Genomic DNA, 114,980 nt, shown 5'->3' with positions numbered 1-114,980 from the left:
AAAACTCGCTGATGGTGTCAGCAGGAATCGCCTCGATGGGCAGTCTGGGCCTTTCCAGACTTGCCACGGCCGAACCGCTGACCCAGCGCTACCCGGATGAACTCGTGGAAATCCTCGACGAGAGCTTCAGTAAATACCGGCTGTTCAACGCCAGCGTCGAGAAGATCGCCAGCGGCATGCGCTGGGCCGAGGGCCCGGTCTGGGTTGGCGATGGTCGTTATCTGCTGGTCAGTGATATTCCGGAAAATCGCATCATGCGCTGGGACGAGATCACCGGCTCGTTCGATGTCTATCGCCAACCCTCGAACCACTCCAATGGCCTGAGCCGGGATCTGCAAGGACGGTTGCTGGCCTGCGAAGGCTCGACTACCAATGACCAGGGCCGTCGCGTCACACGCACCGAGCCGGACGGCAGCATCACGGTGTTGGCCGACGCCTTCGAAGGCAAGCGTTTCAATTCGCCAAACGATCTCGCGATCAAGCAAGACGGCTCGGTGTGGTTCACCGACCCGCCCTTCCAGACCAGCAATTTCTACGAGGGACACAAGATTCAAACCGAGCTGCCGGACGCCGTCTACCGCATCGACGGCCAAACCGGCGCTGTGACACGAGTGATCGACTCGATCTCCGGCCCCAACGGGCTGTGTTTTTCACCGGATCAGAAAACGCTGTACGTGGTAGAGGGTCGAGCCAAGCCGAACCGGCTGGTCTGGGCCTACCCCGTCAACGACGACGGCACCCTAGGCGAGCGCCGCAAGCACATCGAGGCACCTGCCTTCGGCGCCTTGGATGGCATCAAGTGCGACGAGGACGGCAACCTGTGGTGCGGTTGGGGCAGCTCGGGCGCACCGGAAGCCGTAACGGCCGATCTGGATGGCGTGATGATCTTCAATCCGCAGGGGAAAGCGATCGGCAAGATCAGGTTGCCCGAGCGCTGCGCCAATCTCTGCTTCGGCGGCAACAAGGGCAACCGGCTGTTCATGGCCAGCAGCCATTCGCTGTACGCGCTGTACGTCAACACGCGTGACGCGACGTTCGACAAACACGGCGCCTGACCGAGCCAAAGCGGCGGTGGCCGAGCCGGAAACCACCGCCGCTACCCACCAGGTTTTCAAGCGACCGAGGCATCCTCACCGAGATGAATCACCCGCGCCGCGCGCAGCATGCACTTGGCCATTTCCGGCGGAGAGAATTTGGTGAGGATGTCATTAGCGCCGGCGGCCTTGGCCTTATCGGTGCTGATGGTGCTGTCGAGAGAGGTGTGCAGCAGGACGTAAATGGACGCGTAATCCGGATGCTTGCGCAGCGCCTGGGTAAAGGAATAGCCGTCCATCTCCGGCATCTCGATATCCGACACCACGACATTGATCGCTTCGTAACTGCCCTTCAGGCTGTCGAGCTTCTCGAAGGCCTCACGGGCGCTGCGCACCGAATGGCAGGTGACGCCCATTTTCGTCAGCGCTGATACCGACATGTGGATCGCCACCTGGCTGTCGTCGACGATCAGAGCGCGGGTTTCGGTGAGCAGCTGGGCATCCTGATCATCGAGATGGGAAATGTCCGCCTCGCCGGGAACCGGCGCGATGTTGTGAATAACCTTTTCCACGTCGAGGATCTGTATCAGCTCACCGTCTACTTCTGCGGTGCCAGTGATGAACGAACTGTTCCGCGCGCCATAGGGTGGCGGCAGGATCTTGGACGACTGGATGTGCACGATCTTAACCACCGCCTGCACATGCAATCCCTGCTTCGAACGGCTGATTTCGGTGACGATCAGGCAACCGCCTTTGGGATCCTGCAAGGGCGCCATGCCGATAGCCAGGCTCAGGTCGATAACCGACAACGGCTGACCGCGCAACGTGGCGACACCTCTGACATGAGGGTGCGACTCTGGCAGCCGGGTCAGCGACGGCGTCGGGATGATCTCGCTGACCTTCAACAGGTTGATCGCCATCTGCTTGCCGCTGCGAAGCGTGAACAGCAGAAGCGATAAGGCGTCGGTGGCGGATGCGTTGTTCATGAATAGTCCTGTGGAAAAGCCGGTCTCTTGGCGTAGATGTCACCCTCGCCAAAGCTTGTCGGCTGTCCCGACAGAATCTTCAATCGAAATGGCCATGCCCGACGAACGCGAGCGCTGCTATTCAGCAACGCTCGAAAACTGCCGCGATCCCCTGCCCGCCGCCAATGCACATGGTCACCAACGCATAGCGGCCCTGTATGCGCTGCAGCTCGTGGATGGCCTTGACACTGATAATCGCGCCGGTCGCGCCCACTGGGTGCCCGAGGGAAATACCGGAGCCATTGGGATTAACGCGCGCCGGGTCCAGCCCGAGCTCCTGCATCACGGCGCAGGCCTGGGCGGCGAAGGCTTCGTTGGCTTCGATCACATCGATCTGCTCCAGGCGGATCCCGGTGCGTTCGAGCACCTTGCGCACGGCCGGCACTGGGCCAATGCCCATATAGGCCGGGTCGACGCCGGCGTGGGCATAACCGACCAACCGTGCGATGGGCGTCAAGCCCAGGGATTGCGCCCGCCTCGCCTCGGCCAGCACCAGCGCTGCAGCGCCATCGTTGAGCCCAGAGGCATTGCCGGCGGTGACGGTACCGCCTTCCGTTTTGAATACCGGCCTCAGCGCGGCGAGCCGCTCAGCGGTCAAGTCCGGACGCAGGTGCTCGTCTGTGTCGAAAAAACTGCTGCCCTTGCGGCTGCTGATTTCGACCGGAACGATCTGCTCGTGAAAATAGCCATTCTCCAGCGCACGGGTGGCACGCTGCTGGCTTTGCAGTGCCAGCGCATCCTGCTGTTCACGGCTGATGCCGTAGCGCTCGGCGACGTTTTCGGCCGTCACGCCCATGTGGAATTTGCCCCAGGGATCGTGCAGCAGTGTGTTCATATAGTCGATCGCCTGGCTGTCCCCCAAGCGTGCACCCCAGCGCATGTTCGGCAAGATGAAAGGGCCGTGGCTCATGCTCTCTGCGCCGCCGCCAATCGCCACATCGGTATCGCCCAGCAGGATCGACTGCGCAGCCGAGATCACCGCCTGCAGGCCGGAGCCGCATAGGCGGTTGACATTGAAAGCAGGGGTTTCCAGCGGGATGCCGGCGTCCACCGCGGCGACCCGGGCCAGGTAACCATCGCGTGGTTCGGTGGGTATGACATTGCCCATCACGACATGACCGACCGCCTCGGCCGGCGTGCCGGAGCGCTCCAGTACGCCGCGGCAGGCGGCGGTTGCCAAGGTGATCAGATCGACGTCCTTCAGCGCGCCGCCAAAGGAGCCGATCGCTGTGCGGACGGCGCCGACAACGACGATTTCGCGTTCTGCCATGGGATTCTCTTCTTCTGCTGATTACCGGGTGCGCCGGTCACGGCGGTTCAAGGGTCTGTTCGATCGTAACCGGTTGAATCAGGAGAACAACCTCGAAAGCTGCAGAGCGAGCCTGCGTTTTTGCAGAACGCAGCGGCAGCGGGCCGGGCACCATGCGACTGCGGGTGGTAAAGACTGTACTTCAGCCTAGGTTCGGCTCCGTAGACAACAGTTCGGGCAGGCGAGACGTGCACGGGCAGGCTCACGTTCATCGCACGCATCGTTGCCGTCGGGAACGATGAGCCCCGGTCTCGGCCCAATCCAGACAACCCAAGGAGGTCCAGCGATGAGCAAGGCCGTCAAACCGGACGCCGAACAGCCCTACTTCGACACGCCCGCACACATCCCGAGCGGCAGCAGTCACCAGATCCCTCACAGCCATAGGCTGGTCTACCGTGATCACGAGGTGATCGTGCACATCACTGGGTACGAGTACGAAACCTACGGTGAAACGCTCTGGGCCGTGGGTGCGGAAGTGGTGCAAAACCTCGAAATCGTCGTCCCGGTGAGCGTCGACCAGACGCAGCACTACCGCAGCTTCGACGAAGCGCTCCAACGCGGCTGCGAGATGGGCCGAAAATTGGTCGACTCGCTGTAGCGGCTACATCCTCCCCGGCTGCTATACAGGCAGGGGCCTGATTTCCGTACGGAAGGAACATTTCGATGAGCGACGCAACAGTACGGCACGACGGAAATGCGCACCGCTACGTGCTGAACGTCAATGGCCAAGACCTCGGTTTCGCCGAATACCGAGAGCAAGGCCCGCGCCAAGTGTTCACTCACACCGAAGTGGACCCGAGCCTTGCAGGGCAGGGAATGGGCAGCAAGCTGATCCGAGAATCGCTCGACGATGCCGTCGGCGCGGCAAGCGCGTCGTGCCGGTATGCGATTTCGTCGCCGATTATGTGAGCAAGCATCCTGACTGGAACGACATCATCGATACGTCCTCGCCCTGAAAAGGGCCGGCACGGAGCAGAATTATTCCGCTTGGCCGAGTACTATTCGCGCCCCGGAACAGGCATCCCCTGATGAGCTGCACCAATCGTAAGATCGACCACCTGCGACGACAGATCCCGGGCTTCGCCTGCGTAACCGGCTGCCATGACTGCTGCGGGCCGGTGACGGCATCCTCCGAAGAAATGGCGCGACTGCCTCGCCGCAGCGACGCCGAACACGACGCCGCCCTGGCGCACTGGAACTGCGTGCACCTCGGGCCGAATGGCTGCGAAGCCTACGCCGAGCGTCCACTGATCTGCCGATTGTTCGGTACCACCGCGAGCCTGCCCTGCCCCCGTGGCCGCGGCCCGGAACACGCCACTGCGCCCGAGGTAGAAAAACAGGTGCACCAGCTTATCGCCAGCACCCGCCAGGTGCTGGTCTAGCCCGGATCATCCAACGAGAAAAACTGATGAGTGACGAACTGCAGATCGAGGACCTTCAAGTCGGCGACGGCAAGGAAGTGGTCAAAGGCGCCCTGATTACCACCGAATACCGCGGCCAGCTGGAAGACGGCACCACCTTTGACTCGAGCTATGAGCGCGGCAAGCCCTTCCAGTGCGTGATCGGCACCGGGCGAGTGATCAAGGGCTGGGACATCGGCCTCATGGGTATGAAGGTGGGCGGCAAACGCAAACTCTTCGTCCCCGCCCATCTTGCTTACGGCGAACGGCAAATCGGCGAGCACATCAAGCCGAACTCGAACCTGCTGTTCGAGATCGAGCTGCTGGAGGTGCTGACCCGCGACGATTGAACGTGACGTAACGAACATTTCCCATGTTTTCGTCCAACTTTGCGTCATTGATGTAATCAAAGCGCTATCAGTCATGGCCTGCGGCGTTGCGCGCTGTACGACCGGGAAGGCGTACCGTTTAAACTGGTAGCCCTTCGCCAGCACTGCGCCCTCACGTTGAGAAGATTTTCGATGACAGCCGAAGTAAACGCCGCGCACGAGGCCATTGGCCCGTCCGTGTTTCCAATTGGTGGCGGCGAGCTGGGCGCACTCATTCGCGCCCATGATTGGTCCGGTACGGAGCTCGGCCCACCGGATCAATGGCCGCAGAGCCTGAAGACCGTGACAGCCATGCTGCTCTTGTCACCAGTGCCCATGGTGCTCCTCTGGGGCCACCAGGGCATCATGCTCTACAACGACGCCTATTCGGTGTTCGCCGCGGCGCGACATCCGCAGCTGCTCGGCTCGGAGGTCCGCAAGGGCTGGCCTGAAGTGGCGGACTTCAACGACAACGTCATGAAGGTCTGCCTGGCGGGCGGCACCCTTGCCTACAAGGATCAGGAACTTACCCTGCACCGCAACGGACGCCCGGAACAGGTCTGGATGAACCTCGATTACTCGCCCGTGCTGGGCGAGACGGGACACCCGGCCGGAGTGGTCGCCTTCGTGGTGGAAACCACCGAGCGCGTCAGGGCCGAGCGTCGGTTGTTGGCCGAAAAGGACCGGCTTACCCGCCTGTTCGAGCAGGCACCCGGCATCATGGCGATGCTGGGCGGCCCGGAACATCGCTATGAAATGGCCAACCCGGCCTACGCCAACCTTGTCGGAAACCGGAATCTGCTCGGTTTGACCGTTCGCGAGGCGCTTCCCGAGATCGCCCGGCAGGGCTTTGTCGAGCTGCTCGATCAGGTTTACCAGACGGGTGAGGCCTACGTTGGCAACTCAGTGGCAATGACCATTCAGCACACCCCGGGCGAAACTGAGGAGATGTTCATCCTCGACTTCGTCTTCCAGCCTGTGATCCAGACCGACGGCACCGTCAGCGGCATTTTCATGCAGGGCCACGATGTAACCCAGCGGGCCCTGGCCGAGCGGCGCATACGTTTTCTCGATGCACTGGGCAAAGCCATCGCGCCCAGCACTGACGCCGATACGATTCTGGCGACCACTACCCGAGCGCTGGGCGAGCATTTCGGGGTGTCGGTCTGCGCCTATGCCGACATGGATCCGGATGAGAACGGCTTCACCATCAGAGGCAACTGGGCTGCACCCGGCTCCAGGAGCATCATCGGCCGCTACCGCCTCGCGGACTTCGGTCAGCTTGCACTGACCAACCTGCAGGCCGGTCGGCCACTGGTGCTCAACGACAACAGGCAACTGCCGGCCCATGAGGCGGCGACCTTTTTGGCACTCGACCTGGCGGCCACGGTCTGCATGCCGCTGACCAAGGAAGGCAAGCTGACCGCGCTCATGGCGATCCACGCCAATACCCCTCGAGTCTGGAAAGTCGAGGAGCTGGCCCTGCTCACCGAGGTGACCGAGCGCTCGTGGGCACATATCGAGCGGGTTCGTTCCGAAGCGACAGTAAGGCTGGCCGAACAGCGATTTCGCCAGGAACTCGAACGTCAGGTTGCCGAACGCACAGCGGCACTGGCCCAAAGCGAAGCACAGATACGCACCGTGGCGGCGAGCTCGCACCTGTATCAATGGTTACTGAGCACTGAAGGCGCCATCCTCTACGCCAACCCGACGTCGCTGGCCGGTATCGGCAATCAACGCGAGACGGTGGTCGGCATGGCGTTTTCGGACGCGCCCTGGTTTGCCGCCACGCCAGGTATGCATTCGACCGTCATGGACTGCGTCGCAACCGCAGCCAGAGGCGGCAGCGAGAGCTTGAGCATGCGGCTGCAGCTGCCCTCCGGCGTGCGTTCGTTCGACTTCTCCATCAGGCCGGTTCTCGACGAGGACGGTCGCGTGGTCGGCATCGTCCCGGAGGCGGTGGACAGCACCGCACGGGTCGAAGCCGAGCAAGCCCTGCAACAGGCGCAGAAGATGGAAGCGTTGGGCAACCTGACCGGTGGTATCGCCCATGACTTCAACAACCTGCTGACCGCGGTAATGGGCAACCTGGAGTTGCTACGCAAGCGCGTCCCGGCCGACTCGCCATTGCTTCGGCTGATCGACAATGCACGCATCGGTGCCGAGCGCGGTGCATCGCTGACACGCCGTATGCTGGCATTCGCCCGCAAACAGGACCTGCTCGCCGAGCGGATTCAACCTGGCAAACTGATCGAAGAGATGACCGAACTGCTGGAGCGCTCGCTCGATCCGACCGTGATCATCGAAACCCGCGTCCAAGCGAATCTGCCAGACATCGAAGCCGACCCCAGCCAGCTGCAGACGGCCCTGCTCAACCTTGGCTTGAATGCCCGCGATGCGATCGGCGGACATGGCCGCATCGTCATCAGCGCCCAAAGCGCGAGCATCGACAGCGAGCACGGATTGGCCGCAGGAACGTACCTGTGCCTCTCCGTGGCTGACGAAGGCGAAGGCATGAACGAAGCCACACTGCAACGCGCCATTGAACCTTTCTACACCACCAAAGGCGTCGGCAAGGGCACCGGCCTCGGATTGTCCATCGTGCATGGTTTCGCCGAGCAATCTGGGGGCAAGCTCCTGCTGCGCAGCGAGGTCGGCACCGGCACCACCGCACAGATCTGGCTGCCCGCAGCGGTGGGCGACGGCCCCGCTGCAATCGCCACGCAGGCGACCGAGCAAGGGGCTGGACAACGTCCAGGGCTGAACATTCTCGCTGTCGATGACGACGTGCTCGTCTTGTTCAATACCGCGGAAATGCTACGAGACGAAGGCCATCAGGTGACCACCGTGCACTCAGCTGCGCAGGCCCTCGATCACCTTCGCGAGACTCGCTTCGATCTGCTTATCACCGACCATGCCATGCCGAAGATGACCGGCGCGCAGCTGGCGCTGGAAGTCCAAAGCCTGCAACCGAGCCTGCCGGTTCTGCTCGTCAGCGGTTACGCGGAGTTTCCCGCTGGGACGGCTGCCCAACAATTACCCTTACTGGCCAAGCCGTTTTCGCAGGCTGCCCTGCTCCAGGCCGTCGCAACGGTCACCCGCCGCGATGCCCTGATCTGAAGGCGGCTCGCCCAGCCTAGCGATGGCACGACTGTCCACCGCTGAGGCTGACCTGCAACGCGCTTTGACCGTCGCGCCTGATCGAATCAATCAACCGCCCCGGATGCGTAAAGCGCTGCAACCAAGCGGCCGCTACGCGTGGGCCGGCTGCGGCGTAACAGCAATGGGCGCTGCGGTCGTGCCCATCGCCTGGCTCACCACATCGCCGATCATGTCCGCGGTGATCGCGCTCAAGGTCCAGCCGAGGTGGCCATGGCCGGTGTTGTAGAACACACACGCCGAGCTGCCGCGGCCGACCTTGGGCATCATGTTCGGCATCATAGGACGCAGCCCGGCCCAGGGCACCACGCTCTGGGTGCTGACGCCGGGGAAACACTCGGCGACCCAATCCACCAAGGGGCGGATCCGATCAGCCCGGATATCGCGGTTGTAGCCATTGAACTCGGCCGTACCGGCCACACGCAAACGGTTGTCGCCAAGGCGGCTGGTGACCAGCTTGGTTTCATCGTCCAGCAGGCTCACGGTCGGCGCGGCAGCACGGCTGGCCTGATCGTTGAGATTGACGGTGATCGAATAGCCCTTCACCGGATAGATGTTCACCCGATCGCCCAACTGCGCAGCCAGCGCCCGGCTAGCCGTACCGGCACAAATCACCATGCCATCGAACTGCAGGGTTTCGTCTCCGCCTGGCTTGCCGAGAATGACGCTGGCGTGCCCGCCATCTGTCGTCACGCCTTTCACATCCTGGCCATACCGGCACTCGACACCGAGGCGAACGGCTGCCGCCGCCAGGCCGTTGGTGAATAGGTGAATGTCGCCGGTGGAATCGCACTCGGTGTAATAGCCACCGTAGTATTGCCCCGCAAGCGTCGGTTCGATGGCACGCATCTCGTCCGGTGTCACGCTGCGGCGCGGCAGGCCGCCCTGGGCCAGCAATTTGGATACCTTGCCGGCGTGATCGAAGCCAGCCTTGTCGCGGTAGATGTGCAGGATGCCGGCCTTCTTCAGGTCGAAGTCGATGCCCTCTTCTTCCGCCCAGGCGAACAGGTGCTCGCGGGCGGCGATGGCCAGACGCGCGGTTTCGATGGTGTTGTGGCGATATTGCGGAATGGCACCAATGAACTCGGCGAACCATGACAGTTTGTGCCAGCTGGGCTTGGGATTGACCAGCAGAGGCGCATCGCTCCTGAGCATCCACTTCAACCCCTTGAGGAGGGTCGACCAATGATTCCAGACCTCGGCATTCGACGCCGAGAGTTGGCCGCCGTTGGCGAAGGAGGTTTCCATCGCTGCGTAGCGATGCTTTTCGAACAGGGTAACGGCGAAACCGCGTTTGGCCAGCGCATAGGCGGTAGTGATGCCGGTAATACCGCCACCAATGACAGCGATCGTTTTCATTTTTGAAGCTCCAGAACGTCGGGAGGTTAGAGCCCGTCCGCGATAGGCGGATCGAGCGCCCCCTCTGTTCTGGACCTGAGAGTTTCACGAGCAGCCTATGCGGCGTTCGCTTGCTCCTTCGGTGCGGCGGGCGACGACGGCCCGGCGGCTCTTCAGAGTCAACAGCTGTGGTATCGGTCCTTTTGCCTGAGAGTTTCCGGGGCGGTTGCTCCTTCGGCGCTGCGACGGCGATGCCGCTACAGTCTCTCCCGATACCACTTCATTGCGCACCAGAACGCTCGACGTCGCCCTGGCAGCTACAAATCAGATGGCCAAGGTGCCAGAAATATCCGCGCCCGGCACCTGGTTTTTGCTGAGCATCCGACGGACCGGCATTTTCAGTAGGCCCACCGCGCGCTAACGCTCCGCCAGAGAGCCAGGGCGCTTGCCTCTACAACACGAGCGGATAGCGACAGGTTGCTGAAACTTCAGCAGGCATGGTTTCAAGCGCCCACTAGGGAAATCAGCCGGTTGATATCGACGGGCTTGGTCATGTGCACGTCGAACCCGGCCGCCAGAGCATTCGCCTTGTCGCTCGGCTGTCCCCAGCCGGTAATCGCCACCAGCCGAACGTGGGGCCCCGCGGGCTGTGCACGGATCATCCGCGCCACCTCATCGCCGCGCAGGCCAGGCATACCGATATCCAGCAAGACCACTTCCGGCTGGAGCTGCTGATAGCGCTCGAAGGCTTCACTTCCGTCGAAGGCCAGATGCACCTCGTGGCCTTCCAGCCGAAGGACTTCAGCCATGGTTTCGGCGATATCCCGGTTGTCATCCGCGACGAGGACCCGCCGCGCATGGACCGTAACCTTGCCGGCGTCCGCACGTTGTTCGTCGCTCGGCGACAACACGAGTGTCGGCAGGATCAGTCGGAACTCAGCGCCCTGCCCCAGCCCCGCACTACTGACGCGAATGTCGCCACCATGAAGATTGGCCAAACCCCTGGCCAGGGCCAGACCAATACCCAGACCGGAATTGACCTGGGATCGGCTCGTGGGGATCTGCGCGAAACGTTCGAAAATCAGCTGGAGGTGTTCGCAAGCGATACCCAGGCCGTTATCGATCACTGAAATCATGGCCGTGTCGCCCATCAGTGTGGCGCTGATACGAATCCGTCCGCCCGGCGCGGTGAACTTGGCCGCATTGTTGAGCAGGTTAACAAGTATCTGTTCGAGCCGAAGCGGATCGGCTTCCAGCAGGATCGGCTGCGCCGGCACCTCCACGATCAGCTCATGCTGTTTCGCCTCGATCTTGGCGCGAGCGGTCTCGACCGCCGCCTCGATGACCGCGCCCAGATCCAGCGACTCCTTGCGCAGCACCAGCTTGCCGAGAGTGATACGCGAAATATCGAACAGGTCGTCCAACAGCAACGCCATGTGCCGCACCTGCCGCTCGATGATCTGTTGGCTGCGCTGCTTCTGCGCTTCGGACGCGCCGGGTGATCCGAAAAGGCCCGCCGCCAGGCGTATCGGTGCGAGCGGGTTGCGCAGTTCATGAGCCAATGTCGCGAGGAATTCATCCTTGCGCCGGTCAGCGTCCAGGATGGCTTGCTCCTGCTGCTTGGCTTGCGTCACGTCGGCGAACCAGACGGCAATGCTCTGCTCATATGGTGTTGCGACCAGACGTACCCAGCGATCGCCGCCGAACGCGGTGCTGCGCAATTCCAAGTCATGCGGTTGTTTATAAGTCGCCACCGCCACCAGCGTTTCCAGAACCTGGGAGTTGGCGTTGGGGCCCAGCACGTCGGTCAGACGACGGCCGGTCAGTTCCGTCACCGTTCCGCGCAGGAAGGCGGCTCCCGTCGGGTTGATGAAGGCCAGCAGAAAATCCGTCGCCTGCCCTGCCGCATCGTGCAGCGTAGAAAGAATACTGAACGGCACCGAGGACGAATCCAATGCAACCCGTAGACGCTGCTCGAACATGCCGGCTTTGGTCTGGGCGCGTGCCCGATCGATGAAGACGGCGGCGAGCCCCGCCGCGAGATCGGCCAGGCGCACTTCGCGCTCAGTGGGGAACCGTCTATCCACCAGCTGCACGGACAACGCCCCGAGGACACTACCATCACTGTGCCTGATGGGCGTGGCATGCACCGAGCGGAAACCCTCGGCACAGGCTATCGGGACGAGCTCGACAAAACGTGGATCGCCTTCGGCATCCGCGACGGTCACTCGACGGCCTTCCAGGACAGCGGCTCCATCCACGCTGCCCTCAAGCGATTGGTTTTTCAACAGCAGCAGCGATGAAGCTGAAAAGCCTTTCGACGCATGAATGCACAACGAAGAATTTCCTTCCCTGATCGCCAGCAAGCCGTGCTCGGCACCATGCAACTCACACAGCACCTCAACGATTGCCTGCAGTTGATCGTCCAGTGTCGGCAATTGCAGCAATCGGTTGCCGAGTGCCTGCAGTGATTCCAGATCGCTGACCTGCTCCGTGAGATCCTGCTGAGCCAGTTCCAGGCGCGCCAACATGCTGTCACGCTCGGCTTCGCTCTCCTGGCGCGCCTGCGCTGCGGCAGCGAGCGCCCGTCCCACCTCGCGCACTTCCTCGATCTCGCTCTCCGGCGCCTGAAGCACCGACTGGCCTCGACCGATGGCCTGCGCCGCCCGACGCAACTGACGCATCGGTACATTGATCCGCCGCGTCGCGAACAGCGCCGCAGCGACCGCAAACAACAGAGAGAGCAGCAGCCCCCCGCCGTAAAACGTAAAGGCTCTGACGGCACCGGCCTGAACATCGTCGGTGGGGACCCCGGTCGCCACCACCCATCTTGAAGGAAACAACCGCACGAACGCAGTGAAGACAGACGCACCCTCGATAGTCTCCGTCAGGCCCATGCCTTCTTCTGCCTTGTCCTCCTCCAGCAACTTCGCCAGGGTTGGAGAAGCAGGCTGTCCCAGGGTCTCGATATGGTGTTGAGACCTGGCGATACGGGAACCACCGGCATCCAGCACAGTGGTCACCCAACCCTTCGGCAACCGCCTGTTGTTAATGACGTCAGCGATGGCTTCGGGGTCGAGCACCGTCGTCAGGATGTAGCGGATATCCTCGCCAGCATGTACCGGTACGCGCAAAGGAATGCCCCACGAGCCACGAGGCCCTTGCGCCATGTTGCCAATCTGCGGCTCTCCCGTGCTAAGCATTTCAATGAAGCTGCCAGGTTCCGCTATCACTTTCGATCCGGGCGAGTTATGCAACGAAACGCGCTGAACGACCTCGCCCTCCGGCGTGATGACCAGCAGCGAATGCCAGCTGGGAACCGTCGGCAATACGCGCAAAACCATCTCGGCAAAGGTTCCTAAGTCGCCTTCCTCCAGCAAGGGTGATTGCGACAATGCCTGCAGCAAGTTCATAGAGCGCACCAGCTCGATCTCGATTGCAGTAGCGGCCAGGCGCGTTACTTCAAGGCTGCGTTGCTGAGCTATATGCTTCTGCTCGCTGACGATCGATACCAGACCCAGACCGGCGACCAGTGCCAGGGGCAGGATTCCGGCAAGCGCGATGGTCAGCAGACGGCTGCGCAACGGTACGGAACGGACCGGTTTCGCTCTACTTGCGTGGCTCAAAATAGCGTTACCCCTGATGCCTCGACCAAGAGGCATGAATATCGTGTTATGCACATGCAGTGCGGCATCGACAGTACTCAAGTCGTCCGACGTTGCGGGAACAAGGAGGTACGGTGTTGAATGAGCGCTTTAGCTTAAGCGATCCGTGCCGACGATCCTTGACTCCAAAACATTCGCGCCAGGCGGCCCATCAGTTCAATCGCTGCGGACGCACTCGATAGACCATTCCAAAAAGAGGGACATTGATATGTTGGAACTTCGGCCCGGCTGCGAATGTTGCGACATCGACCTGCCGCCGCAATCCTCTGACGCATTGATTTGCTCCTTTGAATGCACCTTCTGCACGACCTGCGCAGAAGCCAGACTTGGCTTCGTCTGTCCCAACTGTGGCGGTGAGCTGGTCACCCGTCCCCGCAGGCCGGTCGAGAAGCTTACCAACAACCCCGCCTCCACCCAGCGCGTGTACAAGCCGCAGGGATGCAACCCGGCAAACCGGGACACCTAAAAGGGTCATTCGTGAACTTGAACGGCATTCCATTCGGCATTACCGACTGGTCATTGATTCAACCAAATGAACATTCGGGCGAGCGCGGCAGCGCCCTCTGGCGCACCTGCCAGTTTGGCGAAATCCGCGTACGGATAGTCGAATACAGCGCAGGCTATCTCGCCGATCACTGGTGCAGCAAAGGCCATATTCTGTTCTGTCTCGAAGGTGAGCTGCATACCGAATTGGACGATGGTCGTGCCTTCGTCCTAAAACCCGGCATGAGCTACCAAGTCGCCGACAATGCCGAAGCGCACCGCTCCTCTACAACGGTCGGCGCCAAGTTGTTCGTGGTCGACTAGGCAATCTCCAGATAGCGAAAGGCCCGCACTAAGCGGGCCTTATCAGCTGTAGGACAACCCGAACGGGTTAGTCGGGGAGCCTGAAGGTAATGAAGCTCGCCCGCCCTTCACGCAGGACACGCATCGACACGGAGCGGTTCTTCGGCAGCGCCTTGACCACTTTGCTGAAGGTTTTGACCGAATCGATCGCCTCGTTGTTGAGGTGCGTGATGACGTCTCCCGGGCGCAGGCCGATCATCGCCGCAGGCCCCTGGCTGACGTCCCTGATGACGACCCCACCGCTGATTTCGAGCGACTGACGCTGCGCGTCGGTCAGCTCGGTTACGGACACACCCAAGCGGTTATCGCTGCTCATGGCGCCACCCGAGCCGCCGGCCGAGGCCAGTAGATCACCATCTTCGGGCAGGGCGCCGATTTCCAGCGTCAACGTCTTGCGGTCGCCCTCACGAACCACTTCGAGTTTGGCCGAGCTGCCCGGCTTCATCGCGCCAACCAGATGCGGCAGATCGCCAGACATGTCGATGGCTTTGCCGTCCAGGCTCAGGATGACATCGCCGACCTTCAGGCCGCCCTTGGCTGCCGGACCGCCGTCCATGACCTGCGCAACCAGTGCACCGGCTGGACGTTCCAGACCGAAAGACTCGGCCAGATCCTTATTTACTTCCTGAATGACCACGCCGAGCCAACCCCGGCTGACCTTGCCGTCTTCACGCAGCTGATTGGCGACATCCATGGCGACATCGATCGGGATGGCGAACGACAGCCCCATGAAGCCGCCGGAGCGGGTGAATATCTGGGAGTTGATGCCGACTACTTCACCGTCCAGATTGAATAGCGGGCCGCCCGAGTTACCTGGGTTGATCGCCACGTCCGTCTGAATGAACGGCACATAGCTCTCGTTCGGCAGGCTACGCCCAGTCGCGCTGACCACCCCAGCGGTGACCGTATGATCGAAGCCGAACGGCGAACCGATGGCAACGACCCACTCCCCCGCCTTCAATTGCTCGGAGTTGCCAATCTGCACGATTGGCAGATCGTCTCCATCGATTTTCAACAGCGCGACGTCGCTGCGCGGATCGGCGCCAACCAGCTTGGCCTTTTGTTCGCTGCGATCAGGCAAACGCACCATGATTTCGTCGGCATCGGCGACCACATGGTTGTTGGTCAAGATGTAGCCGTCTTCGGAAATGATGAAACCGGAGCCCAGAGACTGAACCTCGCGCTGACGATCCGGCTGTTGCGGCATGCCGCGCTCGAAGAAGTCACGGAACATGGGGGGTATGCCTTCGAGGTCTGGCATCTGCGCCGGCCCGCCACGTACAGGCGTGGTCTGCTTGGTGCTGATATTGACCACCGCCGGCGAGGCGTTCTCGACCAATGGTGTGAAGTCCGGCAGTTCGGCATGAGCGACGAGCGTCTGCGCAAATAACGCAACGCCAGCCACGACAGCCAGGAAATTTTTTTGAGCGATCATGGTGACGGGTCTCCCCACGAAATGTTTAAACCGACCTGCTTTCGCACGATGCCAAAGTCAAGGTAAAAAAATAGCGGACCGCCGCGTCTGCAACAGCTGTCGGAATAGACAGCCCGGCCGCGGCGGGTCCACCCAATGGAGCCGGCTGTTCCATCAGCCTGAACAGAACTTTACGCCGCTGACCGTCAGCTTCGTGTGAAGCGGACGTAAAGGGAAAGTAAGGTTTTGTTCGCTACCGGGCCGATAGCCGACTTCCGCGGAGACAGCTATTGGCTTGGAGCAGTCATGGCAGGATATGGCCAAGATTTATTGCCAATGATGTGCTTCTGAGACGACGTATAGCCCCAGTTTCAGTCGCGGTCACGAACTAATCGTCGGGGCTAATGATTCCTTCGCGCACTGCGTAGAGGACTAGGCCGGGAACGTCATGGATGTTCAAACGCCGCATGATCTGTGATCGGTGCGCTTCCACAGTCTTGACACTCAGGCTTAGCCCTTCGGCGATGGCGCGTGTCGAGGTACCGCGTGTGATCAGTCGAAGAATTTCGATCTGACGCTGGGTCAGGCCTTCGGCCTCTACTGCAGGTTTCGCCAGCGCCTGGGCAATGACCGGCTGCATGATCGCCGAGCTGAGATACCGCTCGCCGCGACTGACCGCGCGCAGCGCCAGGTGCAGCTCGGCCTTGGCTGCGTCTTTCAGCAAGTAGCCAGTCGCACCCTGCTGCAAGGCCTCGAACACCGTTTCCGCATCGGTATGCATGGATAACATCAACACCTTGCTTGTCGGGCTGACCTCAGCGATCGAGCGCAGCGCTTCAAGCCCACCGCCTCCCTTCATCGAAATGTCCAGTATCACAATGTCCGGTTTATGCTCGTTGGCAAGTGTGACCGCTTCGGGGCCATCCTCAGCTTCTGCGACGATCTCGTACTGATCCATCCCCTGAATCATGATCCGGACACCGGCTCGGATCAGTTCGTGGTCATCGGCCAGTAATAGACGATACGTCATAGCTTTGCTCCTTCAATATTTCATCCCTGTACGGTTATGGCTTGTCACATCCGTCCCATTTGACGTTACCCGCTCAGACTGAATCGTCGTGGTATTGCCCCGCGTTCCGCGGAGCATGAATAGCTGCCTTCATTTTCCAAACGCCTGAATCGCGTGGACCAGGCCATCCAGATCGACCGAATGTTGCACCGCACCCAATCGTAGCGCCTCCTTCGGCATGCCGTAGACGACGCAACTGGCCTCATCTTGAGCCAGTGTAGACGCACCGGAGTTGCGCATGGCCAACATCCCCCTCGATCCATCATGTCCCATACCGGTCATGATGATGCCCAGAGCATCGGCGCCGACGCAGCGGGCCACGGATTCGAAAAGTACATCCACCGAGGGTTTGTGATGATTCACTGGCGGGCCGTCGCTGATCTCGATCAGCGTCTTTCCGCCGTGCCGCTTTACCGCAGTCTGTCGTCCTCCCGGTGCGATGAATGCGACGCCGCTGCGCACAACGTCATGATGGCGGGCCTCTCGCACCTCGATCCGGCAGCGATTGTCCAGGCGCTGCGCGAACGCGGTGGTAAAGCCGGCAGGCATGTGTTGGACGATGACCAGTCCAGGACAGTCCTTATCCAACTTACACAGCACGCGCTCCAACGCCTGGGTTCCACCGGTAGAAGCACCAATTGCCACAAGCCGTTGGCTGCACGATTGCTGGTTTAACGGATGCATAGGTGGCTCGCCGGCCGACATACTCGCTTCGAGCAACCGTTCTGTTGGCTGCGGACGGCTGCGCGCGGCGATCTCGATCTGCCTGAGCAACTCGCCGGACAGTTGCTGCAACCCGTCACGAACCCCTAACCGGGCTTTGATCAGCACACTCACTGCTCCCGCTGCGAGAGCCTCCAGGCTGGCCGACGTGTGGGCTTTGTCGAGCGCCGAGCAGACGATGACCGGTGTGGGTCGCTCGGCCATGACCTTGCGTAGAAAGGCCAAGCCATCCGTCTCTGGTGTCTCGAGATCCAGCACCATGACATCCGGCCAGCGCTTTTTCATTTTTGCCAGCGCGAACAACGGATCGGACGCCTGACCGATCACCGTCATCTGTGGATGGGCATTGATGCAGCCCGCCAAAGTCTGCCGCGCCAACGCCGACGGATCGATGATGAATACCGCTATGTCGCTGTCTTGCTCAGCTTGTTTCGTCATAGGCGCTCGAATATCGACGGTTGCACGGCCCGTAACGGCAGCGCCATCCCTTGAACGTTTTCTGCATGGGAAATGAACAGCAACCCTCCAACACGGAGCCGCTCGAGCAATTGCGCGAGGATCAACCGCTTGTGCTGCCTATCGAAGTAGATCAGCAGATTACGCAAAAAAATCACATCAAACGGGCCGAGCGAAGCGGGCAATGGCTGGATGAGATTGATCTCGCCGAATTCGACCCGCTGGCGAATCGGCTCGGCAATGCGAAACAGACCCTCGCTGGCACCGATGCCGCGAAGACAGTAACGCTCAAGCCAACCCGGGGGGAATTGGCTCGCCTGCGCCATCGGATAAACGGCGCGTCGGGCCTGCTCCATGACCTTTCGGCTGATATCGCTGCCGATGATCGACCAGCTCGTGCTGGAGCAGTGCTCTGCCAGGGTCATGGCGATGCTGAACGCCTCCTGGCCGGAAGAGCCAGCGGCACTCCAAACATGTAGAGGACGGTTTTGCTCCTCTACCCAGCGTCCGAGCATTTCAAAATGAGCAGGTTCGCGAAAAAAGGACGTCTCATTGGTAGTCAGAAGGTCGATCAGCAGCCGGCGTTCTCCCGGCTGCTCAGCGCTTCGGAGTTGCTGCACATAATCGGCGTAGCTGCAAAGCCCCAGCGCACGCAACCGCGGCATGAGACGTCCCGCAACGAGGGAGCGCTTGTGATCGGCCATGGAAATACCCGAGGCGTCGAACATCAGGTCACGGATGAACTGAAAGTCTTCGTCGGCGAGGCATGGCGGCCGGCGCTCGACAATCACGGCGCGGCGGCCCGAAAGATCGGCTGCAGGTCTCCGAGCATCACCAACTGCTGTAAATCGAGAATGACCGTATCGCCCGGGTTGCCGTTTAGTACACCCGCGATGAAATCCTGGCGGATGTCGCTGCCAAAAACTGGCGCCGGAGAGATATCGTCTGCATGCACGTCTAGCACCGTTTCGACGGCTTCCACCAGCAGGCCGATACGATGCGACTGTTGATCGAACAGCGCTTCGGCAACCACAACACAGCTGCGCTTGCTCCGTTGCGTTGGGGGCAGGTCGAGCCGGGCCGCCAGGTCGATGACGGGTACCATGCAACCTCGGACATTGACGATGCCAAGCACGAACGATGGCATGAGCGGTACGGGCGTTACCGGACCGCAATCGATGAGCTCTCTGACATGATCGAGCGCCAACGCATAACGTGCGCCCTGCACGCGAAACGATAGATGCTGCTTATAGCTGATCGAATCCACACGAACCTCAGGTGAAACGCACGAACTGACCTTCGTCAGTGCTTTCGGCGTGCACGAACGGAGGTCGGTGGCTCGTGCCCACATGCCGAAGCGTGCCTGGCCTTGTGCCGCCTCCAAAGGAGAGGTTGCCAAGGTGAAAATAGCTGATCAGTTCGAGCAGCTGTTCAGCTTGCGCGTTCATCTCTTCCGCGGTCGCGGCAAGTTCCTCCGAAGCGGACGCGTTCTGCTGGGTAATCTCGTTCATCTGGCCCATGGTCGCGCGAATTTGCGCCGTGCCGCTGCTCTGCTCCTGGGACGCCGCCGAGATTTCCTGCACCAGATCGGAGGTGCGAAGGATTTCCGGCACCATGTCTTTGAGCTGTGCACCGGCTTGGTCGGCCAGTTGCACATTGGCAGCGGCCAGGCCACCGATTTCCTGCGCAGCAGCCTGGCAGCGCTCGGCAAGCTTCCGAACTTCTGCTGCGACCACCGCGAACCCACGGCCATGATCGCCCGCGCGTGCCGCCTCGATGGTGGCATTCAAGGCCAGTAGATTGGTCTGGTAGGCGATATCGTCAATGACGCCTACCCGTGCGGCGATCTGTTTCATCGCATCGACCATGTCGTTAACCGCACGACCACCGGCCACGGCTCCGGCCGCAGCCCGGCCAGCTATCTGGTCAGTCTCTTGCGCGCTATCGGTATTGCGCATGATCGAGGCAGCCATCTCGGCGACTGCCGCCGAGGTTTCCTCAACGCTCGCAGCCTGCTCGGTTGCCGCCTGGCTGAGCGACTGTGATGTTGCGCTTACCTGTTCAGAAGCTGAGGACAGCGCATCCGCCGCGCTCCGAACATCACTCATGACGTCTCGCATCCGCCCAGCCATATGTTGCATGGCGCCCAGCAGCTGGCCGGTCTCATCCCGGCCTTCGGCTTCGATGGCAGCATCCAGTTCACCTTTCGCCAGGCGGTCCGCCGCTGCCACAGCACGACCAAGAGGGCGGGTGATGCTGCGCGTGATCAGCGCCCCAACGGCGAAGCCGATCGCCGCGGCAAATAACACCAGCACGATCATCTCCAGCCGTGAATCGTCATATATCTCTGCGATCTGCTGGTTAGCCTGCCCCGCACGTTCGCGCTTGGCATCCACCAGCGTATTCATCGCGGCGTCTGTCTCCGAGCCATAGTTCTGTAATTGTGCAAGCAAGGGTGCGATCTCGTTCGGCGTCATCAACTCGCGAGATTGACTCAGCTCCAAAACATCGCTGAGGACACGTTCGTAACGGCTGGCATGTGCGTCAAGCTCGTCGAGCTGGGCCCGAGACTCCGCTGTGTCGAAGCTTGGTCGCGCCTGATCGATCGAAGCGTGCATGGCTTTCAAGGCTTCTTGAAGCTGACTCGAAGCGGTGTCGCGCTCGATGTAAGTGGTGGCTAAAAGACTGCTGCGCAGGCTGCGGCCCGCGTAGGCAAGGTGCACATTTGCATCCTGGATACTTTCCAGCGCGCCCATTTCACGATGATACATCTGGTCAGACAACGCATTGACACGCGCCAGATTGACGATGCCAACCGCGCCGACTGCGGCAGTGAGCAGAACGACCAGACTGAAGCCTGCAATCAGGCGCGTGCCGATTTTTAGGTTATGGATGGCAAGCATGGTTACTCCTCAGCATGGTGTTCTGGTTCGGTAATCTTGGCAGACGGGTTGGGCGAGCCTGCCTCGATGTATTGCGCAATATTGTGAAAGAGGTGGGCGACGTCGAGTACCAGAGCAATTTCCCCTGAACCCAACACGGTCGCTCCGCTGATACCCGGCAGGTTCCGAAATATCGGACCAAGCGGTTTGACCACGGTCTGCAACTCGCCGTATAGGTCGTCTGCAATCAGTGCTCCAACCTCGCTTCCATAACTGACCACCAATGCGTTGCGGCGCGCCCCGTTGGATGCCGTCCGGCCATCGAAAAGGCTCGCCAGATCGATGCATGGACGTGATCGGCCATGACGGGCGAAGCTGCCATGGATCTGGCCGGTGGGACCCAGCCATTCCTGGCATTCGAGAACCGTTTCCAGCGGCACCACATAATGCTGGGTACCGACGCTGAACTGGAATCCATTGATGATGGCCAGTGTCAGTGGCACACGGATACGAAACAGCGTACCAGCGCCTCGGACCGACTCCACCTCGATCTCGCCACGCAAGTCAGTGACCACCTCACGCACGACATCAAGCCCTACACCGCGCCCGGACAGCTCCGATACGGTGCTGGCGGTGCTGAAACCAGGGCTGAAAATGAGCGAGCGCAGTTCGCGCTGATCTACCTCGCGGTGTGCATCGATCAGGCCAAGCTGCACGGCCCGACGGCGAATTTTGTCCCAGTCCAGCCCGCGCCCGTCATCGCTGACCTCAATGATCACTACGCCCGACTCCTGGCGAGCGGCCAGGCGCACCCGGCCCTGAACGGGCTTACCACCGCGCCCGCGCTCCTGCGCCGGCTCGATACCGTGGGCAATGGCATTGCGGACCAGATGCGTGAGCGGATCGGCAAGCCGATCGATTATCAGCTTGTCGAGCTCAGTGTCGGCGCCGCGGATATCAAGATGAATTTCTTTGTGCAGCTGCTCGCTGACGTCACGTACCACACGATGGAAGCGGCTGAACGTCTCGCCGACTTCGACCATCCGCAGGCCGAGCGCCGTCTCTCGCAGCGATGCGATGTGCTGGCTGACCGTGCACAGGTGCTCGGCGCCTTCGGCCAGATCATCCCGATCGATGCTGGCCTTGACGCCTGCCGCGCTGGTCACCAGTTCGCCGACCAGGTCGACGAGCTGGTCGAGCTTTTGTGCCGCTACGCGAACACCGCTGCCCTCGTATGCACGCCGCTGGCGGGTCTGGTGCTGCAAATCCAGCGCGTCGTTAACCTGCTGCGCCGGTACCAGACCTTCCTCGACCAGCACTGATCCCAACGACGGCTTTAGTGCGGCTGGGCGTTGCTGTATAGCCAGGCCCTGCGCCAGTTGCGCGGCGGTCAAGGCGCCACTATTGAGCAGGATATGGCCTATGCGCGTGTCCTGGCTCGAGGCATCATCTACGCTCGCCGGGATGCTCGGCGCGTCGGACGCCAGGCGAACAACAAAGCGGCACAAAGGCCGGACGAAGTCGAACAGACTTTCAATCTCCGGCTTGCTCGCCGCGCTTTGCAGCTGGATTTCCAGCCCCAAGTAACACCGTTCCGGATCCATGTCGGCCAGCACAGGTAATTCGTCGTTGAGCGTATCGATCTGCTTGATAGAGCCCAGACGACCAAGCGCCTGCACCAGCGCCTGGGGGTCGAGCCCTTGTATGAACGCGCGCTCGTCGAACCGCAACGAGATCAGCCACAAGCGGTCAGGCTCCGTAACTTGCTGATCAGCAGGGACGGGCGCCACACCTGTTGCCACTATTCCCATTGGTTCTTCGGTCACGCCTGTAAGGGCATCGAAGGCAGACAACAGCTCGGCCTGATGGACATCGTCGACCGGCAATTCGCCCGTGTCCGCATCGATGAGCTCGATCATCGAGACAATTTCGTCGAGTCCGCCAAGCATCAGCGCCATGACTCGTGGATCAAGCCGAAGCTGCCCATGGCGGACTTCAGCCAGCACATTTTCGATGCGATGTGCAAAGCGCACGATAGGCTTGAGGTCGAATAGCCCCGCGGTGCCCTTGAATGTGTGCATGAGGCGGAACAGCTCGTCCACGACCTGCCCGTCATTTGGCGCCTGCTCGAGTTGGAGGACGAGGGCTTCCGCCTGGCTCGCGGTGTCACGGGCTTCGTCAACGAACCCCAGCAGCAAGCGGGTCCATTGGTCGTTCTGGAACATCACAACGCCTCTGGTGATTGTGCAACCAGCCGGCTCAGACCAAGCGATCGCAACAGTGCAGCCGTCGTGTCGCTGGTCTGTAGCAGCAAGGATTGAGCATTTGAGCGGACTTGACGCTCCCAAGCCAAGAGTAGCTGCACTGCGGCCATATCAAAGCGTTCGATATGACGTAAATCGATATAACAGTTTCTTTTTTCGACCAGCGGCGCTACAGCCAGCAACCCACTCTGGGCATGCCGGATTTCGTAGAGTGTCAAGCGACCTCGGAATACGAGTGTCACGCACTCAGCTGAATACGTTACTTCAAGCCGGTGCATGTTCGCCCAGCAGCGTATCGATGGCCGTGAGTAAACGCTGCGGGGGGATCGGCTTGGCGGCCCAGGCGGTGGCGCCTACGGCCAGCCCTTCCGCCTCCTTCGCTGGCGACCGATCACTGGTCAGTACCAGGATCGGAGCAAAGCGATACCGAGGATGCGCCCGCACGGCACGCACCAGGCCAATGCCATCGAGATTGGGCATATGCAAATCACTTATCAGTAAATTGACGGAGTGCTCTTCAAGTTTGGCCAGCGCATCGAGCCCATCCACGGCTTCCACAGCGCGGTACCCGCCTTCGGTGAGCGCTGCCACGAATAGCTCACGGATCGCCGCGGAATCGTCTACCACGAGTATTGTTTTGGCCACACACGAACTCCATTCGAGTCTGAACACGACAACCGCAGATAGCGCTCGTCGAAAGGCCCGCCGACGAGCGGGTCGGTGGCCATTTTAAGAAATAGCGCCAAACCGCAATATCGGGATTTCCCCTAGCGCGCCTAGGGGACTGCACGTTCAACGCACCTCAATAGCTGAGCGTAAGCACCACGTTATCGACGTAGGTGCCAGGCGGAACGTCCTTCTGGTTGGGATCCACTTGTATCTGCACCTGAAAGCCCTGGTTGAGCCCCGTGCCGATTGCATCAAGCGTCCGGCTAGGCGTCAGCATCGACTTATCAGTTCCATAGATGTTGTAACGAAGACGGTTATTGCCGAACGCCATTTGCCGCCAAGGTGCCTGATAGTTCTGGCCATTGCCGAAACTGAGTGTAAAACCTTCGGTATTAGTACAGCGGACACTGAGCGTCTGGCTGACCTCAGTGAACTGGCTGACCAGCGCCTTACGTCCCAGATCCACTGCCGGCAGGCTAACGATCTGGCAGGCCTTGGTTACGATGAGCGTGACGCGGACCGTTGTTAGCACACCCTCCCCCCAGTTACTGGGTGTCCCACAAACCAGGCCCAACGGACAGGGTTGTACAACCCCCGGGCTGCGATACCAAGAGCAAATGCCAACCAAACCCAGGTCGCAGACGGCCCAGTGCCAACGCAGGGTCACCGTGCCGGTATAGGTGCCGGCCGGGACATTGGCGCCCGGTGTCGTGGTGAGGTACAGCGGCACGCCAGCGCCGGTGCCTCCTAGGTTCAACAAATTTGTTGCACCGAATTCAGCGGATTGCCCAGGCTGCAAGGCCCGTGTATAGCCCGGATCAACGAATACGTTGAAGGGCACCGTACCCCCTTGGCTGCCCACCAGTTTGAAGTCACTGTTGACCAGCGATACTCGAATGAAGGCAGTGCTCAACAGTTGCAATGAACCCGTACAGACAAATCCGCCAGCAGCGGCGCCCCGCTGAGAATTGCCCACCAGAGCCAGCGAACTGATCGTGCCCAGACTTGAGTCAGCGCTGAACGTCGCGCAGTTGGCACGAGCCGGGGTCGCCAGCAGCGAGCAAAGCAGCGCCAGTACCATGAACAGCAAGGCGCGCGGGTAACTGATCAGATGGTCGATTCCCTTCATGGTGTTTGATTCCTGAGGCAAGTGAGCGGCCCGATCTGAGCAATCTCATCGGATTGGGGCGGCATGTCGAATTCGACCTGACAACGCCCTCCATCGACGAGGGCGACCTCGAGTCGGTTGTGGGTCGCGAGCGCTTCAAAGTAAACCTGACCGTCATATCCAAGCAGCTCGTGAGTATCAGCGCCGACTTGCTCGACCCGCAGGCCCGTCGGTAGCGGCGCGCCCTGTTCGTCGACCAGCGTGACTGCAGCAGCGAGCTGTTGCCTCAAGTCGAAATCAAGCAGAGCGCCGCTGCCTCGCTGGACCGAAAGATAGCGGGCAGGCTCGGATGCGCTGACGTTGCCAGGCAGGTCGAGCAGCTCGATCTCGAACTGGCCGCGATAGTAGGAAGGTACCCAAGGCACCAACAAATGGCCGTCCCGATTGGTCCGACCCAGCAACTGATGCTCGAAGCGGACCGGCACGTCAGCGTAGCCGCCGGTGCTGACCACGACGAAAGCATCATCGATGCGGTTGGCGGCAAATACCTCGCCGTCCATCGCAACCAGCGAACCGCTTACGTCGCCCCAGTGTGTCAGCTCATTATCGGTGCCGTAGACGCCGGCCTCGGCTTGCAGAAACGGGTTGCGCCAGGACAGATCAGCCTGCCGGTATGTCTCGCGTCCATGAGCCATAGCCAGGTTCCAGCCCACCCCACCGTCACTCGGCACGTTGCGGCTGTAACTGATCCGCTCGGCCGTTGCGCCGCTGCGGTCACGTTCGATGCTGGCAGTCACGGTCGACAAGAGATCAAACGGCACACTGAACTGCGCCTGCGCTGAAATACCGGACTCACCGATGATGCGGTTTATCGATGCGTAAACATTCAGGTTTCGCCACAGCGTCCGCGACCATGAGAGGTTGAGCAACCGCGTGCTAGTACCACCTTCGATGCGGCTGGCGAAATATCCCAGACCGATCGAGCCGATCTGAGGCGGGCTTATGGTGAAAGTCAGCTGATCGCTGACCTGCGCTAAATAAGGGTCAAGCGGACGCGCATCGAGCGCCTCCTCCACGGCGAGGTCGGCGTATCCGCGTGACCGCTGCACCCGCTGCGCCGATACACCGAAACGCCGCGCGAAGTAGCTGTAGCCCATCGAAAGTTGGTGTCCTGCGGTGCCTAGGTAGCGGCTCTGCGTGGCCGAGGTGGTCAGCTCACCGAAATGTCCAAGGGCAACGGTGGTGCCCAAGCCTCCCAGCGCGAGTCCAGATGCCGCCTCGGCATGACTTTCCAGCGTAAGGCTGTCGAATAGGCCATAGCGAAAGGTGCCAGACGTGGCGCTGCGGCCATAGGCGAAACTGTCTTCACCGTACCCCTGACGCAGCTTACCCAGCGAGAAGGAAAAATCGGTGAGACCCTTACGCAGCAGCGTGTTGGTGACGTAAAACGGCACGCTGGTACTGACCTGACGCCCTTGGACATCGGTCGTCACTACAGTGGCCTGCCCTGCCCCGCTGATCAGCGGCAGCGTATCGAACGTGAACGGCCCCGGCTGCAGCGTTGCGCTGTCGACCTTGGCGTTATTGATGAACAGGTCCACTGTGCTCGGCACCGCCGCTCCGCCGCTGAAGCTAGGCAGCGGATAGGTGATCAGGTCTGGGCGCAGTGCGAAGTTGCGTGACAACTGCACGCCTCCCATGCGCACCGCGCTGTTCCAACTCAAGGCGCCGGTGACCATATCACCCGCCGAATAGCTGAGCAGACGCGCCTGATCGTTGTATCGCCAGGTGGTATCGAAGCGGAAATAACCGTCACGGCCGGGAGGCCCGTCGAGTGTATGCCGCAACACGCCGGTGTTGCTCAGCGTGCCGAGGCCGCCGAACAGGCGTTGTTCGCTCCAGGCACTGACATAGCCGCCGACACTGTCTGTATTGCTGTAGAACAGGTCGTAATTGACCAGCGCTCCAAACGAACTCACCGCGTCGCTGCGCTCGGTCTCGCGGGTACGACCCAGGCGCTGCTCCGGCAACCAGTCGAGCGGGACGGTAAGTAACAATTGCTGCAGCGCCTGCTCGTAACGAGCCGTGACGCCCTCAAGCTCGCCCAAGGAGACCTGACCGTCCGCCTCCCCATCGATAGGCACACCGGCATCGCGAAGCGCACCCCGTGTAACCATCAGCTCATCGCCTTGGGTTTGCACTTCAAGCACCTGCCCGGTCGGCATTCCGTTGAGAACCAGCTCAAGATACAAGGCCATCGCTTCCTCCTCGGCACGTGCCAACGGCAGGGATAACAATCCCTGCACCAGCAGCAGGCCAAGGCACCAGCGGCGGACGCCCATTCCAAGCCAAATCTTCATCCTAGCCAGATATCACTTAGGCTCGATGGTCTGCGCTTCGCCCTGCTCGTTCACCCGAACGAGCAGTGACGCACCACCGGATGGCGTGCCGGGCGGCAGCGGCCAGCGCATCTCACTGGCTGGCAGAACATAGCCGAGCAGACCCTGGGCGATATCGAGTTTGCGAGCCCCCTGCATCAGACTCGCTTGAGACATACGAGCATGCACCGTGCCGCTGTTTTTTACGTACAGGTAGCTTTGCCCGCTGTCCTGAGCGATGCGAAAGCTGAGATCCGTGCCGTCAGCCTCCCCGCTTTTGTTTTTGCCCGGCACGGTCGCGCCGGCGCCATATACGAACAGCGGCACTGAATAACGCATCTGGAATTGCACGCCGAGGTCATTTTCTCGCTGGGTTCGCTCGGGCAGGAGCTCATCGACGATGACACGAAACGCTTGCTCCTGGCCTGCAGGGGCGGGCTGACGGCGAATAAGGCGGACCAGCTGGCGCTTACCGGGCTCAACCGTAGCCATTGGCGGGCTGCCTACGACTTGTTGCTGCGGCTCCAGTTGGTCGTTCAGATCCTGCTGCGACCAGTCAAGCACCCGAACTTGCAGACGAACCGGCGCCTGACCACGGTTTTCCAGCCACAAGGCAGCAGCGCTGGCATCCGCCTCGATGGTTGGATTGATAGGCCAGATCAGCACCGAACTGGCGGCTTCGGCCATTGCGCTGCAGGTAGTCAGCAGCGCAATCGCGGCCAATCGAAATGGACGAACGGATAGTTTTCGAAAGAGGAAGTCAGGCATGGTCATCATCTGGTCAATAAGTCACAGTGACGGTCACGACATCGGTGTAGATGCCGGCCGATGGCAGAGTGGTCTCGCGGAACAGTCGGGCGTAGATGGGCAGTGTCTGAACCCCAGTCGAGGGGAAGGTCATGCTCAATGCGGTGCCCGTGCCCCGGTTATCGCCCCACACGACGGAGAAGGCTTCGTCCTGGTAAAGCTGGTAGCGCAAGGTTTCGTTGCCCTTGGCCAGGTATCGGGTACCGCCACTGCCATGCAGACCGGCATCGATTGCTATCGTGATGGGCGTATCTGGCGTGCACTGCAGCATGACCGATCCATTCCCCGATGAGCTGGCAACCTTGATATCCGCGGCGAGTTGACCAAGGCGTCCGAAATCGATCGTGCCAAAGTTAGTCGTGTCCGCCGCGCCACCGCCGAGGATGCAACCGGGCTCGACGCGCGCGCTGATCTGGAAACTCTGGCTGGTGGATTGCTCGTTGGTGCCGGTATCCGCGAGCGCGAGCGGCCCCATAGCCATCAGCGCGACAATCAACCAGGCGTTGAGTGGATGTCTGCGTATAAGCATCATCACCAACTCACTGTAACGGTCAGCGTGTCGCTATACAGCCCCGTCTGGGAAATGGGCTGCGCGGGCATGCGGCCATAAACGGGAAGCCACTGATCCTGACCGTTGCCCAAGCCGCTGACACCGGTACTGTCATCCCACAGGACATTGAAATTGGCGTCGGTATAGAGGTTGTAACGCAGCGTCGCAGAACCAGCACCGGACATGACACGGTCGTTTGTCGAACCGCTATTACCTCCGCTGATCAGGACGCGATAAGGCGTCTCGGTCAGGCAGTTGACCCTCAAGGCGCCTGCGCCAGCCTGGCCAACAACCGTGATGACGTTATCCAGCGAGACGTGAGTGCCGAAATCCAACGTACCGAAGGTGGTCCCACCTGCCTGCGCACTGCCGGCAGTGCATGCCGGGAGAAGTTCGGCCCGGATGCCGACGGTCGCGGTCTTGCTGGCGGCGATCGCTGCATGGCCCTCGGCCAATAGCAGCAAGATCGCCAGAGCACCCCGGACTATGAAGGCCATGATTGGAAAGCTCCGACGACCTGGGCTTACCAGGCGACGGTGACCTGCACGGTGTCTGCGTAGGTGCCAGCAGCCGGCGTAGCCTGGGCCGGAACGCGACCATATACGACCAGCTCTTCGTTATTGCCGGTGCCTACGCCAGCCAACATGGTCCCGCCATTGCTGCCGTTACCCCAAGCCTGCGAGCGACCGGCGTCCTGGTACAGCTGATAGCTGACGTACTCACCAGCATTGCCCATGCGGCGCTCAGTGCCGCTGGCGTTCTGACCGGAATCCAACGCTACGTTGTAAGCGGTGCCCTGGCTGCACTTGAGACCGAAGGAGCTGCCACCGCCAGCGCCGACCGAGCGGCCATCGATGACGTTATCCAGGCTGGCGTATTCGCCGAACGTCATGCTGCCGAACGTGTTGAGACTGCCATCATTGCTGCCGTTGCTAACGGTGCAGCCGCTGCCGATAGTGATCTGCACGTTCATCTGGCCTTGCAACTCGCCTGCTGCCAGAGCAGATCCGGCGACCAGGGATGCAGTTACGAGCATGACGCCAGCGACGATCTTACGGGACATTTCCTTCTCTCCAAGTGGTGCCGGCAGGCTTCTTAGTAAGCGCCGCCGAGGTTGTTCGCTTGGAGTGAATTATTCATTGAGAAGGCAAAGGGAAAAATCGGGGGCTCCCCTACGAGCGAAGGGATCGTCCCCTAGAACCACGTCAGGGTCTTACCGATATTGTTTCCCGTCGAGTATCCATAAAATGCAGCCACAACGGGCTAGGGGACGAGATGAGTTTTTCGGGAACGAAGTGGCAGGGCGCGAATATCACCAATACACGGTAACGATTTGCGGTGCTGTTTTCTGAGCCTGGGAGACTGAGGTGCGCATCAAAGCGCCGAGACGAAGCTGATCCTGGCCTGCATTCACTTTGTAGGCGGCCACGCCAGTGCAATTTCGGTGCTCGACCTGGTACAGGCCGGCATTGGCACGGCTCGATACCTCACAGCCTGGCTGGATCGAAATCGAGATCGACATCTGACCTTTGGCCTCGCCGGCATTGGCGAATGGAGAACCCATCACAACCAGCCAACCCACCATGACCAAGCTCAATTTACGGTGCATAGGCGCCCCAAATGAACATTGCGGATCAAATGGCATCCTTGCCGATTCATCAGCAGGGAGCTGATGAACGCCGCCAGTCTATCGCACCAAGGCCAATTGCCATCACCCAATCCGACTAGTGGCTCTTTGTTTTTTTGTAACGCGCTGCTGCCCAACGAACTTACGCAGGCGATATCGAGCTGTCTCGTTGGGCTGACGCGGTTGATAGCCAAAAAAACCTTAGCCAGTTTGGCTTCATTCATCGATTCGTAATCACTTGCAGTGCCGAGTCGCCACAACATGTCATGAGGATCAGACGATGCGAAACAACGGCCCGGTCAGCAACACCGAGCGAAGCTTTCCGGCCAATCAGCGGCTGATCTCTGCAACCGATACGCAGGGGAAAATCCTCTATTGCAACGATGAGTTCGTTGCAATCAGTGGCTATTCACGCGCCGAGCTGATCGGCAGCGATCATAACCTGGTTCGCCACCCGGACATGCCACCTGCTGTATTCGGGGCAATGTGGGGCTATCTGAAAGCCGGCAAGAGCTGGATGGGCGTGGTCAAGAATCGGTGCAAGAACGGCGACTTCTATTGGGTCAGCGCCTACGTCACACCGATCCTTGATGACGGCAAGCTGACCGGATTCGAGTCGGTTCGGTTCAAGCCGACTGCTGAGCAAGTGGCGCAAGCTGCGGCCCTGTACGGGCGACTGCGTGCTGGCCAGCCAGCGGTATCCATTGGCCGACGGGCCAAGGGTTGGGCCCGAGCATTCATGCTGCCCATGGGCGCGGCGGCGTTGGCTGCGGGCGGTATTTTCTGGTTACCGCCTGCAATAGAAGTCATCGTCACGCTGGGGCTCTTCTTCGCCCTGGGCTTGAGCTGCCAGGCGGCTGCCGAGCGTCAGTTGGAGCGGATACTCCAACGCGTCCCGGAGGCTTTTACCGATCCGGTCGTTGCGCTCACATACACACAGCAACACGGTAATGCTGCGCGGATTGAGATGGCGCTTATCAGCGAGGACGCACGTCTGCGCACGGCACTGACGCGACTGTCCGATCTTGCCGGTCAGGTGGAGAGCGCATCGGCCGAAACCTCGCTGCTTGCCAGTCAGACCGAATACGACCTTCGCCAGCAGCGCGGCGAAACCGAAATGACCGCTACAGCCGTCACTCAAATGACCGCGTCGATCACTGAAGTAGCCAGCCATGTGCAGCAGACCGCGGTTGAGGCGAGATCTGCGAATAGCCTTGCAGGTGAAGGCGACAAGGTCGCGGCCAGTTCACGCAAGGCAATGGAGTTGCTCGCCAACACTGTTAGCAATATTGGCAACTCAGTGAACGAGCTCGCGGGTGAAACCCAGCAGATCATGTCCGCCGCCGGGATGATTCAGAGTATCGCCGAACAGACCAACCTACTCGCGCTAAACGCTGCCATCGAGGCGGCGCGTGCCGGTGAGCAAGGCAGAGGCTTCGCCGTCGTGGCGGATGAAGTACGTGCTCTGGCCAGTAAGACTCGCGACTCGACGCAGCAGATCCAGGCCATCATCCAATCACTGACCAGCAAAGCTGATGAAGCCGTCACGATTTCCAAGGTTGGCGACAAGGAAGCGGCGCTGGGCCTCACCCAGGTCATAGAGGCACAGCAGGCGCTGCAAGGTATCCGTGACGCTGTCAATCGAATCACCGGCATGAGCCAACAGATGGCCGCCGCGGCGGATGAACAGGCGCATGTGGCTGAAGACATCGCGCGTCAGGTCACCAGCATTGCGGTCACGACCGACAGAAACGTCAGTAAGGCTGATTTGACGATGCAGCGTGGGCGAGAGCTGGAGGGCGCCGCTCGCGGACTGCGCGCTCTGGTCGAGCGCTTCAACCGCTGATTACAATGCTGGGTGATGGAAGCGGCGTGAATGCGCTCAACGTGCTCGGCTCAGTTGTAGTCGGCTGAAGAGTCCGCTGACGTAGGGCCGCTACCGGGCCAGAAGCTGCCATTCATATCAGACGGCTTTCGACCCATAACCGCCCTTGGCCGCGCGTCTGACTTATTGCGTTGGTGATAGTTACCCACGCTCCAAGCAGGCTTGTAGCCAGCTCCGTATCAACGGCGGCACCCGCGCGTCGAGCGCTACCCGTTCAGGCTGAAACAAAGTAGCGACGAGCATCCTCCATTTGCTAACTCGACTATCCGTACTTCATCGTCCCCATCCCATCCCATCCCATCCCATCCCATCCCATCCCATCCCATCCGGTGCCGCGCAGAGGGCCATCAAGCAGTGCAGCTGCAAACTCTTGATTGAGCCCATACGGACAGCGGTAAACCCTCTTCGATACTAGAAGTGCCATAAGCCGGAGCAGTACGGGAGCCTTCGGCCAATCGAATTGATTGTCGGGCCTCTACCAAGGTGCAACTGCGTGGCGCAACTACAGCCCGCCCCCCTTAGCTAGGCAGTTCGCGATGTCGGATCTGAGTATTGCCCAATCTTATCAGCGAGCCTCGGCACGCAGCGGCGCGGCTTGCCTGCGCAAGTACAGCACCTGCGCCGTTACACCAACGACAAGAGCAAGCAACAAGCTGACCTGAGCACCGACCAGCACCGGCGAATGCAGGTCGGTAACGAAGGGGTGGCCATCCGGCACACGGCGCAGCACCTCAGAGACCATGGGCAGCATTAAAAAGAACGCCGTCGCGCTGAGCAAAATGGTTTCCAGGTACACCCCTGCGCGGCCGAGTACACCTATCCGCCCTACTCCATAGCCGGCCAGCAGCAACACCAGGGTGAGCACAGCGATGGCATCGCTCACCGGCTGCTTGGCGATCAGAAACACCGAGCCGGCGCCCAGCAGCATAAATAGCAGATAAGCCAGGCCGGGCTTGGACCGGGGAACGATGCGTCCGTGGCGCGCGAACATATAAGCGGCTAGCGGAATGGCGGGCAGGCTACCCAGCGTATGCACCCAGCCAAGGGTAGATATTCCGAACATTGAGAATTTCCTTCTGATTGGATGATTGGCATAGTTCTTCGCTGCCAAGGCGGCGCTGGGGCGCTCTGACCAAGCGCCGCAGTGGGCTATGCTTGGGGCCTACGTTAGTCAAAGCGCGGGCAGCTCTACATGACCAATTCACCGGAACACTTGACCATTCTTCCGGAAATGCAGCTAGAAGGTATCGCCACCGGCGACCTGCTATCCCAGGTACTGGCGCAAATGCGCCTGACCGGTGACCGCGTTTACTCCTCCTCCCTCGGACCCGGCGAACCTCTGGCGCTGGACTGCAACAGCGCCCACGTGTGCCTGGTGCAAAGCGGCCGGCTGCAGATTCAGCGCGACGACGACCCCGCCACGCTGCTGGAACCCGGCGATATTTTCCTGCTGCCCCACACGCTGGAAAAATTGGAGCTCACCGCTTGCGATCCCACCACAGTCACCATCTGCCGTTTCTGGTTCGATGCCGGCAGCTTTCGCGCCATGCTATTTGCCCTGCCCTGGCTGATTCATATCAAGCAGGCCGACGCGGCGCCGTGGTCCGAAGGCTTGTTGCATTTCATGCTGCTGGAAGCCCACGACGTGCAACCGGGCGGTGCATTGATGGTGTCGCGATTGATTGACCTCACCGTTATCCGCGTGCTGCGCACCTGGGTTCAGCAAGGCGCCGCGTCCGGGTGGCTGGGCGGTTTATCCGATGCCCGCATCGCCCGTGTGCTCAGGGCCATTCATGAACAGCCCAGGCAACAGTGGCGCATCGAGGCGCTGGCAAAGCTGGCAGGTATGTCGCGCTCCAGTTTCTGTGACCGCTTCAGCGCTCTGGTCGGGCGAGCGCCCCTGCGCTATCAGAACGAATGGCGGCTGACGCTGGCCAAAACCATGCTGGCCACGCAGAACAGCCGGATCGGCGACGTTGGCTTTGCGGTGGGTTATGAGTCTGAGGCGGCATTCAGCCGCGCCTATAAAGCGTTTTTCGGTCGCTCGCCCCGTAGTGAACGATGCGCTTGAGATGGCAAACAGACCGAGGTCCTACCTAGATAAGGGGTCTGTTTTCCACCGGCTGAAATCGGCTCACGTTTAACAGCCTAATGCGTGGCTAAGCGTGCCGCCTAAGCTGCGCACGAAACCACAGCGCATCGCCCAAAACCTCAGATTGTTATTCGAACGTCAGCTTCGCCCCAGCGTAGATCGTGCGGCCTGGGGCGGGCTCGTAGTAGCGACCGAAGTTATCGTTGATGCGCAGGTTGTCGTAGTAGTCGCGGTCCAGCAGGTTGTCGATGCCGATGTAAGGCTCCCACCGTTGATCGCCCCACACCAGCCGCCAGCCCAAGCGGGCGTTGGTTACCGCATAGCCGGCAACGCGGTCGAGGTTGGCATTGTCCGCGTATTGATGGTCATAGGCATTGACGTTGACTCGTGCGTACCAGTCGTCGCGGTCATAGCTGACTTCGGCAAACAGGCTTTGCTTCGGAATCCCGGGGATGCGGTTGCCCTCATAGCCCTGGAACTGGTCGAAACTGTAACGGTTGTAGCTCCAGGCCCCGGTCAATCGCCAATAGCGTCCCAGCAACCAATCCCCGCTGAGCTCGATGCCGTCGCGGCTAGAGCGACCCGCGTTGGTGTAGAAGGTGCGTCCGTCGACTTCCGGGATCAACTCGTCTTCGATGCGCATGCTGTAAAGCACCGCTTCGTAGCGCAATCCGGGATGTTCACCCTTAAAGCCGATTTCGCGATTAACCGACTGCGCCGCGCCGAGCGATGGGTTGAAGCCGCCCCCGGTTGGGTTGGCCATTTCGTTGATCGTCGGCGTCTCGAACGATGTCGCGTAGCGCACGTACGCCACATGATGGGCGTCCAGTTGCCGGCTCAGGCCCAGGCTGTAATTCCAGTCGTCCAGGTTGCGTTCGCCCGAGGCATCGCCGTCGCTCAAGTAGCGGTCCTTCGCCTCGAGCCGCACGCTGTCATAGCGCACGCCTGCGGTGAGCAACCAGGCATCGCCCAGGTTCACCTGATCCTCGATAAATACCCCCCGACTGTCCGCCGTTTCGCGCTGGCGCTGAGTCAGGGCACCGGTGATGCCGCCAGGCAGGTTGTCGTTGCGGGAGCGCTCGTCCCGCTGGCTTTCCAGGTCCATCCCGACGGTTAACTGATGGGGTAAGCCTGCCAGCTCACGGTGGAAGGTGCGCTGGGCGCCCACCCCGGCGAACCAGCGGTCATAGGCTGTCTGGCCGTTGGCCTGCAACGGGAGACGGTTGCTGAACTCGCGCTGGCCGTAATAACTGCGCAACTGGTAGGTATCGTCGCCTGCGGCCTGGCCATCCCAGACCAGCGAAAGGCGCTGCTGCTGAACGGTCTCGTCTGAATCGAACTGAAGACTCTGCGGCCGCGCCTGGGAACGATCTGCCCGGACCTGGTCCAGGGTCAGCCCACCGGGATCCTCGGCCCGGTTGTCGATCGCATGCAGGGTGAGCCCGAGCGTCCCGCCCTCCCCTTGCCAACGCAGCTTGCCGGTGAGGTGGTTAGTTTCTGCGGTCCCGTGGGTGCGATAGCCGTCGAGCTGTGTTGCGTTGACCGCCAGCAAGGCGCCCAGCGATCCGGCGCTGCCACTGGTTTCCGCGCGCATGCGGCGATAGCCCAGTTCGCCGCCGGTCACCTCGACCTGAGTGCGCGGCGTGTCGCCCGGTTGCCGAGTCTGAATCGCCAGGACGCCACCGGCGGCATTGCCGTAAATGGTCGACGAGGGGCCGCGAATCACCTCGATTCGCTCCACCAGCGAGGTATCCAGACCATCCATTTCAGTCTGCCCGTCAGGCATGGTCAGGGGCACCCCGTCGACCAGCACCCGCACGCCGCGAACGCCAAAACTGGAACGGGAACCGAAGCCGCGAATCGACAAGCGCATGCCCTGAGCCAGGTTATAGCGGCTCTGCGGAAGCGCGCCCGGCACAGGCCCGAGCAAGCTGTCGAGGCTGAGCAGCTGTTCGCCCGGGTGGTCCTGTGCCGTCACGGCGGACACCGCCATCGGCAAGGTAAACCAGTCGGACTCTGCGCGCGGCGAACTCACCACCAAGGGGTCGAGCGTAAGCGGTTCACTTGTCTGCGCGAGCACGGGTCCGGTTGCCAACGAGAGCGATCCGGCAAGAAACAGTCGATACATGGTTGAGCCTTGTTGTTATTGAGTAACGTCGCAGTCGCCGATCTTGTTGCAAGGCAACCGCTCGAGAGCCCTGACCGACAGGACGCGATTGACAGCCTGGGACCTGGCGCACCGGAACGCGCGTTTCAAAGTACAGAAACCACCCGATGCGGAAAACCCTGCAGATGCCTGCGCGCCATCCACGCAACGCACATGCCAAGCAAGCCTTGAGACATCACCGATTGCGCGTTTGCACCTCCGACACAGCCCGCCGGCCGCCTTTTCTATTGACTTGGCGGGCCGTTCTGAGTCGCGACCTCTGCATCCAGACTGCCACCAAGTGCCTAGGACGCATCGCGCCCCTGTCGCAGCGACGCGACAGTTGTCGCAGCGGTGCAACGGTTCGGGTGCGACAGGCCGCTTCAGCCGCGATGCCCGCTGGCTGCGCAAAGCCTCGCCGCCACTGGCGTTGCAGCCAAATCTGAACGCCTGGCACAGCGGTTGCTCTCCCTTGAAAGACCTGCCCCACGGGGCGGCCCAACCAATAACAAGAGAGAGCCTGCGATGAATCACCTAGATCCCTACCTGGGCCCGCGGCCCGCGACCCTGCTCGGCGCCAGCCTGGCAGCGCTACTGTTCTTCCCCGTGCACGCCGCCGAAGTTGATGGCAAACGCATCGCCAATGCCGACGCGGAGCCCGGCAACTGGATGAGCCACGGCCGCGACTATGGCGAGCAACGCTTCAGCCCGCTGAAAAAGATCACCGACGAAAACGTCGACGAACTCGGGCTGGCCTGGAGCTACAAGCTCGACATCGACCGCGGCGTGGAAGCCACGCCCATCGTCGTCGACGGCGTGATGTATACCACCGGGCCGTTCTCCATCGTCTACGCGCTGGACGCACGCACCGGCAAGGAAATCTGGAAGTACGACCCCAAGTCCGACCGCTCCCGCGCGGGTGAGGCCTGCTGCGATGCGATCAACCGCGGCGTCGCCGTGTGGAAAGGCAAGGTCTATGTCGGCGTGCTCGACGGTCGCCTGGAAGCCATCGATGCCAAGACCGGCGAGCGTGTCTGGTCGGTCGACACCCGCTACGACAAGGCCCGCAGCTACTCCATCACCGGCGCGCCACGTGTGGTCAACGGCAAGGTGGTAATCGGCAACGGCGGCGCCGAGTTCGGCGTGCGCGGCTACGTCACCGCCTACGACGCCGAGAGCGGCGACCAGGCCTGGCGGTTCTTCACTGTGCCGGGCGATCCGGACAAGCCGGCCGAAGGCAAGGGCATGGAAATCGCCAAGAAGACCTGGCACGGCCGCGCCTTCGTCGAACAGGGCGGCGGCGGTACCGCCTGGGACTCCTTTGCCTACGACCCGGAGCTGAACCTGCTCTACATCGGTGTCGGCAATGGTTCGCTGTGGGACCCGATCTGGCGCAGCGAGGGCAAGGGCGACAATCTCTTCCTCTCCTCCATCGTCGCGGTCGACGCCGACACCGGCGAGTACGTCTGGCACTACCAGACCACCCCGGGCGACGCCTGGGACTACACCGCTACCCAGCACATGATCCTGGCTGACCTGGAGATCAAGGGCAAACAGCGCAAGGTGCTCATGCAGGCGCCGAAGAACGGCTTCTTCTACGTCATCGATCGGGCCACGGGTGAGCTGCTGTCAGCCGAGAACATCGTGCCGATCAACTGGGCCAAGGGCGTCGACCTCAAAACCGGCCGCCCCATCGTCGACGACGAGGCGGCGGCCTATTGGAAGGGCGAGAAAAAGGCCAAGCTGGTCCAGCCCGGCTTCTGGGGGGCGCACGACTGGCACCCCATGTCCTACAACCCGAACACCGGGCTGGTCTACATCCCTGCACACATCATGTCCGCCTGGTACGAGCACGTGCCGGATGCGCCGGCGCGCAACAAGTTCAAGAGCATGTACCAGCTGGGCCTGAAGACCGGAATGATGCCTGAGGACCCTGAAGGTCTCGGCAAGTACGCCGACACCTGGTCCGGCAAGCTGATTGCCTGGGACCCGGTCAAGCAACAACAGGCGTGGGAAGTGCCCTACGTCACCATCTTCAACGGCGGCACCCTGAGCACCGCCGGCAACCTGGTGTTCGAAGGCAGCGCCGATGGGCGCGTGATTGCCTACGCCGCCGACACCGGCAAGAAGCTCTGGGAGCAGCCCGCTGCCAGCGGTGTGATGGCCGCACCTATCAGCTACAGCGTGGACGGCGAACAGTACGTGACCTTCATGGCGGGCTGGGGCGGTGCCTTCTCTACCTTTGCCGGCGCCCTGTCGCTGCGCGCCGGCGTGCAGCCCTACGCTCAAGTACTGACCTACAAGCTCGGCGGCGCCGCCGAACTGCAGGAACCGGCACCGCGTGAAGATGCACCCAAGCCACCACCATTGACTGCCGACGCGGCTACGGTCGAGGCCGGCGCCAAGCTGTACGACGGCTACTGCTCGCAATGCCACGGTATCCACGCGGTCAGCGGCGGCGTGCTGCCGGACCTGCGCATGCTCGCCCCGGAAAAGCATGAGCAGTTCCTAGGCATTCTCCACGGCGCGCGCATTCCCGATGGCATGCCGTCGTTTGCCGAGGCGTTCAGCATGGACCAGATGGAGCAGATCCATCAGTACCTGATCAAGCGTGCCCACGACCGCGTCGAGCACGGCCCGAACGACCTGCCGCAGCCGACTCAGAAAACGGCCAGCAACTGACTCCCAGGAGACCGATATGACTGACGCAACGACCTACCAGAACTACATCGACGGCGCCTTTGTCGCCTGCGACAACCTCATCGAAGTGCGCAATCCTGCGACCGGCGCGGTGCTTTCCCGGGTGCCCGAATCCGATGCCACGACCGCCGAACGCGCCATCGCGGCTGCTCGCGCTGCGCAAAAAGGCTGGAGCCAGAAGCCCGCCATTGAGCGTGCGGGTCACTTGCGCGCCATCGCCAGCAAGATCCGCCAGAACGCCGACCGGCTAGCCCGCGTCATCACCGAGGAAGGCGGCAAGATCCAGAGCCTGGCGCTGGTCGAAGTCAACTTCACCGCCGACTACCTCGACTACATGGCCGAGTGGGCACGGCGCATTGAAGGCGAAATCATCACCAGCGACCGGCCGGGCGAGAACATCTTCCTGTTCCGCAAGCCGCTAGGCGTGGTCGCCGGCATCCTGCCGTGGAACTTCCCGTTCTTCCTGATCGCCCGGAAGATGGCGCCCGCCCTGGTGACCGGCAACACCATCGTCATCAAGCCCAGCGAGGAGACGCCAAACAACTGCTTCGAATTCGCCAAACTGGTGGCCGAGACCGACCTACCCAAAGGTGTGTTCAACGTGGTCTGCGGCAGCGGCGCCGGCGTCGGCAGCGCGCTGACCACCAGCGACAAGATCGACATGATCAGCTTCACCGGCAGCGTCGGCACCGGCCAGCGAATCATGGCTGCCGCGGCTCAAAACGTCACCAAGCTCAACCTGGAGCTGGGCGGCAAGGCCCCGGCAATCGTGATGAACGACGCAGACCTGGACCTGGCCGTCACCGCCATTCGCGCTTCTCGCATCATCAACACCGGGCAGGTCTGCAACTGCGCCGAGCGCGTCTACGTGCAGCGCGGCGTGGCCGAGCAGTTCATCGAGCGCATCGCCGGCGCCCTGGCCGAGACGCGCTACGGCGATCCCATCGCCCAGGCGGACGTGGAAATGGGCCCGCTGATTAACGAGGCCGGGCTGCGCAAAGTGGAGCAGATGGTGCGTACTGCACAGAGCCAGGGCGCGCAGGTGATCACCGGCGGCGCTGTGGCAGACCTGGGCAAGGGCTTCCACTACCAGCCGACGTTGCTCGCCAACTGCTCGCACGACATGGAGATCATGCGCCAGGAAGTCTTTGGCCCGGTACTGCCGGTGCAGATCATCGACGACCTGGACGAAGCCATCGCCCTGGCCAACGACTGCGAGTACGGCCTGACCTCCTCCATCTACACCCGCGACCTCTCCACCGCGATGAAGGCCGCGGCTGGTCTGGACTTCGGCGAAACCTACATCAACCGAGAGAACTTCGAAGCGATGCAAGGCTTCCACGCCGGGGTGCGCAAGTCCGGCATCGGTGGCGCCGACGGCAAGCACGGCCTGTACGAGTACACCCATACCCATGCGGTGTATGTGCAGAGCTGAGTGACTTGAGCTGACCAAGAACCCCGCCTCGGCGGGGTTCTTTTTATGCGATCGAGCAACGACTAGCGCCAGACCCTAGGGTGGGCCGAGGGGCGCTCCGCTTCAGTCCATCGAAGACACCGAGTCGTCTGCGAACCATCACTTGCGCAGCGCGGTGAGACCGTAACGATGCAGCTTGCGATAAAAGGTGGCGCGGTTGATGCCGAGGGAACGAGCGGCCGACGTGACATTGCCGCCGTGCTGCTCAAGTGTCGCTTGCAGATGGGCCGCTTCGGCAGCGTCTCGGGTTGTCTCCAGCGACTGCGCGACGGATGACCGCTCCGCGGGCACCGACATGATCTCCGGCGGCAGACAATCGAGACCGATCATACCGTCGTCCGCCAACGCGACTGCACAACGCAGCACGTTGATCAGCTGGCGCACGTTGCCAGGCCACCCATACGCGGCCAGACGCTCCATCGCCTCGGCGGTCAGCTCGACGTACTCATTCCCGGCCTCACGTCCCAGAACGCGACGGATAAGCCCCGCGCGATCCGCCCGGTCGCGCAAGGCGGGCAGCCTGACCGTCAATCCGTTGAGTCGGTAATAGAGGTCCTCACGAAACTCGCCCGAGGCCACCATGGCCGGCAGGTCGCGGTGCGTCGCGCATACCAGCTGCACGTTCAACGGCACCGGTGTTGCGGCGCCCAGCGGCACCAGCTCCCGCTCGGCCAGCACGCGTAGCAGCCGCGTCTGCAGATGCGCCGGCATATCGCCGATCTCGTCGAGGAACAGCGTCCCGCCATTGGCCTGTTCCAGCTTGCCTTTCATCCCCTGACGGCTAGCGCCGGTAAAGGTACCGGCGCGATAGCCGAACAGCTCGCTCTCGATCAGCGACTCCGGGATCGCCGCGCAATTGAGCGCAACAAAGGGCCCCCTGGCGCGCGCGCTGGCGTGATGGATTGCCCGTGCAAACGCTTCCTTGCCGGTGCCGGTCTCGCCGGTCAGCAACAGCGGAATGTCCCGATCAAGTACGCGCCGCAGCTTCTGGACCGAGCGTTGCAGACCTGAGTCCTCCCCGGCCAAGTGTTCAAGCGTTGGCTCTGCCGGAACGACGCTCAGGCCACGCTCGTTCCTGGCGCGCCGCGCGGCGGTGGCCGGCATACGCAGCGTGACCTCCAGTGCGGGCCCGCTGGCCAACCGTAGATTCGCGGCGCGCTGGCCACCCTGCGTCAGGGTTATCAGCTCATCCAGGGACGTCGACAAGACATCCTGAACCGTCGCCCCCAGCAGCGCGCTCCCTTGGTCAGCGGCCACAAAAGCCGCGCGGTTGGCTCCGAGAATTCGGCCCGCCGCATCAAGCGCCACCAACCGCTCATTGCCCAGGTCGCCAGCATCGCCGCCCATGGTCAGCATCGCGCAACTGGCATAGCGCTGGCGGAAGCTGGCGTTTTCGATAAGTCGCGCGTACAGGCTCACCAACTGGAGCGTCAGATACTGCGCCTGCTTCGGCCCGCCGCTGTTCAGACACGAGGCATTGAGACACCCCAGCAACGCACCCTGGGGATCGAACAGCGGCGCCACCGAGCAACTCAACATGGCGTTGCTGCTTAGAAAATGCTCGTCCCGATGGATGATCAAGGGCTGGCAGGCAGCCAACCCCGTTCCGATACCGTTGGTCCCTACCAACGACTCGTCCCAGCAGCTGCCAGCCACCAGCCCCGAGTCCGCATAGGGGCTGTGCTGACCGGGCAGCTGCGCGGCGAGCGTTATACCCCGGCGATCACTGAGCAGCACCGCAAACCCCGCCGGGTTCAGACGCCGCGACAGCCCTTCCACACCTTGGCTCGCAATGGCCAGAAAGTCATGGTGCTCCTCTTGATGCAGGCGGATCTCGTGTTGCTCAAGCTGAACATGGGAGGCAGGTTGAGTCGGATCGAGCCCGTGCTCGTGGACGCTGCGGTACCAGGATTCCGCAATCAGCCGATCCGGAGTCGGTCCTCGACCGGCGAAATGGGTGGCGACGAATGCAGACAGTTCGGCTGGAAGTTCTGATGACTGACGCGCGATCATGCGGGACTCCAAACAAGGCGCCGAGTCGGGCCATGCGTAATTGTTCGTATCGGCGGCGGGAACAGCCAAAACCAAGCCTAGCACGGCCGCTAAAGGACGGGCTGCCCACCTGCCGGGAGAGCTTCGTGCTTAGCGCTGCCGGAGCGCTTTCTCGGTGGAAAGGTGCCACTTTCGGCCACCAGCAGCCGGTCGCAACAGCCTGCAATAGATAGGCGCCGCACCTTACTGATACCCCAAGAAATCGAGCGCCGAACAGGTCACCGCGACCAAGGCTGCGCTACCCGAGCGGCGGAGGTGGCGAATATTTCTCACCCCTGCGGACCTTGATGACGTGCCCCTCGTTTCGCTGTTCAAGGGCGCCCTCACCTACCAGCAGCTTGCTACCCGCTTGCACTCGGTCGCATTAGTCAGACGATCCGGCCGCCTTCCTGGTGCGCTGCGCCTTTAGATATTGCTCGCCTAGCAAAACAACCAGCCCGCTCAGCACGATGATGACGGTACCGATCCAGCTCCACAGATTTGGCAGCTCGGCAAAAAGCAGGTAGCCCAGCAGACTCGCACCGACGATTTGAAGGTAAGTGAATGGCGCGACAAACGGCGCGGGGGCCACTTCGAATGCGCGTACCAGGCAGTAGTGCCCGCTACCGCCAAGAACCCCCATGCTGATCAGCAACCCAAGATGCACCAGATTGTCCGGAGACTGCCAGAAGAATGGAAGCATCAGGCTCGTCAATACGAACCCAGCGGCGGCCATGTATGTATTGGACGTTTCCGGTGTGTCATGGCTGGCGAGCTTGCGCGACAGAATTTGCGTAAGCGCTGAGGTACAAGCACTGAAGAGCACCAGCAACACGGCAGGATGAAAGGCGTCGCCACCCGGCTGGATGACAACCAGCGCCCCAACGAACCCACAGATCACCGCGACTGTTTTCAACAGGCTTACCTGCTCGCCCAGCATGAATGGGGCCAGCACCAGCACCACCATAGGCGCCGTGAAACTCACCGCAGCCGCGGTCGCCACCGGCACGTACTGAAGCGCACAGAACATCAGAAAGGAGGTCAAGCAGAACAGCAACGACCGCACGATTTGCAGCCAGGGGCGTTGAGAGCGAAACAGCGCCGGTCCTTTGCGCGGCGCGAACACTGCCAGCATGAACACCACATGGCCGAAATACCGGCACCACAGCAATTGAATGACCGGGTAGAACACGCCGAGGTATTTCACTTCCGCGTTCAGCAGCGGAATCAGAATCGCCGCAGCCAACATGAATGCCACCGCGGTCACGAACGGGCTGCGCTTCGGCTCCACCTGCCCCTCCAGAGCTACATCTTCACGTGCCGTCAGCATGAGCCGCTCCTGATCAGCTTGTTCTAGCGTTGTTGTGAGGCTTGTCCGCATCGAAGTCAACAGTCACTTCGCCCGACCCTTCAACGGACTACCAACGCAGGCTCGACGTTCGGATGGATGTGAGATGGCCAACTGGCCGAGGGGTACCGCTGCATGCTGCGCAACTTCAAAACTTCCCTGTCATTTGCCGCAATTCAGCCGGAGGATGTGGTTGGCAACCAGTCCCGAGCCCCAAGCACTACTCTGCCCGGAAGCTCCAAACTAATTGCACCATTCTTACCGCCAGGACCAGGTAAAACACCCACAGTAATAGCTGAAGTAGCTTGTGGTAACGCATCCGGGCGACACGGTGCAATCCATCACTGATGGTGAGAAACATTAAACACGCAGATATCACGAGTAGCCCCGCGCCGGTCACCCGTGTACTTACCAGGCCGAGCATCACCGGCTGCTCTGCGTGCAGAGCACTGGTACCCGCTGCAAAAAGAAGTGCACATACCAATAGGTTCTTTACGTTGTCAAAAACCTTGGTGCAAAGGTCTTTTTCCAAAAGGTTCAGGTAAAACAGCCATAGCTTCTTCATGCTTGACCTTTTCGCGCCTATGCATCTGCCCTAATAGTTTTATTAGATATCAACATGTGATCGCCGAACAGATAGGCTCGACAGCTCACGACGCTGTCTTCCGCCATGTCCAGATTAATTGGCTTCATACCGATTATTGACGAAAGCATTAACGTCTTCCCCCAAACCCTTTATTGCCGATCTGAAATCATTGGCGGTAATCGCCTGGCGACTGCTCCCTAAGGTATCGCCAAGAACCTTTCGCACGATTTTTACAACCGGTTGCCCCGTTGCAGCATCGAGAAGATCGGCTTCTACATACAGTTCAGTATTCTGGTCACGATAACCCGCTGCGCCTGAAACTGCGCCGGCCACTGCTGTTACGGGCAATACTTCGTACCACTGCATACCTTCGTTAGAGGCGGTCACGCCTGTGATCGCGGCGTTCAAAACCAAGGTACGGGAGTTTGCAGGCGCGGCGTCTGCGCTAGGCACAATGGTATATTTCTGAGCCAATGCATTGCTTACGCTTGTGCTTGTTAGTGACTGAAGTTCCCGCAAGGTTTGTAAATTGATGCGCTCATCTGGCTTCGGCTCCGGGTAGAGCTCGAGTTGATCAAACGCGACTGTGTCGTAGGCGTCGGGGTTGAATCCCTCGGCTACCCAACGCATGACAGGCTGACCGTTTGCCGAAGTGGTCTGCTTCAAGCCTTCGTAGCTAGGCAAAAAGCCAGAGTATTGCTCTTCTTCCGTAATTTTCGAAGCACACCCACCGAGCATAATATTGCTCAGGACAACGCTTATCAAAAACGCTTTTGGCATGTTCATTCAACTCTCTCCGGTTATTGTCGCTCTAACAACACGTGCAAAGGTGTACCTATAGCAATGTGGCCCCGCGCCCTAGTCTTCGTTAATGCATTTGAAAGACTTGGCGGCCTACCTCCAATTGAAACTTTCTGGTCGAGAACGGTACTTGCTGCACAAGCGAAGCACCGCCAATTAAGTACGTTTGCACACAGCTCGACATGTGCCGCTCATTTTTACCCGGCTAAACACGCCAGCTGTTTTTACGCCTCACCGCAAGTAATGGATGCCTACGAGTGCGAATGTGGCCTCATCCAATAGGTATAGCTGGTCAACTGCTTGTTTGTTGGGCTGGTGCAAATCTCTGCCAAGCGGTATCAAACGTTGTTCGCTCCAGCAGCTCCCGCGGCTGCACCCGTAAATAAGGCATGACGGTCGCTAAAAGCACACAGGATTAAACTCTGCGCTCGGCTCGTCGTTCGTTCAGCGTTGATCCTTCGAGATACCGGAAGCCATCTGCTCAAACGAACGCGGCCTGGGCCACAGCAATGCGGCCAGAATAATGGCGTATAGGCCTGCACCCAGGACATAGGCGATACGGGTCGAGAACAGCTCGAGAGTACTGGTCGGTAGCGGCGATATACCGAGTCCGAAGAGGATCAGAAAGACGATAAGCCCGCCACCAAAGATCTTGCCCCGGGTGTTGCCCATGGCTGCGTTGCCCGCAAACAGGAGGCTGATGAGAAGCACAATCAGCGCCACGAGCCACAAAAATGGACGTAGCTCGAACAGGGCGAACGCCAGTGATGCCGCCACCCCTCCAAGCAGGTTGACCATCACCAGACCAAGCGCCGAGCGAAAGCTCATGCTCAGCTCGAACTGGCTTAGCAACGAGGCGACGGTAATTGGAATGACCATCGCCGTGGCCAGCCGCGCGTCGCTTACGCACAGGGCAACCATGGCCAGCAGGATGACCCCGCTGGCCGCGGCCTGTCGAATCACCAGACCACGATCATGCCCGAGTGAAATCTGCTCATCCCGGCACTCACCGTCTGGATTCGGCAGCAATGCATGAGTGGCCCATGACAACATCATTCCCAGGCTGATCGCCTTCGCCAACAACAGTACGATCGACTCACCCAGATTGCGCTGCAGTATGTCGAGCAACGGAACAACGATGGCGATCACCAGCATCAACGCCGGCGCTGCACCGCCCAACTTCCATCCCTGGGCAGCGAAGCAGGCGAAATAAAACAGCCACAGCAGCGGCAGCAGTACCCACGGACGCTCTCTGAGCAGCCCGGAAAAAAATACCAACAGCGCGCCGGTCAAGATAACCACCAGCACGGTCATCATGCCTTGAAGCAATGCGGGCGGATGACGGCTCGCTAAAAGGAATTGCGTGGCGAATAACGGCGCGAGAAATGGCAAGGGGTCGCCTAACATCAGGCCTGTGCATAAGCCCACGGTTACGGCGATAGCGACGCGCAGCCCCTGACGTTTGGCCTCTAGCAGCTCCAGTCGAAATGCCGTTTCAGTTGACATAGTTGAGCCACGCACCCAGCCGTATGGTAAATGCCCCCAACCAGTTGGTTACGCGATTTTCATCCGTATAAACCACGACGGTCACCTGTGAGCCGTAGCGCGGACCGATTGGGCGGGCGCCTTCCACGATCAGACGTACCGGGAAACGCTGCGGGTCGCGCACCCAACCACTCTGATTACGCACCGATGGCAATGCAGATTGGCTGCTGCCTGCCTGCGCAACGCCCCAAGCCACGCTCTCGACATGGCCCTTGAATACCCGGCCAGGCAACAGGTCGAATACCAGTTCTGCGCGATCATCGGCCTGCATGTGCTCCAGGCTGTTTTCCTTAAAGGCAGCGGACACCCAAACAGTGCCGCTGTCGATAACCGTTAGCGCTGGTTGGCCGGCACTGACGACCTGGCCGACCGCAAGCTGGAGATTGGACACAACTCCATCGGACGGCGCGACCACTTCAGTACGGACGAGGTCGAGCCTGGCTTTCTCCAACGCAGCCAGGGCCTGTTTGAGTTGCGGATTGTCGTTGCCTTCGGCGCCCAGTTGCTGACGTGCACGTTGCAAGTCTGCCTGTGCTTTGCTCACGGCTGCTTCGGCGGAACCAAGTGCCGCATCGGTCTCATCCTGACGCGCGCGAGCAAACACGCCTCGCTCGACCAGATGAGTCACCCGCCGGGCTTGCTCACGTACGTTGTCGCGCTGTGCACGAGCCGACACCAGCATCGCTTGAGCAGCGTCCACCGAGGCGGTATTCGCCCCTATGGCCTGCCCCGCTGCTTCCAACTGCGCCTCGGCGTCGATGACTGCCAATCTGTAAGGGAGCGGGTCTATGCGGAACAGCAACTGGCCGGGCTTTACCCGCGCGTTGTCGATCACGGCTATTTCGGTCACACGGCCACTTACCTCGGCCGCCATCGGCACTACATAAGCCTGCACCACGGCTTGCGAAGTCAACGGCGTGTGACGCTCTAATGCAATGGACACAGCAAATAGCACTGCAATCAAGACCACCACTACCAGCGCGACGCGTCGCAGCGGGTTGGCTGATGCAGGCTTTTCCGGAAGCGGCTCAGGGGCACTCGCCGGCTCGGCGTGGTCCGGCGTGTTCGGAGTTTCGGCCATAAGTGCTCCTGCGAAGCACGCAATCGAGGGTCATCAAATCATGGGCCGGATCGAGCTCACTCAGACCACCTCAGGGGTAGTGACCCGTGCTCTGCGGATAAACAGCGCCCGCAGCTTTTCCCAGAAGTTGCCACCGAGCACAAAGAAGCTGCCGACCAACAGCACGTCTCCCAACAACTGCAGTGCCCAATTGTTAGGGCGAAGGCCTGGCGCCAGGGCGTCGACATAGGGCTCGAGAAACGAAGAAAGCAAGGGCAGGCAAAACATCACCATTCCGATACGGTGACGTGTAGGGCTCACTTCGACGTCAGCACTGGTCGCAAAGCCCGATACATGTCGAAAAACGTGTTGCTTGAGCTCCTGAAAACCGGCCTTGCCCATGACCGCGATCACCAGCAGCAGTAGCACTTTATTGATGATGAAAAGAGCACCGGTAAGCGCCGCAATAGTGGACCCAGGCATATCCGCCATCGCCGCGAACGGCACAAGCAGCCACAAGATGGGCATCAAACAGAGCAAGGCGATGCCTAGTTTGAAACGCCACTTCACGGATGCTGGCGCTGCCGATACGTTTGCCGTGGACGTGGTCATGATCGATTACCTTTCTAAAGGTGGTGACGAGTGTCTTCCCCATTGGCCCAACAAAAGCTTTTGTTCTTCCATCTCTTCAAGGGCATTTCCCAGCCACGTTGTTAGCCGCATCGCTGATTTGCTCGGCCAAGCGTTGCAGGTTGTTTTGATGCGCAATCACAACGTCATCAATGTTGGCCCCCGCCGCTGTCTGTAACGTGCTGCGGCAATGCATCATCGTGTTGGCTTCATCCCCGAAATCTCGCAACCGCCACCTGACGTCGATTAACGCGTATTGGCCTGGGATCGAATCCAAACGCAGCACATCCAGGCGTACCGAAACCCGTCGTCCGGCGCTGTTATTTGGCAGTTGCTGTGAGAGAGCACTGCGCAATTCTTCGGTCAGGCTCGCACCCCACCAGTGGTTTTCCAGAATCGCCAGGCTGCTGTCACTTTGGCGAATGACGATCTGTTGTCGATCGACCTGAGGCGGTACATTGACGACTTCGATCGTCACTTCCGTCTCATCAACCTGTACCGCGCCAATTGGTTGGATTGGGGTCAGGGTGTGGAACTGGATTGGATCACTTCGGCATGCAACGAGCGCAAGCAGTGCAGCTGCCAGCAAGATCGTCCGCGGAAATGCCATGGCGTGCTCCCTCGTTCAGTTGCTCGGCGCTCGTTGCGGCGCGGCATTGTCGGGCCGGCCACGGAGTAGCGACTCCGGATGTCGTCCCAGATAGTCCGAGAGCTCACGAAGCGAGCGCGACGTGCGGCTCAACTCTTCCATTGTTTGCGTCAACTGTTCACGTTGCGGCGAGTCCTCGGCTAGCGTGGAGCTGGCCGACTTCAAGGCTTTGCTAGCCTCCGTCAAAGTCGTCGCGACGCCGGGAAGCGTCTTGGCGTCAACCTGCGCGAGCACCTTGCGCAATTCCACGAGGCTGCCGTCGAGGTTGGCGGCGATGCGATCCAAGGGCAGTTTGCTGATCTTTTCGACGACGGCTTGCAGTTGCTCCTGCACCTGCTCGAAATCCCCTGGAATAGAAGGAATGACCACAGGCCGTACGGTGGGGTCGAACGTAACCTTCGCCGCTTTCGGATAGAAATCGAGGGATATATACAACTGCCCGGTCAGCAGGTTACCGGTACGTGCTTGTGCCCTGAGACCATTTTCGATAAATGTGCCCATGAGGCGAACGCCAGCGGCTTCATCGTTAGGATCGTGATTAAGGGCTTTGAGCATGTTCGCATGGGCCCTGCCGAGACGTTGCGGATAAATCACGAGCCCGACATCCAAAGGGAAGCTGCGCTTTTGGGGGTCGAAATCCAGATTGACCGCCACCACTTTGCCGATGTCTATCCCGAGGAACTCGACAGGCGCGCCCACCTTCAATCCTCGTAGTGCCTGGTCGAAACGCAAGCTCAGATACTGTGCTTTTCCGTCCGGCGGCGCCAATGCGGTCTGTTGATCGTCGAACAGTTCGAACTCGCTCTTTTCCGCGGCAGGTTGGTCATTGGGGCTGAAGTCCGGCGCGCGGAAGGCAATGCCGCCAATGAGAATGGAAGAAAGCGATTCGGTGTCTACCGCGAAACCGTTTGCGTCCAAATTAATGTCGATACCGCTGGCGTTCCAGAACCGCGTGTTCTGGGTGACATAGGCATCACTGGGTGCATGCACGAACAACTCGATACTGACGCTTTTGCCGTCAGCGTTCAAAGCGTATGCCACGACCTGACCGACAGGGATTTTGCGGAAGTACACCGGGGAGCCAATGTCCAGCGAACCCAAATCCGTGCTGCGTAGCGTAAAGCGCTTCCCAGGCTCGCCATAGGTAATGGGCGGCGGTGTCTCCAGGCCTACGAATCGCTTGCCCCGCGTATCGGCCTGGCCAATATCGGCGCCGATGTAATCGCCGGACAGCAATGTATCGATCCCCGACACGCCGCTTGCACCGATACGCGGCCGCACGACCCAGAATTGTGAGTCTTCGCGGGTAAAGCTCTCTGCTTCCTTGGCCAGCTTTATGGTGGCGTCGACGCTCCGTTGATCCTTACTCAGCGCCACGTCCGAGACATAACCGATCACTACGTTGCGGTATTTGACCTGAGTCTTGTTGGCATTGAGCCCGCTGCCGGTCTTGAAGGTCACCGTTATGGTCGGCCCCTCCTGCATCACGTTATGCACAACCAACGAAATACCCACCAGCACCGCCACGATGGGGACGATCCACACCAGCGAAACTCTGAAACGGCGCGTTTTGATTACAGGCTTGGCGGTCCCTCGCGCCTGGTCAGTGTTTTGATTCTCCATTCAGGACCCCCTGCTTCAGCGGGTTGTCCCAAATGAGGCGTGGATCGAAGCTCATGGCCGACAGCATCGTAAAGACCACCACCAGCCCGAAAAACAGAATGCCCGCGCGCGGCTCGATATTGGCCAAGCCATGGAATTTCACCAGTGCAGCGACCAACGCCACCACGATCACGTCGAGCATCGACCAATAGCCGATGAGTTCGATGAAGCGGTAAAGGCGTGAGCGTTCTTTTCGAGCCCATTGGCTGCCGCGTTGAACGGTAACGAGCAAGAGCGAAAGAGCAGCGAACTTGACGCCCGGAACGGCAATGCTGGCAATGAATATGATCAGCGCAATGTCCCATGCGCCATGCTGCCAAAACTCCAGCACGCCACTCATGATGGTGCTGTCGGCGCCATTACCGAGCATGCTGGTGTTCATCACCGGAAGCAGATTGGCGGGAATGTAGAACACCAGAGATGCCAACAAGAACGCCCAGCTGCGGGACAGTGAATTGATTTTTCGGCTATGCAGGGTTGCGCCACACCGTACGCATGAGGATGGCTGGTCGGCCATGTCGCAGGTCTTGCCGCAGCTATGGCAGAGGCAAAGATTGAGGTCGCTGGCGACGTATGGCCTATTCATAGAACGTCCCAAAGATCGCGCACGTCGCGTCCGGCGATGCGAATCAGCAACAAGCTGAGCACCGCCAGGGCGAACAAGCCGATACCGGGCAGTACGTCCAACATTCCCGCGAGCTTGAACACCGCTACAAGTGCCCCGAGTAGACACACCTCGAGCATGCTCCAGGGCCTAAGTGACTCCAGCCACCGCATACACAGCCCGAAGCCAGGGGCGCGCTGTCCGAACAGAGCGAAACTGAGCACCCAAACCAGCAAAGACAGTTGGAAGACCGGCGCGATGATGATGGAAATCGCTGCCACCAGCGCGATGAACGTAATCGGTCCGACGCTTAACGCCAGTACCGAATCCCATAAGGTGGCGCTGCTCTCCAGCCCTTGCAGGCTGATGGTCATGACGGGATAGAGATTCGCGAGGAGCCACAGCACCGCGGCCGTGATTGTCAGCGCCAGCCGCTGATCAATGGCTAGGCCATTGAAGCGCTGAAGCACGCTACCGCAACGCGAGCAAAGGGAGGTCTGATGCCTGATGAGGGCAGCCTTCTCGAATACGCAATCGCAGTGTTCGCAGATGATTAACTCGTTGCAGTTAGCCATGGATATCACTCGTAAGCGATAAGGCCGCGATCGTGCCCCTGAGGGAATGCGCGTACTGCGACTGCGGGTTAGATGATGGTGGACCCAAGATCCGAATAAGTCGAATTGCTCTGGATCTTTTCTGGAAGTGGAACGGTAACTGCGACGATCAGGCAGCTACGGATTGCGAGAACGGTCGGAAGCGACCGGATGCTTTTGGCCGGTAGGTGCACTTGCCGACCGGCAGCTACCGGCCAATTTACGGACGGTCGCTCCATAAGCCTAATCAACTTTGTTCTTGTTGCCACGGACGTTCCGAACGGCCAGTTATCCTCAGCCAAGTCATCGGGATAACTATCCAATCCAACGGGAAAGCGTCCGCGGCACCATCACGATTTTTACTATTCCTGGAACCCTTTCGCCACATTCGGTTGTCTACCGCGCGTATGGCGACATCGGATCGCAGCTTTGCTGAAGGGGACCGCCTGCAAATGAAGCCACCATCTCATACGCTCAATCTCCCGGTCTTCATTACCTCTGCCCTGCTGATTTTTCTGCTGGTTCTCTACGCCAGCGTTTTTCAAGAATCCGCTTCGGCCAGTTTCTCAGCCATTCAAGCCTGGATCATTGAAAACGCCAGTTGGGTCTATGTTCTGGCCGTAGCATTGATCCTGCTGCTTGTGATCATTCTCGCCCTCTCGCGCTTCGGCGATATCAAGCTTGGCCCTGACCACAGTGAGCCGGATTATCGCAACGGCACCTGGTTCGCCATGTTGTTCTCCGCTGGGATGGGTATCGGGCTGATGTTCTTTGGGGTTGCCGAGCCCGTTATGCATTTCCTTGAACCACCGGTGGGTATCGGCGGGACTGCGGAGGCGGCCCGCAACGCGATGGGTATCACCTTCTTTCACTGGGGCCTGCATGCATGGGCGATCTACGCCGTCGTGGCGCTCATCCTGGCTTATTTCAGCTATCGTCACGGTCTGCCGCTGACGCTACGCTCAGCGTTCTACCCGATTATCGGCGACCGTATCTATGGGCCCATAGGTCACGCCGTAGACATCTTCGCCATCATAAGCACTGTGCTTGGCGTAGCCACCTCCCTGGGTTTCGGCGTTCTGCAAATCAACACCGGCCTCAATCATCTTTGGGGCGTGCCGGTTACGGTGCCTATGCAAATCGGCCTCATCCTCGCTACCACGGGACTGGCGACAATATCTGTGGTGACTGGCCTGGATAAAGGGGTGCGGCGCCTTTCGGAACTCAACCTGTCGCTCGCGGTGCTGCTGATGGGCCTGGTCCTGGTGATGGGGCCTACGATCTTTATCGTGCAGGCGTTCGTGCAGAACACTGGTAGCTACCTGTCAGAAATCATTTACAAGACGTTCAACCTCTATGCCTATGAGCCGACGGACTGGATTGGCGGCTGGACCCTGCTCTACTGGGGTTGGTGGCTGGCCTGGTCCCCCTTCGTTGGTCTGTTCATCGCCAGAATTTCACGCGGCCGCACCATCCGGGAGTTCATCTCCGGCGTGTTGCTCGTACCTACTGGCTTTTCGTTTCTGTGGATGTCTGTATTTGGCGATAGCGCGATCCACATGATCTTGCGAGATAACGTCACCGAACTTGCAACTGCAATTGAGCTGGATAACGCTCTCGCCTTGTTCGCTTTTCTAGAACAGTTCCCCTTCTCTGCTGTGCTTTCCACCATCGCTATGTTGATGGTAGTGGTGTTCTTCGTAACCTCAGCCGACTCCGGTGCCTTAGTCGTCGATATGCTGGCTTCGGGCGGGCAAAGTGCTACGCCGGCCTGGCAGCGAATATTCTGGGCCTGTTCGATGGGCCTTGTTGCCTGTGCCCTGCTCTTGGCGGACGGTCTCAGCGCCCTTCAAACCGCAACCATTGCCAGCGCCCTCCCTTTTACCCTGACACTGTTGCTATCGATGTGGGGGCTGCTGAAGGCCCTGCGACTGGATGCGGCCAAACGTGTCCTACGCCATCAGGCGCCGAACATCTCACCATCCGCACCGAGCCCAGCCGGCGGCTGGCACCGACGCTTGCACAACCTGGTGAGTTTTCCGCCGGAGGAAGAGGTAGCGCACTTTATCGATGAGGTGGTCGATAAAGCTTTTTCGGAAGTAGCTGCGCAGATGGCTCGCGAGGGTTTTGAGACGGCGGTCAGCCGAGGCAAAGACGTTCGCATCCGACTGGAGATCATTCACGCCGAACAGACGGAATTTGTCTATGAGGTCCGTTCGAAGGAATATACGAAGCCCAGCTTTGCGCCGGGAAGCACACATGAAGAGATGCAATATTATCGTGCCGAGGTTTACCTCAAAGAAGGAGGCCAGGACTACGACCTGATGGGCTGGAAAAAGGATGAAGTGATCGGCGACATCCTCGACCAGTACGAAAAACATATGCATTTCCTGCATATGGTGCGCTAACCGAAGCCGCCAACGGCTCGCTCGGTTGGCGACAACTCGTTCTCTCGGTAGCGAACTCAGGCGGCCTCTATCCGTATTTAGAGTGGCGAAAGCTTATTCCCACGTTCAGAACATGCCGCCACGCTGGTTTGGATGTCCGTAGTCGGCCTGACTCTGCCGGAAAGCAGACCAGCCTACAGGAGACCTCTCATGAGGCAGCTTCGAAAGCTCGGAATTATCGGGGGTAATGGCTGGCTTGGCAGCGCCCTGGGTAATCTGATGTCAGCCGTGGCGACCGATTATTACAGCCTTATGGTCGCCAGGGTGGGACCTCGTTAAACCATGGTGCGTTCTTTGGCGTCGGCTCCATCGTCGCCGCCAGCGTGGTCGCCCCGGAAAAACGTGCCGGGGCGGTTGCGGCCATGTTTATTGGCCTGACCCTGGCAACTATCGGCGTGTGCCGCTGGCCGCCTGGTTTGGCGGATTGTTCGGCTGGCGCACCGCATTCTGGGGTATTACCCGGCTAGGCGTGGTGGCCATGGCCGCGTTGTGGGTCGCTCTGCCCAACCTGCCGGCGCCGCGAAGCGTCGGTGTACTGGCCGAAATTCGGGTATTGGGCCGTGGACCGATGCTAGGAGCTTGGCCCTGTCTGTGGTCGGCTCGGGTGCAATGTTCACAGTCTTCACTTACATCGCGCAGATCCTCAGCACAGAGACCAACGCGTCCACCGCTTTCATCACTGCCATGCTGGTGCTGTTCGGTGTGGGGCTAACCCTTGGCAACATGTGGGGCGGCAAGGCCGCCGACCGATCGATTGATCGCACCTTGGTTGTTTCGCTGAGCGTTGCTGGTTCTCGTCTTGCCGGCGCTCACCGTACTGATGCGCTGGCCGCTGCCGGCTGCCATTGCCGTCCTCATCTGGGGTATCGCCAGTTTGCCCTGGTACCTCCGCTGCAAATACGCGTGATGGAAGCCGCCAAGGACGCGCCCAACTTGGCGTCGGCGGTCAATATCGGCGCCTTTAATTTCGGCAACGCGATTGGTGCGGCGCTGGGCGGCGCAGTGATCAACGCTGGGCTGGGATACCCGGCAATTTCCCGGGCCGGAGCCGCGATGGCTGCGCTGGGCCTGGTGATGGTGCTGGCTTTTGCCTGGCACTCCAGAGCTGTTGCAGCTACGCCGGCATGAGCGCAGGTTGAGCCTCTAACCTTCATGGATGACTGACGGCTAGCGGCCAAAAGCAGCCATTCGGGTGCGTCTAGGACGCTCAGGGGCGACTCAGTTGGTTCTCGGCTAGAATTCGCAGCTTTTTGGGGAGGGCCGCTATGAAGTGGATGATTGCCGCGATTCTTGCGGTTGTGCTCGGTTTTCCGATCGCGTTTACGGCTGGGGTTGTGGTTAGTCTGAGTGTTTCTGCTGAGAAGAATCCTGCCGGAACCTTGAGGAGCGTGATGGGCTCAGCGGGCGACTGGGTTTCCGGTCTCGGGGCGCTGGCAGCTGCAGTAATAGCCGTTTATCTCGCGGACAAGCAACGGCGCGATAACTCCGTAAAGATGGACATCAATCAGTACTACAACAGTGATGCTTTTGTTATCGACCTAATCTCTAGCGGCGAGAAAGGCGCTGTGGTGCGGGGTATCTTCATCCGGGACGTAAGGCTGAAGAAGCAGATAATGATAAGTCGCCCACCCTTTGTGGACTCTAAAATCCTTCCCAAGCGGTTTGATTACGGGGATGTAGAGCGAATAACGATTGATCGAAATTGGTTTGTCAAGGTTCAGATTGAGATTGCGCAAGGCATTCCATATTCGGACTACAAGCATCTTGCTCTGGTTGTTGGAACTAGTACGTCAGAGTTTCGACAAGCGCTGAACGCCGAGTTTGCATCCGCACTGAGCAAGCATCAATTGCCGACTGCGTAGAGCCAACTGGTTGGCTATGCGCTCAGAGGCAACTCAAACAGACGTAAAATATGGAGCTTCAATGCATTTAATATTGCTCGACACTTGTGTTTGGCTGGATATTTGTTCCAAAAAGGCAGAGCTGCCAATGCTCACCGCCCTAGAGCATCTAGTTGAAATCAATGCTATTAAGATTCTGTTGCCAGACCTGGTAAGCACAGAGTACGGGCGGAACAAAGAAAGAGTTATAGATGCGACACGTAAGCGGATTTCTGCCGAGTGCAAATTAGTCAAAGAAATAATCGAATCCTTTGGCGGCGATGGAAAGCAGATTGCGCTAGCCACTATTAATGATGTGAACCATCGACTGCCGATCCTATCCGAAGCAAATCAAGCTTCCGTCAATCGCGTGGTTAGGCTCTTTGAGTCTGCAATTCAAATCCAAATCTCGAACTCGGCCAAAATCAAAGCTGCTGAGCGAGCCATAGCCAAGCGGGCGCCTTTTCACAAACAGAAGAATAGCGTTGCTGATGCTGTACTAGCCGAAGCGTTCCAAGAATATCGGACAGAGCACCCTGGAACCTTCGAGAGCTATCGGTTCGTAACGCACAACGTGACCGATTTTTCAGGTACTGATCACAGAAAACCTCACGCGGATTTCGCTGAGATCTTTGATGGCAAAACCTCGATGTACTTCAACTCGACAAACTCGGCTATTGAAGACCTGCTCGACATGGAAGAATTTCACTACGAGCACGAGTTCTTCTGGGAAGACCAGACACGAGGTCTTCAAGAGATATTAGGAGCGATGGATGAGCTCGTAGATAAGGTTTGGTACAACAGGCACATGAACAGGATGTACGGTATTGAGAGGGGTGAGATCGAGATCGTGCCAGAGGGTAGTGAGCGTTACGGGAATAATGTTATACACCGTCACATCCTCGAAGGAGCATTGGCATCAGCGCAAAGGGTAAGAGATAAGTACGAGGACACCGGCCCGTGGGATGATTTTGAGTGGGGGATGATCAACGGTAAGCTCTCGGCCCTGCGATGGATGTTGGGGGACGAGTGGGATGAGCTCTATACATAATTAGTGAATCGTCCCTTGTTTCGTGGAAGCCTCTGGAGTCCAAGGTGCCAACGGCCAGAATACATAGAGGACTGGCAGCTCTTGGCCGATCGCTGCCGGTCGGGACCGGCAGTTCTGGTACGGAAGCGAACCATAGCCCAGATCAGGCGTTCTGATGGCTCAATAACGTAACGATTGCCGCTTGCAGGCCAGCATTATCCTTAATCGGCTGGCCCGCGAAACTCCCTTGCCTAGCAATGCCAGGCTTCAACCGCACGAGTATTTCAGCTTGGCAGACCCCGCTCGATACCCCATCTACGACAGGAACCGGCAACTGGCCGATCAGACTACGTGCCAAACCCGCCAGGGGCGCGCCCGCTAGGATCAGCACGTCTGCACCGTCCTCCGAGACTGCCTGCCTGCAGAGTTCTAGCAAACGGGCGGCATGGTCGCCTTGGACAGTCCCAGGATCGCGCAGGGGACTGTTTATGTGGCGAATGCATGCCAGGCGCGACAACAGCCCGTACTGGTCGATGCATTCGCGGTACCACGCGGTGATGCGGTGGGAAATAGCGATGATGCCGATGCGTTGTCCCAACTGGGCCGCGGTCATCAGGGCCGCTTCGGTCATGCCGACCACGGGTACGTCCAGCGCCTCCTTAAGGGCGAGAAGCCCCGGGTCACCGAAGGCCGCGACGAGCAGGGCATCGTAGTCGCCCAGCCGCTCGCCAGCGATAGTGGCGACCGCGTGCGCACCGAGCAGGGCTTCGAAACGTGTCTCGATGTAGGCCACGCCAGCGGCAGCCGTGGCCATGGTGATGAGCGTGTCGGGTGCTGCCACGCGCCGGGCTTCAGCCTCGATCAGGTCAGTGACGCTCTGGGATATGTTCGGATTGACGATCAACAGTTTCATGCCTGCTCCAATGTGTCGGGCATCTGAGAGAGGCAAAGAGGTGCCAGCTCCAGGGCCAGGATGTCTTCGACGAATGCTCCCAGGCGGAGCACATCGTCATCGTGAAAGCGTGGCCCTACGATCTGCAGTCCCAGAGGCATTCCCTGCGCACCCAGGCCACATGGAACCGAAAGGGCCGGCACGCCAACCTGATTGAACAGCGGGGTAAAAACTGCGTGCCCACGCGGGTTCGCCGGCCGACCACCGATCATCGATGGGCCCAATACCTCCCGTGACCATGCTTCAACCGGGACGGTCGGGCATAGCAGCAGGTCCACCGTTTCGAACAGTGCCGCCGTCGTATCGACGAGGGCGTCCCGCAGTGCGGCCAGCGCCACCAACTGCGTAGCGGGCACTGAGAATCCCGCCTCGATCTGCTCAGCGATTGCCGGATCGAAGCAGCTTGAGTCGGCACGGTAAGCCTCACCGAAATGTGCAGCGAGTTCGGCGTGCTGTGCTGCCAGCAGAGAGGCAGCGGGCAGCGCCTTCGGCCAATGGGGTACGACCGGCTCTATCTGCAGACCGGCCGATTGCAATCGCCTCACCGTCTGCTCGATGCGAGCCGCAACATCGGCATCAACGGCATAGCCCAAGCCGAGGTCCAGGCTATAACCGATACGCAACCTCTCGATTGGGCGCCTCGCCAACGTTGGCATGGGTGCCGAGAAGCGGTCAGCCGGGTGCGAGCCTGTGAGCACCTCGAGCATCAAGGCGACATCCGCGACACGGCGCCCCAACTGGCCGATCACGTTCAGTTCGCGGCCAATGACGGGAAAGCCCCAGGGGTCTGCAACGCGGCTAACGCTCGGTTTCATACCCACCACGCCACAATGCGCCGCTGGCCGTCGCGCAGAGCCACCGGCATCGGTGGCCAGCGCCAGCATGCCCAATCCGGCCGCCACGGCCGCGGCGGCACCACCGGACGAGCCGCCTGGCGTCCGGGTCAGGTCCCAGGGATTGCAGGTCGCACCATACACGCGGTTGTCCGTCACCCCCTTGCAGGCGAATTCCGAACAATTGCTTACGCCCACCAGCAGCGCACCTGCCTGTCGCAGGCGCGCCACGGCCCAACTGTCACGCTGGGCTCGGTGGTTACGGTAGAGCCATGAGCCACAGGTACTTATCTGCCCCTCGAGCCAAAGATTATCCTTGATAGTGACAGGCACACCGGCCAGCGGCAGGTTTTCACCGGCCGCACAGCGTGTATCGATAAGCGCTGCCTGACGCCGCACGTCGTTTTCGTCCACCTGGACCAGTGCGTTCAGCGATGGATTCAGGCCAGCGATCCGCGCCAATTGACGTTCGGCAATGGCTTCGGCACGCGTTTCGCCGCAACGAACCCGTGCAGCCAGCTCAACGGCGCCAGCGAGCCTGCTCACAGGCTCAACCGAATATCGCTTCGAGGTCCACCTCGGTGTCCTCGGGAAGCGATAGATCGAGTGTGGCCTCGATGTGGTCGAGGTGTCCGAGCATCAGTGCGATGGCGCTATCGACGTTGCCCTCTTCCATTGCGACGATGATGTCGGTGTGTTCGTGGTTCGGGCAGGCCGGCACGTTGGGCGAGTCGTATAGCAGAATGATCAGGCAGGTCAGCGATGACAGTTCGCGCATGAGCTTGATCAATGGCGGGCTGCCGACCATCTCGGCCATCAGCAAGTGAAACTCGCCTGACAGCCGGATCACCGCGCGCTTGTCATCGCGATCGCGCGCAGCGCGTTCCTCGGCAACATGGGCGTGCAGCTTCTGGAAATGCTCGGGATCGCCCTTTTCAACGAGGCTGCGAATCAAAGCAGGCTCCATGATTCGACGCGCCTGAAAGATGTGTCGAGCCTCTTCCACCGAAGGGCTGGCGATAAAAGCGCCGCGGTTCGGGATGGTTGTCACCACACCCTCATGGGCCAGTCGCGACAGCACCTCGCGGATCCGCGTGCGGTTCACCTGGAATACACCGGCGAGCTTCTCCTCGACCAATTTGGTGCCCGGAATCAGACGGTGCTCCATCACGGCCATCAGGATTCGCTCATAGATGGCGTCCAGCGTGTCGTTCGTGCCCAGTATCTGGCCGGTGCTGCGCGCTTTGCGCGAGCGTGAGGGTTCTTTATCAATCAACACATCGATTCCTTGCGGCTGCCTTTCACCGATTACTTAGGCGGCAGCGATTGTCACAAAAATAAATGCAATTGTGCAAATACGCACCGCTGAGGAACATCAAGTTCCAGCTTGCACCCACATCGCGCATTTAATGCCTGGGCCAGAGCGCCATCCGGGTGGCTGTCCATTACTCGCATGCGCCCTACTCGTCTGTTTGCTCTGGGCGTAGCCCACGGGGTACGGGCGATACGGCGCGTTCGTGATTAACCCATGCCGGCCCTTGTTGAGCGACTGCCACCATACTGGCATAGCTGTTGCAAACCTGTTGCCACAAAGCGACATCAATTTTGTGACAATAACGGAGCCACGACATGCGATCCATCCGCTCGTCCTATGCTGTACTCAAGCGCACTGCCGGCACTCTCCTGGCGCCCCTGGTGCTTGTCGCCTCCCTGGCCCCGGCCATGAGCCAAGCGCAGGAAGCCGACCCCATCAAACTCGGCTACGCCAAGTGCGCCCATTGCACGCCGCTGTCGCTCACGCCAGAGAACGCGACGGGCGTGAAACTCGACGCGATTTCGTTCAACACCGGCAACGATGTGCTCACCGCCCTGCTATCAAAAAGCATCGATGTGGCTCAGGTCACCTACCTGCACTACGCCACTGCATTGGACAAGGGCTTCGACATCGTCGGGATTTCCGGCCAGATCAATGGCGGCTCGCAGATTCTCGTCGGCAACGACCTGCCGATCGAACCGGGTGACTGGGACGGCCTGAAGAGGCTGATCGCGCAATACAAGGAAGACGGCAAACCATTCCGGGTCGCCGCTTCCCGGGGTAATGCGCAGGACATTCACATGCGCGGTGCCTTCCTGACGCATGGCATCGATATCAACAAGGACGTTCGGTTCATCAACATTCCCAACCCGTCGGACCACGTTCAGGCGCTGCGCCGTGGCGAAGTCGAACTGATCACCTCGGTCGATCCGTTCGCCACCCAGATCCGCGTAGTGAAGGCCGCAAAGTTCTTCGATTTTCCCTACGACCAGGCGGCCGGCAAGCTGACCAATCTGATCGTCACCCGCTCGGATGTCATCGATGACAACCCGAAAGGCGTCGAGGAAACCGTGCGCGCCATCGTCAAGGTCAACGAGATGATGGCCAACGACAAGGCACTCTTCGTCGACACAATCCAGAAGGTCACGGGACTCGACAATGCCATCGCCACTGGCGCGGTCGACAACCTGTATCCGGACTACAAGATGTACCGCGAATCCGCGGTGGCCATCGCCAAAATGATGCGCGACCTGAAATACATCAACACCGACGTCACCGAGGCGGTCGAAAAGAACCTCGACTACAGCTTCCTGGAAAAAGTGACCGGCAAGTCCAAGACCGACCTCGGCTATTGATTCAGGATCACTAATGTTTTCTTCGCTTTCGCAAGCCCTCTACCAGAGGATCGAACGCTTCATCGTGCCGATCCTGCTTCTCGCCGGGTGGGAGACATTCTCCCGCTCCGGCATCCTTCCACCCGCCCTGCTGCCGGCGCCATCTCAGGTCATGCTGGCCTGGGCGGACTGGATCTTCAGCACCGACGGCAACACCCAGAGTTATTCCGGTCGCTGGCTGTCCGATATCGCGGCGAGTTCCGGCCGGGTGTTCGCCGGGTTTCTGATTGCAACCGTGCTTGGCGTCGGTATCGGCATGGCCATCGGCTGGTCACGCCGGGTCGAAGCCCTGATCGAGCCGACCCTGCAAACGTTGCGTCCCATTCCGCCAGTGTCATGGATTCCGCTGGCGATCATCTGGTTCGGGATCGCCGACAAGCCCGCCATCTTCCTGGTGTTCATGGGCTCGTTCTTCCCCGTGTTGCTCAGCACCATCCACGGCGTGAAGACGTGCGACCGCAACTTGCTGCGCGCCGGCGCCATGACCGGCGGATCGCCGTCGAAGCTGCTGCGTCACATTGTGTTCCCTGCCGCTTTGCCTAGCATTTTCTCGGGCCTGCGGATCGCCATCGGCTCGGCCTGGATGCTCACGGTGACGGCTGAAATGGTCGCGGTGAAAAGCGGGGTCGGCTACGTGCTGTGGGACTCGTATTACTTTCTGCGCTACGACATCGTCATCGCCTCGATGGTGAGCATCGGCCTGCTCGGTTTTCTCAGCGATTACGTCATCAAGTACATCGCCGGACGCGTTCTGCGCTGGCAGCGCGGCTCCACTCTGCAAGCGAAGGAAGGTTGACACCATGGCTCTGATCACCATCGACAACGTATCGCGCGTATTCGAGGACAGCCAGCGCAAGCAGGTCGTCACGGCACTGGAGAACGTGAGCCTCTCGGTCAAGCGCAATGAGTTTCTCTGCCTGCTCGGCCCGAGTGGTTGCGGCAAGTCCACACTGCTCAACATGATCGCCGGCTTCGACAGACCGTCCTCTGGAACGGTTACGGTCGGTGGTCAGGCAATCACCGAGCCGGGTGCCGACCGCGGTGTGGTGTTCCAGCAGGCCAACCTGATGCCATGGCTGCCTGTCTGGGAAAACGTCGCCTTCCACTTGAAGATGCGCGGTGCCAGCAAGGCTGACCGCCGTGAAAAGGCCCAACGCTATATCGAGATGGTGGGCCTGAAAGGTTTCGAGAATCACTTTCCGAGCGAACTTTCCGGCGGCATGAACCAACGCGTCGGGATCGCCCGCGCGCTATTGATGAACCCGGAAGTGATCCTGATGGACGAGCCGTTCGGCGCGCTGGACGAGCAGACCAAAATGGACATGCACGGCGAGTTGATCCGCATCTGGCGTGAAAGCCAGAGCACCATCGTGTTCGTCACCCACGGTATCGATGAGTCGCTGGCGCTGGGCACTCACGTTGCCGTGATGTCCGCACGGCCCGGCCGCATCCGCGAGCTTCTGCCAATCGAACTGGAACGTCCTCGCGATCCGACCAGCACCGCATTCAACGACTACAAGCGCCATATTCTCGCGCTGCTGCGACCCGAAACGGTCAAGGAAACGGCCTAAGATGACCACGCTCATCACTGGCAGCAGTGGCTTTGTCGGCCTGGCCCTCGCCGAGCACCTGCTCGCGACAGGCGAGACGGTGATCGGCTTCGACCGCTCGGCGCCGACCGAAATCGCTACCCGCTCGTTCGCGGCGCTGCCCGGTCGCTTCGTGCCTTGCATCGGTGACGTAAGAAACGCAGGTGCATTGCATGAGGTGATGAGCGAACACCGTCCGCAACGGCTCGTGACGCTGGCCGCGATCACCGCCAATGAGGCGCGCGAGCGGCATGCGGCGCAGGCCATCTTCGATGTCAATGTCGGCGGTGTGCTTGCCGCGATCAGCGCGGCCGCCGATAACGGTGTTGAGCGCGTATTGCATGCCAGTTCCGGCTCCGTTTACGGGCGCAGCGGACGTCTGTCGGCGGCCCTGCACGAAGACGACACCCCACTGCTGCCGGAAGGCCTCTACGGCATGTCCAAGCGCGCTGCGGAAGAAGCCGCCATGCGCCTCGCGAGCTTGCGCGGTCTGCCGCTCGTGGTGGGTCGCCTGGGTACCTGCTTTGGTCCTTGGGAAGCGGACAGCGGGGTGCGGGACACGCTGAGCGCCCCACTCCAGGTCCTTTTGCGCGCCCGAGACGGCGAAACGGCAATCCTGCCCCGCGCGGGTCGGCGCGACTGGCTGTACGTTCGCGATGTGGCGGATGCCATGGCCACGCTGCTGGACCAGCCAAGCTGGGCCTATCCGCTCTACAACCTGGCGGCCAGATTCGAATGGAGCCTGGACGACTGGTGCGCGTGCGTCGCGCCTCGCTATCCCGGCTTCCGCTGGCGCCTGGCCGAATCGGACGAACCGCCCAACATCGACTATTTCGCCGACTACGACCGCGCCTCAATGGACATCCAGCGGCTTCTTGACGACACAACCTTCCGACCGCGCTTTGGGCTGACCGAGGCGTATGCGAATTACCACCACTGGCTCGAGGAACACGGCACCGGTCGGTGCCACAGCACACCATGACTGAACACATTCCGTTTCCCTCTGCACGCTTCGACATGAGCGGCAAAGTCTGCATCGTCACCGGCGCCGCCTCCGGAATTGGCCGGGCGATTGCGCGCCAGTTGGCTGCCAATGGCGCCCACGTCGTGATTGCGGACGTGACGACCGAGGTTATCGAAGGTGGCGAGCCGACCGCCGACCTCATCGCCCGCGACGGTAACGGCGCGACCTTCATCCGCACCGATGTCGCGTGCAGCGAGCAGGTAGACGCCCTCGTTGCAGATACCGTTGCACGTTTCGGCCGCCTGGATGTGCTGGTCAACAACGCCTGCATTCGACATGCGCGGCCACTGCTGGAACTCGACGAGGCCGATTGGCAGCGCTTGCTGGACGTCAACCTGACTGGCGTCTACCGCTGCTGCCGCGCCGCGGTACGCCAGATGCTCAGCCAGTCCGCCATCAACGAGGTGCGCGGCCGGCTCATCAATCTTTCATCCCAGCACGGTCTGATCGCCGCGCCCGGCGACCTCGGCTATGGCGCCACCAAGGCCGCAGTCGACTACATGACCCGACAGATCGCCACCGACTACGCCGCTGACCTCGTCGTCTGCAACGCCGTGGCGCCGGGCAAGATCCAGACCGGCGCGGGCGGTCGTGCCGTCGATGCCAGCGTGCTCGACCGCGCATCGCGCCGCACGCCCTGGCCACGCCTCGGGTGCCCGGAAGACGTTGCCCGGGCCGTGCTTTTTCTTGCCAGCGATCACTCGACCTTTATGACCGGTGCCACCTTGATGGTGGACGGCGGATGGATGGCTGCCTGATGACTGAAGACATTCTGGACCTGCTGATCACAGACGCGACTGTGCTGCTGGAAGACGGCGTCGCCCGCCTTTCAAATCTCGGTATACGGGGCAAGCACATCGCATTCATCGGCGACGGGCGCCCTGCGGCCATTCGCACACTGGCGCTGCCTGGCCGAGTCGTCGTCCCCGGCTTCGTCAATACCCATTATCACGCCGGATTGAACTTCGTCCGCGGTGTAGCGCCGGACTGCGGCTTCGCCCCGTCCTACACACCGGGCCTCCCGCAGGCGTCATGGCTGAGCGAGGAAGAAGCGCTCGCCCTGTCCCGCCTCGGTGCCCTGGAAGCATTGCGCGCCGGCTGTACCACGCTGGTCGACAGTTTCGTTCACGCCGAAGCCACCGTGGCCGGCATGGCGGAAACCGGCGTGCGACTGTTCGCCAGTCAGCGCATGGCGGATGTCGATTTCGCTTCGGTGCTGGAAGGCGACCGTCGCTTCGATCGCGCCCGTGGCGAGCGGCAATTGGAGCGCGCCGCCGCGTTCGTCGAGCGCTGGGCCGGGCAGGCCGATGGCCGCATCCAGGCGCACCTTACCGCCCACGCACCGGACACCTGTTCGGTAGCGTTTCTGCGCGAGATCGCCGCCCTCGCCGAGCGGCACGATCTGCCCATCAGCACGCACCTCGCACAAAGCCAGGACGAAGTGGACTGGGTCCGTGCGCGACACGGTTGCTCCCCCGTAGAGTTGCTGGACGGACTGGGCCTGCTTAACGGTCGCCTGCTGGCTGGCCACTGCATTCACGTCGACGATGCCGACATTACGCGGCTCGGCCGTAGCGGCGCACACGTGGTGCATATCCCGGTGGGCAATGCGATGTCTGGGCGGATCGCCCCGACCCGCCGCCTGATCGATGCCGGCGCGCCGATCTGCCTCGCCACCGACACCATGCACGGCGACATGATCGAGGTGATGCGCTGGTCCCTGGCCGTCGGCCGTCTACAAGCCGGCTTCGTAGCGGATGACTGGCAACCCAGCGACGTGTTCGCCATGGGCACCGGCAACGGCGCGCGCGCATTAGGTTGGGCAGATCGCATTGGCCGACTTGCCGTGGGCATGCTCGCCGACATTGCCGTTCTCGATTACCGCCAGTTGCATCTCACGCCCTGCATCGATGCGCTGGGCAGCCTGATTCACAACGCCACCGCTGCCGATGTGGAAAGCGTCTTCGTCAACGGCGAGCAGGTCATCGATGGAGGTCGCGCAACCCGTGTCGACGATGCAGAAATACGCGCCGAGGCCGAGCGCGTGTGTCAGGCCCTCTGGCAACGCTGCCCGAATCCGCTTCGTCCCTATCCGTCCGCCGCAGGTAACGCACGATGAAACGTATCCGCCTGGGCATTCTCACGCCCTCCTCGAACACATCGCTCGAACCGCTGACCCAGGCGCTGGTTTCAGGGCTGCCTAACGTCAGTGTGCATTTCGCGCGTTTTTCCGTAACCCAGATCGCCCTCAGTCCCGACGCGCTTGGGCAGTTCCAGCAGACACATATCCTCAATGCGGCGAAGCTGCTGGCCGACGCCCATGTTGATGCCATCGGCTGGAGCGGTACCTCCGCCGGCTGGCTGGGGTTCGATCAAGATGAAGCGCTCTGCGCGGCCATCACCGAGGCCACCGGCGTACCCGCCAGCACATCCGTTCTCGCGTTGAACAAAGCGCTCGATGCTTTCGGCATCAGGCGGCTGGGGCTCGTTTCCCCGTATCTTGCCGACGTGCAGGACAGGATCGTCGCCAACTATGCTGGGATCGGCATCGATGCCCGGGCGGAAAGTCATCTCGGGATTCAGGAAAACTTCGCCTTCGCCCTCGTCGATGAAACCACGCTGGACCGCCAGATCGGGGAAGTGGCCACGGCCGGCGCGCAAGCAATCACCACCTTTTGCACCAATCTTTATGCCGCTCACCGGGTCGCCCATTGGGAAGCCGAACACGGCATTCCGGTGTTCGACACCGTGACCACCGTGGTCTGGGACATGCTGCGCCGCACCGGTGTGGACACCTGTCGCATCACCGGCTGGGGCCGGCTACTTCAGGAAGCCTGACATGCAACCGTTCGATACCGTCATACGCAACGCCCGCGTGGTCACCGCGGCGGACACTTTCACCAGCGACATAGGCATCCGCGATGGCCGTATCGCCGCGATGGGCCTCGATCTGCCGGCCGGCAACCATGAAATCGATGCGCAGGGTCGCCATGTCACGCCCGGCGGCATCGACAGCCACGTGCACTTGGACCAGCCCACCGGCGATGGCTCGACCATGGCCGACGACTTTCTCAGCGGCACCGTTTCGGCAGCCTGTGGCGGAACCACCACGGTGATTCCGTTCGCCTGCCAGGAAAAGGGCAAGAGCCTGCGCGCCGCCGTGGAGGACTATCATCGTCGTGCAGGGGAAAAGCCGGTGATCGACTATGCCTTCCATCTGATCGTCACCGACCCGACACCCGAGGTCCTTCGCGACGAGCTGCCGGCCCTGATTGCCGAGGGCTACACCTCGTTCAAGATCTACATGACCTACGATGCGCTGAAGCTCAGCGACCGCGAGATCCTCGATACCCTCTCGGTTGCGCGCAGCGAAGGTGCGATGGTCATGCTGCATGCGGAGAATGCCGACTGCATCGCCTGGCTCACCGAGCGCCTGCTCGCCGCCGGCCACACCGCGCCGCGCTACCACGCGACCTCGCGGCCCATGCTCGTCGAGCGCGAAGCGACACACCGCGCCATTGCCCTGGCGGAGCTGGTGGACGTGCCGATACTAATCGTCCACGTATCCGGGCGAGAGGCCGTGGAACAGATTCGATGGGCGCAGAGCAATGGCCTGAAGGTGTACGCCGAAACCTGCCCGCAGTACCTGTTTCTGACAGCCGACTCGCTGGGTTGCGACGACAGTTTCGAAGGCGCCAAATGCATCTGCAGCCCGCCGCCCAGGGACAAGGCCAACCAGCAGGTCATCTGGGACGGCCTTGAAAACGGCTCGTTCGAGGTGTTCTCCTCCGATCACGCGCCCTTCCGCTACGACGGCCCGGACGGCAAGAAGGCTCACGGCGAGCAGGTGTCTTTCGACCAGGTGGCCAACGGCATTCCGGGCGTCGAAACACGCATGGCCCTGCTCTGGTCCGAGGGCGTGCGCAGCGGACGGATCACGCCCCAGAGCTTCGTCGCCCTTACCGCAACCAATGCCGCCAAACTCTACGGTCTGTACCCGCGCAAGGGCAGCATCGCCATCGGTTCCGATGCGGACCTGGTGATCTGGGACGAAGGGCAGACTTTCCACCTAGACAACGACCGCCTGCACCACAACGTGGACTACACCCCTTATGCCGGCATGCGTCTGAGCGCCTGGCCAGCGATGACGCTGTCCCGTGGTGACGTTGTATGGGACGGCGAACAGCCACGCGGCGACGCAGGCCGAGGTCAGTTCCTGCCCTGTGCCCGACCCGACCCGGCCAAGCCGCGCCGCCGGCAGACCGAGATCCCGATGTGAGCGAGGCCCACATCGACGCCGTTGCCAGGCGCTTGATAACCGGCTGGCGCACGGGCCAGCGCCAGCCTCTCAGCGGGCTGGCTTTGCCCGACATCGCCGCGGCCTACGCTGTACAACGCCGGGTCGGTGATGCCCTAGGCTGGTTCGACGGCGCGCGTCCGGCCGCCTGGAAACTTGGGGGCGCCCCTGGCGGCATGATCAGCGCGGCGGCGGTCCAGGCTAATGCCATTCACCGATCAGGCTGGCACGTACCGCCCGGTTACGCCACTGCGCTCGGTATCGAGGGTGAGCTCGTTGTCCGTCTCGGGCGAGACCTTACCGACACCCCTGATCTGACCGAAATCCGCTTCGCGATTGATGCATGGTTACCAGCGATTGAACTCTGCGACACACGCCTGGAAGGCGGAATAAATGCCGATCCGTTGCTTCGACTTGCCGACCAACAGCTCAACCGTGCCCTCATTCTTGGCGATGCCGTACAGCTATTGGATCTGCCAAATTGGTCACACCAAACCGCGAAACTCTGGGTTGATAGCCTCGAAGTAGTTAACGCTAACGGCTCGCATCCTTTTCTCGATCCACTGTCGTCTCTACCGTGGCTAGCGCGACACGCTGCAGCGCAAGGCACGCCTTTGCGCGCCGGCGACCTAATTGCTACAGGCAGTTGGACTGGTATTTATTGGGCTAATCCGGGGCAAACGATCACTTTCAGTCTGATAGGAGTTGGAGAGGTCAGGCTGAACGTCTGATCCGTCCGGTGTTGCCGCTATGGTTTCTGGTCTTTTTTGGGCTTGGAATGACTAGATCGTCAAGGCAGTGTTGAACCGCGACATAGACGACTCGCTTGTCTGCCGAACGCAGAGCGGCAGCAACTGACCGATTAGCGACCACTGCTCTGGCTAGCCATCTTTGTCCTCCCACACTTGGAGGACTTGCCATGAACATCTTCGCTACCTGCAGGCGACAGCCCTGGAACAAAGGAAAATTGGTCGGACAGAAAGCTCCGCTCCGACTCAGAGATATCTGGGCCATCCGAGTAAGGGTTCAAATCGCAGTTAAAACCCGCGATCTGGCTCTCTTCGATCTGGCCATCCATAGCAAGCTTCGAGCCTGCGACTTAACCAAGCCCCGTGTGCGCGACGTTGCACATGGCGAGCGCGTGTCATCACGAGCCATGGTGATGCAGCAGAAAACGCAGCGGCCAGTGCAGTTTGAGATCACTGAGCAAACACGGTTGCTCTCGCGGCCTGGATACATCAAGCCCAGCTCCGCAACGAGAACTGCCTTTTTCCGAGCCGGCTGCATACCTCAGACCATCTATCCACTCGCCAATACACTCGTATCGTCAAAGGCTGGGTGAAAGCCATAGGCCTTGATCCAGCCATGTATGGCACTCACACGATGAGACGTACGAAGGCATCACTGATCTATCGCAGGACGAAGAACCTGCGGGCGGTTCAACTGCACGATGCATAGCGACGGTCGAAGCCAAGCCGTTGCCAACCGGGCCAAAAGCGGACATCGAGGCCCGCAAATGACCGATGCCAATACGTCTAATCCGATCACCGAACCAGACAAGAATCCCAGCCGCTAAAAGAGGTGTCTGATAAACAAGCAACGACAAACCTTTTCGGCTGAGTACAGCGAGACGCATCCCACTATCGTGTTTGTCTTCTTAAACCACGTGCCCAAGTTCAATATAAAACATGATTTCCTTATAGGATCAGCTATGAGAAAACATGGGTCTCCCAGACGACTGCCAGTCCGCCACCAGAATGGTTCCCGTTGAAGAATCTGTAATGTACAACTGCGTGCCGTCCTTACCTCCAAAGGCGAGATTGGTAAGCGTCCGGCCTTCAGTACAAGAACGGATGCGATACAACGGTACGGCATGACGGTCGAACGCCCAAACACAGCCGTTGCCTGCGTCGCAGACAAATAAGTTGCCGTCGACGTCCAGCGCCATCCCGTCAGCGCCACTGACGCCGCCAGCCATGGGTGTAAAAACACCCACTTTCGATGTGCTTCCGTCGGCTTGCAGGGGCAGCCGCCAGACCGCGTTGCCGCGGGTCATGGCAACTAATAGGGCGCGTTCGTCCCGATCCATGACCAATCCGTTGGGGCTCGGCGCATTATCGACCAGGCAGTCCAGTTGCTGACTGTCGAGGTCATAGCGGAAAACCCTGCCGCTTGGGTCATGCATACCAGTCTGACCTTGGTCGGTAAAGTAGAGACGGCCGTCTCGATCAAAGAACAGATCGTTAACGCCTTTGAACCCTTCACTTCGGCGATGGGTCAGCACAGGCGATATTTGCCGCGTTTCGGGATCCAGCAAAAGAATCCCGTTTTTGTAGTCCGCAATGAAGATGCGTCCATCCCGGTGAATCTTCAGGCCGTTCGGCCAGCCGTCGTATTCGACAACCAGGCTCCATTCACCTTGTGGAGAGATGCGGAAAATGCGCCCGTAGGGTATGTCCGTGACGTATAGATCTCCCTCACGGTCGAATGACGGACCTTCCAGAAAGCTCGGTACGGATTGACCGGGTTTGTTTGCTCGGATCCAATCGGAATCGCCGTTAGGGCGGCAAAACTCGTCAGGCATTCTCGTAAAAATACGAGTTTGCAGGTCCTTCGGCGGTGCATAAAAGCTCATTGCGCCTCCTTCAGCGAGCGAGGCGGATGGCCTGAATAGCTCCAGATGAACTGGCGTGGGATAGGGCCTTTATTGCGGCCACCCTGCTGGGTCTGCTCCCAGGCATGGGAGAGGATGCCAACCGAACGCGACAAGCAGAAAAGTCCTCTCGCCAACGGCGCAGGAAACCCGAGCTCAGCGTAAATGACCGCTGTGGCGCCATCGATATTCATCGGTATGCGCTTGCCTTTTCGGGCTTCCAGGCAGTCCTCGACTGCTCGACCAATAGTTGCGAATCGCCCGCTCACGGTGCCTGCATCCGCCGCTTGATCAACCAGCCTCAGCAACGGCGCGGTGCGCGGGTCGACGGGGTGGAAGCGGTGGCCGAATCCGGAAATAAATTTGCCGTGCTGTTCAATGAACGCGTCGAGCGCTTGACCGGTGGCGTCTTCCAGTGCAGTTCCCGCTTCTACCCGTGCGGCAATGTCCAGGTAGAGTTCTACGGCCTGTTCACCGGCACCACCGTGAACGTCGCCCAGGACGTTGACGGCAGAGGCCATCGCACTGTTCAGGCCGACGCCGCAGGTGGTGGCCATGCGCGCGATGGCGATGCTCGGCGCCTGGGGACCATGGTCTACGGCGGCCATCAAGGCAGCCTCCAGCAGATTCGCCTGCTCTCGTGAGGGCATGTCACCGCGCAGCATTAACCAGATCATTTGGGCGAAGCCAACGTTTCCAATCAGCTCCTCAATGGCGTAGCCGCGATAGCGAATGACGCCTGGCTGCATATCGATGATCTCGGTGTTCCACCAATCCTCGGTCATCTGCTGGGCCTGGTTTTTGTCGCTCATACGGCGCGCTCCTCGTGTAGTCGCTGAATGTCGCTGACGCTATAGCCAAGCTCGGCCAGTATCTGATCCGTATGCTCGCCCAAAGCGGGGGGAGGCGCGCTCACCGTGGGCGCTTGCCGATTGATTTTAATGCCCGTGCGAAGCACGCTGACCGGCGTGTTCACGCCAGAAACATCATTAAAGGTAGCGATCATGCCCCGATCGCGGATCTGTGGATGCTCCAGCACTTGCGGGACCGCATATACCGGGCCGCAAGGTACACCGGCATCATTCAGCAGCTTCCACCATTGCTCCGTAGAGCATTTGGCAAGGGCTCCCTCGATCATGGTCTTGAGCTCCTCCCGGTTTTGTAGACGTGCCAGCCGCACGGCAAATCGAGGATCATTGATCAAGTCGTCGCGACCGATTACTCGGCAAACGGCCTCGAACTGTTCCTGCTTGTTTGCAGCGATGTTGATAAGCCCGTCGCCGGTGCGAAAGGTGCCCGAGGGGCTGGCGGTAACATTGTCATTGCCCATTGGTTTGGGCTCTCGACCGGCCACCAAGTAGTTGGACACCGCCCACCCCATGGTCGCTAACGTGGCCTCCAACATTGATATATCAATGAAACAACCCTCCGCTCGTGAACGGTCGGCCAAAGCACTGGCAATAGCGAAGGCAGCGGTCATCCCACCTACGGTATCGGATACGGGATAGCCGACCCGATAAGGCGCGTTTTCCGGTGAGCCAGTTACGCTCATGACACCTGACATCCCCTGAATGATCTGGTCATAGGCGGGCAGGTCGTGCAGTGGGCCATCCTGACCAAAACCGGAAATGGCGCAGTAGACCAGCTTTGGGTTGGTCTGGCGGAGGACCTCATAGCCAACCCCTAAGCGATCCATTACGCCTGGGCGGAAATTTTCCACTAGCACATCGGCTTCACGTACCAACCGGTGTAGAACTTCGCGGCCAGCCTCGCTTTTCAAGTTCAATGTCAGCGACCGTTTGCCAGGATTTTGCGCCAGGAACGAGACGCCCATTAGCTTCTCGTTGAGTTCCGGATCAGCACCAAGTTGACGTGCGAGATCGCCGGAGCCTGGCACCTCGATCTTGATTACGTCAGCTCCCATGTGTGCAAGCTGATGACAACAGAAGGGACCTGCCAGCACATTGGTCAGATCCAGCACGCGAATCTCACGCAAAGGCTTGAACATTATTTCTTCTCCAGTAACGGAAGCTCAGAAGGAAGACGATTGCCGATACGCCAGTGACGGTTGGTAACCAGCCAGGTGCTAAAACGAATGCACCGGCAGCAATGAGCAATGCTCGTTCGATGATGGTCAGACGCTGACAGAAAAAACCAATATGCCCGGCGGTAAGGCCGAAGGTGGCGATCATCAATGCTGCAATGAAAGCAAACGTAGGCAGAACGTTATCGGCGCTCAAATCCTGCAGGTTGATTTCCGGGTGGTAGATCCAGGCGAACGGCAAAATGAACGCAACAATCGACAGGCGCATGGCATTGCCGGCGATCTTCATCGAGCTGGTTTTTGCGATGGCCGCCGCAGCAAATACCGCCAATGCCACGGGCGGTGTGATAGCCGAGAGCACGGCAAAGTAAAAGACGAACAGGTGGGTCTGCAGCAGATTTACGCCGAGCTCGAGAATGGCCGGCCCTGCGACATAAACCACCATCAGATAGGAGGCCGCGGTCGGCAGACCCATCCCTAGCAGAATTGAACAGACTGCTGCCATGATCAAAGCCAGCAGCAGGCTGTGGCTGCCGAGCGCAATGATCATCTGGTTGAGCTTGATGCCCAGCCCGGTACTGCTCACCGCGCCAATGACTATCCCGATGGCTGCGCAGGAAATCAGTACCGCTAGCCCGTCGCGGCCGCCATCGACCAAGAAACGGCCGAAGTCCGGCAAGCGCATACGTGTTTGAGGCAGCAGGTTACCAACGACTAACACAGTCGCCGCTGCTACCAAGCCGCAATAGGTTGGCGAATAACCAGAGAACAGCATGCCGATCAGCGTTCCGAACCCGGTCAGCAATGTGATGCACTCCGCGAGCCGCCGCGAATTCATGGCCTGTTCGCCCTGATCCTCTAGAGGCTTGATGCCCAGACGAGAGGCTTCCAGCGCAACAGCAGCAGAGAGTGCGAATAGATAGAGAAAGGCGGGTACCAGTGCGGCGAGCATGATGTTGGCATAAGGTATGCCGGTGATCTCGGCCATGATGAAGGCCCCTACGCCCATAATCGGCGGCATGATCTGCCCGGAGCAAGACGCTACGGCTTCGACCGCGCCGGCGAAGCTGGCTTTGAAACCCGAGCGCTGCATCATGGGAATCGTGAGCACCCCGGTTGCAACCACATTGGCCGGAGCTGAGCCATTGACCGAGCCAAACAAGGCCGAGCCGATAATCGAGGCCTGGGCAGGGCCGGAACGCATACGACGGGTGGCGCGCAAAGCAATGAAGTTGAAGAAGTCGCCGGCCCCCGTCAGTCTCAGAGCGACCCCGAGAATGACGAACACCAGTACGACATCGACCACTGCTCCTAAAGCGACACCAAAAATTCCCTGGTAGCTGAAGGCTATTTCCAGAACTTCAGTTATATCGAAGGGCCTATGCGTTAGCAGCCCAGGTAGGTAATTACCAAATAGCAGGTAGGCCAACGCTGCACCAACGATGCTCAGCAGCACCCAGCCCTCGACGCGCCGCGCAGCTTCGAGCACGGCGATGGTTCCAAGTAGGTAGCAAACAAGGTCCAGGTCGTTGGGCAACCCTTCCCGCAGGGCGGCGATATCGTTGTATTCAGACAGCAAGTAGATGCAGCTGAACAAGCTCATGCCAATGAATAAAAGGCTAAGCAAGACATCCAGTCCGCCACGCCCGATTCGGGCTAAGGGCCCTTGTTTAAGGCAAAACACCGCAATCAGCCCGAGCAGCAAAACCATGCCGTACTGTACTTGCGCTGGAAACTTCCCTACGGCGGTGGTGTAGATGATGAATGTACTGATCAAAGCGCAGGCCAGCAGGCCCACGCTCCTCATCAACGGGTGCCATGGCGCCTCGCCCTGAGCGGGGCGCAGCAGGGTAGCAAGACTCATTGGATCAACCCTTTCTCACGGAAGTAGCGGGCAGCGCCAGGATGCAGGTCGGCAGAGAGCATCTGGGTTGCGTCATTGATATCGAGGAGCGCCAATGCGTTGCTGGCATTACGAACGTCCTCGACATGCTCCCAGAGCGTTTTGGTGATCTGGTAAGCGGTTTCCTCATCCATGGACTCGTTTACTACGAACATGAACGGGAAGGTCCAGAATTGAACGTCGCCATCGCTTTCGACACGGCCCTCATAAGCCGACTCGATCCGGCTGGCGGGTACCGTCTTTAGCGAGAAGTACTCTCCGCTGGTGATGTTGCCCTTGAACTCTTCGAAAGTTGCCACGTCGGGTGAGACGAAACGCAAATTCATCGTCCGTGAAGCATTGTCCACCGCCGCTTGCGGAACGCTGCCCCAGACGAAGGTCCCGTCGAGACTGCCATTGGCCATCTGGTCGAAGGCTTCGCCATATGTAATGTATTGGGTATCAACATCCTCACCAGGAGCCAGTCCGACTGACTTCAGCAGCTCACTGCTAACGCTACCGGCTTGGCCGCCCGGCCGGCCAACCGCCAGGCTATGGCCCTTGAAATCAGCGAAGCGTTTGATTCCGCTCTTCTCTGTGACCAAATACTGACCGGCACTGGAGCGGATTGCGAACAATGCCTTGATGGTCTTGTAACGCTCAATCAAGCGCTCCGGGTCCTCCGCAAACTGGCCTTGGCGCAGAGTCGCATCCTTGAAATGCGGCGAGCCAATTACCGTAACGTCGACCTTGTTCATTGCCAAAAGGCGCAGGCCCTTAATCGTGCCGTTGTCCACAACGGTAAGGGAGTCGCCTTCGTCTCTCGCACTTATGTTCGACCAGGCTACCGCTAGGGCGTAGTCATCCGAGGTTGGCGAGACGGCGCTTACGATCACTTCTTTCGCCGAGACGTTGGCCCCCATAACGGCGAGTGACAGGCAGGAAACGGACAGTAGTTGCTTGAAGTGCATGGGAGAACCCTCTTGTTGTATGTGTGTGCCGTGCGCTTTGCGTTCTGCTAGATAGAACTATATTCTCTCAGACAGAATCGTCAAGTGCTTCTATGGCGGTTGTATGATTGGCCTGGTTTACAATCGCCGCCCCGCGCGACGATGGCCCCCGCGCTATGGAGTAGAAAATGACGAAAAACCGTGTCGAGGCCGTGGATCGAGCGATCTCTCTCCTAGAGGCCTTCAGCAGCGGCAAGCCGAGTTTGAGCTTGCGCGAGCTCGCGGAGCTGACGGGCATGTACAAGAGCACCATCCTGCGTCTGAGTGGTTCACTCGAGCACTTTGGTTATTTAAGCCGGGACGATAGAGGAGAATATTGCCTTGGTCCGGCTCTTAGTCGGCTGGCGTTGCTGTCCCAGCGTGACAATGCGTCATTGGTTCGCCCCGTGCTGCAGCGTTTAGTAGACGAAACTGAAGAGACCGCTTCTTTTTATGTTCGCGAGGGTGCCGAGCGGGTGTGTCTATTCCGTGCTAACTCCCGCCAGGAGATCCGCCACCATCTCGAAGAAGGTGCGCGTATGGCCCTAAACCGCGGCGCCAGCGGACGCATACTGCTGGCTTTTTCCGATGAGTCTGGCGAGCCCTTTGATGCCATCCGTAAAAATGGCTTTTACATATCGAAGGGCGAGCGAGCGCCGGATGTAGCGGCAATAGCAATCCCTGTTCGAGCAGTTAACGGCGGCCTGGCGGGGGCGCTTTCGGTTTCAGGGTTGCGCAGCCGTTTCACTGACGATTTTGTGGAGCGTGCTTTGGCCGCGTTGAAGCATCAGCTGAAGGATATCGATGGCAAACTCATGCTGAGGTAAGGGCTCGCCTTCCACAGAGAAGCCACCTGCAATTCGCGGCATGCTTGGTAAGTGAGGCCAACAGAGTGCCCAGCTAATGCCGAGCACGAGCCGCTGCATTGAGTCGACTCTAAATGTGATGATGCGCAATGACCCCTTTTGGGCCGAAACCCGCCGGACAGCCACGCCACAAGCTCTGGCAGGCCGTCGAAAAAATTAGGCGAAGATGGCGAAAGAGGCGAACGACCGAAAAGCGGAGCTTACTACTGTAATTTTTGCCCCTACTCGCAACCGAGGCCGTTTTTACGCTGTATAGGCACTGTAGGCAGTTTCCACGACCCGCTAGAGCGCGGGATCGGTCAGACCGGCATGAGCTGCAGCGTCTCGTACACGCGCCCAATCGTCCGGCAATGTCAGTGCTGTTTCAGCACGGTTGAGCGCCAGCTCAGCCTGCCGATGCGCGGCGACCATGAGTGCCGCGTCGCCAAGGCGCCCCAGCGAAGCCAGCGCCTGTTGCAGGCATATCCCTACTTCGACTATCGCCGCGCCGTCGCGGGCGATCGGTGTGAAAAAATCGTTGAGCATGTCCGCCACGCCCAATGCAGGGGCAAACACTCGCTCGAACTTCGGGTTCTCGGGTGATGCATGCCGGCACAGGTGCGATAGCACGCGAACACCGCGACCGATGACATCGATGGCGGTGCCCTGGTCGTTAATCCCGGGGGACAAGGCGCGGGAGGCGATTTCAGCCATTACGGTTATGCCGAAACGCGGGTCGCGCTCGAAGGTTCGTTGCGCACCGATGACGAAGGCGTTGCGCAGCGCGCCGTCACACTCCTCATCGATACCGATGGACCATGCGATCGGCTGGGTGGGCTCTACGAAAACGCCGGGCAACACGCAGATATAGACCGAGCTATGTGCCGACTGGGTCAAGTCACCGAAAGCAGGCATATCGATGTGTTGCACGAAGCCGACCTTGTCGGCGTACACGGGACGCGCACCTGGCAATCCCCTGGGGTCCACTTCAAGCGGGCAGCCGCCGAGGTAAGGTTGATCCATGCGTTGACACAAGGCGCGCGTCGCGGCGCGTTCGACCCTGGCGGTGGTCTCCGCGACCCTGCCCAGCCCTGACAGCTGATCGATCCAGCGCAACAGCGCGTAAACCACCAGAACGACCACGATGATTGTCGCCGCAAACAGCACCACCCGCCCTTGCGCACCATAAAGTCCCGTGCTCAGCGCAATGATACCGACCAGGCTGAAGATGAACGAACCGATGAAGGTCGACAGGGTGTTTTGCGTGGTGGAGTCTTCCACCAGCAGCGAAATGGCCCGAGGAGTGACGTTACTGGTCGCCGAACCGTAGGCTGCGACCATGATGCTCAACGAAAAGGTGGTCACCGCGAGCATGCTCGAAGCCAGTACGTTGAGGATGTTATCGACCGCATCCGAACCGATCTTGGTCGGGACCTCGTCGGGAATATAGGGCGCCACCGCCAGGGCTACCAGCGCGGTCGCTACACCCAGGACGGAAAACAGACTGGCCCTGAACCAGGGCCGCTTGCTAATGCGGATGAGAAACCACTTCCAGCGCTCGACCATCTGTTACTCGCAATCCACAGGTTTCAGTACAGACAAGATCGGGCGGCGGCCGTTGCGCACGGTCGAATAGGTTTGTCGCTGTTTAGCTGCTGCGATCAGGCACTTCACTGCGCTAGGAAACGAGCAACCGTCGCCGGCAAGTCGCGCATATCGCTGATGACTGCCGATACGCCCAGCTCACGCAGCGCCTGATCGTGGCCGGCCGGAATGTGGCTGGCGCCAGTGAAACCGATTACCTGCATGCCAGCTGTGCGCGCCGCCAGTACGCCGGTCGGACTGTCTTCGACCACCAGACAGTGCCCAGGCGCCACGCCCATACGCTCGGCGGCCAGCAGATAGACATCCGGAGCCGGTTTGGGCGAGGCCACCATTTCCGCGCAGAAGATATTTCCCGCGACGCGCTCGGTCAGCCCGGCGCGACGCAGCGAAGCCTCGACGTTGTGCAGACGGCTATTGGACGCAACGGCCAAGGGAAGATCGACGGCATACAGCGCATCACGTACGCCTTTGATCGCCTGGACTTCCTCAGCTACCACCTTCTCGCTTTCCCGCCGCAAGTCTTCGTCAAATGTCGACGGCATCTTCAGGTCGAAGCGCTTCTCGATGAGGTCGATGATGCTCGGCACCGTCAGGCCGAAGGTCCCTTCAAGGGCTTCGCCCAGCCGGTCCGCAGGTACATGCAGGCTCAAGGCCTCGAACAACACGCGGTGGCTGATGATTTCGCTGTCGACGATCACGCCATCGCAATCGCTGATCAGCAGGTCGATAGTGGCCATCGGGTCTCCTGGTGGTGGTTGCGCGGCAACGGCGCGACGCCTCCAATGCGCGGACAGGCCTTGGACTGCAACCAGCCCGCCGAGTTTTATCCGAATCACCCGTTCTCGCGGACCGCTCAGCGAATCCCCAGCAGTCGGTCCAGCGACCACCAGCCTGCACCGCGACCGATCACGATCAGCATCAGGCCGACCCAGGTCAAGTGAGTCGGCCAGGCATCCGGATAGACGAACACCTGAATCACCAGCGTCATTCCCAACAGCGCCAGCGCCGATAGCCGCGCCAGCAGGCCCAGCACCAGTAGCAGCGGAAACAGATGCTCGGCGTAGGTTGCCAGGTGTGCCGCCAGGTGGGGCGAAACCAGCGGCAAGGCATACTCGGTCTCGAACAGGTCGTAGGTGCCCGGTTTGATGGTCAGCATGCCGCTGACTTTGGTCCGACCGGAATAGAAGAACACCGCGGCAATCGCCAGGCGAGCGAGCAGCGTCAATGTGGAATCGCTGATCACGGCCTGCAGCCAGGCAGCGGTCCGATTCCAGGGTTGAAACAGCCGCGGTTGAGCATTGCTTGAGGTGCTGTGTGGCGTGTCCATATCAATCGCCTCGGTTGTTCGTCGTGTCGCTGGGGTCAGCGGCAAATACGCCGGCCTCGAACAGGCGTGCCAGCAGGTCGTTGAAGTCCAGATCGGGTTGGGCTTGCAGCGCCAGGGTCGACGCTTCGTCCAGTCTGCGTTGCGCCGCGCATGCGTCGAGAAACGCGCAACCGCCGGCCCCCAACGGCTGCCAGACAACGCGTCCATCCCGACGGCACAGCACCCCGCCTTCACCCTGCCAGACCAGTGATCGAGGCACGTCCCGCTGTTCTCGGTTGCAGCTCCAGATGGTGAACACCGGCAATGCAAACCACTGCCAGCGTGCTGCTGCGCATGGCCTGAGGTGCAGTTCGGCGAGCTTGTCCGGCGCCTGCGCGGCGAATGCGGACAGTGTCAACGGTGCCTGTTCCGCCGCGCTGAAGGCTTCGATCCAAAGCCGGTCGAGGCGCGCCACGCCGGCCAGATAGGGCAGCTCTCGTGCAGGCTCGCAGGCCTGCAGAAAGTCTGCGAAGCCGGCGCCATATTCGATCAGCTGCGCCAGTACCGGAGGCGAACGCCGCACATAGCGGGCCGCCGCGGCGGAAAACCATTCAGCGCCGACCAGTTGTTCGACCGTCGGGAAGTTGGCCCGTAACGCGTCCACGCAGCCTTTAATCGCCGTGTTGCGATAGACCGCGAAGCCTGGCTGAGCGGCGAGAGCCGCGATCAAGCCATCCGCTTCGTCGCGCGCGGTCGGCTCTGCATCTTGCAGGGCATCGACGAACGCATCCTGAAACTGTCCCAGCGAGATGCTCATCCCACCCTCCTCTGCCGATCGAGCAAGCGCTGCGCGCATTTGCGTTCGTCCAGCAGGTCGGTAAAAGCCGGCAGTTGATCATCACGTTCGATCAGCGTGGGCCTCGCGCCGATTCGTTCGATCAATCGCTGATACAACGCCCATACCGTCCCGGTGATCGGTGCGTCGTGGGAATCGATCAGTAAACCGGAATCGCTTTGCGGATCCTGGCTGTGTCCGGCCAGATGCACCTCCAGCACGGCTTGAGCGGGGAATTGATCGACATACGCAGACGCATCGAAATCGAGGTTATGCGCGCTGACGTATACGTTGTTGATGTCCAGCAGCAGGCCGCAGCCACTGCGCCTGGCCAGCTCGGCGAGGAAGTCGATCTCGTCCCACTCGTGCCCCTCGATGCGCAGGTAATGGCTGGGATTCTCCACGCCGATCTGCCGGCCGAGAAAATCCTGGGTGCGCTGGATGTTATCGACGATCCTCACAAGCGCGGCGCCCGTGCGAGGAAACGGCAACAGATCGGGATGGTACTGACCCCGCCAGGCGGACCAGGCAAGGTGCTCCGAAACAAGGGCTGGCCGAACCCGCTCGACCAGGCTTTTGAGGCGTTGCAGGTGAAGCTCGTCCGGCGGACAGTCCGCTGCCAGCGACAGCGAAACGCCGTGCAGCGATAGCGGATGCCGCTCCCCGACCGCCTCCAGCCAAGCCAGACGAGGGCCGCCGCTGAGCATGTAGTTCTCCGGATGCACTTCGAACCAGAGCCCGGAGGCGGTACATGCCTGCGCCGCCTCGTAGTACTCCGGCTTGAGACTGAGGCCGGCACCCAATTGAGCTGACATGATCATCGGCAGCCTAGGCGATCACGATTCGATAGGCGTCAGCGAGCCCATACCCTTGGGCGTCTCGATCGAGGTGCAGGTGCCAGCCGGAACGTTCTTCCACGCGTTGCCCTGGTAGTCCATTTTCGAGGTGCCTGCGCAGCTTGTGCCGGCGCCCGCTTTGCAATCGTTCTGACCCGCGGGTGAGACGCCATAGCATTTTTCCATGGCGCCTTCGGTTTTTTCGGCCGCCGTGGCGCCTGCAGCAAGGGATGCGAGCGCTAAGGCAGCAGCGGTAAGAGCGAGAGTGTTCATGTGGTTCTCCATTTGGTTCGCAGATGCGACCAGCGGGTTTGCTGGCCACTCAATCGATAATTCGTAAGGTGCGGGGTAACGGTTACAGGGTGGAAAAATATTTTTGAGATTTCCTTCGGCCCGCCCTACCGTAGCGACGCCATCAACTGATGGCTCGTTGTCCCCAGCAAAAATTGCGGCGATTAAATCTCCCTTCTCTTGTAACCAGAGCGCCCGATGGAACGAACTACCCACCATGAGGCATTGAGGGCGCGCGAGATCCGCCTGCAAGCGCTGCTGTTGCGAGGGCTGGAGGGTGACGAGGCGTCTTATCGGCAGTTCCTGACGTTACTCGGTGCGCATCTGCGCAGCTTTCTCAGGCGCCGGCTGCACTCGGAAGATATTGAAGATCTGCTGCAGGAAGCCTTGCTGGCGGTGCACAACGCGCGTCACACGTATCGCGCAGACCAGCCGCTGACCGCCTGGGTACAGGCCATCGCGCGTTACAAGCTGATGGACTATTTCCGCGCCCATGCACGGAGCGAGGCACTGAACGACCCGCTGGACGATGACGTGATGCTGCTTGCAGGCGAAGACCACCAGGCCGACCAGGCACAGCGCGATTTGACCCGGCTGCTGGAGCAGTTGCCAGATAAACAGCGGTTGCCGATTCTTTACGTGAAGCTGCAGGGGCTCTCGGTGAGCGAAACCGCCACACTGACGGGCTTGTCCGTATCGGCCGTCAAGGTCGGCGTGCACCGCGGTTTGAAGGCGCTCGCCGCCCTGATTAGAGGTTCCCGATGAAAACCGATGACCTGATCTCAATGCTTGCCAGCAACGTGCCGCCCGTCGAACGCCGGGTCGTCGCCAAGCGCTTCAGTCTCGCCGTATTGATCGGCCTGTTTCTCGCACTGATGGTATTGCTGACGCTCTTCGGCGTGCGCCCGGACCTCGCCGAAGTGGCCGCCACGCCGCTGTTCTGGGGGAAATTGGCGCTACCGGCTTCACTGCTTGGCGGCGCCTTGCTGATGAGTAGCCGCCTGGCTCGTCCCGGCGTGCGCGTCGGTGGCAGCTGGGCGGGGATCGGCCTGCCGGTGGCTGCCGTGGCTGGCCGCCGCCGGTGTGCTGCTCAGCGTATCGGCCGATAGCCGCTGGGCGATGGTGCTCGGCAATACCTGGCGAACTTGTCCGATCAATATCGCCGTGCTTTCCATACCTGCATTCGTCACGGTGTTCTGGGCCATGCGAGGCCTGGCGCCGACCCGGCTGCGCCTGGCCGGGGCGGCGAGCGGCCTGTTGGCCGGCTCGTTGGCGACGTTGATCTACAGCCTGCATTGCCCGGAGATGAGCGTGGCCTTCTGGGCGGTCTGGTATGTGCTGGGCATGCTGGTACCCACCGTCATCGGCGCCCTGTTGGGGCCGCGACTGCTGCGCTGGTAAACCGTTACGACGCGCATTTCGTTCAATACCGGAGCAACGCCCTCTCCTATCTTCGCGCTGTCATCCGTGCGTGAAATTAGGAGTTTCGATGAGCCTGTTCCTCTCCATGGCGGCCTTTGCGCTGGCCTCGTCCATCTCACCCGGCCCGGTCAACATCGTGGCGCTGAGCAGTGGCGCCCAGTTCGGCCTGCGCGCGGCCATGCGCCATGTCAGCGGCGCCACCATCGGCTTTACCCTGCTGCTGTTGCTGATCGGTCTCGGGCTGAGCGAGCTCTTGGGACGATGGCCCTGGTTGACCGAATCGATCCGGCTGGCCGGCGTCGCGTTCCTGATCTACATGGCCTACCGGCTGGCGAGCGACGACGGTCGCCTGAACACCAGCAAGCCGACGCTGCAGCCAACGATGCTCTACGGCGCAATGATGCAGTGGTTGAATCCAAAGGCCTGGCTGGCCTCGGTGGCCGGCATGGGATTGTTCGCGGCCGCCGGTGATGCGCCTTCGGTGTGGCGCTTTGCGGCAATCTACTTTGTTATCTGCTACGCCTCGTTGGCCTGTTGGGCCTATGCCGGCACCTTTCTACGGCACTACCTGAACAACGCCGCGCGACTGCGATTGTTCAACCGGGTGATGGCGGCCCTGCTGGTTGCCTGCGCGGCCTATCTGTTGGCGCTCTAGCGTGTCGGCGCCCTGGCGATGCCCGGCCAGCCCTTCCACTACGTCCGGCTAGCCGCGACGGTGGTCACGGTAGTGCCCAGGCGTTGCCGCCAATAGCTGTTTGAAGGCGCGCTCAGATGCGCCTGATCCGAAAAACCCGCGGCCAGGGCCGCCTCGGCGATCGGTATGCCACGGCGCAATTCCGCGCGGGCGAACTGAACTCGCCGGTTGGTCAGATAGGCGTGCGGCGTCATTCCGTAATGTTTTCTGAACGAGCGGATCAGGCTCGATATCGACACACCGGCCATCGAGCAGATTTCTTCCAGCTTGAGGGAGCGCTGGTAGTTGTCGGCAATGAATTCGGCGGCACGCCTGAGCTTCGGATCGCTCGCCGGTGCCGTGCTCTGCATCCCCAGGCGCTGATGCATGGCGTTGAAGAATTCCACCGCGGTGCTGTGCTTGTGCAAGGGGTCGGCATGGTCATCGGTCAATGCCGCATGCAACTTTCTGAAACCGGCTTGCAGCTCCGAATCACGCGTCAGAATCGGCGCGAAGCAGCGAAACCCCAAACCGCCCATGCCGAGTTCATCCTGCAAATCGCTCAGCCAGCCGGCATCGACATAAAGCATGCGGTACGCCCAGGGCTGATTGCGAATCGGGTTGCAGGCGTGCACGTCACCAGGATTCATCAGCACCAAGGTGCCCGCCTCGATGCGGCAGTGTTGATCGCCATTGATGTAGGTACTGGCGCCACTGTCGATCAAGCCGACGGAAAACGTCTCATGGCTATGCCGCGCATAGCAGACGCGGCGTCCATCCGCCACGCTGCGCGACTCGATGAAAGGCAACGAGTCGTCCCGCCAGAAGCTGGAACCAGCGATTGTGCGTCGACCGGTGGTGTTTGGCTGATGCATGACGGGGCTGCCACAGGCTGCTGTGAAGAGGGCTCAGGTTAGCCGAAAAGGACGATCTTGAACGCCGCGCAGGACGGCATCGTCGAGCAGATGCCAGCTTCGGCAGGCCAGACGCCTCTCGTCGCGGTTCCTGAACGATCACATTGACGACCAGTCACCTCTAATAGCCATCCACCGCTAGGAAACCGGAGCAGGCTCGGGCATCAACTGCGCTACCCGAGGCTCTGTTCCTAAGCCTCGGCATAAAAAATAACCCGGAGGCCTGATGACCGACTGCACGATCCACTATGACGGTGCCCCTCTTGTCGGCGAAGCCGACACCCCACTGATCGACTTCCTCGCCAAGCACGACATCGATCTGCCCCATGTCTGTTACCACCGCGCACTGGGCTCGCCGCAGACCTGCGACGTCTGCTGGGTGCAGGTTGACGGCGAGCTGGTGCGCGGCTGCACGCTCAAGGCCCGCGACGGGCTCGAAGTCTCCAGCCAGATTGCCGAGGCCAAGGCGGCCCGCGAGGAAGGTATGGACCGGCTGGTGGCCAAGCACGAGCTCTATTGCACGGTCTGTGAGCACAACACCGGCGACTGCACGCTGCATAACACCTATGCGCAGATTAATCCGCCGATTCAGCGCTACGAATTCAAGCGCAAGCCCTACGAAAAAGACCACTCCAACCCCTTCTACACCTACGATCCGGACCAGTGCATTCTCTGCGGCCGCTGCGTCGAGGCCTGCCAGAACGTCGAGGTTAACGAGACGCTGTCGATCGACTTCACCATGGAGCACCCGCGCGTGCTCTGGGACGGCGGCAAGCCAATCGACAACTCCAGCTGCGTGAGCTGCGGTCACTGCGTCACGGTGTGCCCGTGCAACGCGCTGCTGGAAAAGACCATGCAGCCTGACGCGGGCCCGTTCACGTCGCTGCCGCAGGACATCAAGCGGCCGATGATCGACATGGTCAAGAAGCTCGAGGAAACCATCGGCGCGCGGCCCATCACCGCCATTTCGAAGATGGACATGCACTGGCGTCAGCCGGAGATCAAACGCACCAAGACCGTGTGCACCTACTGCGGGGTCGGCTGCTCGTTCGAGATGTGGACCCGCGACCGGCACATCCTCAAGGTGCAGCCGGTGGTAGACGCTCCTGCCAATGGCATCTCCACCTGCATCAAGGGCAAGTTCGCCTGGGATTTCGTCAACGACCCGAAACGCCTGACTACGCCGTTGATCCGCGAGAACGGCAAATTCCGCGAGGCCAGCTGGGACGAGGCTTTGGATCTGGTCGCGCATCGGCTCATGCAGATCCGCGACAGTCATGGGCCAGACGCCATCGGTTTCATCGGCTCGAGCAAAGCGAGCAATGAGGAAGCCTATCTCACGCAGAAGATCGCCCGCGCGATCATCGGCACCAACAGCGTCGACAACTCCTCGCGCTACTGCCAGAACCCGGCCACCAAGGGCCTGTTCCGCACCGTCGGCTACGGCGGCGATGCGGGCACCATTGCGGACATGGAAAAGGCTGACCTGATCGTAATGGTCGGCAGCAACCTGTCCGAGAACCATCCAGTGATCGCCTCCAAGCTGAAGGCGCAAAAGAAACACCGCGGGCAGCAGTGGGTGGTGTTCGACCCGCGCAAGCACGAGATGGCAGAACGCGCCGATCTGCATCTGCGGCCCAACTCGAGCACCGATATGGTTTGGGCCTCGGCGCTGTCGCGCTACATGTTCGAGCACGGCTATGCCGACAGCGAATTCCTCAACGCGCGGGTCAATCAGGTTGAGGAATACCGCAAATCGCTCGCGCCCTTCACCATGGAGTTTGCCGCCGAGATCACCGGTATCGCGAAAGAAAAACTGATCGAAGCCGCCGAACTGATCGGCCAGGCGAAATCGGTCTGCCTGCTCTGGGCCATGGGCATCACCCAGCACAGCCACGGTTCGGACACCAGCACGGCGCTGTCCAACCTCTTGCTGGTCACCGGCAACTACGGGCGCCCCGGCACCGGCGGCTACCCGATGCGCGGCCACAACAACGTGCAGGGCGCCAGCGACTTCGGCTGTCTGAAGAACATGTACCCCGGCTACGAGAAGGTCACCGAGGAAAAGAACCGCGACAAGTGGGCCAAGGCCTGGGGCGTACCGAAAGAGAAGCTGTCGCTGGAGAAAGGCAACGACAACTTCACCATGGTCAAGGGCGCTGACGAGGGCTCGGTCAAGGCGATGTACATCATCGGCGAGGAAACCGCCTTCTCCGATGCCGACAGCAAGAACGTGCACAGCGGCTTCGAAAGCCTCGATTTCATGGTGGTGCAGGACATTTTCATGAGCCGCACCGCTGAGTTCGCCGACGTGGTGCTGCCGGCCGCGCCGTCGGTGGAAAAGGACGGCACCTTCACCAACACCGAGCGACGCATCCAGCGCTTCTATCAGGTGCTGCCACCGCTGGGTAACAGCCGCCCGGACTGGCAGATCCTCACAGATCTCGCCAGGCGCATGGGGCATGACTGGGGCTACACCCACCCGAGCCAGATCATGGACGAGGTGGCCGGCGTCGCCACTATGTTCCAGGGCATCAGCTACGAACGACTGGAAGGCTGGCAATCGCTGTTCTGGCCGATGCAGAGCGACGGCAGCACCACGCCGCTGCTCTATACCGAGCGCTTCCACACGGACGACGGCAAGGCCGTGCTGTTCCCACTGGAGTGGAAGGAACCAGCCGAAGCGGCGGATGACGAATACGACATCATGCTCGACAACGGCCGCATGCTCGAACAGTTCCAGAGCACCAACCAGACCGGCCGTGGCCCGCGTATCTGGTCGCAAGCACCGAACTGGTTCGTCGAGGTCAGTCCCGAGCTGGCCGCCGAGCGCGGCGTAGAGGACGGCACCTGGGTGCGGGTGACCTCGCGGCGCGGCTCGGTCGAGGTGCGCGCCACCGTGACCGACCGTGTCGCCGGCAAGACGCTGTTCATGCCCATTCACCAGGGCAAGCCAGGCCTCAACCTGCTCACCGGCGAACACCATGACCCGGACGTGAACACGCCGGCCTACAAGGAAACCGCAGTGAAGCTGGAGGTGCTGGCCGAAAAAGGCGAGCCGCCGCTGCCGCCGAACAGCTTCCGTCATGCCAAGCGCACGCCGAACGAGGGTGTGCCCGTCGAGGTGAAGTGGTACCGCGATGATTACGTCGCCCCGCCCGCCCAAGCCCCGCATCCGGAGAGATTCTGATGGCTGAACGACTGAACTACGATGTCCCGCCGACGCCGATCGGCCCCAGCGCGCGCGAAGAACTCGATACGCTGCTCGAAACCCTGCACCAGCGCGGCGTGCTGCGCTTTGCCAACGACCTGGCCGGCTCCCACGACCGCGTGCTCAAGGTACTGGTCGACGGGATGAGCAAGGAAGGCTCGCTCAACGCCGTGCAGAACCTGTCGATTCTCGGCATGGCGCTGTCGCGCATCGAACCGGCGCAGTTCTGCAAGATCGTGTTTGCCTTCCAGTCGGCCTTTAGCGCGGTTGGGCGCTACAAGCCGGACGACAAGCACGACGAAGCGCCGGGCGTGACCGGCGCTTACAAGATGCTGCATGACGACGAGTTATGGGCCGCACTGATGCCGATCATCGAGGGTCTGAAGTCATTCGCCGGCGGGCTGGACAAGGAGCCGGAGAAACCGATCACCGCCTTCAGCGGTAAACAGACGGAGCAGTGAAGACGTCGACCAGTCTGCGCTAATGCGCCCTGCAACAGCCGAACTGATCACTTCCTTGTTCAGCCTAGTGCGACGACGCCATGTGTCGTCGGAACGCGGGGCATTCCTCGCAGTACAAGGGCGCCGTCAAATTGGCTGGTCGCACAGTCAGCTAGTGCGCGCCCATGTTCCGCTTGGAGGCGCAAGCTTCGACAGTCCAAGCGGAACCTCGCAAGCGTCCAGTTCGCCGAATCAAAGGATTTCCAGCCCCTCGCACTTGTAATCGCCGATAAAAATATCTTCCAGCAGGACCTCACCGTCTAGGTTGAAGCAGAACAGGTAGCTTTCGGTACGACCGTCGATCTCGACACTCTTCAGTCCGATGCATTCGTCAGCGTGGCCCGGCAGGATCTTGAACGAAGAAATGCCGCGATTAGGGATGCGCTTGCCCACTTCCAGCACACGGATTTGGCTGAAGTCTTCGTTGGCAATGATCAACTGGTTGGCGCCGCGCTCGCGCTCGTCGATCGCCTGGTCGAAGGGCGTACTCGAGATCTTGCGAGGAAAGAACAACCACTCGCGACGGTACGGATGCCATTCCGCCGCTTCATGGATCACGTAGCCGTCCGGGCCAACGCCGAGTGCGTCACGGATGCGCTGGTAGCGATCGGCCCAGTTAACGCTGCGCACGCCATAGTTGCGACCGAGCATCTTCACCCATTCTTCAGCCGGTGACTTGCCGTGACTGCCTACGACGAGCTGATCGTTCCACAGCGTCGCCCACTCGCTCTTGAAGCCCTTGAATGCTTCATCGCCACTGCCGGTCATGAGTATGTTTCGCGGCACCAATTGATTCTGGTCGCGAATTTCGCAGACCAGCCCGGTACGGTCATCGAACGTCACCAGGCGCTTGCCGAACATCACCAGTTCGGAAAACTCGGCACCTCTCCCGCCTTCGGCAATCAGGCTGAGCAGCTGAAATTCGCCGCCCTCCGCCTCGGGTATATCCTCGAACCGGTATCGCGGCCGGCCGGTTTGCGGGTCCGTCTGCCGATGCAAACGATCGTGCCGCAAGGTCGATTGCCAAGCGATCCGGCCATCATCCTGCTCTATCTGGGAGGCATGATCCTCATCGGTAATGATCGCGAGCCGGTATTCGGATGTGGTGCTGTCGTAGCGCTCGAGGCGCCTGATGTCGAAATGCTGTTCACTCATAGAGGGGTGCTCGATTGAGACGTGGCGCCGACTCGCATAGCGCAGAAGAGGGCTCGTCTGGGTTCGGACAACACACCCCGTGCGAGTTTCAACAGTGGCCCAGCTTTTGATTGCCGTCAGGCTTTCGCGCAGACTGCGCAGCAGCTTCGTCTGTTTGATGGTCGAAGCCCAACAGTACACGACGATCGGGACGGCATGATTTTTCATATTTTTCAGCGGCACTCCATGACCTGCAACACCTCGCCGGCAGCATCATCGCAGTGGGCCAGCCCCTTGCCGCGTACTCGCTGCGCAGCTGCCAGTATCGCCAGCGCCCTGCTGCTCAGCCTGGCCGGCTGCGGTATTCAGCAGACAGAAACGCCAGCGCCACGGCCGGAGGCAGTACGGGCGAAAATCGTCCGGCTGATCCCCAGCAACATCCCGGATCGCCAAGGCTGGGCAACGGATATCTACACCGCCTTCGATGCGCTGGATATCCCACCAAGCAGCGAAAACATCTGCTCGGTGCTGGCCGTCACCGTGCAGGAATCGACCTTCCAGGCAACACCTGCCGTGCCAGGCTTGGCGAAGATCGCGCGCGAAGAGATCTATCGCCGCGCGTCCCGGCTGCATGTGCCGCGCTTTGTGGTCAACGCGGCACTGGACGTCCGCTCGCCTGACGGCAAGACCTATAGCGAGCGCCTGAATGCGGTGCGCACCGAAGAACAGCTGAGTGCCATCTTCGATGACTTTCTCAGCATCATGCCGCTTGGCAAGCAGCTATTCGGCACGCTCAACCCGGTCAAGACAGGTGGCCCGATGCAGGTCAGCATCGCCTTTGCCGAAGACCGCCGGTGGGACTATCCCTACGACCGCAAGGGTTCGATCCGCGACGAAGTCTTCACCCGGCGTGGCGGCATGTATTTCGGCATCGCTCACCTGCTCGACTACCCGGCCAGCTACACCCAGCCGCTGTACCGCTTCGCTGACTTCAATGCCGGTTGGTATGCCAGCCGTAACGCTGCCTTTCAGGCCGCGGTAAGCCGCGCCAGCGGCATCAAGCTAGCCCTAGACGGTGATCTGATCATTCATGGCAGCAGTAAGGCGGGCCAGACCGAGCGCGCGGTGCGTTCGCTGGCGAGCAAGCTGGACATGAGCGAGACGGCTATTCGCAACGCGCTGGAGCGCGGCGACACCGACGGCTTCGAGAAAACCAGCCTGTATGAACGGGTGTTCGCGCTGGCCGAAAAACGTGCAGGCAAGCCACTGCCACGCGCGGTGCTGCCCGGAATTCGCCTCGAAAGCCCGAAGATCACTCGCAATCTGACCACCGCCTGGTTCGCCAACCGGGTGAATGACCGACACCTGGCGTGCATGAAACGCGCCGGCCATTAGCGAAAACACGGCCGACCCAGGCATCGCTGACCCTGGGGATACCCAGCCGAGCGGCCCTTTTCGACTCGTCCGGCCAGCACGGCTGCGGAGCTTGGCATGCGCATCGCTATTTCACGCTGTCGAACGGGGGATGGCGAAACTGGGGCTCGGCATCGCTGGTGTCGCACTGCTCATTTCATTCACAGGGAACAGGTCAGAGTGCCCGGTCAAAAAACGTGTCCAGCCCGCACCGCTGCGCCTGGGTCACGGTGTAGGCGCGTACCTCTTCGGGCCAGTCAATCGCCTTCACCACGCTCAGGCTGCGAAGCATGGGAAACAGCGTGATGTCATCCCAGCGCGGCTGTTGATGAGTCGGCGTCAGATCGACAATGTCCGGCAGTCGCCTTAGCTGTGCATCCACTTCTCGCGCCTTGGCTTCGGTGTTGGCCAACGCCTCGTCGAAGTCGCCGACGGTTTCGGTTTTTTTGCTGCGGAAATGTTCATATGCCGAGGGGCTGGCGAACTCATCGAGGCCGATCTGCGTCCAGCGGGGATAGCCGAGGTATTGCAGATTCGGCACGAAAGGCTCCAGCCACTCGCCCAGCGCAGGCGTGTTCGGTTCACGGACGATCGGCTGGCCATCGAGAGCATCCAGATATTTGACGATGTCCATGCTGTCAGCCATGGGCGTGCCGTCGTCACGCACCAGCACCGGTATCTGATGCTTACCGATCAGTTGAGTAATGGTCTGTTCGTCATCGGCTGGCAGCACCACACGCTCGGCTTCGAGTCCTTTCAGGTTCAAAACCATGCGCACTCGGGCACTGAAAGGACAATGGTCATAGTAGTAGAGCTTCATCGGTCACCTCCGCACTGGGTTGTAGAAAGATGACCGAAACAATCTTCCACGGTTTTGGTTTCTGAAAACGAACTGACGAGAGGGGGAATTGAGCCCTAGGCATCCAGCTGCCGATTTTCGATCAGTGCCGACCGGCGCCTTAACCGGCAGGCGACGTGTTCGCCGCGGCGAACGCCGGCTGATGCATCCTGCTCAGTGGTAGGAACCTGGCTGGATGGGGTCGTTCTACTGACAAACCCATCCAGCCAACAAGGACCTGCCCATGCCCGCTCTTTCTGCCACCTCCGACTGCTGCTGGACCGCCAGCGCGCCCCGCGGCGACTTTCCCAAGCTGACCGGGCACACCGAATGTGACGTCGTGGTGGTTGGCGCCGGCATCGTTGGCCTGAGCGCGGCCATGACTCTGTGCGAAGCCGGCAAATCCGTCGTGGTGCTCGAAGCGCGCGAGGTCGGCCTTCAGGTCACCGGGCGCTCCACCGCAAAGGTCACCACCCAGCATGCACTCATCTACCGGCACCTGATCGATACCTTTGGCCAGGAGCTGGCGCAGTGTTATGCCGACGCCAACCGCGAAGCCGTAAATCGCATTCGTCACTGGGTCGAGACCCTCCAGATCGACTGTGATTACCAGCACCAGTCCGCCTTTGCCTACGCCTGCTCTTCGGATTGGCGGACAGCCATCGAGCAGGAAGCCGAAGCCGCGCGTTGCCTGGGTTTTGCCGCCAGGCTTTTGGAGCGTGCTCCCCTGCCCTTCGATACTGCCTGCGCGCTGGAATTTCCGGATCAGGCGCAGTTCAACCCGACTCGCTATCTGTTGGGCCTGGCCGATGCGGTGCAGGCGCGCGGTGGGCGCATCCATCAGCAAACCCGCGCGCAGAGCTTTGAGCACAAAGGGCGTTGGCAGGTCGGTTTCGAGGGTGGAAGTATCGATGCCGAACAGGTGGTCCTCGCCACGCATATGCCGGTCGAGACGCCAATCGATCTGGTTAGCCCTACCCAGCCGCGCTGCCACGTGGCGATGGCCTTCCGCCCGCAGGGGGATGCGCATGTGGAGGGGATGTTCATTGGGATCGACGAGCCGACGCATTCGATCCGCATGGGTCGCGATGCCGAGGGTCCCTTGCTGATCGTCCTGGGTCCGCGCTTCAAGACCGGGCAGGACGGCGATGTCGCCCGGCGCTTCGTCGACCTGGAAAACTGGGCACGAAGCAATTTGCCGGTAAGCGAACCCGTCTGGCGATGGTGCAACGAAGACTACGACACCGCCGACCGCATGGCGTATGTCGGCGAGCCGGATAGCGAGAAAGCGCCCGGTTTGTTCGTTGCCACCGGCTTCAATGGGTGGGGTATCAGCAACGGCACTGCCGCCGGGCTGGGCATCGCTCGCCACATCGTCACCGGACGCCGTCCGTGGAAGCATCTGTACGATCCGACGCGCCCAATGCCGGACGACTTCAACCAGAGTACCGACAGCCAGTCGCAGGTCGACGATCTGGAAGCTATCGGTCGTGGCGAGGGCGGAGTCATCACCCGTGGCGATGAAAAGATTGCCGTGTGGCGAGACGATGCCGGTGCACTGCACGGCGTGTCCGCAGCCTGCACGCACATGGGCTGTACCGTGACCTGGAACAACGCCGACCGCACCTGGGACTGCCCTTGCCACGGTTCGATATTCGAGACCGACGGCAGCATCATCCACGGCCCGGCGGTTGAGCCACTGGCCGCCAAAACAGTCTGATATTGAGCAGGCGAGCGTGTCGGGCGCGACGTGTTTCCGAACGCTCGCCTCCTGGCGAGAGTTGAGGAATTGCCTGCACTAAAACCTGGCTTCAGTTAGGACCGCCCGGCCATCCGGACAAAGGAACAATGGTTTTGCTCGGCGCGTCTACCTTCATACCTTCCCGAGAGCCAAAGGCTTGGCTCGACACTTCCCCAGCCGTCATCGGGTAACGGAGTGCCGGATGCAGCACAGCTTCTGTCAGGAGCCTCCATGCACTCGGATGAACATGACCAGTCGCGCCGCAAACTCATTCAGGGCGCCGCCGCAACGCTCGCAGCCGGTATGGTGCTGCCGGCCTTTGCCCAGTCAAACCGTTCGGAAAACGCGCCACAGTCGACACCGGACCCTATGCGAGCCCCCAAAACCATCTATCCGCAACCGCCCTTCGACAAACAGTCGCAGCCCTGGCCCGGGCTCGCCCGCGATATGGAGCCGCAACCCGATCATGGCGAGACCAGCTATCAGGGCTCCAATCGCCTGGCCGGCCGCAAGGCGCTGATCACGGGCGGCGATTCAGGCATCGGGCGTGCCGCGGCGATCGCATTTGCGCGTGAAGGTGCCGATGTGGCCATCGGTTACCTTCCCGATGAAGAGCCGGATGCCCAGGCGGTGGTCGAGCTGATCCGCAAAGCCGGACGCAAAGCAGTTGCCCTGCCCGGTGACATCCGTGACGAGGCCTTTTGTCATGAGCTCGTGAAGCGGGCCGTCGAGGAACTGGGCGGGCTGGATATCTTGGTCAACAACGCCGGGCGGCAGAACAGCGAACAATCGATCCTGGATATCACCACGGAGCAGTTCGACTGGACACTCAAGACCAATCTCTACGCTCTGTTCTGGATCACCAAGGCCGCCGTGCCGCATATGCCGGCCGGCTCATCGATCATCAACACCTCGTCGGTGACCTCTTATGATCCACCGGTCAATCTGCTGGACTATTCGATGACCAAAGCCGGCATCGCCAACTTCAGTAAGGGGCTGGCGAAACAGCTGATCGGCAAAGGCATACGTGTCAATGCCGTGGCACCGGGCCCGTTCTGGACGCCGTTGCAGGTCAGCGGCGGCCAGACCATGGAAAAACTGAAAACCTTCGGCAGCGACACGCCTCTAGGCCGCCCCGGTCAACCGGCGGAAATCGCGCCTCTTTACGTGCTGTTGGCCTCGACTGAAGCGAGCTATGTCACCGGGCAGGTCTATGGTGCCTCAGGCGGCAATGGCAATCCTTGACTTCAAAACCATGCCCTGCCCGGCGTATACCGGGCGGGTTCGAGTGCTATTGGAGAGCGGGTTCGCCCAGTCGAACCATTTTCCGCCATATGCCGCCAACGTGCCGATAAGTCCGGCGGTATGGCGGGCAGTGGTTAAGCGACGGGATAGCTCAATTTGAGCCTTTCCTAGGCGATTTGAAACGTTAACGGTTCAGGCCGGTTACTCGGGGCGACCAGCAGCATGCGGCGCGCCAATCGCAGTGCTCATCGGACGCGCTATCGCTTGTTGCCAACAACACAACGGGCCGGTCAGCCGACGATACCCATACCCGCCAGTATGAAGGCACCGACCGCCACCACCAGACCCACGACGATCGCTGCCCCATCCCGCGTGGTAATACCGAGGCCGAACAGGCAGATCGCCGAAAACGGTGCGGTACTGGCGAACGGCAACAGCTCAAGGGGTGGTACCGAGGCTGTCAGCAACAGGCAGATGACCGCTATGACTTTGAGAAAGGCCTTTCGGGTCGCCCACGGCAAACGTTTGCGGCTGATCTTGTCCAACCAGCGCACCACTGGCCGTATCTTGTTCAAACCTTTTCCAAGTTTTTCACCGCTCACCGAGCGACGGGCCATGAATCCTGGAATCCAGAAATGATCACGCCCGAACAGCAACTGCACTGCGAACATGGCGATGATCAACGCCAACAGCGTCGGCAGACCGGGAATGCCCCCGACCGGGCTGATTTCGAGGATCGCCGGAACGAACAAAAACAGGCCGAAGCTTCGCTGACCGATCGTTTCTTGAATATCGCCTACCGACACCTTTGCCTGACCATCGCCGAGGTCGACTAATTCGTCGATCACGTCTTCCAGGCAATCGGGCTGCTGCGCGTTGGTATCGGCCATCTGGATCCTCCTCGTTGCGGTGGGTTGAGCGCGTTGCTTCCGCCAGACCGGCCCATTTCGTGGAGTGACGTGTGGAAACCGGAGGTCCAAAGCGTACCGGTACTGGCTTCGCCCCGGCCGGTGCCGATCCATGCGGTACTTTCACCCTATCGTCATGAAGCTCATGATTTGGGACCGTGCCCGTCGGGAATGATTCTCGAATGACAGGCCATGCATATGTCGTTTCGCCGTACTTAACCACGGCAGAAGCAGCGGGTCGCGATATGTAGGGTTCGCTCGCCGACCGCATGCCTCCGGCGGGCCCGGAGTGGATGGCAGATGGCCCGCACTACTGCTCTGCGCCTAAAAGCCTGCCTCACGGGTTAGCAGGTCGACCAGCGTCAAGGTGAACATCAGTAGCAACCAGAACCCGGCTCCCAGCGCGAAGAAGCGCACCAGCGCCGAGTGCTGGCCTAGCTGCATGAAGCCGAACAACACCAGCGCCGCCTGCCCCGCAGCTCCGAGCAGTGCCCAATCGGACCAGGCCGGCAGCCATAGGGCGAGGAGCACATTGGCGGTCAGCAGCAGGATCAGGCCGAGGTAGATCAGCAACAGATTACGCAGACTCATGCCGGCCTCCCGAGCAGGTATAACGCGGGATACAGCAGAATCCAGATGACGTCGACCAGATGCCAATAGAGGCCGACCATCTCCAGGGTGATGGCCCGCTCAGGCAGCTTCATGTGACCGAAATGGATGCGCACCGCCATGCCCAGCACCAACACCACGGCGATCGTTACGTGAACCGCATGCAGCGCCGTGGAAAACAGGTAGATCACCATGTACAGCCGCGACCCCGGATTTTTCAGCGGCGACTCGTTGGGCGATCCCGGCAGCAACCCTTCACGGTATTCCCAGGCGTACTCGAATCCCTTCAGGCCGAGAAATCCCAGCCCTAGTAATGCCGCCAATAACAGCCAGAGCTGCACATGCCGGTGATACTCCTGGCGCGAGGCCTTGACCACCAGGCTCATGCACAGGCTGCCTGTGAGCAACAACGCGCTATTGAAACCCGCCAACACGAAATGCAGGTGATGCACCGCCTCGGCGACAGGCTGCGGGTAGTGCAGCCGGTAATAGCCGATCACCAGGAACAACGTGCCGAACATCATGATTTCGGTGGCCAGGAACAACCACATGCCCAGATAGGTCGCCTCACGTTGCTGCGAGGCGGTCTGGAAGTGCTCGGCGAGGTATTGCTTACGACCGTCCATGCGTCGCCTCGGGCGGATACTCGTAAGCTTCGAAATCGACAATCGGGGTTTCGATGAAATTGTGCTTGGGCGGTGGCGACGAGGTTCGCCACTCAAGCCCGGCCGCTTCCCACGGATCATCATCGGCAATCGGCCCGTAGCGCAGCGACCAGAGCAGGTAGAAGAACGGCAGGATGTAGGCGACCGCCAGAATGGCCGCGCCCGCCGAGGATAAGACATGCAGGAACTGAAATTCCTCGCCATAGCTGTGATAGCGCCGCGGCATGCCCAGATAACCCAGCAGGAATTGCGGGAAGAATGTCAGATTGAAGCCGAGGAAGATCATCACCGCCGCGATCTTGCCCCACAGCTGCGAGTACATCCGCCCCGTCATCTTCGGCCACCAGAAATGCAGCGCACCGAAGAACCCGGCGACCGCGGCACCGACCATGATGTAGTGGAAATGCGCGACCACGAAGTAGGTGTCGTGCACGTGCACGTCCGCCGCCAGCAAGGCGAGGAACAGGCCGGTCACGCCACCAACGACGAACAGACCAATGAAGGTCACCGCATACAGGAAAGGCGCATTGATGGTCAGGTTGCTTTTGTAAAGCGTCGCGGTCCAGTTGTAGACCTTGATCGCCGAAGGAATCGCGACCAGAAAGCTGAGCAGCGAAAACACCATGCTCGCGTACATCGACTGGCCCGCGACGAACATGTGATGCCCCCAGACCATGAAGCCGATCACCGCGATCGCCAGGCTCGAATAGGCGACGAAGTTGTAGCCGAAGATGCGCTTGTGCGCGGCGGCGGTGACCAGCTCACTCATCACACCCATGGCCGGAAGGATCATGATGTAAACGGCCGGGTGGCTGTAGAACCAGAACAGGTGCTGGAACAGCAACGGATCGCCGCCTAGCGCCGGGTCGAACACGCCGATATGAAACAGATGCTCGGCGGCGACCAGGATCAGTGTGATCGCCAGTACCGGCGTGGCCAGCACGAGAATGACCGAGGTCGCGTACAGCGACCAGCAGAACAACGGCATGCGAAACCAGGTCATCCCCGGTGCGCGCAGGGTGTGAATGGTGACGATGATGTTCAACCCGGTCAGGATCGAAGAAAACCCGGTGATGAACACACCGAGGATCACCGCCACGACATGGCCGTTGCTGAACATGGTCGAGAGCGGCGTGTAGAAGGTCCAGCCGGTGTCTACACCGCCGGCCAGCAACGCGAAGATGGTGAAGGCGCCGCCGCCGACCAGCAGGTACCAGCTGAACAGGTTCAGCTTGGGAAAAGCCATGTCCTTCGCCCCGATCATGATCGGAATGAGAAAATTGCCGAACACCGCCGGGATCGAGGGAATCAGAAAAAACCAGACCATCACCACACCGTGCAAGGTGAAGGCGCGGTTGTAGCCATCAGCGGTCAGCAGGTCGCCTTCCGGCGTGATCAGCTCGATGCGGATCGCACTGGCCGCCAGCCCGCCGAGGAAGAAGAACGCGGTGACGGCAATCAGATACATGATCCCGATGCGCTTGTGGTCGGTGGTCATGAACCAGGTGCGCAAGCCGTGCTCGTCGGCCAGGTAGCTGGGGCGCTGGTTCGCGGCGGGGTTCTTCTGGCTCAACGGGTGTAACTCCTGTGGCGATGCAAGCCGGTTTCAGGGTTGGTCGATTCAAGGCTGAGCAGCGTCATCCTGCCCTCCTTCGCCAATCTGCCCTAACGACTTGATGTAGGCGGTCAGCCGCAGCACCGCTTCTTCGTCCAGCACGTTGTCGAAGCTGGGCATGATGGGGTCGAAGCCGGCCACTACCTGTTTGTTCGGCAGCAGAATGCTGTCGCGGATATAGCCATCATCGGCCAGCACCGACTCGCCGTTCTGCAAGGCCACGCGGCGACCGTAAAGGCCGGCCAGGTTGGGCGCGTGGGCAACGTTGGCGGCGCCGTGGCAACCGCTGCAGCCGAACTGGCGAAACAGCGCCCCGCCCTGGTCGGCCAGGCTTTCCGAGGTGCCGGCCTGCTCCAGCCAGGCTGCATATTCCTGCTCCGGCTGGATCACCAGATCCGCCAGCATTTGCGAATGGTCGGTGCCGCAATACTCGGCGCAGTAAGCCTGGAAGTGCCCGGTTTTGGTGGCCTTGAACCAGAGCTGGGTGTAGCGCCCGGGCAGCAGGTCCTGCTTTATACGCAAGGCCGGGAAGTACAGGCTGTGGATGACATCCTGCGAAATCATGTTGAGCTTGATCGGCTGGTCGACCGGCACATGCAGCGTATTGATCTCCCGCTGGCCGCCTGGATGCTGGAATTTCCACATCCATTGTTTGCCGACCACCTGGATTTCCATGGCATCCGGCGGTGGCGTGCGCACTTCGTAGTAGAGCTTGGCTGACACCACATAGATGACCATGGCGCCAACGAAGGGCAAGGCAATCCAGGTCATTTCGACCTTCATGCTCCCGCGTGGACGATGGTCACGCGGCACCTTGGTGCCCTTGCGATAACGGAACGAAAACAGCAACAGCAGGACGAACACCGGCACCACGAAAAACATCATCATTCCGGTGAAGGCGAAGACCAGCCAGTCGACATTTCCCGCATGCTCCGAAGCGGCTTGCGGCCAGAAACGAATGAACGCCTCGTTCATGCGCTGCCCTTCCGCTTGCGCCGTTCACGCCAGAGCGTGACGCCAATGAAACCGCCCAGAATCAGGGTGGTGCCGATGCCACCGACCTGCAGCGCGCCGATGACCAGGTTGTCGTAGCCCCCGGTGCGCGGGTTGTAGTGGTAACAGAGCAGCAACAGCTGGTCGCCCAGCGAACCTGTCTTTCCCTCCCCGGCATCAGTCAGCGCCAGGCGCATGTCATCGGGTTGATAGCCGAGGCCGTACAACCAGCGCACCAGCTTTCCGTCCGGGCTGAGCGTGGCGATTGCCGAGGCATGGGCGAACTCGCCGATCTCCGGATCCCAGCTGTAGGTGAAACCGACCGCCTCGGCCAAAGCGGTGCCAGCTGCAGGATGTGACGGGTTTGGCTCCGGACGAGTCGCCGGAGCAACCTCGCTCAGGAAGTGCACATGCGGCGAATCCACCAGTTGCGGCCAGCGCTTGCGTAGCTTGGCGCGCTCGGCCTCGGCGTCCTGCGGGGTTTCGCGTGGGTCGATGCTGAAGGCGATTACCTCATAGTCCTTGCCGAGTTCGAAGGACAACGCCGACAGCAGATTGAACAGGCTCGAAAGCTGCGCGCCACAGACGTTCGGGCAGCGGTAGTAGACCGGCGCGAGTATCACCGGGCGTCCCTCGAACAGCTCGCCCAGGGTGACGTGGTCGCCGTCCACATCGGTAAAGCGCAGCTCCAACGGCACCTGCGCCCCGGGCTTTTGTTCGACACCGGCTGCAGTGAAAGGATCGAACGGCGCATCGGCCATGGCCGGCGCCACTGAAAGCAAGACCGACCATGCCAGCAGCAGCGCGGTGATGCGCTGTACCCGTCGAAACGATGCCGAATACCGAAAGGTCTCGGTTGGCGGTACTGCACTTGACTGCATAACGGAGTTCTTCACGGCTTTGCCCTCTCCCTGGCCTGTTGCTCGCGAGGCGGCGTGGTTTCGCCTGGCTCAGGCTCTGCGCGCGAAGGCCAGCCGCGCTGGGCCAGTAGCGATATGCCGCGGTCCACCGGGATACGCGCCAGCCCGGCGTCGCGGTCGATCCAGCCGTAGTGCTCGATCAGATCGCGCCCCATCGCAATGACTTCATTGCCGCCCGCCCGCGGGTCGCTTTCCAGCCTCGGCTCGGGCGGTTTCTCCGTCCGCCGCTCCAACGCGGACACCGGCTTGTCCGGTTGCAGGTCGTACCACCAGAGCAAGCCAGCCACGCCTAACCCGGCCACCAGCAAGGTGGCGAAAATGCCGAAGCCGATGATCAGCAATACCTTGACGTTGGCGTCGTGGTGCTCGAAGCCGTCTTCTTTGGAAACCGGATCCACCGGGACACTCATAACGTTCTCCCAGGCATCGTTTTCCTGGACAGCAAGGCCAACGCCAGCAGCCCGACGCCGAACAGCCAGGCGCAGCTTAGCGATAGCAACAGCAGCATCGGATGCATCTCGCTCAAGCCGGGCAAGCTCAACCAGACGCCTTCAACCAGCCCCAGCACCAGCGTTGCGGCCGCTAGAACGGTCAATGCACCACGCGTCTGCGAAAACGGCCAAAGCAACGCCAGAAAGACCAGCGACTGGCCAGCACCCAGCGCCCAGGTCAGCCACAGCCAGCCGCTTTCGGCGCGGTGCTGATACCAGCGAATCTCTTCGGGTAAGTTGCCGTACCAGATCACCAGGTATTGCATGAAGTGCAGGTACAGCCAAGCCAACGCCGCGGCGGCCAGCATGCCACGCAACACACCGGGCCGATCGGTTCCGCGGCCTAACGCGAACAGGCAGCAGAAGGCGACGCCCGTAAGCATCAGCCGGCCGAACCAGACCATGCCAAACAGGCTGGACTTGAACTGGGGGTCGAGCGACATTGCCCAGTCCATCGCCGCCAGGGACGTCGTAAGCACCAGCACGATCAGGCCCAGACCGGCCGCCGCCGGCCGCCTGATGCTCAGGGGCAAAACCCACCTCGCCAGCACCCACCACGTCGCCAGATACAGCACAGCGCGAACCACAAAGCTCGGCCAGGCAAGCCAGAAGCCGCGGAAACCGCCTTCATCATGACCGACCCATTCGTAGAGGGTGCCGACACCCATCAGCACCGGTAGCGCGATCAGCGCCAGCACCGGCAAGGCGCGCGCGCTGAACAGCGCCCACGGCCACAACTGGTCCCGCGCATTACCGCTGACCAACGCCACGCTCAAGCCGAGACACAAACCGCCCAGGGGCATACCGGCCAACCCCAGCAGACTCGCCAGGCTCGCCGCTACCGCCTCACGGCTGGCCAACAGCAGACACGCCAACAGCCCAAGCGCGCCCAGTCCAGCACCAACCCATGCCCACCTGCGCGCAGTCATGGCAGGCTCTCCAGCGTCTTGCGGTCGATTTCAGGCAGAGCGGCTACCTCGGCACGACGGCTGAACTGCAAGGCTCGGATGTAACTGACGATGGCCCAGCGATCAGCCGGCAGCACGCGTGCGGCATAGCTGTACATCTGGCCGTAGCCGTGGGCGATGACGTTCATGAAATGCCGGTCCGGCGCTTCGATCAGCCGTGGCAGCGCGAGATCAGGTGGCTGCGGAAAGCCGCGATTGACTACCGTGCCATTGCCGTCCCCGGCAACTCCGTGGCAAGGCGAGCAGTAGATCTCGAAGCGCTCCCGACCGCGCTGCATAAGCCCCACCGTCAGCGCTGGGCGCTCGGCCAACACGGTGTCCCAAGCGAGGTCTCCACGGGCAACGGTACCTGGCGGAGGCGGCTGGTTGACCTTGCCGTCCGGGAAGAACGTGCTGGCTTCCTGCGCATCGGCGCGCGGTTGCCGGGCCATGTCATCACACCCCACAAGGCCCAGCAGCAGCGCGCAGAGCAACGACCAGCGAATCATGCCGGCACCTCCGTCACCGATACCGCGCGCTCGGCCAGCCAGAGCGCTGTTCCCGTCTGGTCGTACAGCGGATCGTCAGCACGGATACAGAGCAGAAAGCGGTCATCGGTGGCGCGATCGAACGCGCTCGCCTCGTGCAGCGGGTGCCAGAGCAAGGGCAATCGGCATAACCAGAGCAGGCCGAACACGGCAAAGAGCGTTGCGAAGCTGATCATCAGCAGAAAGGTGACGATGCTGAAGCTTTGCAGCGCGATCAGTGGCCGCCCGCCAATTTCCAGCGGGTAGCTCAGGTTGGCGTAGATCTGCATGCCCAGCCCGATGGCGATGCCGACCAGCGCGCCCACCACGCCAAACCAGTAAGGGCGATTGCTGCTGTGCTCGAGCACCTCTTCGATCCCTTCGACGGGGAACGGGCTATAGGCCTCGATCCGCCGGTAGCCCGCCGCACGGGCAGCGCGAGCGGCTTCGAGCATCGCTTCAGGATGGGCGAAATCCGCCAGCATGCCGTAGTGGCGCTTACTCACTGGCGCCTCCACGGTAGCGATGCAGCACTTCCTTGAGCTCGAAGGTCGAGATCATCGGCAGGAAGCGCATGAATAGCGAGAACGGCACCATGAACAGCCCGAATGTGCCAACGAACAACGCCCAGTCCCAGAACGACGGGCTGTACGCCTGCCAGCTGGACACCAGGTAATCACGGGTCGGTGGCTGGATGATCAGCATGTAACGTTCGCACCACATGCCCACCAGTACACCCAGGGCAATGATCAGCATGGCCCTGCCGTTGCGCCGCACCGCCGGCCACCAGAGCGCTTGCGTGACCACCAGATTGAAAAAGATTGCCGTCCAGAAACTCCAGGCCGTCGGCCCGGCGATGCGGTTCATGGTTACCAGGATTTCGTGTTCCCTACCTGAATAGAAGGCAATGAAGGGTTCGGCGAAATAGCCGTAGCTGGTCATCCAACTGGTCGCCAGCAACAGCAGCCCGAGCTTGTCCAGGTGGCTATTGGTGATCAGCTCGTGCCAACCAAAGAACCGCCGCAGTCCGAGCGCGATGACGATCACCATGGCAAAACCGGAGAACACCGCACCCGCAACGAAATACGGCGGAAAGACGGTCGAGTGCCAGCCGGTTTCCGGCGCCAGATCGAGCAGGAAGGAGTAGCCGCTGGATACCGCGAACACCAGCGGCACCGCCAGCAACGCAATGAAACGGTAGGTGCGGCGCCAGTGGCTCCAGTGCGAAGCGGCACCGCGCCAGCCAAGCGCCAACAGCCCATAGAAAAGCTGATAGTGCCGCTTGGTGGCGCGATCACGCGCCGAGGCGAAATCGGGAATCGAGCCAACATAGAGGAACAGCAGCGAAACGCCGAGGTAACCCAGCACGGCGAAGAAATCCCACGCGGTCGGACTCTTGAACTGCGGCCAGAGCTCCATGGTGTTGGGGTATGGCGCGGTCCAATAAAACAGCCAGGGGCGGCCGAGATGAAGAATGGGATAGATCCCCGCGCAGACCACCGCCATCAGTGTCATCAATTCGGCGAGACGGTTGAGGGAATTGCGCCACGGTCGATTGAGCAGCAACAGTAGAGCCGAGATGAAGGTGCCGGCGTGGCCAATGCCGAGCCACCACATGTAGTTGAGAATGGCGAATCCCCAGTTCACCGGGATGTTGTTGCCCCATACACCGACGCCGTTCCACAACACCACCGCAGCTGCGACCACAAACACGCCCAGCAGCAGGCAGCTGATCGTGAACAGCATCCACCAGGCCCGCCGGTAGCGATTGAAGTCGGTCGGCAGATCGAGCACTCGCTCCGACACCGCACCAAGCGGCATTTGCTGCGGCAGGAAGTGAGGCGCCTCAGACATCACCTTCTCCCTTGGCCGAGCGTAACTCCAGGGGCTGGGCATCACCCGGTAACGCTGCCGGCTCCTCGACCAGACCTAGATAGGTCGTCTTGGGCCGGGTGTTGAGTTCCTCGAGCAGCGCGTAGTGACGCTTGGTATGACGCTCGCGATTGACCTCTGCACCCGGGTCCTGAAGGTTGCCGAAGACGATCGCCTGAGTCGGACAAGTCTGCTGGCAGGCTGTTTTTACCTCGCCATCACGGATCTCGCGATTTTCGATGCGAGCACTGATACGCGCTTCGCTGATGCGCTGGACGCAGTAGGTACATTTCTCCATCACGCCGCGCGAGCGCACCGTGACATTGGGGTTGCGCTGATGCTGAATCGAGGGCGGATCATCCTTCGTAAGCTCGAACCAGTTGAAACGACGCACCTTGTACGGGCAATACGACGAGCAGGTACGCGTGCCGATGCAGCGGTTGTAGATCTGCTCATTCAACCCATCCGGGCCGTGCACCGTTGCACTGACCGGGCAACCCACTTCGCAGGGCGCCTGATCGCAATGCATGCAGGGCACTGGCTGGAATGCCGATGTCGGCTCACGCGGGTCGCCACCGTAATAGTGATCAACACGCAACCAGTGCATGTTGCGCCCCATCTCGACCTGTTCCTTGCCCACCACCGGTATGTTGTTCTCGGCCTGGCAGGCCACCACGCAGGCGTTGCAGCCGATGCACTGGTCCAGATCGATGACCATGCCCCAGGCGGTGTCGCGCTGCTTCGGTGGCGGATAGAACGTGATCTGCTCCGGCTTGGGTGTGACTTCATCGAAGGCCACATCTCGCGGATGGCTGCGGATTAGGTCCCTGCCCTGCATGAGGTGATGCGGCTGGGTCGATGCAAGCTTGGTGTGGCGTTCCAGCTGGGTCAGCTGCGCGCTGTCACGCATCCAGGGTTGTTCCACTGTACGCAGGGGCGATACATCGTAGCCAAGCCCGTCGCCGACCCGCCCGGCACGTTCACGCCCATAACCCGCAAACAGGCTCAGCGTGTCATCGGCCTGCCCCGGCATGACCCAGGCCGGCCCCTCGACCACGTTGCGGTCGACAGTAACTCGCAGGCGATCGCCGTTGGCGATTCCCTCTCGCTCGGCCAACGCCGGCGACAGGCCGATGACGTTTTCCCAGGTAAGTTTGCTGATCGGCTTGGGCAACTCCTGAAGCCAGCCCAGGTTGGCGAAACGCCCATCCCAAACGCACGGATCGGGCCGGAATAGAACACTCAGACCGACCGCCTCGGCGGCATCTGAAGCGTCCCAACGCGGCGCCCTCACGCTGACATCCATTGGCGGCAAGGCACTGTCGCGTATAAATCCCAGTTCCAGCGCCTTGCGCCAGGCGTCGTTGTCCAGCATCTGCCAGGTCTGCCGTACCAGCGCCAGTGCGTCTGGCGACAGGTCGCCCATCATTAGCGCCAACACCTCAGCCTCTGTGCGGCTGCTGTAGAACGGGCGCACCAAGGGTTGCATCAGGCAGACGCTGCCGTCGGCCGCTCGGCAGTCGCCCCAGCCATCCAGCGCGTGGGTCAGTGGCAGATGCCAGTGACTGTAGGCGGCGGTTTCGTCGTAATAGAGGCCGGCATGTATACGCAGCGGAACCCGGTTCAGAGCGTCGGTAAAAGCGAGGTCGCCCGGTGCGGTGTACGCCGGGTTGCAATCGAGCATCAGCAGGGTTTCGACTTCTCCTCCCTGCATCGCAGCCACCAGCTCCGCCAGGCCGGAAAGACGCTGCCCGCCGGCGTCGAGCCAGGTCACCGGTTCAGAGTAATGAAGCGTCTTGCCAAGATTGCCGAGCTGTTGATTGACCCAATGCACCGCGGCCTGCACGTCCTGCGGCGCAAATTCGCCCGCCGTGACCAGGCAACGCCCACGGCGCGCCTGCAATTGCCCGGCGAGCGCCTCGACCCAGCGTTGCGCATCGGCTGGCAGGCTCGGCGCATCGCCACCACCAACTGCCGCTACCAGTGCCTGTACATAGGCTCGCAGCTGAGACGGCGCGATCCGCCGCCGATTGGCCGCCTTGGCGCCAGTCACGGTGGACAACGACTCCACTACCACCAACCGTGCCTCACCCTCCCCCCGCGCCGCACGCCGTTTCCGTTCGCCCCAGGCGACGGCCTGCGGCAACTCGCGGGGTCCCGGTCCGAGCCAGTCATGTTCGAAACTTACCACCCACTCGGCACGGTCAAAGCGGTAGTGGGTTTCCGCCGGACGGCCAAGTGCCTGCTCGGTGGCGGTATAGGCGCCGCCTTCCCAAGGTTCGAAGCGGTAAAACCGGGCCCGCGGCCAACGCTCGATCATCTCGGCTAGCTGGCGCCGCAAGGTCGGCGAGCTACTGGCACCCATCAGCACATGCAGGCCCTCGCCCTGCGCTGCATCGGCACGCGCCGCCTGCTCAACCGCCGTGCGCTGGAACGCGCTCCACGTGCTGCTGTGCCCTTCGTGTTTCGGCGCTTGCGAGCGGTCGGGATCGTACAACTGAAGGATCGCCGCCTGAGTAAATGCAGTTGCAGCGCCACGACTGGCCGGATGCTCAGGGTTGCCTTCCAGCTTGGTCGGCCGACCGACATGGGTAAGCCCAAGTACGGGTTGGGCATACCCCGCAAACGGAACTGCACTGGCATACCAACGCGCCTCACCGGGGATCACCTTCTCCGGCTGCATTACGTAAGGCACGCCCTTTTCCGGCTCCTGCCCACAGCCCGCCAGCCCCGCCAAAGCCATGGAAGCGCCCATCAGCTGAAGAAAGCGGCGACGGTCCATCTCCGGCGCGATGCTCGGAAACTCTGCCTCGACGAATGCTGCGAACGCCGGTTCGTCGGCCAGCTCTTCGAGGCTGCGCCAGTAACGCGGCCCGTGCTGACCTTCGAGACGTTGGCGGATAGCGGCGTAGTCGAGCGGCGTGCGATCCATGGGCTACCTGTGACAGATATAACAGTGGGTCAGGTTTTCGGTGTCGATGTGATACTCCTCGATCAATTTATCGCCTACGGCGCGACGGTCGTGCTTGGTCGTCCACCCCATGGTGGTCACCGCTTCGCGCGGTCGTAATCGGGGCGCGGGGTCCTGATGGCAGTCCAGGCACCAGCTCATGGTGAAAGTTTCTGCTCGATACATAAGCGGCATGGTGTCGACCTGGCCATGGCAGGTTTCGCAACCGACCCCGGCGTTGACGTGAACGTTGTGCTGGAAGTAGACGTAGTCGGGCAGCTCGGCGACTCGATTCCAGCGCAAGGGCTTCTGCTGCACCAAGCTCTGGCGCACCGGTGCCAGCATCTCGGCCCCCGTCCATACCTGAGAATGACAGCTCATGCAGGTATCAGTCGGTGGCAGCCCTGCCACTGCACTAGCTTCAACGCTGTCATGGCAATACCGGCAATCGATCTTCAGCGCGCCAGCATGATGTTCGTGGCTGAAAGGTACCGGTTGGCGCACCACCCAGCCCTTGCCGCTGTTGTAGTCCGAGCGGTCAAGCACAACGAGCGCCACGAATAGCCCAGCCAGCCCGCCGAACAGGATGAGCAAGGCCAGACGCAGCCACATGTCAGCCGAACGGGGAAAAATCTGAGCCATGTCCTACTTCTGTTTTTGTATCCATCTATTTCGGCCCCAGCGGGCCCGATGAGTTCAGCGCTCAAAAAGCGGCTCACGAAGCCAGCCGAAACCAGGCCAGATTGCCGGTAAGCCTGACCGCCGTCACAACCCACCCGTGCAGCACAATTGCTGCGCACTGTTTAGAGCGTGGAGAGTAAATTCGCTCACGCGCTATTTTGAAGTTATTTATAAATTCCTATGAAAACAGACTCAGCGATTAGCGTGATAAATCAAGTTAATTGCAGTGCTTACCCAATTGATAATTCGTTAACATTAAAAAGCAAACATAAAAAAAGCGGAACCTGATATACAGGTTCCGCTTATACCCGCCTACGTTATTAGCAAAGCAATAACGTCTTAGGACTTACGGCCACCGCCGTGGCTGTTCTCGCCGCCCTTCTTACCGGCTTCGGAAGCCTTCTCGCGGTCATTGGCAAAATTGCCACCGCTGTTTTGGCCACCTTTCTGACCGGCCTCGGAAGCCTTTTCGCGATCGTTTGCGAAGTTGCCGCCACTGTTCTGACCGCCCTTCTGGCCGGCTTCAGAAGCACGCTGCGGATCGTTGGCAAAATTGCCGCCGCTATTGTGGCCGCCCTTTTGCCCAGCTTCGGAAGCCTTCTCGCGATCATTTGCAAAGTTGCCCGGATTTCCGCTCTTATCATTCGACATGAGATTTCTCCAGTTATATGGATGGTACTAATGAACAATGGCGACTGCATTACAACCGCCTCACTATCTCCGAAAACAACAAACGGGTGAGAGTTCGAAAACGATTCGAGCTTGACGATGAACGGTTAACCGAAACATTAAGCGAATCCGTGGCTCCTTTATATATATACCCGTTATTCAAATGATTGCACTTCAATAGCAACGAGACGGTAATTTCAGGCCTGGCGACGCTTGCATCCCTATGACGATTCGCCTGGTTTGATTAATCAAGCGCAGGCGGCAGCCTCCCCTCAGGCTGACCGTTCATCCGCCAGGCGGAATCTGAACCCCTGTCAACAAGCTGTAACTCATTCCGGGCAATCTCAGCCCATGGAAAGCCGCGACGGCTGGCGCAAGGACGCGACTTCTTCAAGACCACCAACCACTCGATCGAGCTATTGGAGGCCACATGAGCAGCAAAACCCTGGAAGACTTGGTGAAACAATCGGACCTCAGCGCTAAGCAGCCGCTGGAACTCTGGAAGCAACTCCAGCGTGGCAAGGGCAGCTATCGGCCGAGCGCCGCAGCGCTGGCGCGACGTGCATCTTTAGACCTTGGCATGTGTGCGGCGGGAAGGTAACCAGCACGGCATTCGCTGCGTTACAAAAGCGCTCTGCAAACTATGTAGTAGCGGATGCAGGGCTCTGCGATGCCCTCAGCCTGCCCAGTAGTTGCTTTTGCATTTAACGTCAGCATCCCTTTCCGATTCGCGATGGTGGGCTCGCTTGCGGCAGGTGGCGCTCAACTTGATGCCGCCGGGTCAAATAGCGTGCACCGCACGGATCAGCCTCCGGTCCCCGCCAGCCGTGGGCAAGGCGTTAGTAGCGATCCTCTGCGTCTGACGAAGTTGCCGGCATTGCGCCGGTCATCCTTCGGCCTTGCGCTCCTGCTTGAGCAATCCCCAGACAATCGCAAGACCAGCCACGGCGATGGCCGCCGCGCCGAGGAAAATATTCTGCATTCCGATATAGACGGCCAGTGCGCCCATGATGGCACCCGAAAGACCCAGGGCCAGATCGAAGAACATAGCGAAAACGCTGAGTCCCGAGCTGCGGTTGACGGCCCCGACGCGAGAAACCACACCCACGCCCAACGCCGGGTAGAGCAAGGACAGGCCGCATCCGGTCAGCGCCGAACCGGCCAGGGCCATGCCCGGCGCCTCGGCAAGCCAGAGCATCGTCAGCCCGAGTATCTCCACCACCAGGCAGACCATCGCAACCGAATAGCCGCCGACACGGTTGATCAGGTTGGGGAACAGCAAGCGGGTTCCGATAAAGGCAAAGGCAAACGCCGTCAGGCACCAGGCGGCGCCTTCCCAGCCGCGCGAGCTGTAGTACAGGGCAATGAAGGCGGTCAATGTACCGTAGCCGATGGTGGCCAATGACAGGCTGAGACCAGGCGGAGCGACTTTCCACAGTACCTTGCCGAACGGTAAGCGCTCGCCAGGGTTGAGCGGAGCATCACCCCGTCGCCAGGCCAGCGCCAATCCAGTTGCCGCCAGCAGCATGGTCACCACGCCCAGGCTCCACAACCCCAGCGATTGTTCCAGAAACACGCCCAGCGGCGCGCCGATACCCACCCCACCATAAGCGGCGACGCCGTTCCAGGAAATCATCCGCGCAGTGCTTTCCGGTCCCAGGCGGCTGATCCCCCAGGTGATCGCAGAGATACCGATAAGGCTCTGTGCGAAGCCAAGAATCAACCGGCTCATCAACATTACGCTGATGCCCGCCATCGGCCAGGATTCCAACAGCGCCGAGATCAGCAGCAACAGACCGCTGGCCAGGCCGGACGCCATGCCGATCAAGACGGTCTTCTTCGCACCGCGTTCATCGGCCAGCCGCCCGGCGAGCGGTCGGCAAAGCAAGGTGGTCAGGTATTGCGCACCGATAACGATGCCCGCAACGGCGGTGCTGAACCCGAGGTTTTCGTGGACGTATCCCGGCAGTGATGCCAGTGGAATGCCGATGGAGATAAACGATATAAAGTTGAAGACCACCAGCGACAGGATGAACAAGGTGTCGTTTGCAGCAGGTGTTTTCGCAGCGGGCATCGGTTCGCCTGTCGATGTGATGAAACGCGAATTGAATGATCGCGGGCCGCTCGGCGGCACCTTGAGAGCGCCAAGAACAAGCGTCTGCGCCGTTCAACGGGATTATGACCGCTGACCGAAGGGTTTTGATCTCGGCAAAGCGGAACTCATCATACAACCCTAGCGGACCGGAGCGGGTTTCGCGACTCAGACCGACTTGGTAACGGCGGGAACTGCGGATCTACGCCATTGGGGCAAACCGATCAGCACCACGGCAGATACGATGACTGTCATTGCGAGCCACTCCTCGGTACCGATCCGTTCCCCGGCGAACGTTACCCCCAGCAGCACGGCGACCACCGGATTGACATACGCGTAGCTGGTGGCCGCGGCGGGTCGCACATGCTTGAGCAGATAGAGATAGGCGCTGAACGCGACGATGGAGCCGAGCAGGGTCAGATAGGCAAGCGCGAGCCAGCCGGCGATGTCGGGCATTTGCTGCAGGCGCTCGCCGCTGGCAACGCTGCCAAACAACAGTACCGCGCCGCCAATGAGCATCTGTGCCGCGCTGGCCATAGCGCCGGCCGGCAGGCTGAGATGACGGCTCCACATCGAACCGAACGCCCAACTGGCTGCCGCGAGCAATACCAGCACCGCACCCAGCGGGCTCGCCTGCAGGTTGTGGCCGAGATTGAGCAGGCCGATACCGATCAGCCCAAGCAGGATGCCGCACCATTCCAGCGTTGTGGTCCGCTGCCGCCAGATCAGCCCGAACAGCAAAGCGAACAGCGGCACGGTCGCAATCGCCAATGCCGCTACCGCCGAGGCCACGCCGAGATGTTCTGCGATCGTCACGCCCCCGTTACCGCAACTCAGCAACAGCACACCCACGATCGCGCATGCCCGCCACTCCTTCGCTGTCGGCATCGGCACACCGCGCCAACGCAGCCAGGTGAACATCAGGCTTCCGGCGATGACAAACCGCAACCCGGCCAGCAGCATCGGTGGCCAAGCCTGCACACCCAGTTTGATCACGAAGTAGGTTGAGCCCCAGATCAAATAGAGCGCGAGGAAAGCGCCGACGAGCAGCAGAGGAAAGCGGCGCATGATTAAGCCCGAGCGGGATTGGGACCGAGCATTCTAAGTAGGCCACCCCGCTTGAGGATAAGCACAGTCAGCTATTTGTTTACCGGTGCAGTTCTTCGTGCTACCCGCTTTTCACCGGTCCAGCCCGAACCGGTCATCGAGGTCTCATTTCAAACGCCATGCTAGGTCTGGCGGGAACCAACTTTTGATGCTGAAAGCGGCTTTTCGGCGAATCTGAAACGAACTTACCAAAATTTCACGCTTTTTAGGGTCAAGCGAAATCGCGGCTTTAGCCTCTGGGGCGGGCTAGCCGTGCTGCCGCACTCGTTCTTTTGGGAGCAATATGGGAACGCTCACACCCGCGTTTCCCTATCCCAGAAACGCTGAAGGCCCCGGAATGCGGGGCCCTCAGCTTGCGATGTGGCGGAGGAGGTGAGATTCGAACTCACGGAAGAGTTTCCCCTTCGACGGTTTTCAAGACCGTTGCATTCAACCGCTCTGCCACTCCTCCGCAGTGAGCGGGCGCAATAGTACCGGAACGAAACACACTGTCAAACTCTGTTGTTAGGATGAAACAAAAGCTCTGCTATGATCCGAAGCAATTCACCCCAGGCTGAATACATTTACAGGAGTGTCGCCATGCTTAGGCAACAATACGCATCTACGCATACGCAGGTTGAACAGAAGGAAGTCAGTCGCGTTCTGCGCAACACTTATGGCCTCCTCGCCATCACCTTGGCCTTCAGCGCTTTTGTCGCCTATATGGCGATGCAGGCCAACGCGGCCTACCCGAACATCTTCGTGGTGCTGGTCGGCTTCTACGGCTTGTTCTTCCTGACCGTCAAGCTCCGCAACTCCGCATGGGGCCTGGTCTCTACCTTCGCGCTGACCGGCTTCATGGGTTATACGCTCGGTCCGATTCTCAACATGTACCTGGGCACCGCCAATGGCGGTCAGCTGATCGCATCGGCGTTATCGATGACAGCCCTGGTATTCTTTGGCCTATCAGCGTTCGTGCTGATCACCCGCAAGGACATGAGCTTCCTCAGCGGCTTCATCACCGCAGGCTTCTTCGTCCTGCTGGGCGCGATGGTCGCTAGCTTCTTCTTCCAGATCAGTGGCCTGCAACTCGCAATCAGCGCAGGCTTCGTGCTGTTTTCCTCAGTCTGCATTCTCTTCCAGACCAGCGCGATCATCCACGGCGGCGAGCGCAACTACATTATGGCTACCATCGGCCTGTACGTTTCGCTGTACAACCTGTTCATCAGCCTGCTGCAGCTGATGGGCATCATGGGTGGCGACGACTGATAGCCAGCCAACCGATCAAGCCCGCTTCGGCGGGCTTTTTCGTTTCTGTGGCTGGCGTATCATGTCCTCCAGCAATTCAACGGTGCATCATGAAATTCGTTATCGCCCTGTTCTCCCCCGCCCACTCCCCCGCTTCGCGGCGCGCATTGCGCTTCGCGGAGGCCGTGCTGGCGGGTGGACACGAGATTGTTCGGCTGTTTCTTTACCAGGACGGCGTTCACAGCGCGTCAGCCAATCTGGTAACGGCTCAGGACGAGGAAGATATTGCGGCCCACTGGGCCCGCTTCGTCAGTACCCATAAACTCGATGGGGTGGTTTGCATCGCCGCCGGTTTACGCCGCGGCGTGCTGGATGAACAAGAAGCCAAGCGGTATCTACGCCCTGCGGCGAATCTCGCAGCTGGCTGGGAGCTGTCTGGCTTAGGGCAGCTCCATGAAGCCAGCCAGCATGCTGACCGCCTCGTCTGCTTCGGAGGCCATTGATGGCCCGTTCGATGCTGATCATTACCCGCCAATCGCCTTGGTCCGGCCTCACGGCTCGCGAGGCGTTGGACATCGTGCTGGCCGGTGGCGCCTTCGAGCTTCCGCTTGGGCTTCTTTTTCTCGATGACGGCGTGTTCCAGCTAGCCCCCGGGCAGCAGGCAACGCACCTTCAGCAGAAAGACTTGACGGCCAACTTGCAGGCGCTTCCGATGTTCGGTGTCGATTCGCTGTTCGTAGCCAAACGCAGCCTGGACGAGCGCGGCCTTGACGGGACCGCATTGTCGCTCCCGGTCGAGGTTCTCGACGATGCCGCGCTCGGTGCCCTTATCAACCGCTACGACCACGTGATCACCCTTTGATGAGCACCTTGCATCTGCTTTCCCACTCGCCCTTTGCCGACGGCCGCCTGGTCAGCTGTCTGCACCTTCTCGGAGCTGGCGACGCCCTGTTGCTGAGCGGCGACGCGGTCTATGCCTTGCAGGCAGCGACTGCCCAACGCCAGGCGCTGGAATTGTTGCCAGACGGCATCGCCTTGTTCGCGCTGAAGGAAGACATTGCCGCCCGAGGCCTCGTAAATCTGCCTGAGCGCTTGCAGCAGGTCGACTACCCGGCCTTCGTCGAGCTCTGCTGCCGGTACGCACGGACGAACGCCTGGTTATGAGCGCGTTGAACGTCAACGGCATGGGCATTGCTGTGGACCACGAGGGTTTCCTGGCCAATCTCGAGGACTGGAGCGAGCCCGTCGCCGAAGCACTGGCCGAGGCTGAAGGCCTCAGCCTTGAAACCGAACATTGGGAAATTCTGCACCTGCTGCGCGAGTTCTACCGAGAGTTTCAGCTGTCCCCAGCAACGCGCCCATTGATCAAGTACACCGCGCTGAAACTCGGTCCAGACAAAGGCAACAGCATGCACCTGAACCGTCTATTCAAAGGTACCCCCGCCAAGCTCGCCGCAAAACTGGCGGGATTGCCGAAACCGAGCAATTGCATATGAACCTCGTCACGCCTCCCGAACACCCCTTCGCCGTCTTCGTCCGGATCTTGGGCAAGGGCAAGCGCGGCGCCCGCGACCTCACTCGAGAAGAGGCGCGCGAAGCCATGGGCATGCTGCTCGACGGAAAGGTCGAGGATACTCAGCTCGGCGCTTTTCTGATGCTACTGCGGCACAAG

Annotated in this window: 104 protein-coding genes, 1 tRNA gene, 4 pseudogenes and 2 riboswitches (2 of these 111 only partly in view); of the genes and pseudogenes, 42 read left to right on the top strand and 67 right to left on the bottom strand. The window is 60.6% G+C overall.

Annotated elements, in window-relative coordinates:
- Positions 1 to 1,055, top strand: partial view of an SMP-30/gluconolactonase/LRE family protein gene (locus CH92_RS09635; protein WP_025241568.1) — the 3' portion only. Its footprint begins 55 nt before the window's first position; the window shows 1,055 of its 1,110 coding nt (coding positions 56–1,110); its start codon lies beyond the left edge, outside the window; it ends in the stop codon at positions 1,053 to 1,055.
- Between the two features lie 56 nt (positions 1,056 to 1,111).
- Here the strand turns inward: CH92_RS09635 and CH92_RS09630 are convergent, their stop codons facing one another.
- Positions 1,112 to 2,020: a chemotaxis protein CheV gene (locus tag CH92_RS09630; protein WP_025241567.1), complete on the bottom strand. Its 909-nt coding sequence runs from the start codon at positions 2,018 to 2,020 to the stop codon at positions 1,112 to 1,114.
- A gap of 121 nt (positions 2,021 to 2,141) precedes the next feature.
- A complete protein-coding gene (locus CH92_RS09625; protein ID WP_025241566.1) occupies positions 2,142 to 3,329 on the bottom strand; it encodes an acetyl-CoA C-acyltransferase family protein in 1,188 nt (395 codons plus the stop codon).
- A 325-nt stretch (positions 3,330 to 3,654) separates the two neighbouring features.
- Between CH92_RS09625 and CH92_RS09620 the strand changes: the two genes are divergently transcribed.
- The 5 genes from CH92_RS09620 (at position 3,655) to CH92_RS09600 (ending at position 8,256) form a co-directional block, all read left to right on the top strand.
- A complete protein-coding gene (locus CH92_RS09620; RefSeq protein ID WP_025241565.1) occupies positions 3,655 to 3,966 on the top strand; it encodes a hypothetical protein in 312 nt (103 codons plus the stop codon).
- A 65-nt stretch (positions 3,967 to 4,031) separates the two neighbouring features.
- Positions 4,032 to 4,277, top strand: coding sequence for a GNAT family N-acetyltransferase (locus CH92_RS09615; RefSeq protein WP_235206209.1), 246 nt, complete (start codon positions 4,032 to 4,034; stop codon positions 4,275 to 4,277).
- A gap of 119 nt (positions 4,278 to 4,396) precedes the next feature.
- The gene (locus CH92_RS09610) at positions 4,397 to 4,750 is read left to right on the top strand and encodes a YkgJ family cysteine cluster protein (protein WP_025241564.1); all 354 of its coding nucleotides are present in this window, start codon (positions 4,397 to 4,399) and stop codon (positions 4,748 to 4,750) included.
- Positions 4,751 to 4,776: 26 nt separating this feature from the next.
- On the top strand, positions 4,777 to 5,118 hold the full coding sequence (locus tag CH92_RS09605; RefSeq protein WP_025241563.1) for an FKBP-type peptidyl-prolyl cis-trans isomerase: 342 nt from the start codon (positions 4,777 to 4,779) through the stop codon (positions 5,116 to 5,118).
- Between the two features lie 171 nt (positions 5,119 to 5,289).
- On the top strand, positions 5,290 to 8,256 hold the full coding sequence (locus CH92_RS09600) for a PAS domain-containing protein (protein WP_025241562.1): 2,967 nt from the start codon (positions 5,290 to 5,292) through the stop codon (positions 8,254 to 8,256).
- A 132-nt stretch (positions 8,257 to 8,388) separates the two neighbouring features.
- Here the strand turns inward: CH92_RS09600 and CH92_RS09595 are convergent, their stop codons facing one another.
- Positions 8,389 to 9,654, bottom strand: coding sequence for a D-amino acid dehydrogenase (locus tag CH92_RS09595; protein WP_025241561.1), 1,266 nt, complete (start codon positions 9,652 to 9,654; stop codon positions 8,389 to 8,391).
- Between the two features lie 54 nt (positions 9,655 to 9,708).
- Positions 9,709 to 9,817, bottom strand: a riboswitch (glycine riboswitch).
- A gap of 1 nt (position 9,818) precedes the next feature.
- Positions 9,819 to 9,915: riboswitch (glycine riboswitch) on the bottom strand.
- Positions 9,916 to 10,136: 221 nt separating this feature from the next.
- A complete protein-coding gene (locus CH92_RS09590; protein WP_025241560.1) occupies positions 10,137 to 13,217 on the bottom strand; it encodes an ATP-binding protein in 3,081 nt (1,026 codons plus the stop codon).
- Between the two features lie 289 nt (positions 13,218 to 13,506).
- Here CH92_RS09590 and CH92_RS09585 point away from each other — a divergent pair, with 289 nt between their 5' ends.
- Both CH92_RS09585 and CH92_RS09580 read left to right on the top strand, forming a co-directional pair.
- Positions 13,507 to 13,764, top strand: coding sequence for a DUF1272 domain-containing protein (locus tag CH92_RS09585; RefSeq protein WP_025241559.1), 258 nt, complete (start codon positions 13,507 to 13,509; stop codon positions 13,762 to 13,764).
- Between the two features lie 11 nt (positions 13,765 to 13,775).
- Positions 13,776 to 14,105 (top strand): DHCW motif cupin fold protein, encoded by a 330-nt coding sequence (locus tag CH92_RS09580; RefSeq protein WP_025241558.1) that lies wholly within the window; start codon positions 13,776 to 13,778, stop codon positions 14,103 to 14,105.
- A gap of 67 nt (positions 14,106 to 14,172) precedes the next feature.
- Here the strand turns inward: CH92_RS09580 and CH92_RS09575 are convergent, their stop codons facing one another.
- The 16 genes from CH92_RS09575 to CH92_RS09500 form a co-directional block, all read right to left on the bottom strand.
- Positions 14,173 to 15,579, bottom strand: a complete 1,407-nt coding sequence (locus CH92_RS09575) for a DegQ family serine endoprotease (RefSeq protein WP_025241557.1) — start codon at positions 15,577 to 15,579, stop codon at positions 14,173 to 14,175.
- Between the two features lie 367 nt (positions 15,580 to 15,946).
- Positions 15,947 to 16,588 carry a response regulator gene (locus CH92_RS09570; protein ID WP_025241556.1) on the bottom strand — a complete coding sequence of 214 codons (642 nt, stop codon included), beginning with the start codon at positions 16,586 to 16,588 and terminating at the stop codon, positions 15,947 to 15,949.
- A 129-nt stretch (positions 16,589 to 16,717) separates the two neighbouring features.
- Entirely contained in the window at positions 16,718 to 17,788 is a 1,071-nt protein-coding gene (locus tag CH92_RS09565) for a protein-glutamate methylesterase/protein-glutamine glutaminase (RefSeq protein ID WP_038622944.1), read from the bottom strand.
- Entirely contained in the window at positions 17,785 to 18,597 is an 813-nt protein-coding gene (locus CH92_RS09560) for a CheR family methyltransferase (protein WP_025241554.1), read from the bottom strand. Before CH92_RS09560 ends, CH92_RS09565 begins: the two co-directional genes overlap by 4 nt.
- Positions 18,594 to 19,073: a chemotaxis protein CheW gene (locus CH92_RS09555; protein ID WP_025241553.1), complete on the bottom strand. Its 480-nt coding sequence runs from the start codon at positions 19,071 to 19,073 to the stop codon at positions 18,594 to 18,596. Before CH92_RS09555 ends, CH92_RS09560 begins: the two co-directional genes overlap by 4 nt.
- A 7-nt stretch (positions 19,074 to 19,080) precedes the next feature.
- Positions 19,081 to 20,709, bottom strand: coding sequence for a methyl-accepting chemotaxis protein (locus CH92_RS09550; protein ID WP_025241552.1), 1,629 nt, complete (start codon positions 20,707 to 20,709; stop codon positions 19,081 to 19,083).
- Positions 20,710 to 20,711: 2 nt separating this feature from the next.
- On the bottom strand, positions 20,712 to 22,913 hold the full coding sequence (locus CH92_RS09545) for a chemotaxis protein CheA (RefSeq protein ID WP_025241551.1): 2,202 nt from the start codon (positions 22,911 to 22,913) through the stop codon (positions 20,712 to 20,714).
- Positions 22,913 to 23,170, bottom strand: coding sequence for an STAS domain-containing protein (locus tag CH92_RS09540; protein WP_025241550.1), 258 nt, complete (start codon positions 23,168 to 23,170; stop codon positions 22,913 to 22,915). Before CH92_RS09540 ends, CH92_RS09545 begins: the two co-directional genes overlap by 1 nt.
- Before the next feature lie 46 nt (positions 23,171 to 23,216).
- Positions 23,217 to 23,597 (bottom strand): response regulator, encoded by a 381-nt coding sequence (locus CH92_RS09535; RefSeq protein WP_025241549.1) that lies wholly within the window; start codon positions 23,595 to 23,597, stop codon positions 23,217 to 23,219.
- 157 nt (positions 23,598 to 23,754) lie between these two features.
- Entirely contained in the window at positions 23,755 to 24,750 is a 996-nt protein-coding gene (locus CH92_RS09530; RefSeq protein WP_025241548.1) for a Csu type fimbrial protein, read from the bottom strand.
- Positions 24,747 to 27,071 (bottom strand): fimbria/pilus outer membrane usher protein, encoded by a 2,325-nt coding sequence (locus CH92_RS09525; protein WP_144380974.1) that lies wholly within the window; start codon positions 27,069 to 27,071, stop codon positions 24,747 to 24,749. Before CH92_RS09525 ends, CH92_RS09530 begins: the two co-directional genes overlap by 4 nt.
- Before the next feature lie 30 nt (positions 27,072 to 27,101).
- Positions 27,102 to 27,875: a fimbrial biogenesis chaperone gene (locus CH92_RS09520; protein WP_025241546.1), complete on the bottom strand. Its 774-nt coding sequence runs from the start codon at positions 27,873 to 27,875 to the stop codon at positions 27,102 to 27,104.
- A gap of 13 nt (positions 27,876 to 27,888) precedes the next feature.
- Positions 27,889 to 28,446: a Csu type fimbrial protein gene (locus tag CH92_RS09515; RefSeq protein WP_235206208.1), complete on the bottom strand. Its 558-nt coding sequence runs from the start codon at positions 28,444 to 28,446 to the stop codon at positions 27,889 to 27,891.
- Entirely contained in the window at positions 28,446 to 28,961 is a 516-nt protein-coding gene (locus CH92_RS09510) for a Csu type fimbrial protein (protein ID WP_051517554.1), read from the bottom strand. The genes CH92_RS09515 and CH92_RS09510 overlap by 1 nt, the downstream gene beginning before the upstream one ends.
- A 26-nt stretch (positions 28,962 to 28,987) precedes the next feature.
- Complete coding sequence (locus CH92_RS09505) at positions 28,988 to 29,527, bottom strand: Csu type fimbrial protein (protein ID WP_025241543.1); 540 nt, start codon at positions 29,525 to 29,527, stop codon at positions 28,988 to 28,990.
- A gap of 249 nt (positions 29,528 to 29,776) precedes the next feature.
- A complete protein-coding gene (locus CH92_RS09500) occupies positions 29,777 to 30,073 on the bottom strand; it encodes a hypothetical protein (protein ID WP_038622943.1) in 297 nt (98 codons plus the stop codon).
- 298 nt (positions 30,074 to 30,371) lie between these two features.
- Between CH92_RS09500 and CH92_RS09495 the strand changes: the two genes are divergently transcribed.
- Positions 30,372 to 31,937, top strand: a complete 1,566-nt coding sequence (locus CH92_RS09495; protein ID WP_025241541.1) for a methyl-accepting chemotaxis protein — start codon at positions 30,372 to 30,374, stop codon at positions 31,935 to 31,937.
- Positions 31,938 to 32,541: 604 nt separating this feature from the next.
- Here the strand turns inward: CH92_RS09495 and CH92_RS09490 are convergent.
- Positions 32,542 to 33,039, bottom strand: a complete 498-nt coding sequence (locus CH92_RS09490) for a hypothetical protein (protein ID WP_025241540.1) — start codon at positions 33,037 to 33,039, stop codon at positions 32,542 to 32,544.
- Between the two features lie 129 nt (positions 33,040 to 33,168).
- Between CH92_RS09490 and CH92_RS09485 the strand changes: the two genes are divergently transcribed.
- Positions 33,169 to 34,047 (top strand): AraC family transcriptional regulator, encoded by an 879-nt coding sequence (locus tag CH92_RS09485; protein ID WP_025241539.1) that lies wholly within the window; start codon positions 33,169 to 33,171, stop codon positions 34,045 to 34,047.
- A 148-nt stretch (positions 34,048 to 34,195) separates the two neighbouring features.
- On the opposite strand, the gene CH92_RS09480 is transcribed toward CH92_RS09485, so the two are convergent.
- Positions 34,196 to 36,196, bottom strand: a complete 2,001-nt coding sequence (locus CH92_RS09480; RefSeq protein WP_025241538.1) for a TonB-dependent receptor family protein — start codon at positions 36,194 to 36,196, stop codon at positions 34,196 to 34,198.
- A 543-nt stretch (positions 36,197 to 36,739) separates the two neighbouring features.
- Between CH92_RS09480 and CH92_RS09475 the strand changes: the two genes are divergently transcribed.
- Positions 36,740 to 38,896, top strand: a complete 2,157-nt coding sequence (locus tag CH92_RS09475; RefSeq protein ID WP_025241537.1) for a PQQ-dependent dehydrogenase, methanol/ethanol family — start codon at positions 36,740 to 36,742, stop codon at positions 38,894 to 38,896.
- Positions 38,897 to 38,912: 16 nt separating this feature from the next.
- Positions 38,913 to 40,349, top strand: a complete 1,437-nt coding sequence (gene aldA / locus CH92_RS09470; protein WP_025241536.1) for an aldehyde dehydrogenase — start codon at positions 38,913 to 38,915, stop codon at positions 40,347 to 40,349.
- A 138-nt stretch (positions 40,350 to 40,487) separates the two neighbouring features.
- Here aldA and CH92_RS09465 read toward each other — a convergent pair whose 3' ends face one another.
- The 11 genes from CH92_RS09465 to CH92_RS09415 form a co-directional block, all read right to left on the bottom strand.
- Positions 40,488 to 42,401: a sigma-54-dependent Fis family transcriptional regulator gene (locus CH92_RS09465; protein ID WP_025241535.1), complete on the bottom strand. Its 1,914-nt coding sequence runs from the start codon at positions 42,399 to 42,401 to the stop codon at positions 40,488 to 40,490.
- Positions 42,402 to 42,804: 403 nt separating this feature from the next.
- Complete coding sequence (locus CH92_RS09460) at positions 42,805 to 43,749, bottom strand: DMT family transporter (protein ID WP_025241534.1); 945 nt, start codon at positions 43,747 to 43,749, stop codon at positions 42,805 to 42,807.
- Positions 43,750 to 43,987: 238 nt separating this feature from the next.
- Entirely contained in the window at positions 43,988 to 44,332 is a 345-nt protein-coding gene (locus tag CH92_RS09455) for a hypothetical protein (RefSeq protein WP_025241533.1), read from the bottom strand.
- Between the two features lie 114 nt (positions 44,333 to 44,446).
- On the bottom strand, positions 44,447 to 45,139 hold the full coding sequence (locus CH92_RS09450) for a DUF3313 domain-containing protein (RefSeq protein WP_025241532.1): 693 nt from the start codon (positions 45,137 to 45,139) through the stop codon (positions 44,447 to 44,449).
- Between the two features lie 459 nt (positions 45,140 to 45,598).
- A complete protein-coding gene (locus CH92_RS09445; RefSeq protein WP_025241531.1) occupies positions 45,599 to 46,660 on the bottom strand; it encodes a DUF2955 domain-containing protein in 1,062 nt (353 codons plus the stop codon).
- Complete coding sequence (locus CH92_RS09440; RefSeq protein ID WP_025241530.1) at positions 46,650 to 47,780, bottom strand: HlyD family secretion protein; 1,131 nt, start codon at positions 47,778 to 47,780, stop codon at positions 46,650 to 46,652. Before CH92_RS09440 ends, CH92_RS09445 begins: the two co-directional genes overlap by 11 nt.
- A gap of 60 nt (positions 47,781 to 47,840) precedes the next feature.
- Positions 47,841 to 48,287, bottom strand: coding sequence for a transporter suffix domain-containing protein (locus CH92_RS09435; protein ID WP_025241529.1), 447 nt, complete (start codon positions 48,285 to 48,287; stop codon positions 47,841 to 47,843).
- A 160-nt stretch (positions 48,288 to 48,447) separates the two neighbouring features.
- Positions 48,448 to 48,999, bottom strand: coding sequence for a PqiC family protein (locus tag CH92_RS09430; protein WP_025241528.1), 552 nt, complete (start codon positions 48,997 to 48,999; stop codon positions 48,448 to 48,450).
- A gap of 15 nt (positions 49,000 to 49,014) precedes the next feature.
- Complete coding sequence (locus CH92_RS09425; RefSeq protein ID WP_025241527.1) at positions 49,015 to 50,661, bottom strand: intermembrane transport protein PqiB; 1,647 nt, start codon at positions 50,659 to 50,661, stop codon at positions 49,015 to 49,017.
- A complete protein-coding gene (locus CH92_RS09420) occupies positions 50,642 to 51,286 on the bottom strand; it encodes a paraquat-inducible protein A (protein WP_025241526.1) in 645 nt (214 codons plus the stop codon). The genes CH92_RS09425 and CH92_RS09420 overlap by 20 nt, the downstream gene beginning before the upstream one ends.
- On the bottom strand, positions 51,283 to 51,879 hold the full coding sequence (locus CH92_RS09415; RefSeq protein WP_025241525.1) for a paraquat-inducible protein A: 597 nt from the start codon (positions 51,877 to 51,879) through the stop codon (positions 51,283 to 51,285). Before CH92_RS09415 ends, CH92_RS09420 begins: the two co-directional genes overlap by 4 nt.
- Positions 51,880 to 52,343: 464 nt before the next feature.
- On the opposite strand from CH92_RS09415, the gene CH92_RS09410 reads away from it, so the two are divergent.
- The 4 genes and pseudogenes from CH92_RS09410 (at position 52,344) to CH92_RS09395 (ending at position 57,275) form a co-directional block, all read left to right on the top strand.
- A complete protein-coding gene (locus tag CH92_RS09410) occupies positions 52,344 to 54,305 on the top strand; it encodes a BCCT family transporter (protein ID WP_038623381.1) in 1,962 nt (653 codons plus the stop codon).
- Between the two features lie 246 nt (positions 54,306 to 54,551).
- Positions 54,552 to 55,472, top strand: a pseudogene (locus CH92_RS09405) (MFS transporter); the annotation flags it as partial.
- 137 nt (positions 55,473 to 55,609) lie between these two features.
- On the top strand, positions 55,610 to 56,206 hold the full coding sequence (locus CH92_RS09400; protein WP_025241523.1) for a hypothetical protein: 597 nt from the start codon (positions 55,610 to 55,612) through the stop codon (positions 56,204 to 56,206).
- Positions 56,207 to 56,333: 127 nt separating this feature from the next.
- Positions 56,334 to 57,275 (top strand): PIN domain-containing protein, encoded by a 942-nt coding sequence (locus CH92_RS09395; RefSeq protein ID WP_235206207.1) that lies wholly within the window; start codon positions 56,334 to 56,336, stop codon positions 57,273 to 57,275.
- A 142-nt stretch (positions 57,276 to 57,417) separates the two neighbouring features.
- Here the strand turns inward: CH92_RS09395 and CH92_RS09390 are convergent, their stop codons facing one another.
- Genes CH92_RS09390 through CH92_RS09380 form a run of 3 tightly spaced genes read right to left on the bottom strand, consistent with a single transcriptional unit; the run spans position 57,418 to position 60,318 of the window.
- Positions 57,418 to 58,167, bottom strand: a complete 750-nt coding sequence (locus tag CH92_RS09390; protein ID WP_025241521.1) for an aspartate/glutamate racemase family protein — start codon at positions 58,165 to 58,167, stop codon at positions 57,418 to 57,420.
- Positions 58,164 to 59,585 (bottom strand): amidase, encoded by a 1,422-nt coding sequence (locus CH92_RS09385; RefSeq protein WP_025241520.1) that lies wholly within the window; start codon positions 59,583 to 59,585, stop codon positions 58,164 to 58,166. The genes CH92_RS09390 and CH92_RS09385 overlap by 4 nt, the downstream gene beginning before the upstream one ends.
- Before the next feature lie 4 nt (positions 59,586 to 59,589).
- Positions 59,590 to 60,318 carry a GntR family transcriptional regulator gene (locus tag CH92_RS09380; protein ID WP_025241519.1) on the bottom strand — a complete coding sequence of 243 codons (729 nt, stop codon included), beginning with the start codon at positions 60,316 to 60,318 and terminating at the stop codon, positions 59,590 to 59,592.
- Positions 60,319 to 60,668: 350 nt separating this feature from the next.
- On the opposite strand from CH92_RS09380, the gene CH92_RS09375 reads away from it, so the two are divergent.
- From CH92_RS09375 to CH92_RS09330, 10 genes and pseudogenes are all read left to right on the top strand, one after another.
- On the top strand, positions 60,669 to 61,709 hold the full coding sequence (locus tag CH92_RS09375) for an ABC transporter substrate-binding protein (RefSeq protein ID WP_025241518.1): 1,041 nt from the start codon (positions 60,669 to 60,671) through the stop codon (positions 61,707 to 61,709).
- Positions 61,710 to 61,722: 13 nt separating this feature from the next.
- Entirely contained in the window at positions 61,723 to 62,544 is an 822-nt protein-coding gene (locus CH92_RS09370; protein WP_025241517.1) for an ABC transporter permease, read from the top strand.
- A 4-nt stretch (positions 62,545 to 62,548) separates the two neighbouring features.
- Positions 62,549 to 63,319: an ABC transporter ATP-binding protein gene (locus CH92_RS09365; RefSeq protein WP_025241516.1), complete on the top strand. Its 771-nt coding sequence runs from the start codon at positions 62,549 to 62,551 to the stop codon at positions 63,317 to 63,319.
- Position 63,320: 1 nt separating this feature from the next.
- A complete protein-coding gene (locus CH92_RS09360; RefSeq protein ID WP_025241515.1) occupies positions 63,321 to 64,319 on the top strand; it encodes an NAD-dependent epimerase/dehydratase family protein in 999 nt (332 codons plus the stop codon).
- Positions 64,316 to 65,119, top strand: coding sequence for an SDR family NAD(P)-dependent oxidoreductase (locus tag CH92_RS09355; RefSeq protein ID WP_025241514.1), 804 nt, complete (start codon positions 64,316 to 64,318; stop codon positions 65,117 to 65,119). The genes CH92_RS09360 and CH92_RS09355 overlap by 4 nt, the downstream gene beginning before the upstream one ends.
- Positions 65,119 to 66,480 (top strand): amidohydrolase family protein, encoded by a 1,362-nt coding sequence (locus CH92_RS09350; protein WP_051517597.1) that lies wholly within the window; start codon positions 65,119 to 65,121, stop codon positions 66,478 to 66,480. Before CH92_RS09355 ends, CH92_RS09350 begins: the two co-directional genes overlap by 1 nt.
- Complete coding sequence (locus tag CH92_RS09345; RefSeq protein ID WP_025241512.1) at positions 66,477 to 67,199, top strand: maleate cis-trans isomerase family protein; 723 nt, start codon at positions 66,477 to 66,479, stop codon at positions 67,197 to 67,199. The genes CH92_RS09350 and CH92_RS09345 overlap by 4 nt, the downstream gene beginning before the upstream one ends.
- A gap of 1 nt (position 67,200) precedes the next feature.
- Entirely contained in the window at positions 67,201 to 68,640 is a 1,440-nt protein-coding gene (gene hydA, locus CH92_RS09340; RefSeq protein ID WP_025241511.1) for a dihydropyrimidinase, read from the top strand.
- A gap of 83 nt (positions 68,641 to 68,723) precedes the next feature.
- Positions 68,724 to 69,389, top strand: coding sequence for a fumarylacetoacetate hydrolase family protein (locus CH92_RS09335; RefSeq protein WP_235206206.1), 666 nt, complete (start codon positions 68,724 to 68,726; stop codon positions 69,387 to 69,389).
- A gap of 188 nt (positions 69,390 to 69,577) precedes the next feature.
- Positions 69,578 to 70,116: pseudogene (locus CH92_RS09330) on the top strand (tyrosine-type recombinase/integrase).
- A 247-nt stretch (positions 70,117 to 70,363) separates the two neighbouring features.
- Here the strand turns inward: CH92_RS09330 and CH92_RS09325 are convergent.
- From CH92_RS09325 to CH92_RS09305, 5 genes are read right to left on the bottom strand one after another with little or no spacing between them, the layout of a single operon-like run.
- On the bottom strand, positions 70,364 to 71,293 hold the full coding sequence (locus CH92_RS09325) for an SMP-30/gluconolactonase/LRE family protein (protein WP_025241509.1): 930 nt from the start codon (positions 71,291 to 71,293) through the stop codon (positions 70,364 to 70,366).
- Entirely contained in the window at positions 71,290 to 72,123 is an 834-nt protein-coding gene (locus tag CH92_RS09320; RefSeq protein ID WP_025241508.1) for a citryl-CoA lyase, read from the bottom strand. Before CH92_RS09320 ends, CH92_RS09325 begins: the two co-directional genes overlap by 4 nt.
- On the bottom strand, positions 72,120 to 73,319 hold the full coding sequence (locus CH92_RS09315; protein ID WP_025241507.1) for a CaiB/BaiF CoA transferase family protein: 1,200 nt from the start codon (positions 73,317 to 73,319) through the stop codon (positions 72,120 to 72,122). The genes CH92_RS09320 and CH92_RS09315 overlap by 4 nt, the downstream gene beginning before the upstream one ends.
- Positions 73,300 to 75,219 (bottom strand): TRAP transporter permease, encoded by a 1,920-nt coding sequence (locus CH92_RS09310; protein ID WP_080689984.1) that lies wholly within the window; start codon positions 75,217 to 75,219, stop codon positions 73,300 to 73,302. The genes CH92_RS09315 and CH92_RS09310 overlap by 20 nt, the downstream gene beginning before the upstream one ends.
- Complete coding sequence (locus tag CH92_RS09305) at positions 75,216 to 76,208, bottom strand: TAXI family TRAP transporter solute-binding subunit (RefSeq protein WP_025241505.1); 993 nt, start codon at positions 76,206 to 76,208, stop codon at positions 75,216 to 75,218. Before CH92_RS09305 ends, CH92_RS09310 begins: the two co-directional genes overlap by 4 nt.
- Positions 76,209 to 76,375: 167 nt before the next feature.
- On the opposite strand from CH92_RS09305, the gene CH92_RS09300 reads away from it, so the two are divergent.
- Positions 76,376 to 77,053 (top strand): IclR family transcriptional regulator, encoded by a 678-nt coding sequence (locus CH92_RS09300; RefSeq protein WP_025241504.1) that lies wholly within the window; start codon positions 76,376 to 76,378, stop codon positions 77,051 to 77,053.
- 321 nt (positions 77,054 to 77,374) lie between these two features.
- On the opposite strand, the gene CH92_RS09295 is transcribed toward CH92_RS09300, so the two are convergent.
- The 6 genes from CH92_RS09295 to CH92_RS09270 form a co-directional block, all read right to left on the bottom strand.
- Positions 77,375 to 78,637, bottom strand: a complete 1,263-nt coding sequence (locus tag CH92_RS09295) for a DUF2254 domain-containing protein (protein WP_025241503.1) — start codon at positions 78,635 to 78,637, stop codon at positions 77,375 to 77,377.
- Positions 78,638 to 78,741: 104 nt separating this feature from the next.
- Complete coding sequence (locus tag CH92_RS09290; protein ID WP_025241502.1) at positions 78,742 to 79,413, bottom strand: HAD family hydrolase; 672 nt, start codon at positions 79,411 to 79,413, stop codon at positions 78,742 to 78,744.
- Between the two features lie 116 nt (positions 79,414 to 79,529).
- Positions 79,530 to 80,003, bottom strand: a complete 474-nt coding sequence (locus CH92_RS09285) for a DoxX family protein (protein WP_025241501.1) — start codon at positions 80,001 to 80,003, stop codon at positions 79,530 to 79,532.
- 1 nt (position 80,004) lies between these two features.
- Positions 80,005 to 80,799, bottom strand: coding sequence for a DNA-binding domain-containing protein (locus CH92_RS09280; protein WP_025241500.1), 795 nt, complete (start codon positions 80,797 to 80,799; stop codon positions 80,005 to 80,007).
- Entirely contained in the window at positions 80,796 to 81,638 is an 843-nt protein-coding gene (locus tag CH92_RS09275) for a DUF692 domain-containing protein (protein ID WP_025241499.1), read from the bottom strand. Before CH92_RS09275 ends, CH92_RS09280 begins: the two co-directional genes overlap by 4 nt.
- A gap of 15 nt (positions 81,639 to 81,653) precedes the next feature.
- Positions 81,654 to 81,926 carry a DUF2282 domain-containing protein gene (locus CH92_RS09270; RefSeq protein ID WP_025241498.1) on the bottom strand — a complete coding sequence of 91 codons (273 nt, stop codon included), beginning with the start codon at positions 81,924 to 81,926 and terminating at the stop codon, positions 81,654 to 81,656.
- Positions 81,927 to 82,142: 216 nt separating this feature from the next.
- On the opposite strand from CH92_RS09270, the gene CH92_RS09265 reads away from it, so the two are divergent.
- From CH92_RS09265 to CH92_RS09255, 3 genes and pseudogenes are all read left to right on the top strand, one after another.
- Positions 82,143 to 82,709: a sigma-70 family RNA polymerase sigma factor gene (locus CH92_RS09265; protein WP_025241497.1), complete on the top strand. Its 567-nt coding sequence runs from the start codon at positions 82,143 to 82,145 to the stop codon at positions 82,707 to 82,709.
- Positions 82,706 to 83,345, top strand: a pseudogene (locus tag CH92_RS09260) (DUF1109 domain-containing protein). Before CH92_RS09265 ends, CH92_RS09260 begins: the two are co-directional and overlap by 4 nt.
- Positions 83,346 to 83,433: 88 nt before the next feature.
- Positions 83,434 to 84,021 carry a LysE family translocator gene (locus tag CH92_RS09255; RefSeq protein ID WP_025241496.1) on the top strand — a complete coding sequence of 196 codons (588 nt, stop codon included), beginning with the start codon at positions 83,434 to 83,436 and terminating at the stop codon, positions 84,019 to 84,021.
- 48 nt (positions 84,022 to 84,069) lie between these two features.
- On the opposite strand, the pseudogene CH92_RS09250 reads toward CH92_RS09255, so the two are convergent.
- Positions 84,070 to 84,914 (bottom strand): annotated as a pseudogene (locus CH92_RS09250) (AraC family ligand binding domain-containing protein).
- Positions 84,915 to 85,179: 265 nt separating this feature from the next.
- Here CH92_RS09250 and fdhF point away from each other — a divergent pair.
- Complete coding sequence (gene fdhF, locus CH92_RS09245; RefSeq protein WP_025241495.1) at positions 85,180 to 88,143, top strand: formate dehydrogenase subunit alpha; 2,964 nt, start codon at positions 85,180 to 85,182, stop codon at positions 88,141 to 88,143.
- Positions 88,143 to 88,625, top strand: a complete 483-nt coding sequence (locus CH92_RS09240; protein WP_025241494.1) for a DUF1641 domain-containing protein — start codon at positions 88,143 to 88,145, stop codon at positions 88,623 to 88,625. Before fdhF ends, CH92_RS09240 begins: the two co-directional genes overlap by 1 nt.
- Positions 88,626 to 88,856: 231 nt before the next feature.
- On the opposite strand, the gene CH92_RS09235 is transcribed toward CH92_RS09240, so the two are convergent.
- The gene (locus CH92_RS09235; protein WP_025241493.1) at positions 88,857 to 89,819 is read right to left on the bottom strand and encodes a hypothetical protein; all 963 of its coding nucleotides are present in this window, start codon (positions 89,817 to 89,819) and stop codon (positions 88,857 to 88,859) included.
- A 303-nt stretch (positions 89,820 to 90,122) separates the two neighbouring features.
- Here CH92_RS09235 and CH92_RS09230 point away from each other — a divergent pair, with 303 nt between their 5' ends.
- A complete protein-coding gene (locus tag CH92_RS09230) occupies positions 90,123 to 91,193 on the top strand; it encodes a DUF1615 family protein (RefSeq protein WP_038623369.1) in 1,071 nt (356 codons plus the stop codon).
- A 193-nt stretch (positions 91,194 to 91,386) separates the two neighbouring features.
- Here the strand turns inward: CH92_RS09230 and grxB are convergent, their stop codons facing one another.
- Positions 91,387 to 92,031, bottom strand: a complete 645-nt coding sequence (grxB, locus tag CH92_RS09225; RefSeq protein WP_025241491.1) for a glutaredoxin 2 — start codon at positions 92,029 to 92,031, stop codon at positions 91,387 to 91,389.
- A gap of 262 nt (positions 92,032 to 92,293) precedes the next feature.
- Here grxB and CH92_RS09220 point away from each other — a divergent pair, with 262 nt between their 5' ends.
- Positions 92,294 to 93,769: an FAD-dependent oxidoreductase gene (locus tag CH92_RS09220; RefSeq protein ID WP_025241490.1), complete on the top strand. Its 1,476-nt coding sequence runs from the start codon at positions 92,294 to 92,296 to the stop codon at positions 93,767 to 93,769.
- Positions 93,770 to 94,021: 252 nt separating this feature from the next.
- Complete coding sequence (locus tag CH92_RS09215; protein WP_025241489.1) at positions 94,022 to 95,035, top strand: SDR family oxidoreductase; 1,014 nt, start codon at positions 94,022 to 94,024, stop codon at positions 95,033 to 95,035.
- A gap of 290 nt (positions 95,036 to 95,325) precedes the next feature.
- Here the strand turns inward: CH92_RS09215 and CH92_RS09210 are convergent, their stop codons facing one another.
- From CH92_RS09210 to CH92_RS09145, 14 genes are all read right to left on the bottom strand, one after another.
- The gene (locus tag CH92_RS09210) at positions 95,326 to 95,925 is read right to left on the bottom strand and encodes an exopolysaccharide biosynthesis protein (protein WP_025241488.1); all 600 of its coding nucleotides are present in this window, start codon (positions 95,923 to 95,925) and stop codon (positions 95,326 to 95,328) included.
- Between the two features lie 342 nt (positions 95,926 to 96,267).
- Positions 96,268 to 96,534: a hypothetical protein gene (locus tag CH92_RS09205; protein WP_025241487.1), complete on the bottom strand. Its 267-nt coding sequence runs from the start codon at positions 96,532 to 96,534 to the stop codon at positions 96,268 to 96,270.
- Complete coding sequence (locus CH92_RS09200; protein WP_025241486.1) at positions 96,531 to 97,178, bottom strand: cytochrome c oxidase subunit 3; 648 nt, start codon at positions 97,176 to 97,178, stop codon at positions 96,531 to 96,533. The genes CH92_RS09205 and CH92_RS09200 overlap by 4 nt, the downstream gene beginning before the upstream one ends.
- Complete coding sequence (locus tag CH92_RS09195; RefSeq protein WP_025241485.1) at positions 97,165 to 98,790, bottom strand: cytochrome c oxidase subunit I; 1,626 nt, start codon at positions 98,788 to 98,790, stop codon at positions 97,165 to 97,167. Before CH92_RS09195 ends, CH92_RS09200 begins: the two co-directional genes overlap by 14 nt.
- A gap of 48 nt (positions 98,791 to 98,838) precedes the next feature.
- Positions 98,839 to 99,807, bottom strand: a complete 969-nt coding sequence (coxB, locus tag CH92_RS09190) for a cytochrome c oxidase subunit II (protein ID WP_025241484.1) — start codon at positions 99,805 to 99,807, stop codon at positions 98,839 to 98,841.
- Positions 99,804 to 100,706 (bottom strand): SCO family protein, encoded by a 903-nt coding sequence (locus CH92_RS09185; RefSeq protein WP_025241483.1) that lies wholly within the window; start codon positions 100,704 to 100,706, stop codon positions 99,804 to 99,806. The genes coxB and CH92_RS09185 overlap by 4 nt, the downstream gene beginning before the upstream one ends.
- A gap of 11 nt (positions 100,707 to 100,717) precedes the next feature.
- Entirely contained in the window at positions 100,718 to 101,155 is a 438-nt protein-coding gene (locus CH92_RS09180; protein ID WP_025241482.1) for a hypothetical protein, read from the bottom strand.
- Entirely contained in the window at positions 101,152 to 102,165 is a 1,014-nt protein-coding gene (locus CH92_RS09175; protein ID WP_025241481.1) for a hypothetical protein, read from the bottom strand. Before CH92_RS09175 ends, CH92_RS09180 begins: the two co-directional genes overlap by 4 nt.
- Positions 102,162 to 102,692 (bottom strand): c-type cytochrome, encoded by a 531-nt coding sequence (locus CH92_RS09170; protein WP_025241480.1) that lies wholly within the window; start codon positions 102,690 to 102,692, stop codon positions 102,162 to 102,164. Before CH92_RS09170 ends, CH92_RS09175 begins: the two co-directional genes overlap by 4 nt.
- A complete protein-coding gene (locus tag CH92_RS09165) occupies positions 102,689 to 103,216 on the bottom strand; it encodes a DUF3341 domain-containing protein (protein WP_025241479.1) in 528 nt (175 codons plus the stop codon). Before CH92_RS09165 ends, CH92_RS09170 begins: the two co-directional genes overlap by 4 nt.
- On the bottom strand, positions 103,209 to 104,564 hold the full coding sequence (gene nrfD / locus CH92_RS09160) for an NrfD/PsrC family molybdoenzyme membrane anchor subunit (protein WP_025241478.1): 1,356 nt from the start codon (positions 104,562 to 104,564) through the stop codon (positions 103,209 to 103,211). The genes CH92_RS09165 and nrfD overlap by 8 nt, the downstream gene beginning before the upstream one ends.
- The gene (locus CH92_RS09155; protein ID WP_025241477.1) at positions 104,557 to 107,514 is read right to left on the bottom strand and encodes a TAT-variant-translocated molybdopterin oxidoreductase; all 2,958 of its coding nucleotides are present in this window, start codon (positions 107,512 to 107,514) and stop codon (positions 104,557 to 104,559) included. Before CH92_RS09155 ends, nrfD begins: the two co-directional genes overlap by 8 nt.
- A 3-nt stretch (positions 107,515 to 107,517) precedes the next feature.
- On the bottom strand, positions 107,518 to 108,174 hold the full coding sequence (locus CH92_RS09150; RefSeq protein ID WP_025241476.1) for a cytochrome c3 family protein: 657 nt from the start codon (positions 108,172 to 108,174) through the stop codon (positions 107,518 to 107,520).
- Between the two features lie 378 nt (positions 108,175 to 108,552).
- On the bottom strand, positions 108,553 to 108,864 hold the full coding sequence (locus CH92_RS09145; RefSeq protein ID WP_025241475.1) for a general stress protein: 312 nt from the start codon (positions 108,862 to 108,864) through the stop codon (positions 108,553 to 108,555).
- Between the two features lie 448 nt (positions 108,865 to 109,312).
- Between CH92_RS09145 and CH92_RS22020 the strand changes: the two genes are divergently transcribed.
- The gene (locus CH92_RS22020; protein WP_158491119.1) at positions 109,313 to 109,483 is read left to right on the top strand and encodes a hypothetical protein; all 171 of its coding nucleotides are present in this window, start codon (positions 109,313 to 109,315) and stop codon (positions 109,481 to 109,483) included.
- Positions 109,484 to 109,768: 285 nt separating this feature from the next.
- Here the strand turns inward: CH92_RS22020 and CH92_RS09140 are convergent, their stop codons facing one another.
- The 3 genes from CH92_RS09140 to CH92_RS09130 form a co-directional block, all read right to left on the bottom strand.
- Positions 109,769 to 110,956: an MFS transporter gene (locus tag CH92_RS09140; protein ID WP_025241474.1), complete on the bottom strand. Its 1,188-nt coding sequence runs from the start codon at positions 110,954 to 110,956 to the stop codon at positions 109,769 to 109,771.
- Positions 110,957 to 111,142: 186 nt separating this feature from the next.
- Positions 111,143 to 112,042: a drug/metabolite exporter YedA gene (yedA, locus tag CH92_RS09135; protein ID WP_025241473.1), complete on the bottom strand. Its 900-nt coding sequence runs from the start codon at positions 112,040 to 112,042 to the stop codon at positions 111,143 to 111,145.
- Positions 112,043 to 112,442: 400 nt separating this feature from the next.
- Positions 112,443 to 112,532, bottom strand: a tRNA-Ser gene (locus CH92_RS09130).
- A 128-nt stretch (positions 112,533 to 112,660) separates the two neighbouring features.
- Between CH92_RS09130 and CH92_RS09125 the strand changes: the two genes are divergently transcribed.
- From CH92_RS09125 to CH92_RS09100, 6 genes are all read left to right on the top strand, one after another.
- Complete coding sequence (locus tag CH92_RS09125; protein ID WP_025241472.1) at positions 112,661 to 113,329, top strand: Bax inhibitor-1/YccA family protein; 669 nt, start codon at positions 112,661 to 112,663, stop codon at positions 113,327 to 113,329.
- A gap of 89 nt (positions 113,330 to 113,418) precedes the next feature.
- Positions 113,419 to 113,811, top strand: a complete 393-nt coding sequence (tusD, locus tag CH92_RS09120) for a sulfurtransferase complex subunit TusD (RefSeq protein WP_025241471.1) — start codon at positions 113,419 to 113,421, stop codon at positions 113,809 to 113,811.
- Positions 113,811 to 114,170, top strand: a complete 360-nt coding sequence (tusC, locus tag CH92_RS09115) for a sulfurtransferase complex subunit TusC (protein WP_025241470.1) — start codon at positions 113,811 to 113,813, stop codon at positions 114,168 to 114,170. Before tusD ends, tusC begins: the two co-directional genes overlap by 1 nt.
- Positions 114,170 to 114,472 (top strand): sulfurtransferase complex subunit TusB, encoded by a 303-nt coding sequence (gene tusB / locus CH92_RS09110; RefSeq protein ID WP_025241469.1) that lies wholly within the window; start codon positions 114,170 to 114,172, stop codon positions 114,470 to 114,472. The genes tusC and tusB overlap by 1 nt, the downstream gene beginning before the upstream one ends.
- Positions 114,469 to 114,804, top strand: coding sequence for a TusE/DsrC/DsvC family sulfur relay protein (locus CH92_RS09105; RefSeq protein ID WP_025241468.1), 336 nt, complete (start codon positions 114,469 to 114,471; stop codon positions 114,802 to 114,804). Before tusB ends, CH92_RS09105 begins: the two co-directional genes overlap by 4 nt.
- Positions 114,801 to 114,980: the 5' portion of a glycosyl transferase family protein gene (locus CH92_RS09100; RefSeq protein WP_025241467.1), read on the top strand. 804 nt of this gene lie beyond the right edge of the window; only the first 180 of its 984 coding nucleotides appear in the window; the start codon lies at positions 114,801 to 114,803; its stop codon lies off the right edge, out of view. The genes CH92_RS09105 and CH92_RS09100 overlap by 4 nt, the downstream gene beginning before the upstream one ends.

It is taken from the genome of Stutzerimonas stutzeri, assembly GCF_000590475.1.
Taxonomy (GTDB): Bacteria; Pseudomonadota; Gammaproteobacteria; order Pseudomonadales; family Pseudomonadaceae; genus Stutzerimonas; species Stutzerimonas stutzeri_D.
This window is presented reverse-complemented; position numbering and strand designations above follow the sequence as displayed.

Bases quoted from the DNA above. Each gene is read 5' to 3' on its own strand.
- CH92_RS09630 (WP_025241567.1), bottom strand. From the start codon at position 2,020: ATGAACAACGCATCCGCCACCGACGCCTTATCGCTTCTGCTGTTCACG.
- CH92_RS09625 (WP_025241566.1), bottom strand. From the start codon at position 3,329: ATGGCAGAACGCGAAATCGTCGTTGTCGGCGCCGTCCGCACAGCGATC.
- CH92_RS09620 (WP_025241565.1), top strand. From the start codon at position 3,655: ATGAGCAAGGCCGTCAAACCGGACGCCGAACAGCCCTACTTCGACACG.
- CH92_RS09615 (WP_235206209.1), top strand. From the start codon at position 4,032: ATGAGCGACGCAACAGTACGGCACGACGGAAATGCGCACCGCTACGTG.
- CH92_RS09610 (WP_025241564.1), top strand. From the start codon at position 4,397: ATGAGCTGCACCAATCGTAAGATCGACCACCTGCGACGACAGATCCCG.
- CH92_RS09605 (WP_025241563.1), top strand. From the start codon at position 4,777: ATGAGTGACGAACTGCAGATCGAGGACCTTCAAGTCGGCGACGGCAAG.
- CH92_RS09600 (WP_025241562.1), top strand. From the start codon at position 5,290: ATGACAGCCGAAGTAAACGCCGCGCACGAGGCCATTGGCCCGTCCGTG.
- CH92_RS09595 (WP_025241561.1), bottom strand. From the start codon at position 9,654: ATGAAAACGATCGCTGTCATTGGTGGCGGTATTACCGGCATCACTACC.
- CH92_RS09585 (WP_025241559.1), top strand. From the start codon at position 13,507: ATGTTGGAACTTCGGCCCGGCTGCGAATGTTGCGACATCGACCTGCCG.
- CH92_RS09575 (WP_025241557.1), bottom strand. From the start codon at position 15,579: ATGATCGCTCAAAAAAATTTCCTGGCTGTCGTGGCTGGCGTTGCGTTA.
- CH92_RS09570 (WP_025241556.1), bottom strand. From the start codon at position 16,588: ATGACGTATCGTCTATTACTGGCCGATGACCACGAACTGATCCGAGCC.
- CH92_RS09565 (WP_038622944.1), bottom strand. From the start codon at position 17,788: ATGACGAAACAAGCTGAGCAAGACAGCGACATAGCGGTATTCATCATC.
- CH92_RS09550 (WP_025241552.1), bottom strand. From the start codon at position 20,709: ATGCTTGCCATCCATAACCTAAAAATCGGCACGCGCCTGATTGCAGGC.
- CH92_RS09545 (WP_025241551.1), bottom strand. From the start codon at position 22,913: ATGTTCCAGAACGACCAATGGACCCGCTTGCTGCTGGGGTTCGTTGAC.
- CH92_RS09530 (WP_025241548.1), bottom strand. From the start codon at position 24,750: ATGAAGGGAATCGACCATCTGATCAGTTACCCGCGCGCCTTGCTGTTC.
- CH92_RS09525 (WP_144380974.1), bottom strand. From the start codon at position 27,071: ATGGGCGTCCGCCGCTGGTGCCTTGGCCTGCTGCTGGTGCAGGGATTG.
- CH92_RS09520 (WP_025241546.1), bottom strand. From the start codon at position 27,875: ATGCCTGACTTCCTCTTTCGAAAACTATCCGTTCGTCCATTTCGATTG.
- CH92_RS09515 (WP_235206208.1), bottom strand. From the start codon at position 28,446: ATGATGCTTATACGCAGACATCCACTCAACGCCTGGTTGATTGTCGCG.
- CH92_RS09510 (WP_051517554.1), bottom strand. From the start codon at position 28,961: ATGGCCTTCATAGTCCGGGGTGCTCTGGCGATCTTGCTGCTATTGGCC.
- CH92_RS09505 (WP_025241543.1), bottom strand. From the start codon at position 29,527: ATGTCCCGTAAGATCGTCGCTGGCGTCATGCTCGTAACTGCATCCCTG.
- CH92_RS09500 (WP_038622943.1), bottom strand. From the start codon at position 30,073: ATGCACCGTAAATTGAGCTTGGTCATGGTGGGTTGGCTGGTTGTGATG.
- CH92_RS09495 (WP_025241541.1), top strand. From the start codon at position 30,372: ATGCGAAACAACGGCCCGGTCAGCAACACCGAGCGAAGCTTTCCGGCC.
- CH92_RS09490 (WP_025241540.1), bottom strand. From the start codon at position 33,039: ATGTTCGGAATATCTACCCTTGGCTGGGTGCATACGCTGGGTAGCCTG.
- CH92_RS09485 (WP_025241539.1), top strand. From the start codon at position 33,169: ATGACCAATTCACCGGAACACTTGACCATTCTTCCGGAAATGCAGCTA.
- CH92_RS09480 (WP_025241538.1), bottom strand. From the start codon at position 36,196: ATGTATCGACTGTTTCTTGCCGGATCGCTCTCGTTGGCAACCGGACCC.
- CH92_RS09475 (WP_025241537.1), top strand. From the start codon at position 36,740: ATGAATCACCTAGATCCCTACCTGGGCCCGCGGCCCGCGACCCTGCTC.
- aldA (WP_025241536.1), top strand. From the start codon at position 38,913: ATGACTGACGCAACGACCTACCAGAACTACATCGACGGCGCCTTTGTC.
- CH92_RS09465 (WP_025241535.1), bottom strand. From the start codon at position 42,401: ATGATCGCGCGTCAGTCATCAGAACTTCCAGCCGAACTGTCTGCATTC.
- CH92_RS09460 (WP_025241534.1), bottom strand. From the start codon at position 43,749: ATGCTGACGGCACGTGAAGATGTAGCTCTGGAGGGGCAGGTGGAGCCG.
- CH92_RS09455 (WP_025241533.1), bottom strand. From the start codon at position 44,332: ATGAAGAAGCTATGGCTGTTTTACCTGAACCTTTTGGAAAAAGACCTT.
- CH92_RS09450 (WP_025241532.1), bottom strand. From the start codon at position 45,139: ATGAACATGCCAAAAGCGTTTTTGATAAGCGTTGTCCTGAGCAATATT.
- CH92_RS09445 (WP_025241531.1), bottom strand. From the start codon at position 46,660: ATGTCAACTGAAACGGCATTTCGACTGGAGCTGCTAGAGGCCAAACGT.
- CH92_RS09440 (WP_025241530.1), bottom strand. From the start codon at position 47,780: ATGGCCGAAACTCCGAACACGCCGGACCACGCCGAGCCGGCGAGTGCC.
- CH92_RS09435 (WP_025241529.1), bottom strand. From the start codon at position 48,287: ATGCCCATCTTGTGGCTGCTTGTGCCGTTCGCGGCGATGGCGGATATG.
- CH92_RS09430 (WP_025241528.1), bottom strand. From the start codon at position 48,999: ATGGCATTTCCGCGGACGATCTTGCTGGCAGCTGCACTGCTTGCGCTC.
- CH92_RS09425 (WP_025241527.1), bottom strand. From the start codon at position 50,661: ATGGAGAATCAAAACACTGACCAGGCGCGAGGGACCGCCAAGCCTGTA.
- CH92_RS09420 (WP_025241526.1), bottom strand. From the start codon at position 51,286: ATGAATAGGCCATACGTCGCCAGCGACCTCAATCTTTGCCTCTGCCAT.
- CH92_RS09415 (WP_025241525.1), bottom strand. From the start codon at position 51,879: ATGGCTAACTGCAACGAGTTAATCATCTGCGAACACTGCGATTGCGTA.
- CH92_RS09400 (WP_025241523.1), top strand. From the start codon at position 55,610: ATGAAGTGGATGATTGCCGCGATTCTTGCGGTTGTGCTCGGTTTTCCG.
- CH92_RS09395 (WP_235206207.1), top strand. From the start codon at position 56,334: ATGCTCACCGCCCTAGAGCATCTAGTTGAAATCAATGCTATTAAGATT.
- CH92_RS09390 (WP_025241521.1), bottom strand. From the start codon at position 58,167: ATGAAACTGTTGATCGTCAATCCGAACATATCCCAGAGCGTCACTGAC.
- CH92_RS09375 (WP_025241518.1), top strand. From the start codon at position 60,669: ATGCGATCCATCCGCTCGTCCTATGCTGTACTCAAGCGCACTGCCGGC.
- CH92_RS09370 (WP_025241517.1), top strand. From the start codon at position 61,723: ATGTTTTCTTCGCTTTCGCAAGCCCTCTACCAGAGGATCGAACGCTTC.
- CH92_RS09365 (WP_025241516.1), top strand. From the start codon at position 62,549: ATGGCTCTGATCACCATCGACAACGTATCGCGCGTATTCGAGGACAGC.
- CH92_RS09360 (WP_025241515.1), top strand. From the start codon at position 63,321: ATGACCACGCTCATCACTGGCAGCAGTGGCTTTGTCGGCCTGGCCCTC.
- CH92_RS09355 (WP_025241514.1), top strand. From the start codon at position 64,316: ATGACTGAACACATTCCGTTTCCCTCTGCACGCTTCGACATGAGCGGC.
- CH92_RS09350 (WP_051517597.1), top strand. From the start codon at position 65,119: ATGACTGAAGACATTCTGGACCTGCTGATCACAGACGCGACTGTGCTG.
- CH92_RS09345 (WP_025241512.1), top strand. From the start codon at position 66,477: ATGAAACGTATCCGCCTGGGCATTCTCACGCCCTCCTCGAACACATCG.
- hydA (WP_025241511.1), top strand. From the start codon at position 67,201: ATGCAACCGTTCGATACCGTCATACGCAACGCCCGCGTGGTCACCGCG.
- CH92_RS09325 (WP_025241509.1), bottom strand. From the start codon at position 71,293: ATGAGCTTTTATGCACCGCCGAAGGACCTGCAAACTCGTATTTTTACG.
- CH92_RS09320 (WP_025241508.1), bottom strand. From the start codon at position 72,123: ATGAGCGACAAAAACCAGGCCCAGCAGATGACCGAGGATTGGTGGAAC.
- CH92_RS09315 (WP_025241507.1), bottom strand. From the start codon at position 73,319: ATGTTCAAGCCTTTGCGTGAGATTCGCGTGCTGGATCTGACCAATGTG.
- CH92_RS09310 (WP_080689984.1), bottom strand. From the start codon at position 75,219: ATGAGTCTTGCTACCCTGCTGCGCCCCGCTCAGGGCGAGGCGCCATGG.
- CH92_RS09305 (WP_025241505.1), bottom strand. From the start codon at position 76,208: ATGCACTTCAAGCAACTACTGTCCGTTTCCTGCCTGTCACTCGCCGTT.
- CH92_RS09300 (WP_025241504.1), top strand. From the start codon at position 76,376: ATGACGAAAAACCGTGTCGAGGCCGTGGATCGAGCGATCTCTCTCCTA.
- CH92_RS09295 (WP_025241503.1), bottom strand. From the start codon at position 78,637: ATGGTCGAGCGCTGGAAGTGGTTTCTCATCCGCATTAGCAAGCGGCCC.
- CH92_RS09290 (WP_025241502.1), bottom strand. From the start codon at position 79,413: ATGGCCACTATCGACCTGCTGATCAGCGATTGCGATGGCGTGATCGTC.
- CH92_RS09285 (WP_025241501.1), bottom strand. From the start codon at position 80,003: ATGGACACGCCACACAGCACCTCAAGCAATGCTCAACCGCGGCTGTTT.
- CH92_RS09280 (WP_025241500.1), bottom strand. From the start codon at position 80,799: ATGAGCATCTCGCTGGGACAGTTTCAGGATGCGTTCGTCGATGCCCTG.
- CH92_RS09275 (WP_025241499.1), bottom strand. From the start codon at position 81,638: ATGATCATGTCAGCTCAATTGGGTGCCGGCCTCAGTCTCAAGCCGGAG.
- CH92_RS09270 (WP_025241498.1), bottom strand. From the start codon at position 81,926: ATGAACACTCTCGCTCTTACCGCTGCTGCCTTAGCGCTCGCATCCCTT.
- CH92_RS09265 (WP_025241497.1), top strand. From the start codon at position 82,143: ATGGAACGAACTACCCACCATGAGGCATTGAGGGCGCGCGAGATCCGC.
- CH92_RS09255 (WP_025241496.1), top strand. From the start codon at position 83,434: ATGAGCCTGTTCCTCTCCATGGCGGCCTTTGCGCTGGCCTCGTCCATC.
- fdhF (WP_025241495.1), top strand. From the start codon at position 85,180: ATGACCGACTGCACGATCCACTATGACGGTGCCCCTCTTGTCGGCGAA.
- CH92_RS09240 (WP_025241494.1), top strand. From the start codon at position 88,143: ATGGCTGAACGACTGAACTACGATGTCCCGCCGACGCCGATCGGCCCC.
- CH92_RS09235 (WP_025241493.1), bottom strand. From the start codon at position 89,819: ATGAGTGAACAGCATTTCGACATCAGGCGCCTCGAGCGCTACGACAGC.
- grxB (WP_025241491.1), bottom strand. From the start codon at position 92,031: ATGAAGCTCTACTACTATGACCATTGTCCTTTCAGTGCCCGAGTGCGC.
- CH92_RS09220 (WP_025241490.1), top strand. From the start codon at position 92,294: ATGCCCGCTCTTTCTGCCACCTCCGACTGCTGCTGGACCGCCAGCGCG.
- CH92_RS09215 (WP_025241489.1), top strand. From the start codon at position 94,022: ATGCACTCGGATGAACATGACCAGTCGCGCCGCAAACTCATTCAGGGC.
- CH92_RS09210 (WP_025241488.1), bottom strand. From the start codon at position 95,925: ATGGCCGATACCAACGCGCAGCAGCCCGATTGCCTGGAAGACGTGATC.
- CH92_RS09205 (WP_025241487.1), bottom strand. From the start codon at position 96,534: ATGAGTCTGCGTAATCTGTTGCTGATCTACCTCGGCCTGATCCTGCTG.
- CH92_RS09200 (WP_025241486.1), bottom strand. From the start codon at position 97,178: ATGGACGGTCGTAAGCAATACCTCGCCGAGCACTTCCAGACCGCCTCG.
- coxB (WP_025241484.1), bottom strand. From the start codon at position 99,807: ATGAACGAGGCGTTCATTCGTTTCTGGCCGCAAGCCGCTTCGGAGCAT.
- CH92_RS09185 (WP_025241483.1), bottom strand. From the start codon at position 100,706: ATGCAGTCAAGTGCAGTACCGCCAACCGAGACCTTTCGGTATTCGGCA.
- CH92_RS09180 (WP_025241482.1), bottom strand. From the start codon at position 101,155: ATGAGTGTCCCGGTGGATCCGGTTTCCAAAGAAGACGGCTTCGAGCAC.
- CH92_RS09175 (WP_025241481.1), bottom strand. From the start codon at position 102,165: ATGACTGCGCGCAGGTGGGCATGGGTTGGTGCTGGACTGGGCGCGCTT.
- CH92_RS09170 (WP_025241480.1), bottom strand. From the start codon at position 102,692: ATGATTCGCTGGTCGTTGCTCTGCGCGCTGCTGCTGGGCCTTGTGGGG.
- nrfD (WP_025241478.1), bottom strand. From the start codon at position 104,564: ATGTCTGAGGCGCCTCACTTCCTGCCGCAGCAAATGCCGCTTGGTGCG.
- CH92_RS09155 (WP_025241477.1), bottom strand. From the start codon at position 107,514: ATGGATCGCACGCCGCTCGACTACGCCGCTATCCGCCAACGTCTCGAA.
- CH92_RS09150 (WP_025241476.1), bottom strand. From the start codon at position 108,174: ATGGCTCAGATTTTTCCCCGTTCGGCTGACATGTGGCTGCGTCTGGCC.
- CH92_RS09145 (WP_025241475.1), bottom strand. From the start codon at position 108,864: ATGTCGAATGATAAGAGCGGAAATCCGGGCAACTTTGCAAATGATCGC.
- CH92_RS22020 (WP_158491119.1), top strand. From the start codon at position 109,313: ATGAGCAGCAAAACCCTGGAAGACTTGGTGAAACAATCGGACCTCAGC.
- CH92_RS09140 (WP_025241474.1), bottom strand. From the start codon at position 110,956: ATGCCCGCTGCGAAAACACCTGCTGCAAACGACACCTTGTTCATCCTG.
- yedA (WP_025241473.1), bottom strand. From the start codon at position 112,042: ATGCGCCGCTTTCCTCTGCTGCTCGTCGGCGCTTTCCTCGCGCTCTAT.
- CH92_RS09125 (WP_025241472.1), top strand. From the start codon at position 112,661: ATGCTTAGGCAACAATACGCATCTACGCATACGCAGGTTGAACAGAAG.
- tusD (WP_025241471.1), top strand. From the start codon at position 113,419: ATGAAATTCGTTATCGCCCTGTTCTCCCCCGCCCACTCCCCCGCTTCG.
- tusC (WP_025241470.1), top strand. From the start codon at position 113,811: ATGGCCCGTTCGATGCTGATCATTACCCGCCAATCGCCTTGGTCCGGC.
- tusB (WP_025241469.1), top strand. From the start codon at position 114,170: ATGAGCACCTTGCATCTGCTTTCCCACTCGCCCTTTGCCGACGGCCGC.
- CH92_RS09105 (WP_025241468.1), top strand. From the start codon at position 114,469: ATGAGCGCGTTGAACGTCAACGGCATGGGCATTGCTGTGGACCACGAG.